Origin of the sequence: Paraburkholderia rhynchosiae (genome assembly GCF_002879865.1) — a bacterium.
Classification (GTDB): Bacteria; Pseudomonadota; Gammaproteobacteria; order Burkholderiales; family Burkholderiaceae; genus Paraburkholderia; species Paraburkholderia rhynchosiae.
The window spans coordinates 54,039-168,759 of sequence record NZ_PNXY01000003.1 but is presented as its reverse complement, the minus strand read 5'-3'; the positions used below and the strand labels follow the sequence as shown (position 1 = coordinate 168,759).

Annotated in this window: 99 protein-coding genes, 4 tRNA genes, 1 other RNA gene, 2 pseudogenes and 1 riboswitch (2 of these 107 only partly in view); of the genes and pseudogenes, 45 read left to right on the top strand and 61 right to left on the bottom strand. The window is 63.0% G+C overall.

All coding sequences use genetic code 11. The annotated features are described in order from the left end of the window. From C0Z16_RS05430 to gyrA, 16 genes are all read right to left on the bottom strand, one after another. Positions 1 to 293 carry the 5' portion of a ComEA family DNA-binding protein gene (locus C0Z16_RS05430; RefSeq protein ID WP_102631165.1) on the bottom strand. Its footprint begins 73 nt before the window's first position, so only the first 293 of its 366 coding nucleotides appear in the window; its start codon is at positions 291 to 293; its stop codon lies beyond the left edge, outside the window. Positions 294 to 369: 76 nt separating this feature from the next. Further along, complete coding sequence (gene rfaD, locus C0Z16_RS05425) at positions 370 to 1,362, bottom strand: ADP-glyceromanno-heptose 6-epimerase (RefSeq protein ID WP_102631347.1); 993 nt, start codon at positions 1,360 to 1,362, stop codon at positions 370 to 372. A 140-nt stretch (positions 1,363 to 1,502) separates the two neighbouring features. Then, the gene (gene rfaE1, locus C0Z16_RS05420) at positions 1,503 to 2,510 is read right to left on the bottom strand and encodes a D-glycero-beta-D-manno-heptose-7-phosphate kinase (RefSeq protein ID WP_102631346.1); all 1,008 of its coding nucleotides are present in this window, start codon (positions 2,508 to 2,510) and stop codon (positions 1,503 to 1,505) included. Then, complete coding sequence (locus tag C0Z16_RS05415; protein WP_102631164.1) at positions 2,476 to 3,879, bottom strand: UDP-glucose dehydrogenase family protein; 1,404 nt, start codon at positions 3,877 to 3,879, stop codon at positions 2,476 to 2,478. Before C0Z16_RS05415 ends, rfaE1 begins: the two co-directional genes overlap by 35 nt. An 81-nt stretch (positions 3,880 to 3,960) precedes the next feature. After that, a complete protein-coding gene (lapB, locus tag C0Z16_RS05410; protein WP_102631163.1) occupies positions 3,961 to 5,136 on the bottom strand; it encodes a lipopolysaccharide assembly protein LapB in 1,176 nt (391 codons plus the stop codon). Positions 5,137 to 5,206: 70 nt separating this feature from the next. Beyond that, on the bottom strand, positions 5,207 to 5,500 hold the full coding sequence (locus tag C0Z16_RS05405; protein WP_102631162.1) for a LapA family protein: 294 nt from the start codon (positions 5,498 to 5,500) through the stop codon (positions 5,207 to 5,209). Between the two features lie 272 nt (positions 5,501 to 5,772). Then, positions 5,773 to 6,096, bottom strand: coding sequence for an integration host factor subunit beta (locus tag C0Z16_RS05400; RefSeq protein ID WP_006050255.1), 324 nt, complete (start codon positions 6,094 to 6,096; stop codon positions 5,773 to 5,775). A gap of 127 nt (positions 6,097 to 6,223) precedes the next feature. Further along, positions 6,224 to 7,957 (bottom strand): 30S ribosomal protein S1, encoded by a 1,734-nt coding sequence (gene rpsA / locus C0Z16_RS05395; RefSeq protein WP_020068971.1) that lies wholly within the window; start codon positions 7,955 to 7,957, stop codon positions 6,224 to 6,226. Positions 7,958 to 8,144: 187 nt separating this feature from the next. After that, positions 8,145 to 8,831 carry a (d)CMP kinase gene (gene cmk / locus C0Z16_RS05390; RefSeq protein ID WP_102631161.1) on the bottom strand — a complete coding sequence of 229 codons (687 nt, stop codon included), beginning with the start codon at positions 8,829 to 8,831 and terminating at the stop codon, positions 8,145 to 8,147. Positions 8,832 to 8,866: 35 nt separating this feature from the next. Continuing rightward, positions 8,867 to 10,171: a 3-phosphoshikimate 1-carboxyvinyltransferase gene (gene aroA, locus C0Z16_RS05385; RefSeq protein WP_102631160.1), complete on the bottom strand. Its 1,305-nt coding sequence runs from the start codon at positions 10,169 to 10,171 to the stop codon at positions 8,867 to 8,869. A gap of 19 nt (positions 10,172 to 10,190) precedes the next feature. Then, positions 10,191 to 11,132 (bottom strand): prephenate dehydrogenase, encoded by a 942-nt coding sequence (locus C0Z16_RS05380; protein WP_102631159.1) that lies wholly within the window; start codon positions 11,130 to 11,132, stop codon positions 10,191 to 10,193. Positions 11,133 to 11,184: 52 nt separating this feature from the next. Next, entirely contained in the window at positions 11,185 to 12,297 is a 1,113-nt protein-coding gene (hisC, locus tag C0Z16_RS05375; protein WP_102631158.1) for a histidinol-phosphate transaminase, read from the bottom strand. Between the two features lie 99 nt (positions 12,298 to 12,396). Continuing rightward, positions 12,397 to 13,479 (bottom strand): prephenate dehydratase, encoded by a 1,083-nt coding sequence (gene pheA, locus C0Z16_RS05370; RefSeq protein ID WP_102631157.1) that lies wholly within the window; start codon positions 13,477 to 13,479, stop codon positions 12,397 to 12,399. A 76-nt stretch (positions 13,480 to 13,555) separates the two neighbouring features. Further along, the gene (serC, locus tag C0Z16_RS05365; protein ID WP_102631345.1) at positions 13,556 to 14,638 is read right to left on the bottom strand and encodes a 3-phosphoserine/phosphohydroxythreonine transaminase; all 1,083 of its coding nucleotides are present in this window, start codon (positions 14,636 to 14,638) and stop codon (positions 13,556 to 13,558) included. A 314-nt stretch (positions 14,639 to 14,952) separates the two neighbouring features. Further along, on the bottom strand, positions 14,953 to 15,555 hold the full coding sequence (locus tag C0Z16_RS05360) for a DUF2059 domain-containing protein (RefSeq protein ID WP_102631156.1): 603 nt from the start codon (positions 15,553 to 15,555) through the stop codon (positions 14,953 to 14,955). Positions 15,556 to 15,676: 121 nt separating this feature from the next. After that, a complete protein-coding gene (gyrA, locus tag C0Z16_RS05355) occupies positions 15,677 to 18,313 on the bottom strand; it encodes a DNA gyrase subunit A (RefSeq protein ID WP_102631155.1) in 2,637 nt (878 codons plus the stop codon). 475 nt (positions 18,314 to 18,788) lie between these two features. On the opposite strand from gyrA, the gene ompA reads away from it, so the two are divergent. From ompA to ssrA, 4 genes are all read left to right on the top strand, one after another. Then, positions 18,789 to 19,436, top strand: coding sequence for an outer membrane protein OmpA (gene ompA, locus C0Z16_RS05350; RefSeq protein ID WP_102631154.1), 648 nt, complete (start codon positions 18,789 to 18,791; stop codon positions 19,434 to 19,436). A gap of 203 nt (positions 19,437 to 19,639) precedes the next feature. Then, a complete protein-coding gene (gene ubiG / locus C0Z16_RS05345) occupies positions 19,640 to 20,338 on the top strand; it encodes a bifunctional 2-polyprenyl-6-hydroxyphenol methylase/3-demethylubiquinol 3-O-methyltransferase UbiG (protein ID WP_102631153.1) in 699 nt (232 codons plus the stop codon). A gap of 29 nt (positions 20,339 to 20,367) precedes the next feature. Beyond that, complete coding sequence (gene gph, locus C0Z16_RS05340; RefSeq protein WP_102631152.1) at positions 20,368 to 21,081, top strand: phosphoglycolate phosphatase; 714 nt, start codon at positions 20,368 to 20,370, stop codon at positions 21,079 to 21,081. A gap of 116 nt (positions 21,082 to 21,197) precedes the next feature. Beyond that, positions 21,198 to 21,567, top strand: a transfer-messenger RNA (tmRNA) gene (ssrA, locus tag C0Z16_RS05335). Positions 21,568 to 21,711: 144 nt separating this feature from the next. Here the strand turns inward: ssrA and C0Z16_RS05330 are convergent. The 4 genes and pseudogenes from C0Z16_RS05330 to C0Z16_RS05315 all read right to left on the bottom strand — a co-directional run bounded on the left by C0Z16_RS05330 (position 21,712) and on the right by C0Z16_RS05315 (position 27,693). Then, positions 21,712 to 23,328, bottom strand: coding sequence for a TolC family outer membrane protein (locus C0Z16_RS05330; RefSeq protein WP_102631151.1), 1,617 nt, complete (start codon positions 23,326 to 23,328; stop codon positions 21,712 to 21,714). Beyond that, positions 23,321 to 25,422, bottom strand: a pseudogene (locus C0Z16_RS05325) (peptidase domain-containing ABC transporter). The gene C0Z16_RS05330 and the pseudogene C0Z16_RS05325 overlap by 8 nt, the downstream one beginning before the upstream one ends. A 2-nt stretch (positions 25,423 to 25,424) precedes the next feature. Then, positions 25,425 to 26,618 carry an HlyD family secretion protein gene (locus tag C0Z16_RS05320; RefSeq protein ID WP_102631150.1) on the bottom strand — a complete coding sequence of 398 codons (1,194 nt, stop codon included), beginning with the start codon at positions 26,616 to 26,618 and terminating at the stop codon, positions 25,425 to 25,427. Between the two features lie 121 nt (positions 26,619 to 26,739). After that, positions 26,740 to 27,693, bottom strand: a complete 954-nt coding sequence (locus tag C0Z16_RS05315) for a lysophospholipid acyltransferase family protein (protein WP_102631149.1) — start codon at positions 27,691 to 27,693, stop codon at positions 26,740 to 26,742. An 837-nt stretch (positions 27,694 to 28,530) separates the two neighbouring features. Between C0Z16_RS05315 and C0Z16_RS05310 the strand changes: the two genes are divergently transcribed. Further along, a complete protein-coding gene (locus C0Z16_RS05310; protein ID WP_102631148.1) occupies positions 28,531 to 28,890 on the top strand; it encodes a COG4315 family predicted lipoprotein in 360 nt (119 codons plus the stop codon). Positions 28,891 to 28,996: 106 nt separating this feature from the next. Here the strand turns inward: C0Z16_RS05310 and C0Z16_RS05305 are convergent, their stop codons facing one another. After that, positions 28,997 to 29,263: a hypothetical protein gene (locus C0Z16_RS05305; RefSeq protein WP_102631147.1), complete on the bottom strand. Its 267-nt coding sequence runs from the start codon at positions 29,261 to 29,263 to the stop codon at positions 28,997 to 28,999. 110 nt (positions 29,264 to 29,373) lie between these two features. Beyond that, positions 29,374 to 30,453 (bottom strand): substrate-binding domain-containing protein, encoded by a 1,080-nt coding sequence (locus C0Z16_RS05300; RefSeq protein ID WP_102631146.1) that lies wholly within the window; start codon positions 30,451 to 30,453, stop codon positions 29,374 to 29,376. Positions 30,454 to 30,587: 134 nt separating this feature from the next. Here C0Z16_RS05300 and C0Z16_RS05295 point away from each other — a divergent pair, with 134 nt between their 5' ends. The 4 genes from C0Z16_RS05295 to C0Z16_RS05280 are packed head-to-tail and all read left to right on the top strand — an operon-like array spanning position 30,588 to position 35,856. After that, a complete protein-coding gene (locus tag C0Z16_RS05295; RefSeq protein ID WP_102631145.1) occupies positions 30,588 to 31,073 on the top strand; it encodes an NAD(P)H-dependent oxidoreductase subunit E in 486 nt (161 codons plus the stop codon). Beyond that, positions 31,070 to 32,635, top strand: a complete 1,566-nt coding sequence (locus C0Z16_RS05290) for a formate dehydrogenase beta subunit (protein WP_102631144.1) — start codon at positions 31,070 to 31,072, stop codon at positions 32,633 to 32,635. Before C0Z16_RS05295 ends, C0Z16_RS05290 begins: the two co-directional genes overlap by 4 nt. Positions 32,636 to 32,650: 15 nt before the next feature. Further along, positions 32,651 to 35,596 (top strand): formate dehydrogenase subunit alpha, encoded by a 2,946-nt coding sequence (fdhF, locus tag C0Z16_RS05285; protein ID WP_102631143.1) that lies wholly within the window; start codon positions 32,651 to 32,653, stop codon positions 35,594 to 35,596. An 8-nt stretch (positions 35,597 to 35,604) separates the two neighbouring features. Beyond that, positions 35,605 to 35,856, top strand: coding sequence for a formate dehydrogenase subunit delta (locus C0Z16_RS05280; RefSeq protein ID WP_102631142.1), 252 nt, complete (start codon positions 35,605 to 35,607; stop codon positions 35,854 to 35,856). Positions 35,857 to 35,876: 20 nt separating this feature from the next. Here the strand turns inward: C0Z16_RS05280 and C0Z16_RS05275 are convergent, their stop codons facing one another. Then, positions 35,877 to 37,601: an FAD-dependent monooxygenase gene (locus C0Z16_RS05275; protein WP_102631141.1), complete on the bottom strand. Its 1,725-nt coding sequence runs from the start codon at positions 37,599 to 37,601 to the stop codon at positions 35,877 to 35,879. A 144-nt stretch (positions 37,602 to 37,745) separates the two neighbouring features. Further along, positions 37,746 to 38,801, bottom strand: coding sequence for a cation diffusion facilitator family transporter (locus C0Z16_RS05270; protein WP_102631140.1), 1,056 nt, complete (start codon positions 38,799 to 38,801; stop codon positions 37,746 to 37,748). Positions 38,802 to 39,105: 304 nt separating this feature from the next. Here C0Z16_RS05270 and C0Z16_RS05265 point away from each other — a divergent pair, with 304 nt between their 5' ends. Next, complete coding sequence (locus tag C0Z16_RS05265; RefSeq protein ID WP_102631139.1) at positions 39,106 to 40,953, top strand: tetratricopeptide repeat protein; 1,848 nt, start codon at positions 39,106 to 39,108, stop codon at positions 40,951 to 40,953. 109 nt (positions 40,954 to 41,062) lie between these two features. On the opposite strand, the gene tcuC is transcribed toward C0Z16_RS05265, so the two are convergent. Then, a complete protein-coding gene (gene tcuC, locus C0Z16_RS05260) occupies positions 41,063 to 42,364 on the bottom strand; it encodes an MFS transporter (protein WP_102631344.1) in 1,302 nt (433 codons plus the stop codon). 308 nt (positions 42,365 to 42,672) lie between these two features. On the opposite strand from tcuC, the gene C0Z16_RS05255 reads away from it, so the two are divergent. Next, positions 42,673 to 43,206: a GNAT family N-acetyltransferase gene (locus tag C0Z16_RS05255; RefSeq protein WP_102631343.1), complete on the top strand. Its 534-nt coding sequence runs from the start codon at positions 42,673 to 42,675 to the stop codon at positions 43,204 to 43,206. 1,748 nt (positions 43,207 to 44,954) lie between these two features. Here the strand turns inward: C0Z16_RS05255 and C0Z16_RS05245 are convergent. The 3 genes from C0Z16_RS05245 to C0Z16_RS05235 form a co-directional block, all read right to left on the bottom strand. Beyond that, a complete protein-coding gene (locus C0Z16_RS05245; RefSeq protein WP_102631137.1) occupies positions 44,955 to 45,689 on the bottom strand; it encodes a DUF2968 domain-containing protein in 735 nt (244 codons plus the stop codon). A 353-nt stretch (positions 45,690 to 46,042) separates the two neighbouring features. Further along, positions 46,043 to 47,569, bottom strand: coding sequence for a gamma-glutamyl-gamma-aminobutyrate hydrolase family protein (locus C0Z16_RS05240; protein WP_102631136.1), 1,527 nt, complete (start codon positions 47,567 to 47,569; stop codon positions 46,043 to 46,045). Between the two features lie 128 nt (positions 47,570 to 47,697). Next, positions 47,698 to 49,455: a cation:proton antiporter gene (locus tag C0Z16_RS05235; RefSeq protein WP_102631135.1), complete on the bottom strand. Its 1,758-nt coding sequence runs from the start codon at positions 49,453 to 49,455 to the stop codon at positions 47,698 to 47,700. Between the two features lie 176 nt (positions 49,456 to 49,631). On the opposite strand from C0Z16_RS05235, the gene C0Z16_RS05230 reads away from it, so the two are divergent. From C0Z16_RS05230 to guaD, 10 genes are all read left to right on the top strand, one after another. Beyond that, positions 49,632 to 50,318: a DUF2848 domain-containing protein gene (locus tag C0Z16_RS05230; protein ID WP_102631134.1), complete on the top strand. Its 687-nt coding sequence runs from the start codon at positions 49,632 to 49,634 to the stop codon at positions 50,316 to 50,318. 7 nt (positions 50,319 to 50,325) lie between these two features. Continuing rightward, positions 50,326 to 51,675, top strand: a complete 1,350-nt coding sequence (locus C0Z16_RS05225) for an MFS transporter (protein ID WP_102631133.1) — start codon at positions 50,326 to 50,328, stop codon at positions 51,673 to 51,675. A gap of 121 nt (positions 51,676 to 51,796) precedes the next feature. Further along, entirely contained in the window at positions 51,797 to 52,477 is a 681-nt protein-coding gene (locus tag C0Z16_RS05220) for a GntR family transcriptional regulator (RefSeq protein WP_102631132.1), read from the top strand. A 49-nt stretch (positions 52,478 to 52,526) separates the two neighbouring features. After that, on the top strand, positions 52,527 to 53,906 hold the full coding sequence (locus tag C0Z16_RS05215; protein WP_102631131.1) for an amidase: 1,380 nt from the start codon (positions 52,527 to 52,529) through the stop codon (positions 53,904 to 53,906). A gap of 120 nt (positions 53,907 to 54,026) precedes the next feature. Continuing rightward, positions 54,027 to 54,536, top strand: a complete 510-nt coding sequence (locus tag C0Z16_RS05210) for a disulfide bond formation protein B (RefSeq protein ID WP_102631130.1) — start codon at positions 54,027 to 54,029, stop codon at positions 54,534 to 54,536. Positions 54,537 to 55,150: 614 nt separating this feature from the next. Next, a complete protein-coding gene (gene xdhA, locus C0Z16_RS05205) occupies positions 55,151 to 56,698 on the top strand; it encodes a xanthine dehydrogenase small subunit (RefSeq protein WP_175130618.1) in 1,548 nt (515 codons plus the stop codon). Next, positions 56,698 to 59,160: a xanthine dehydrogenase molybdopterin binding subunit gene (gene xdhB, locus C0Z16_RS05200; protein WP_102631128.1), complete on the top strand. Its 2,463-nt coding sequence runs from the start codon at positions 56,698 to 56,700 to the stop codon at positions 59,158 to 59,160. Before xdhA ends, xdhB begins: the two co-directional genes overlap by 1 nt. 159 nt (positions 59,161 to 59,319) lie before the next feature. After that, complete coding sequence (gene xdhC / locus C0Z16_RS05195; RefSeq protein ID WP_102631127.1) at positions 59,320 to 60,336, top strand: xanthine dehydrogenase accessory protein XdhC; 1,017 nt, start codon at positions 59,320 to 59,322, stop codon at positions 60,334 to 60,336. 66 nt (positions 60,337 to 60,402) lie between these two features. After that, positions 60,403 to 61,449, top strand: coding sequence for an adenosine deaminase (locus tag C0Z16_RS05190; RefSeq protein WP_102631126.1), 1,047 nt, complete (start codon positions 60,403 to 60,405; stop codon positions 61,447 to 61,449). Between the two features lie 107 nt (positions 61,450 to 61,556). After that, positions 61,557 to 62,921 (top strand): guanine deaminase, encoded by a 1,365-nt coding sequence (gene guaD, locus C0Z16_RS05185; protein ID WP_102631125.1) that lies wholly within the window; start codon positions 61,557 to 61,559, stop codon positions 62,919 to 62,921. A gap of 21 nt (positions 62,922 to 62,942) precedes the next feature. Here the strand turns inward: guaD and C0Z16_RS05180 are convergent, their stop codons facing one another. Further along, complete coding sequence (locus C0Z16_RS05180; protein ID WP_102631124.1) at positions 62,943 to 64,208, bottom strand: NAD(P)/FAD-dependent oxidoreductase; 1,266 nt, start codon at positions 64,206 to 64,208, stop codon at positions 62,943 to 62,945. A gap of 120 nt (positions 64,209 to 64,328) precedes the next feature. Here C0Z16_RS05180 and C0Z16_RS05175 point away from each other — a divergent pair, with 120 nt between their 5' ends. After that, positions 64,329 to 65,057 carry a class I SAM-dependent methyltransferase gene (locus C0Z16_RS05175; protein WP_102631123.1) on the top strand — a complete coding sequence of 243 codons (729 nt, stop codon included), beginning with the start codon at positions 64,329 to 64,331 and terminating at the stop codon, positions 65,055 to 65,057. A 16-nt stretch (positions 65,058 to 65,073) separates the two neighbouring features. Here C0Z16_RS05175 and C0Z16_RS05170 read toward each other — a convergent pair whose 3' ends face one another. From C0Z16_RS05170 to C0Z16_RS05085, 18 genes are read right to left on the bottom strand one after another with little or no spacing between them, the layout of a single operon-like run. After that, positions 65,074 to 65,517 carry an excinuclease ABC subunit A gene (locus C0Z16_RS05170; RefSeq protein ID WP_102631122.1) on the bottom strand — a complete coding sequence of 148 codons (444 nt, stop codon included), beginning with the start codon at positions 65,515 to 65,517 and terminating at the stop codon, positions 65,074 to 65,076. Between the two features lie 58 nt (positions 65,518 to 65,575). Continuing rightward, complete coding sequence (locus tag C0Z16_RS05165; protein ID WP_102631121.1) at positions 65,576 to 66,010, bottom strand: signal peptidase; 435 nt, start codon at positions 66,008 to 66,010, stop codon at positions 65,576 to 65,578. Between the two features lie 35 nt (positions 66,011 to 66,045). Then, positions 66,046 to 67,284 carry a beta-ketoacyl synthase N-terminal-like domain-containing protein gene (locus C0Z16_RS05160; protein WP_102631120.1) on the bottom strand — a complete coding sequence of 413 codons (1,239 nt, stop codon included), beginning with the start codon at positions 67,282 to 67,284 and terminating at the stop codon, positions 66,046 to 66,048. Continuing rightward, positions 67,281 to 68,507: a beta-ketoacyl-ACP synthase gene (locus C0Z16_RS05155; protein ID WP_102631119.1), complete on the bottom strand. Its 1,227-nt coding sequence runs from the start codon at positions 68,505 to 68,507 to the stop codon at positions 67,281 to 67,283. Before C0Z16_RS05155 ends, C0Z16_RS05160 begins: the two co-directional genes overlap by 4 nt. Then, positions 68,507 to 69,232 carry a 3-ketoacyl-ACP reductase FabG2 gene (locus tag C0Z16_RS05150; RefSeq protein ID WP_102631118.1) on the bottom strand — a complete coding sequence of 242 codons (726 nt, stop codon included), beginning with the start codon at positions 69,230 to 69,232 and terminating at the stop codon, positions 68,507 to 68,509. The genes C0Z16_RS05155 and C0Z16_RS05150 overlap by 1 nt, the downstream gene beginning before the upstream one ends. Continuing rightward, positions 69,229 to 69,714, bottom strand: coding sequence for a hotdog family protein (locus C0Z16_RS05145; protein ID WP_102631117.1), 486 nt, complete (start codon positions 69,712 to 69,714; stop codon positions 69,229 to 69,231). Before C0Z16_RS05145 ends, C0Z16_RS05150 begins: the two co-directional genes overlap by 4 nt. 8 nt (positions 69,715 to 69,722) lie before the next feature. Beyond that, complete coding sequence (locus tag C0Z16_RS05140; protein ID WP_102631116.1) at positions 69,723 to 70,907, bottom strand: beta-ketoacyl-[acyl-carrier-protein] synthase family protein; 1,185 nt, start codon at positions 70,905 to 70,907, stop codon at positions 69,723 to 69,725. Further along, positions 70,904 to 73,381, bottom strand: a complete 2,478-nt coding sequence (locus C0Z16_RS05135) for an MMPL family transporter (RefSeq protein ID WP_102631115.1) — start codon at positions 73,379 to 73,381, stop codon at positions 70,904 to 70,906. Before C0Z16_RS05135 ends, C0Z16_RS05140 begins: the two co-directional genes overlap by 4 nt. Continuing rightward, positions 73,381 to 74,121, bottom strand: coding sequence for an outer membrane lipoprotein carrier protein LolA (locus C0Z16_RS05130; protein ID WP_102631114.1), 741 nt, complete (start codon positions 74,119 to 74,121; stop codon positions 73,381 to 73,383). The genes C0Z16_RS05135 and C0Z16_RS05130 overlap by 1 nt, the downstream gene beginning before the upstream one ends. Then, on the bottom strand, positions 74,112 to 74,546 hold the full coding sequence (locus tag C0Z16_RS05125; RefSeq protein WP_102631113.1) for an acyl-CoA thioesterase: 435 nt from the start codon (positions 74,544 to 74,546) through the stop codon (positions 74,112 to 74,114). The genes C0Z16_RS05130 and C0Z16_RS05125 overlap by 10 nt, the downstream gene beginning before the upstream one ends. Further along, positions 74,543 to 76,156 (bottom strand): HAL/PAL/TAL family ammonia-lyase, encoded by a 1,614-nt coding sequence (locus C0Z16_RS05120; protein WP_102631112.1) that lies wholly within the window; start codon positions 76,154 to 76,156, stop codon positions 74,543 to 74,545. Before C0Z16_RS05120 ends, C0Z16_RS05125 begins: the two co-directional genes overlap by 4 nt. Beyond that, positions 76,143 to 77,885: a glycosyltransferase family 2 protein gene (locus C0Z16_RS05115; protein WP_102631111.1), complete on the bottom strand. Its 1,743-nt coding sequence runs from the start codon at positions 77,883 to 77,885 to the stop codon at positions 76,143 to 76,145. Before C0Z16_RS05115 ends, C0Z16_RS05120 begins: the two co-directional genes overlap by 14 nt. After that, the gene (locus tag C0Z16_RS05110; RefSeq protein WP_102631110.1) at positions 77,885 to 79,597 is read right to left on the bottom strand and encodes an AMP-binding protein; all 1,713 of its coding nucleotides are present in this window, start codon (positions 79,595 to 79,597) and stop codon (positions 77,885 to 77,887) included. Before C0Z16_RS05110 ends, C0Z16_RS05115 begins: the two co-directional genes overlap by 1 nt. Continuing rightward, positions 79,594 to 80,262 (bottom strand): COG4648 family protein, encoded by a 669-nt coding sequence (locus C0Z16_RS05105; protein ID WP_102631109.1) that lies wholly within the window; start codon positions 80,260 to 80,262, stop codon positions 79,594 to 79,596. The genes C0Z16_RS05110 and C0Z16_RS05105 overlap by 4 nt, the downstream gene beginning before the upstream one ends. Next, a complete protein-coding gene (locus C0Z16_RS05100; RefSeq protein WP_020069032.1) occupies positions 80,262 to 80,513 on the bottom strand; it encodes an acyl carrier protein in 252 nt (83 codons plus the stop codon). The genes C0Z16_RS05105 and C0Z16_RS05100 overlap by 1 nt, the downstream gene beginning before the upstream one ends. Before the next feature lie 3 nt (positions 80,514 to 80,516). After that, positions 80,517 to 80,816: a phosphopantetheine-binding protein gene (locus tag C0Z16_RS05095; RefSeq protein WP_102631342.1), complete on the bottom strand. Its 300-nt coding sequence runs from the start codon at positions 80,814 to 80,816 to the stop codon at positions 80,517 to 80,519. After that, entirely contained in the window at positions 80,791 to 81,585 is a 795-nt protein-coding gene (locus tag C0Z16_RS05090; RefSeq protein WP_102631108.1) for a lysophospholipid acyltransferase family protein, read from the bottom strand. Before C0Z16_RS05090 ends, C0Z16_RS05095 begins: the two co-directional genes overlap by 26 nt. After that, the gene (locus C0Z16_RS05085) at positions 81,569 to 82,351 is read right to left on the bottom strand and encodes a beta-ketoacyl synthase chain length factor (protein WP_102631107.1); all 783 of its coding nucleotides are present in this window, start codon (positions 82,349 to 82,351) and stop codon (positions 81,569 to 81,571) included. The genes C0Z16_RS05090 and C0Z16_RS05085 overlap by 17 nt, the downstream gene beginning before the upstream one ends. Positions 82,352 to 82,931: 580 nt before the next feature. Next, a riboswitch (yybP-ykoY riboswitch) is annotated at positions 82,932 to 83,151 on the top strand. 9 nt (positions 83,152 to 83,160) lie between these two features. Between C0Z16_RS05085 and C0Z16_RS05080 the strand changes: the two genes are divergently transcribed. After that, positions 83,161 to 83,733 (top strand): TMEM165/GDT1 family protein, encoded by a 573-nt coding sequence (locus tag C0Z16_RS05080; protein ID WP_102631341.1) that lies wholly within the window; start codon positions 83,161 to 83,163, stop codon positions 83,731 to 83,733. 106 nt (positions 83,734 to 83,839) lie between these two features. Here C0Z16_RS05080 and C0Z16_RS05075 read toward each other — a convergent pair whose 3' ends face one another. After that, entirely contained in the window at positions 83,840 to 84,535 is a 696-nt protein-coding gene (locus C0Z16_RS05075) for a DUF4136 domain-containing protein (RefSeq protein WP_102631106.1), read from the bottom strand. Positions 84,536 to 84,779: 244 nt separating this feature from the next. On the opposite strand from C0Z16_RS05075, the gene pepN reads away from it, so the two are divergent. The 6 genes and pseudogenes from pepN to C0Z16_RS05045 all read left to right on the top strand — a co-directional run bounded on the left by pepN (position 84,780) and on the right by C0Z16_RS05045 (position 91,126). Beyond that, on the top strand, positions 84,780 to 87,485 hold the full coding sequence (pepN, locus tag C0Z16_RS05070; protein WP_102631105.1) for an aminopeptidase N: 2,706 nt from the start codon (positions 84,780 to 84,782) through the stop codon (positions 87,483 to 87,485). A 167-nt stretch (positions 87,486 to 87,652) separates the two neighbouring features. Continuing rightward, positions 87,653 to 87,850, top strand: a pseudogene (locus C0Z16_RS05065) (HigA family addiction module antitoxin); the annotation flags it as partial. A gap of 131 nt (positions 87,851 to 87,981) precedes the next feature. Next, complete coding sequence (locus C0Z16_RS05060) at positions 87,982 to 88,998, top strand: class 1 fructose-bisphosphatase (RefSeq protein WP_102631104.1); 1,017 nt, start codon at positions 87,982 to 87,984, stop codon at positions 88,996 to 88,998. Positions 88,999 to 89,052: 54 nt separating this feature from the next. Then, a tRNA-Thr gene (locus C0Z16_RS05055) sits at positions 89,053 to 89,128 on the top strand. 970 nt (positions 89,129 to 90,098) lie between these two features. Further along, on the top strand, positions 90,099 to 90,248 hold the full coding sequence (locus C0Z16_RS38070; RefSeq protein ID WP_006050185.1) for a hypothetical protein: 150 nt from the start codon (positions 90,099 to 90,101) through the stop codon (positions 90,246 to 90,248). 281 nt (positions 90,249 to 90,529) lie between these two features. Continuing rightward, a complete protein-coding gene (locus tag C0Z16_RS05045) occupies positions 90,530 to 91,126 on the top strand; it encodes a chorismate mutase (protein WP_102631102.1) in 597 nt (198 codons plus the stop codon). Positions 91,127 to 91,231: 105 nt separating this feature from the next. Here the strand turns inward: C0Z16_RS05045 and C0Z16_RS05040 are convergent, their stop codons facing one another. From C0Z16_RS05040 to C0Z16_RS05030, 3 genes are all read right to left on the bottom strand, one after another. Then, positions 91,232 to 92,383 (bottom strand): exonuclease domain-containing protein, encoded by a 1,152-nt coding sequence (locus tag C0Z16_RS05040; RefSeq protein WP_102631340.1) that lies wholly within the window; start codon positions 92,381 to 92,383, stop codon positions 91,232 to 91,234. A 178-nt stretch (positions 92,384 to 92,561) separates the two neighbouring features. Then, entirely contained in the window at positions 92,562 to 92,714 is a 153-nt protein-coding gene (locus C0Z16_RS05035) for a cold-shock protein (protein ID WP_244201189.1), read from the bottom strand. 291 nt (positions 92,715 to 93,005) lie between these two features. Continuing rightward, positions 93,006 to 93,185 (bottom strand): cupredoxin domain-containing protein, encoded by a 180-nt coding sequence (locus C0Z16_RS05030; protein WP_102631101.1) that lies wholly within the window; start codon positions 93,183 to 93,185, stop codon positions 93,006 to 93,008. On the opposite strand from C0Z16_RS05030, the gene C0Z16_RS05025 reads away from it, so the two are divergent. Next, on the top strand, positions 93,184 to 93,447 hold the full coding sequence (locus tag C0Z16_RS05025; RefSeq protein WP_102631100.1) for a hypothetical protein: 264 nt from the start codon (positions 93,184 to 93,186) through the stop codon (positions 93,445 to 93,447). The genes C0Z16_RS05030 and C0Z16_RS05025 overlap by 2 nt on opposite strands. A 543-nt stretch (positions 93,448 to 93,990) precedes the next feature. Continuing rightward, positions 93,991 to 95,136 (top strand): porin, encoded by a 1,146-nt coding sequence (locus C0Z16_RS05020; protein WP_102631099.1) that lies wholly within the window; start codon positions 93,991 to 93,993, stop codon positions 95,134 to 95,136. A gap of 107 nt (positions 95,137 to 95,243) precedes the next feature. Here the strand turns inward: C0Z16_RS05020 and greB are convergent, their stop codons facing one another. Next, positions 95,244 to 95,813, bottom strand: coding sequence for a transcription elongation factor GreB (gene greB / locus C0Z16_RS05015; protein ID WP_102631098.1), 570 nt, complete (start codon positions 95,811 to 95,813; stop codon positions 95,244 to 95,246). Between the two features lie 120 nt (positions 95,814 to 95,933). Between greB and C0Z16_RS05010 the strand changes: the two genes are divergently transcribed. After that, positions 95,934 to 96,010 (top strand) — tRNA-Arg (locus C0Z16_RS05010). 79 nt (positions 96,011 to 96,089) lie between these two features. Continuing rightward, a tRNA-Arg gene (locus tag C0Z16_RS05005) sits at positions 96,090 to 96,166 on the top strand. 93 nt (positions 96,167 to 96,259) lie between these two features. Here the strand turns inward: C0Z16_RS05005 and C0Z16_RS05000 are convergent. The 5 genes from C0Z16_RS05000 to C0Z16_RS04980 form a co-directional block, all read right to left on the bottom strand. Further along, a complete protein-coding gene (locus C0Z16_RS05000; protein WP_102631097.1) occupies positions 96,260 to 96,748 on the bottom strand; it encodes a phage protein NinX family protein in 489 nt (162 codons plus the stop codon). Positions 96,749 to 96,847: 99 nt separating this feature from the next. Further along, entirely contained in the window at positions 96,848 to 99,208 is a 2,361-nt protein-coding gene (locus tag C0Z16_RS04995; RefSeq protein WP_102631096.1) for a RelA/SpoT family protein, read from the bottom strand. Between the two features lie 183 nt (positions 99,209 to 99,391). Next, positions 99,392 to 99,595 carry a DNA-directed RNA polymerase subunit omega gene (gene rpoZ / locus C0Z16_RS04990; protein WP_006025620.1) on the bottom strand — a complete coding sequence of 68 codons (204 nt, stop codon included), beginning with the start codon at positions 99,593 to 99,595 and terminating at the stop codon, positions 99,392 to 99,394. Positions 99,596 to 99,655: 60 nt separating this feature from the next. Beyond that, positions 99,656 to 100,339 carry a guanylate kinase gene (gene gmk / locus C0Z16_RS04985; RefSeq protein WP_102631095.1) on the bottom strand — a complete coding sequence of 228 codons (684 nt, stop codon included), beginning with the start codon at positions 100,337 to 100,339 and terminating at the stop codon, positions 99,656 to 99,658. 17 nt (positions 100,340 to 100,356) lie between these two features. Next, positions 100,357 to 101,280: a YicC/YloC family endoribonuclease gene (locus C0Z16_RS04980; protein WP_102631094.1), complete on the bottom strand. Its 924-nt coding sequence runs from the start codon at positions 101,278 to 101,280 to the stop codon at positions 100,357 to 100,359. A gap of 219 nt (positions 101,281 to 101,499) precedes the next feature. Between C0Z16_RS04980 and rph the strand changes: the two genes are divergently transcribed. From rph to C0Z16_RS04960, 4 genes are all read left to right on the top strand, one after another. Further along, positions 101,500 to 102,240, top strand: a complete 741-nt coding sequence (rph, locus tag C0Z16_RS04975) for a ribonuclease PH (protein WP_102631093.1) — start codon at positions 101,500 to 101,502, stop codon at positions 102,238 to 102,240. Further along, complete coding sequence (gene rdgB, locus C0Z16_RS04970) at positions 102,233 to 102,880, top strand: RdgB/HAM1 family non-canonical purine NTP pyrophosphatase (RefSeq protein ID WP_102631092.1); 648 nt, start codon at positions 102,233 to 102,235, stop codon at positions 102,878 to 102,880. Before rph ends, rdgB begins: the two co-directional genes overlap by 8 nt. Beyond that, on the top strand, positions 102,877 to 104,106 hold the full coding sequence (gene hemW, locus C0Z16_RS04965) for a radical SAM family heme chaperone HemW (RefSeq protein ID WP_102631091.1): 1,230 nt from the start codon (positions 102,877 to 102,879) through the stop codon (positions 104,104 to 104,106). The genes rdgB and hemW overlap by 4 nt, the downstream gene beginning before the upstream one ends. A 55-nt stretch (positions 104,107 to 104,161) precedes the next feature. Beyond that, positions 104,162 to 104,251, top strand: a tRNA-Ser gene (locus tag C0Z16_RS04960). A 61-nt stretch (positions 104,252 to 104,312) separates the two neighbouring features. Here the strand turns inward: C0Z16_RS04960 and C0Z16_RS04955 are convergent. The 3 genes from C0Z16_RS04955 to C0Z16_RS04945 form a co-directional block, all read right to left on the bottom strand. Beyond that, positions 104,313 to 104,717, bottom strand: coding sequence for a RidA family protein (locus C0Z16_RS04955; RefSeq protein WP_102631090.1), 405 nt, complete (start codon positions 104,715 to 104,717; stop codon positions 104,313 to 104,315). Between the two features lie 50 nt (positions 104,718 to 104,767). Then, a complete protein-coding gene (locus tag C0Z16_RS04950; protein ID WP_102631089.1) occupies positions 104,768 to 104,998 on the bottom strand; it encodes a hypothetical protein in 231 nt (76 codons plus the stop codon). A 229-nt stretch (positions 104,999 to 105,227) separates the two neighbouring features. After that, positions 105,228 to 106,448, bottom strand: a complete 1,221-nt coding sequence (locus tag C0Z16_RS04945) for a Bcr/CflA family multidrug efflux MFS transporter (protein WP_102631088.1) — start codon at positions 106,446 to 106,448, stop codon at positions 105,228 to 105,230. A gap of 253 nt (positions 106,449 to 106,701) precedes the next feature. Between C0Z16_RS04945 and C0Z16_RS04940 the strand changes: the two genes are divergently transcribed. From C0Z16_RS04940 to C0Z16_RS04905, 8 genes are all read left to right on the top strand, one after another. Beyond that, positions 106,702 to 107,268, top strand: a complete 567-nt coding sequence (locus C0Z16_RS04940; RefSeq protein ID WP_102631087.1) for a hypothetical protein — start codon at positions 106,702 to 106,704, stop codon at positions 107,266 to 107,268. A 137-nt stretch (positions 107,269 to 107,405) separates the two neighbouring features. Continuing rightward, positions 107,406 to 108,689: a glutamate-1-semialdehyde 2,1-aminomutase gene (gene hemL, locus C0Z16_RS04935; protein ID WP_102631086.1), complete on the top strand. Its 1,284-nt coding sequence runs from the start codon at positions 107,406 to 107,408 to the stop codon at positions 108,687 to 108,689. A 72-nt stretch (positions 108,690 to 108,761) separates the two neighbouring features. Then, positions 108,762 to 109,913, top strand: coding sequence for a bifunctional diaminohydroxyphosphoribosylaminopyrimidine deaminase/5-amino-6-(5-phosphoribosylamino)uracil reductase RibD (gene ribD, locus C0Z16_RS04930; protein WP_102631085.1), 1,152 nt, complete (start codon positions 108,762 to 108,764; stop codon positions 109,911 to 109,913). 21 nt (positions 109,914 to 109,934) lie between these two features. Further along, a complete protein-coding gene (locus tag C0Z16_RS04925; protein ID WP_102631084.1) occupies positions 109,935 to 110,549 on the top strand; it encodes a riboflavin synthase in 615 nt (204 codons plus the stop codon). A 207-nt stretch (positions 110,550 to 110,756) separates the two neighbouring features. Next, positions 110,757 to 111,893, top strand: coding sequence for a bifunctional 3,4-dihydroxy-2-butanone-4-phosphate synthase/GTP cyclohydrolase II (gene ribBA, locus C0Z16_RS04920; protein WP_102631083.1), 1,137 nt, complete (start codon positions 110,757 to 110,759; stop codon positions 111,891 to 111,893). Positions 111,894 to 111,942: 49 nt separating this feature from the next. Beyond that, the gene (gene ribH, locus C0Z16_RS04915) at positions 111,943 to 112,446 is read left to right on the top strand and encodes a 6,7-dimethyl-8-ribityllumazine synthase (protein WP_102631082.1); all 504 of its coding nucleotides are present in this window, start codon (positions 111,943 to 111,945) and stop codon (positions 112,444 to 112,446) included. After that, complete coding sequence (nusB, locus tag C0Z16_RS04910; RefSeq protein ID WP_102631081.1) at positions 112,443 to 112,877, top strand: transcription antitermination factor NusB; 435 nt, start codon at positions 112,443 to 112,445, stop codon at positions 112,875 to 112,877. Before ribH ends, nusB begins: the two co-directional genes overlap by 4 nt. Positions 112,878 to 113,007: 130 nt before the next feature. Then, a complete protein-coding gene (locus C0Z16_RS04905) occupies positions 113,008 to 114,204 on the top strand; it encodes a pyridoxal phosphate-dependent aminotransferase (protein WP_102631080.1) in 1,197 nt (398 codons plus the stop codon). Between the two features lie 167 nt (positions 114,205 to 114,371). On the opposite strand, the gene C0Z16_RS04900 is transcribed toward C0Z16_RS04905, so the two are convergent. After that, on the bottom strand, positions 114,372 to 114,721 hold the final stretch of the coding sequence (locus C0Z16_RS04900) for a transglycosylase SLT domain-containing protein (protein ID WP_102631079.1). The gene runs 832 nt beyond the window's last position; only the last 350 of its 1,182 coding nucleotides appear in the window; its start codon lies beyond the right edge, outside the window — the gene reads right to left on this strand; its stop codon occupies positions 114,372 to 114,374.

Sequence of the window (114,721 nt, the reverse complement as noted above, 5' to 3'; positions counted from 1 at the left end):
GACGCCGCAACCTGCGGGCCAGCAGCCGCGCCAGCCGGACCGACAGCGAGACCCTCCGTCTGCAGGCGCTCGACGGTATGCCCGCCCATGCCTTTGACACGCTTGCCGAGATCGGTCGGGTCCTTGAACGGACCATGCGCGGTACGCTCTTCGAGAATGGCTTTCGCTTTGGCAGGACCGATGCCCTTGATGCCGCGCAGTGCGTCCTCGTTAGCCGTGTTGACGTCGACCGACGCATACGCGTGACCGAAAGCGGCAAGCATTGCCGCGGTAACCAGAATTTTTCGAAACATATGGAATCTCCCTCGTACAACCGGTTGGCGACATCACCAACCGGGAGATTCCAGTTTAAAGAGGTATCCGAATTATTCACACCTGGCCGAACAGCCAACGTACGTAACGATCGACACCTTCCTGCACGCTGAGAAACGGCGCGTCATAGCCGGCCGCGCGCAGCTTCGTCGGATCGGCTTGCGTGAAGCACTGATACTTGCCGCGCAATGCGTCAGGGAACGGAATGTATTCGATCAACCCGCGTTGCACCTGGTCGGCGAGCGAAAGCGGCGGCTCGTTGCTCAGCGAGCGCAGCGTGTTGACCACCGTGCTCGCGATGTCGTTGAACGGCTGCGCGCGGCCGCTGCCCAGATTGAAGATGCCCGACTTGTCAGGGTTGTCGAAGAAGAACAGGTTGACCTTCACCACATCTTCGACGGAGACAAAATCGCGCGTCTGTTCGCCTGCGGCATAGCCGTTGTACTCGCCGAACAGCTTGACCTTGCCCTCGGCGCGGAACTGGTTGAAGTTGTGAAACGCCACGGACGCCATGCGCGCCTTATGCGTTTCGCGCGGGCCGTAGACGTTGAAGTAGCGAAAGCCGGCGATCTGGCTTTTCGCGGCGGGCAGCACGCGGCGAATGACCTGATCGAACAGGAATTTCGAATAGCCGTACACGTTCAACGGCTGCTCGACTTCGCGCTCTTCGACGAAGCGACTTGAGCCGCCATACGTTGCCGCCGAAGACGCGTACAGGAACTGGATGTTCTGCGCGAGGCAGACATCGAGCACGTCGCGGCTGTAGCGGAAGTTATTGTCCATCATGTAGCGGCCGTCGGTTTCCATCGTGTCCGAACAGGCGCCTTCGTGGAAAATCGCCCGCACTTTGCCAAAGTCGCCACGCCTGAAGCGTTCGAGAAATTCGCTCTTGTCCAGGTAGTCGTCGATTTCGCAGTCGACGAGATTCTTGAACTTGTCCGCGCGTGTGAGATTGTCGACAGCGATGATGCGTTGTTCGCCGCGCTCGTTGAGCGCTTTCACGAGGTTGCTGCCGATAAAGCCGGCCGCGCCGGTGACGATGAGGGTCATGATGGTCCCGCGGTAATGAGCCTGCATGGGACTGGAGTAGGTGCTCAAGCGCCACTCCAATCGACAGGTTCAGTTGACGCCCCGCCGATCCTTTCTGCGCGCCGCCCGTGGGCTTACCGCGAAGGACCGGGCGGGCCGCATCAATGAAAGAGTTCGTCGTAGTCGACGGTGGCCGTGCCGAGTTTGCCCACCACGATGCCGGCCGCGCGATTGGCGAGACCGACCGCCTCGACCAGCGTGAGACCCGCGCCCAGCATGGTCGCGAGCGTGGCGATCACGGTGTCGCCCGCGCCCGAAACATCATACACTTCGCGCGCCACGGCCGAAGCGTGCAGGATGCCGTCGTCGGAGAAGAGCGTCATGCCCTCTTCCGAACGCGTGAGCAGCAACGCCTTGAACTGCAGATCGGCGCGCAGTGTGTTCACGCGGTCGATGAGGTCATCTTCCGACTTCCACTGGCCGATCACTTCGCGCAACTCTACGCGATTCGGCGTGATCAACGTCGCGCCACGGTAACGCTCCCAGTCGTCGCCCTTCGGATCGACGAGCACGGGCTTGCCCGCGGCATGCGCTCTCGCGATCATCTGCGTGACGTGGGTCAGGCCGCCCTTCGCGTAATCGGACATCAGGATAACGTCGTGCGAGGGCAGCAATTCGTCGAAACGCGCCAGGCTGGCGAGCAGCACTTCATGCGCCGGCAAATTCTCGAAGTCGACCCGCAGCAACTGTTGCTGACGCGACAGCACCCGCAGCTTGATGGTGGTGAGAAGCGCCGGATCGCGTTCGAGATGCGGATTCACGCCGCTCTCTCCGAGCAACTGCACGATGCGCTCGCCAGGCTCGTCATGTCCGACGACGCACAGCAGGCCCGCTTGGGCACCGAGCGCCGCTGCATTGCGCGCGACGTTGGCCGCGCCGCCAAGCCGGTCTTCCTGACGCTGCACGTGCACGACCGGCACCGGCGCTTCGGGCGAGATGCGATTGACGTCGCCGAACCAGTAGCGGTCGAGCATCACGTCGCCGACTACGAGGACGCGCGCGGCGGCGAGCTGCTCCCGCGGCACGACGGTGAGTTTCGGCGCCGGCGCGGGCGAAGCGGGACCTGGCATGGTTTCAGGCATCGGCCGCAAGTTCAGAGGGTTGGGCATAAGGGCGTCCGATCGAGTGATAGTCGATGCCGAGTTCGGTCATTGCATCCGGCTCGTACAGATTGCGGCCGTCGAAAATGATCGGCGATTTGAGCACCGACTTCAGATGCACGAAGTCCGGGCTTTTGAACTCCTTCCATTCGGTGACGATCACAAGCGCGTCGGCACCGGTGAGCGTTTCGTCCTGCGTGCTGGTGAACGTAAGACGCGCCAGTTGTCCCGGTGCATCGTGCAGATCCATCGCTAAGACGCGGCGCGCTTCGGACACGGCGACCGGATCGTACGCGCGCACCTGAGCGCCGCGAGCCAGCAGCTCCCCGATCACGCGGCGGCTCGGCGCTTCGCGCATGTCGTCGGTATTCGGCTTGAACGCGAGGCCCCAAACAGCGAACGTGCGGCCAGTCAGATCGTCGCCGAGCTTGTGCGTGATCTTCTGCACCAGCACGTCTTTCTGCTTGTAGTTCACTTCCTCGACCGCTTCGAGAATACGCAGATTGTGGCCGCTCTCACTGGCCGCGCGGATCAGCGCCTGGACGTCCTTCGGAAAGCACGAACCGCCGTAGCCGCAGCCGGCATACAGGAAGTGATAGCCGATGCGCGGATCCGAACCGATACCGCGACGTACCGCCTCAATGTCGGCGCCGACGCGGTCCGCGAGATTCGACATTTCGTTCATGAACGAGATGCGCGTGGCCAGCATCGCGTTGGCTGCGTATTTCGTGAACTCAGCCGAGCGCACGTCCATATACAGCGTGCGTTCGTGGTTGCGGTTGAACGGCGCGTACAGGCGCTTCATCAGTTCGCGCGCGCGCAGGCCGGCTTCGTCTTCGTCGATGCCGAGCACGATGCGGTCGGGGCGCATGAAGTCGTCGACCGCCGCCCCTTCCTTCAGGAACTCCGGATTCGAAACCACCGAGAAGCGGTGCTGTTCGCTACCCGCGAGCCCACGCTTCGCCAGCTCTTCTTCGACCACGGCGCGCACGCGTTGTGCGGTGCCGACCGGCACCGTCGACTTGTCGACGATTACCTTGAAACCCTTCATGGTGCGGCCGATGTTGCGCGCCGCTTCGAGCACGTATTGCAGATCCGCCGAGCCGTCTTCGTCAGGCGGCGTGCCGACGGCGATGAATTGCACGTCGCCATGCGCCACGCCCGCTTCGATATCCGTCGAAAACGTGATGCGGCCGGCCGCGCGCGTGCGGGCAATGATTTCCTGCAAGCCCGGCTCGTGAATCGGCACGCCGCCGTTATTGAGGATTTCGATCTTGCGCGGATCGACGTCGAGACAGAAGACGTCGTTGCCGATTTCAGCGAGGCACGCGCCAGTGACGAGGCCGACATAGCCGGTGCCGATAATGGTGATTTTCATACGCTTTCCGGTAGAGGGTTCCGGTAATGATCCCCGGCGATCAAGCCGGTCATGAACACAATGCGAAATCCGCCCGCGGCGTCAGTTCGACGCGGTAATCGGTTCTACCCGGCGCGGCGCGTAGGTTTCCCAACCGCTGCAACCGGGGCACTGCCAGTAGAAAAGCCGCGCCCTGAAGCCGCAATTCTGGCACGTATAGCGCGGCAGATTTTTGGTGCGCTGGCGAATCAGCGTGCGCATCAGTTCGAGTTCGCTGCGCCGTGGCTCTTCGGCGACGGCCTGCTGCGCTTCGAGCAGCCGCGTCATGCCCGCGAGATTCGGCGACTTCTGCATCTGCGAGCGCGCCAGCGCGTGAGCCGCGTCGGCCCCGCGCAGCGACGCGACGTGCTGGTACGCGACGTCGAGCAGATCGTTGGTCGGATAGCGGTCCACCCAGGTAGTGAGCAGATCGGCGCCATCCTGCGCACGGCCGAGCGCTTCATAAGCCTTCATCAGCTTTTCGGCGACGAGCGGCAAATAGGCCGGGTTCTGCTCCTCGACGCGCCGCCATTGTGCAATCGCTGCTTCGTGTGCGCCGGCGGTTGCGTCGACATCGCCGAACAGAATCGTAGCGCGCACGTTGGTGGGATTCGCCTTCAGCGCAAAACCGAGCTGCCGGCGCGCTTCGTCCGCATTTTTCTGTTGCAGCGCTTCCTGCGCAAGCTCGCAATGGAACTGGGCAATTTCCTTGTCGAGCGATTCGGCGCCCATCGTTTCCAGATGGCGCGCGGTGTCGATCGACTTGATCCAGTCCTTCTCGATTTCGTAGATGGTAAGCAGCGCGCGCTGCGCGCCCAATGCGTAGTCGCCCGTTTCTAGCGAACCGAAGGTTTCCTCCGCGCGGTCCAGCAGGCCGGCTTTCAGGAAGTCCTGCCCGAGTTCGAACAGCGCGTGATCGCGCTCACTGACCGGCAGATCGGCGCGGCTCAGGAGATTTTGATGCACGCGAATCGCGCGGTCCGTCTCACCGCGGCGGCGGAACAGGTTGCCCAGCGCGAAGTGCAGTTCGACCGTTTCAGGATCGAGCTTGACGACTTCGATGAACGCGTCGATCGCCTGGTCTGGCTGCTCATTAAGGAGGAAGTTCAGGCCGCGGAAATATGAACGCGGCAGGTTGGCGCTTTCTGACAGCAGCGTCTTAAGGTCGTAGCGCGCAGCCATCCAGCCGAACGCAAACGCGACGGGTATGACGAGCAGCCACCAGAAATCTAGATCCATGCGATGAATGCAAATGAGCCGAAAGGCAGAAACGGAATGCCGCGCCCGCTGCGCGCGGCGAGCGAGAACATCAGATCAGCGGCGGCATAGGCGGCTGTTCAACGACGACCGGCACCTCGCGCGCCACACGCAACTCGCGCTTGAGCCGGCCGTTCTCCATGCGCAGGCGGACCACCGCCGGCATCGACGAAACCAGTCCGGCGAGCAGCCCCACCACGAAGAACGCGAGGCCAATCAGGATGAGCGGCGCCGACCAGGCATAGCCAGCGAGGAAATTCAGCGTAGCGGGTTGTGTATTGGAGAGTGCGAGCACCAGCAGCAGCACGAACACCAATACACGGATCAGCCAGACGATAAATTTCATGAATAGATCTCTTGACGGCAATTGCGAGGTGACGCCGGCCTGATGACGCGTCGCGCCACGGTGTTGCCCGCGCCGAAGTGACCCGTATTGTAATTGAAGCCCTTGCGGCTGGGCAGGAACTGGCGGATTGCGGACTTACGGAACAGTACCCGGCAAAATGCGGGCAAAAAAAAGCGCCCGAAGGCGCTTTTTCTGGTCTTTTGCCGACTGGCATTGGCCGCTGACACTACCAATGCCACGCTGCGAGATGTACAGCGCGCACAGCGGAGCACTTAGAGATCGTCATCCGGCTCTTCGGCCTTCAACGGCTCACCCGCGCGACGATCTACCCGCTCGCGCAATTCCTTGCCCGGCTTGAAGTGCGGCACATACTTCTCAGGTACCAACACCTTTTCGCCTGACTTCGGGTTGCGTCCGACCCGGGAAGGACGGCGGTTCAGGCCGAAGCTGCCAAAGCCGCGAATTTCGATGCGATGGCCTTTGGCGAGCGCCTCCGACATCGCATCAAGCATCGTCTTTACCGCAAAATCCGCGTCTTTTAATACGAGCTGCGGAAAACGCGTAGCCAGTTGGGCGACCAATTCCGATTTGGTCATACTGCAGCAGACCTCTCAAGAAAACGCCGGGCCGCCCCAAATTTTTCGCTCGCAGGAAGTCCCCTTGTGGGGGATTGCCCCATCAGGGGCCCCGCCGCGAAGCGACAGCTTTCGGGGCGATCCTCTATTACTGGTTCTGACCGTCGAGCTTGGCCTTCAACAGCGCGCCGAGGTTGGTCGTGCCGGTAGCAGCCGCGCTGGAATCGGACGAAGCCAGACCGCGAATCGCTTCCTGTTGCTCAGCCGAATCCTTGGCCTTGATCGACAGGTTGATGCCGCGCGACTTGCGATCGATGTTGATGATCATCGCGTTGACCTTGTCGCCTTCCTTCAGCACGTTGCGAGCGTCTTCCACGCGGTCTTGTGCGATTTCGGAAGCGCGCAGGTAGCCTTCGACTTCAGCCGACAGCTGAACCACTGCGCCCTTCGCGTCCACCGTCTTGACCACGCCGTCGACGATCGAACCCTTGTCGTTCATTGCAACGAAGTTGCTGAACGGGTCGCCTTCGAGCTGCTTGATACCCAGCGAAATGCGCTCCTTCTCGACGTCGATGCCGAGAACGATCGCTTCCACTTCGTCGCCCTTCTTGTACTTGCGAACTGCTTCTTCGCCCGTTTCCGACCACGACAAGTCCGACAGATGGACCAGACCGTCGATGCCGCCCGGCAGACCGATGAAGACGCCGAAGTCGGTGATCGACTTGATCGCGCCTTGCAGCTTGTCGCCCTTCTTGAAGTTGCGGCTGAAGTCGTCCCACGGGTTCGGCTTGCACTGCTTCATGCCGAGGCTGATACGGCGGCGGTCTTCGTCGATTTCGAGAACCATGACTTCGACTTCGTCGCCCAGCTGCACAACTTTCGACGGTGCAACGTTCTTGTTCGTCCAGTCCATTTCCGACACGTGGACGAGGCCTTCGATGCCCGATTCCACTTCGACGAATGCGCCGTAGTCGGTGATGTTCGTAACCTTACCGAACAGGCGCGTGCCCGACGGGTAACGGCGGGAAATGCCTTCCCACGGATCGTCGCCGAGTTGCTTGATGCCCAGCGAAACGCGGTTCTTCTCTTGATCGAACTTGAGGATCTTCGCGGTGACTTCCTGGCCAACCGACAGAACTTCGCTCGGGTGACGCACACGACGCCATGCGATGTCGGTGATGTGCAGCAGGCCGTCGATACCGCCCAGGTCCACGAACGCGCCGTAGTCGGTGATGTTCTTCACCACGCCTTCCACGATCGCGCCTTCCTTCAGCGTTTCGAGCAGCTTTGCGCGCTCTTCGCCCTGGGTTGCTTCGATCACGGCGCGGCGCGACAGCACGACGTTGTTACGCTTGCGGTCAAGCTTGATGACGCGGAATTCGAGCGTCTTACCTTCGTACGGGGTCGTGTCCTTGACCGGACGCGTGTCGACCAGCGAACCCGGCAGGAACGCGCGGATGCCGTTGACCATCACGGTCATGCCGCCCTTGACCTTGCCCGTGATCGTGCCGGTCACGAGTTCGTTGTTGTCGAGAGCCTTTTCCAGCGACAGCCACGAAGCCAGACGCTTCGCCTTGTCGCGCGACAGGATCGTGTCGCCATAGCCGTTTTCCAGCGCGTCGATCGCGACGGAAACGAAGTCGCCCGCCTGCACTTCTACCTCGCCCGCGTCATTCAGGAACTCTTCGAGCGGGATGTAGGCTTCGGACTTGAGACCAGCGTTGACGACCACAAAGTTGTGGTCAACACGCACGACTTCGGCGGAGATCACTTCGCCGGCGCGCATGTCTTGCTTGGTCAGCGACTCTTCGAACAGAGCCGCAAAAGATTCGGTATTCGGGGTAGAGGTTTGCAGGTCGGACATAAAAATCGAAATTTGCATGGTTCTCGCGCTGCCCGGCTGGCCGGACGGTCAGCAACTACGGCAAGAATGCGAATGCCACGCGGGGTTAAAGGGTTAATTCAACGCTCCGCGACCATCGCGAAGCACCAACACACAATGGAACTACGACTACGGCCGCCAACTTATGCGCGACGCATACTTCGCGCATAATTCACGCATCTTCCAGTTACGCCTGCGGGACCAGAGCTTCATACCATTGCACCACCTGCTCGACCGCCTGATCGACCGACAAGGCGGAGGTATCGAGCAGCTTTGCATCCGCTGCGGGCTTAAGCGGCGCGGCTGCGCGCTGACTGTCACGCTCGTCGCGCTCACGCAAATCCCGGAGCAAGTCATCTATATTAGCAGAAAATCCTTTTTGTATCAATTGCTTATGCCGCCGCGTCGCGCGGGCCTCCACGCTGGCCGTCATGAACACTTTCAGCACGGCATCCTGGAAGATGACCGTGCCCATGTCGCGACCGTCCGCGACCAGTCCAGGCTCCTTGCGGAAAGCCCGTTGGCGCGCCACCAGCGCGGCGCGCACGGGCGCATGCACTGCGATCGCCGAGGCGCGGCTGCCGACTTCCTCGGCGCGAATTTCCGCCGAAACATCCACGCCGTCGAGTTGCGCCAGGCTTTCACGAAACGTGATATGCAGATCGTCGATCAGTTGTACAAGCGCTTCGACGTCGTCCGCGGGCACGTTGTAGCGAAGGCTGGCGAGCGCGGCAAGCCGGTACAGCGCGCCGCTGTCCAGCAGATGGAAGCCGAGGCTTGCGGCAACCAGCGCGGCCACGGTGCCTTTGCCGGAGGCACTGGGGCCGTCGATCGTAATGACGGGCGTCTGGTGAAAGGGACGGATCGGTTTCATCGAAAAAGTCGCACGTCGGGCGATTCGTACACGAATCAGGGTTGAGCGAGCGCCGTGAAGCGCTCGAAATAATCGGGAAATGTCTTGCCGACACACTTCGGGTCGTTGATCCGGACCGGCACGCCACCGAGGCTCACGAGCGAAAAGCACATCGCCATGCGGTGGTCGTCGTACGTGTCGATCGAGGCGTTCGGAATCAGTTTTTCAGGCGGCGTGACGACGAGGAAGTCGTCGCCCTCCTGCACCTTCGCGCCGACCTTGCGGAGTTCCGCCGCCATCGCCGCGATGCGGTCGGTTTCCTTCACGCGCCAGCTCGCGATGTTACGCAGCGTGGTCGTGCCGTCCGCGAACAACGCGGCGACGGCAATCGTCATCGCGGCGTCGGGGATCAGATTGAAGTCCATGTCGATGGGGTCGAGCTTGCCGTTGTCGTGACCGACGCCGCGCACTTCGATCCAGTCCTCGCCCATTTGCAGGTTTGCGCCCATCTTGATCAGCGCATCCGCAAAACCGACATCGCCCTGAATGCTGGCCCGGCCGACGCCCTCCACCTTCAGCGGCCCGCCGCCGAGCGCGCCCGCGGCGAGAAAATAAGACGCCGACGACGCATCGCCTTCCACCATGATCGTGCCCGGCGACTGATAGCGCTGCCCCGCCGGCACGACGAACTGATGCCAGCCATTGCGCTCGACGTTGATGCCAAAGCGCGCCATCAGCTTGATCGTGATCTCGATATAAGGCTTCGAGATCAGTTCGCCGTCCACCTGCACGGTGCTCACACCGCTCCCGGTGCGCAGCAGCGGCAGCGTCATCAGCAGCGAAGTGAGGAACTGGCTAGATACGTCGCCGCGCACACGAATCGGCGCCTCGGCGGAAATCTGCGCCGGGCGAATCCGCAGCGGCGGATAGCCGTCACTTCCTTCGTAGTCGATTCTCGCGCCGATTTGCCGCAATCCGTCGACGAGATCGCCGATCGGCCGCTCATGCATGCGCGGCACGCCGTGGATGCGGTAGTCACCGCCATTCACCGCGAGCGCCGCGGTCAATGGACGAACCGCCGTGCCCGCGTTGCCGAGAAACAGGTCAGCCGTGCGCGCCGTGAAAGCGCCGCGCGTGCCGGTCACGACGCACGTGTCGCCGTCGCGCTTGACCCGCACGCCGAGCTTTTCGAGCGCATCGAGCATCACGCGAGTGTCGTCGGAATCGAGCAGATTCGTGATCGTCGTTTCGCCTTCGGCGAGCGCTGCCAACAGCAGCACCCTGTTCGAGATGCTCTTGGAGCCGGGCAGACGAATCGTGCCGGACGCACGACAAAATGGTCCGAGATCGAGGAATTCCATGATTGAGTCCAGTTTCCGGTTATTTGGACGCGTCGCTTGACGCAACGCCGCCAGCGCGCTGCTCCTGCCATTCGGTGCGCGCCACACGCGAGCGCGCGAACACGGCTTCGAGCGCGGCGCCGTCTGCGGCTTCAATGGCCGTGCGCAGGCGCGCGAGCACCGCCGTGTAGGCGTCGAGTTCGTCGAGCAGCGCCGCGCGGTTCGCGACGCACACGTCGCGCCACATTTCCGGGCTCGACGCAGCAATGCGCGTGAAGTCGCGGAAACCGCCCGCGGCAAAGGAAAATTTCAGCGCAGCATCGGGCGAATTGAGAATCTGCTCGACGAGCGCGAACGACAACACGTGCGGCAAATGGCTGACCGACGCAAATACGCGGTCGTGCTGCTCGGGCGCCATGTTGCGCACCAGAGCGCCGGTCGCGCGCCACATTGCCGCGACGCGCTCCACTGTCTCCGGCGCATTCTCCTGCAACGGACACAACACCACGTTGCGGCCGACATACAGGTCGGCCAACGCCGCGTCGACGCCGCTTGCCTCGCGGCCGGCAATCGGATGGCCCGGCACGAACTGGCCGATGCGCGCGCCGAGCGCGGCACGAGCGGCCGCGACCGCGTCGGACTTGGTGCTGCCGGCATCGGTAATGATCGTCTTCGCGTCCAGAAACGGTGCGATGCGTTCGAGCAACGGTCCCGTCTGAGCGACGGGCGCGGCGAGCAGCACGACATCCGCGCCGGCAAGCGCTTCGCGCAGCGCAGCGTCGTCATTCAACGCCGCCGCACTGTCGATCACGCCGAGTTCCAGCGCGCGCGCACTCGATGTAGCCGAGCGGGCTACAGCGATCACCGTACGCGCCCCATCCGCTTCCCCGCGCTCACGCAGCGCGCGCGCAAGCGATCCGCCGATCAGGCCGACACCGAAAATCACCAGCTTGTTAAATGAGAACGCGGCCACGTCGGTCACAGAAAAAGCGCGCCTTTCATGCCGACGAGGCGCGCGGGTCAAAATTCGCCGCCTATACGGCGGCGAGAGTTTTTTCAAGCGCCGCGATGAACGCTTCGTTTTCTTCCGGAAGGCCGATTGTCACGCGCAGCCACTGCGGCAATCCGTAGTTGCCCACCGGACGCACGATCACGCCCTGCTTCAGCAATTCCAGATTCACGCGATTGCCCGCCGCGTCGTCGTTGCCGACGCGGACCAACACGAAATTGCCGTCCGACGGCACGTATTCGAGGCCCAGCTTGTCGAACGCTTCGGTCACGCGGCGATACCCCTGCGCGTTCAGCGCCGCGCTCTTCTCCAGAAACGCCTTGTCGTTGAGCGCAGCGACCGCCGCGGCTTGCGCGAGCGTGTTGACATTGAACGGCTGACGCAGACGGTTAAGAAGATCGGTCAACTCCGGCTGTGCAATTGCAAAGCCGACGCGCAAGCCCGCAAGGCCGAACGCCTTCGAGAACGTGCGCGACACCAGCAGATTCGGGTAACGGCGAACCCACTCAATAGAGTCGTAGCGCTTTTCTGCCGGCAGATATTCCGTGTAGGCCTCGTCCAATACAACTGCGACGTTGCGCGGCACTTTGTCGAGAAACGCTTCGAGCTTCGGACCTTCGATGAACGTGCCAGTCGGATTGTTCGGGTTGGCGACGAAGATCAGCCGTGTGTCGTCGGTGATCGCGGCAAGCATCGCGTCGAGATCATGGCCGTACTTCACAGCCGGCACGACGATCGCGCGCGCGCCGAGGCCTTGTGTGGCTAGCGCATAAACCGCGAACGAATACTGCGCATAGATGATCGACTGTCCTTTCTCGACGAACGCGTGCGCGGCGATTTCGAGAATGTCATTGCTGCCGTTGCCGAGCGTGATCCACTCCGACGGCACGCCGTAGTGCTCGCTCAACGCGGCCTTCAATTCGAACGCGTTCGCATCGGGATAGCGGCCCAACTCGCTCGCCGCTTGCGCCATCGCGCGCTTGGCCGACTCGGGCATGCCGAGCGGATTTTCGTTCGATGCGAGCTTCACGATGTTCGCTTCGTCCAGCCCAAACTCGCGCGCCACTTCCGAAATCGGCTTGCCCGCGATGTAGGGCGCAATAGCGCGCACGTAAGAAGGACCGAAGGACGTTGTCATGAAATCTCCGAACAATTATTAGAAAAGTCGCGGCTGATGTGCGCGCATAGTGCTGCGGGCGTACTGCCAAATTGACGTCTGACCGCCGCCTGATGATGCTTAACGGGCACGCGGATACGAGCCCAGAATTTTCAGGAATGCAGCCTTCGCGCCGAGTTCGGTAAGCGCGGCGGCGACTGCCGGATCGTCGCGGTGTCCTTCGACGTCAATATAGAAGTAATACTCCCACGTGCCCACGCGCGCGGGACGCGATTCAAAGCGGGTCATGGAGACGCTGTGGCGTGCGAGCGGCTCCAGCAGCTTGAACACCGCTCCCGGCTCATTCGCCACCGACACGATCAGCGACGTCTGGTCATGACCGCTTGCGCCCGTGCGTTCCTTGCCGATCATCACGAAGCGGGTGCGGTTGTGCGGGTCGTCCTGAATCAACGCGTAGGCCACTTGCAAACCGTAGTGAGTCGCGGCGCGATCACCTGCGATAGCCGCGACGCTCGGATCGTCCGCCGCCATGCGCGCCGCTTCGGCGTTGCTCGACACTGCCTGGCGCTCCAGATGCGGCGCGTTCGTCGCAAGCCAGCGCTGGCATTGAGCGAGCGCTTGTGCATGCGCGCAAACGCGCGTCACGCCGGTGAGGCCGCCGTTCAGGGTCAACAGGTTGTGATGAATCGGCAAGGCCAGTTCGCCGCCGATTGTCAGCTGCGTTTGCAGCAGCAGATCCAGCGTGCGCGACACCGCGCCTTCCGTCGAATTCTCGACCGGCACGACGCCGAATTCGGCGGCGCCCGCTTCGACCGAGCGGAACACTTCGTCGATCGACGGACACGGCAGACCTTCGATCGACTGACCGAAGTACTCGTGCATGGCCTGTTCGCTGTAGGTGCCAACCGGCCCGAGGTACGCCGCCTTGATGGTCTTCTCGAGCGCGCGGCTTGCCGCCATGATCTCGCGCCAGATCGCGCTGATATGCTCGCTCGCGAGCGGCCCTTCGCTCATGTCCTGGAGACGCGCGATCACCTGCTGTTCGCGCTCGGGGCGAAACACCGGCGCGTTGAAATGCTTCTTGACTTCACCGACTTCGAGCGCCACCGCAGCGCGCTGATTGAGGAGCGCGATCAACTGCGCGTCGAGCGCGTCGATGCGTTCGCGAAGAGGTTTGAGTCGATTATTGAGTTCGTCGTCCATGCGTGAAAACGGTCCTGCCGGTAGCTGCTGGAAAAATGCGCGCTGGAAAGGATGCGCGCGCCGAATGCCGAAGCACTCAGGCGCTGCGCTGTTCGAATTCCTTCATGTATTCGACAAGCGCTTTGACGCCTTCGAGCGGGACGGCGTTATAAAGCGACGCCCGCATGCCGCCGACAGACTTGTGGCCCTTGAGCTGTACCATTCCCCGTGCCTTCGCGCCGGCCAGGAATTCTTCGTTGCGCGACTCGTGGGCGAGGAAGAACGGTACGTTCATCCGCGAGCGCGAGCCAAGCTCGACCTTGTTCAGATAGAAGCTGCTCGAGTCGATTGTGTCGTACAACAGCTTCGACTTCTCGAGATTACGCGCTTCCATTGCAGCCAGGCCGCCCTGCTTCTTGAGCCACTTGAACACCAGCCCCGCGATGTAGATCGCGTACGTGGGCGGCGTGTTGTACATGGAATTGTTCTCGGCGACGGTCTTCCATTCGAACGCCGACGGGCAAATAGCCAGCGCGCGATCCAGCATGTCCTCGCGAACGATTACCACTGTCACCCCCGCCATGCCGATGTTCTTCTGGGCGCCGCCGAACAGCACGCCGTATTTGGCGATGTCCATGGGCCGCGACAGGATGTGCGACGACGCGTCCGCCACCAGCGGAATGTCGCCGAGGTCGGGAATTTCGAACGTCTCGACGCCGTGAATCGTCTCGTTCGTGCAGAGATGCACGTAAGCCGGGTCGTCCGACAGTTGCCATTCGGAAAATACGGGCGCGCGCGTGAAACCGTCGGCGGTCTGGCCGCTTGCCGCAAGATGCACCGCGCCGTACTTTTGCGCTTCCTTAAACGACTTTTGCGACCACGATCCCGTAATCACGAAATCGGCACGCGGCTTGGCGCCGAGCAGGTTCATCGGCACGATTGCGTTTTCGCCGAGACCGCCGCCTTGCAGGAACAGGATGCGATGGCTCGCGGGTACGGCCAGCAGTTCGCGCAAATCCAGGAGCGCTTCCTCGTGGATCGACATGAACTCTTTCCCGCGATGGCTCATTTCCATCACGCTCATGCCGCTGCCTTGCCAATTGAGCATTTCGTCGGCTGCCTGACGCAGCACTTCTTCGGGCATGGCCGCTGGGCCGGCGGAGAAATTAAACACGCGCATCGTGAGATCCTGAAAGCCGCGCGACAATGAAAGATCGCGCAAAAATCGGCGAAGTGACCGCCGCGAAAGCAACCTACCGGAAACTGACTACCCCATTTAGCCGACGGAAATTGACCAGCGTGACTGGCTGCTGACTGATAAAACCGCAGTCGCATCGACAATTTCACACCGAAAAAAATAATGGCCGTTTGCGCATGTGCGCAAACGGCCATTATCGCATTGTCACCGCCAACCCGCCAAACGCGGCAGCCCTGGAACCAGGCCTGCCGGATGGCGCGCTAGCGCAGTGTCAGCGCAACCTTTCGCTTCAGGGCTTACTTAGCCGGCTTCACCGAAGCGACTTCCTTGTCGGCCTGGTCACGCGTTGCCTTGATCGATTGCGGCATGTACTTTTGCATCAAGCCGTTGACGACGTCGCGGCCAACCTGGTCTTGCACCTGGATGAACTTGCGGCCGGTCGGGCTCTTGTAGAACGTAGTCAGATCCTTGATTTCCGAAGTGCTGTAGTACTTCGCGTACGCGTCGTACTGAGCTTGCATTGCGTCCTGGCGGAAGCCGTCCGTCGCGAAGACCTGGCCTGCGCCGTCAACCAGCTTCGGCACTGCGTTCTTTTGCAGCGACGGGACGGAAGCCTGCTTCTGCTTGTCCGTCATCGACTTGTTTTCGCTCAGCGCGTCCGACAGGATCGCCGGAACCAGTTGTTTGGCTTGCATTTGCGCGCTGTTGCCGATTGCGCCGACGAGCTTCTGTGCGTCGATTGCGTCCAGCAGGTCCTTGATTGCAGCCTGCTTGGCCGGATCAACCGGTGCCGCGGCAGCAGCCGGAGCCGACGGAGCCTGGCTCTGAAGCGCTTGAGCCATGGCAAACGTCGGCACGAGGGCAGCCAGCAACGCCAGTTGTTTGAATCGTTTCTGCATCATTACTCCCTAATAGAAATTAACTTGAACTGCTAGCTGCGCGGAAAGTATGTCGGCCCGACACACCGTTATTTCCTGCGCAGCTTTCAACCGGTCACCGAAAGCGGAGCCGCGACGCGGATCAGGCCACACCGCCGTCTTCACCGCCGTTGCCACCCTCTGCGGGACCTTCGGCGTCGCCTTCCACATCGACATCCGCTTCCGCTTCGGCAACCTGTTGCAGACCTGAAAGCTTGGTCCCTTCGTCAAGGCTGATGAGTGTAACACCTTGGGTTGCACGGCCCATTTCTCGAATTTCCGACACGCGCGTACGAATCAGAACGCCCGTATTGGTAATCAGCATGATCTGCGCTTCCTGATCCACCAGCGTAGCGGCGACGACCTTGCCGTTACGCTCCGACGTCTGGATCGCGATCATGCCCTTCGTGCCCCGGCCGTGCCGCGTGTACTCGGTGATCGGGGTGCGCTTGCCGAAGCCGTTTTCCGTTGCGGTGAGCACCGACTGCTGCTCGTCGCCCGCCACCAGCAACGCAATCACGTTCTGGCCGTCTTCGAGCTGCATGCCGCGCACGCCGCGCGCCTCACGGCCCATTGGCCGCACGTCGTTCTCGTCGAAGCGAACCGCCTTGCCCGAATCCGAGAACAGCATCACGTCGTGCTGACCGTCTGTGATGGCCGCGCCGATCAGGTAGTCGCCGTCATCCAGACCGACCGCAATAATACCCTTGCGCAACGGTCGGCTAAAGGCTTCGAGCGGCGTCTTCTTTACCGTTCCTAACGCGGTTGCCATGAACACGAACTTGTCTGCCGAAAATTCCTTGACCGGCAGCACAACCGTGATCTTCTCGCCTTCCAGCAGCGGGAACATGTTGACGATTGGGCGGCCGCGCGAGTTACGCGAGCCTTGCGGCACTTCATAGACCTTGACCCAATACACGCGGCCGCGGTTGGAGAAGCACAGAATATGGTCGTGCGTGTTCGCAATGAAGAGCGTGTCGATCCAGTCGTCTTCCTTCATGGAAGTCGCCTGTTTGCCGCGACCGCCGCGCTTCTGGGCGCGATATTCGGACAACGGCTGCGATTTCACATAGCCGGCGTGCGACATGGTCACGACCATCTCTTGCGGCGTAATCAGGTCTTCGGTGTTCAGTTCCGTGGCGTTCAGCTCGATCTTCGAGCGGCGCGCGTCGCCGAATTCGGCTTTGATCGACGTGAGTTCGTCGACGATGATCGCCGTAATGCGCTCGGGACGAGCCAGGATGTCCAGCAGGTCAGCGATCTGCGCCATGACGTCGCGGTATTCGCCGATGATTTTGTCCTGTTCCAGGCCGGTCAGGCGTTGCAGACGCATCTGCAGAATTTCCTGAGCCTGGGTGTCGGACAAACGGTAGAGGCCGTCGGCCTGCATACCGAAGGACGGATTCAGTCCGTCAGGACGATAGGCTTCGCGGCCACCGGCCGATGCGTTTTCCGTCTCGGCGCGCGACAACATTTCCCGCACCAGCGACGAATCCCACGGACGCGCCATCAATTCCTGCTTCGCAATCGGCGGAGTCGGCGCGGCCTTGATGATTGCGATGAACTCGTCGATGTTGGCGAGCGCGACCGCCAGGCCTTCGAGCACATGCCCACGTTCGCGGGCCTTGCGCAGTTCGTATACAGTGCGCCGCGTCAGCACTTCCCGCCGATGCGACAGGAAGCACGACAGCATCTCCTTCAAATTCAGCAGCTTCGGCTGGCCGTCGACGAGCGCGACCATGTTCATGCCGAAGGTGTCCTGAAGCTGGGTCGCCTTATACAGATTGTTGAGAACGACTTCCGGCACCTCGCCGCGCTTCAGTTCGATCACGACGCGCATGCCGCTCTTGTCGGACTCGTCGCGAATATCCGAAATGCCTTCCAGCTTCTTCTCGTTGACCAGTTCGGCGATACGCTCGAGAAGCGAGCGCTTGTTCACCTGGTACGGCAGTTCGTCGACGATGATCGACATGCGCTGGCCGCGGTCGATTTCCTCGAAGTGCGTGAGCGCGCGCATCACCACGCGGCCGCGGCCGGTGCGATAACCGTCGCGCACGCCGGCGACGCCGTAGATGATGCCGGCGGTCGGGAAATCGGGCGCCGGAACGATCTCGATCAGCTCGTCGATCGTGGCTTCAGGATTCTTGAGCAGGTGCTGGCATGCGTCGACAACCTCGTTCAGATTGTGCGGCGGAATGTTGGTCGCCATACCGACCGCGATGCCGGACGAGCCATTGATCAGCAGATTGGGAATGCGCGCCGGCAGGATGGCCGGCTCGTTTTCGCTGCCGTCGTAGTTCGGCGTGAAGTCGACGGTTTCCTTGTCGATGTCGGCAAGCAGCTCGTGGCCGATCTTCGCCATGCGGATTTCGGTGTAACGCATGGCCGCGGCGTTGTCGCCGTCGACCGAACCGAAGTTGCCCTGACCGTCCACCAGCATGTAGCGCAGCGAGAAATTCTGCGCCATCCGGACGATGGTGTCATAAACAGCCGTGTCGCCGTGCGGGTGGTACTTACCGATGACGTCGCCGACGATACGCGCCGACTTCTTATACGCGCGGTTCCAGTCATTGTTCAGTTCGTGCATCGCGTATAGCACGCGCCGGTGCACCGGCTTCAGGCCATCGCGAACGTCGGGAAGCGCACGCCCTACGATCACGCTCATCGCGTAATCGAGATACGAACGGCGCATTTCCTCCTCAAGGGAGATTGGCAGAGTCTCTTTGGCGAATTGATCCATTATCCGTATCTTTTACGTGCGAAGGCGACCGGAAAACGGCGCCTCGCGTAAGCATTGCAGGCGCAACGCATCACGCGATTCTAACATGCCGGGAATCCGGGCCTGGCGGGGTGACGTATACCTATTAGTACGCGCGCGGAAACGGCGCGGCGGCGCGCTGGATTTGAGCCCGGCAGGCTCGATTCGTGCGTAGGGCAATTCGCCGCTCAGCCATGACTGGCGGGACGCTCCGGGCGATTGCTTCTGTTGCGCATGCACCACAATTGGGGGGTGATTTGATCGGGGGCGGATTTTTTTATCGTCGGAAGGGAACGATATGGCAAAATGCCAACGCACAAAGAGTCAGACACTGCTCGAAGTCTACACACAACGTTTTTTGTTTGGCACCGATGTTATACTTCGAGCAATGTATGACTTGTCTTCGTCAACAGGCTCGCAGTAAACCTGCGGTAATCTCAAATTCGAGAGGAGAAATATGAATAAACTTTCAAAGCTCGCGTTCATTGCAGCTACCGCAGTTATGGCTGCATCCGCAATGGCACAGTCGGTGCCGGCGTCGCGACAAGCTACCAATGACAACTGGGTGAATGGTACTGGCGAATACGTGTGGATGAACGGCACGAACGAGCTTTGCTGGCGCGATGCATTCTGGACGCCGGCAACGGCCAACGCAAAGTGCGACGGCGCACTGGTTGCCCAGGCTCCGACGCCGCCGGCTCCGGTCGCACCGGCACCGGCTATCACCAGCCAGAAGATCACGTATCAAGCTGACACGCTGTTCGACTTCGACAAGGCTATCCTCAAGCCGGCTGGCAAGGAAAAGCTGGACGATCTCGCATCGAAGATCCAAGGCCTGAACCTGGAAGTCGTCGTGGCAACGGGTTACACCGACCGCATCGGTTCGGACAAGTACAACGACCGTCTGTCGCTGCGTCGCGCTCAAGCTGTGAAGTCCTACCTGGTCAGCAAGGGCATCGAATCCAACCGTATCTATACGGAAGGCAAAGGCAAGCGCAACCCGGTCACGACCGGCTGCAACCAGAAGAACCGCAAGCAACTCATTGGCTGCCTCGCACCGGATCGTCGCGTGGAAGTCGAAGTTGTGGGTACTTCGAAGCAGTAAGCTACAAAATACCGCAGTATCAAAGCCCCGCTTTTGCGGGGCTTTTTTTATGCGCCGACCGGCTGATGGCGATTCGATCTGCGGTCCGCCCGGCCACGCTGGCTCTGTCCGCAACTGTCATTTTGCCGCCCCGGCCCCTCGCCTATATACTCCGGGTTTATCCTCGAGCGCCCGCTCACCGCTCTCATCGAGGCAGCTTTGCCATGACCAACGCCGATCCCCACGAACTGCAGAAATTCAGCGACCTCGCGCATCGCTGGTGGGACCCGAATGCCGAATTCAAACCGCTGCACGAACTGAACCCGGTTCGCCTCAGCTGGATAGACGCCCACGCGCATCTGGCGGGCAAGCACGTGCTGGACATCGGCTGCGGTGGCGGCATTCTGTCTGAGTCCATGGCAGGCTTGGGCGCGCACGTCAAGGGCATTGACCTGTCGAGCGAGGCGCTCGGGGTCGCGGATCTTCATAGCCTTGAAAGCGGTGTAACCGTTAATTACGAAGAAATCGCCGCTGAGGCTTTAGCCGCGCGGGAGCCGGCCACTTACGACGTCGTCACGTGCATGGAAATGCTCGAGCACGTGCCGCAGCCGGCCGCGATCGTCGAGGCGTGCAAGACTCTGGTCAAACCGGGCGGATGGGTATTCTTTTCCACCCTCAACCGCAACGTGAAGTCCTACCTGTTCGCGGTGATCGGTGCCGAATACATCGCCCGGATGCTGCCCAAGGGTACGCACGACTACGCGCGCTTCATCCTCCCGTCGGAACTCGCGGGCTTTGTCCGTGCCGCCGGCCTGCGCACAGCCGACATCAAAGGTATCGTCTATCACCCGCTCAGCAAGCACTTCGCGCTGTCCGCCGACACGAGCGTGAACTACATGCTCGCCTGCCGCCGTGACGCCTGAGCCGCCCTACCCGCCGACACATTGAATCAATGAGCGATCCCACGCCCCTGCCTCAACATCAAGACAACGAAGATGCACTCGGTCTTTGCCAAGCCGTGCTGTTCGACCTGGACGGCACGCTAGCCGACACGGCGCCCGATCTCGCCGCCGCCGTCAACAAGATGCGTCATGATCGTGGGCTGGACATGGTTCCGCTCGAAAAGCTGCGGCCGCTTGCGTCCGCAGGCGCGCGAGGGCTGATCTGTGGAGCGTTCGGCATCAGACCGGAGGACCACGAGTTCGCGTCGATGCGCGAGGAGTTCCTCGCCAACTACGAAGCGGACCTGTGCATCGAGACTACGCTGTTCCCCGGCATCCCCGAATTGCTCGATCAACTCGACGCACGCGGCGTGCGTTGGGGCATCGTCACGAACAAGGTCGCGCGGCTCACGGAACCGCTGGTCGCGCAGCTCGGGCTGGAAGAGCGCGCGGGCTGCGTTGTGAGCGGCGACACCACAGCGCATTCGAAGCCCCACCCCGCGCCGTTGCTCCACGCGGCGCGCGAACTGGACGTGGTGCCGGAACGCATCGTCTACGTCGGCGACGACCTGCGCGACGTGCAAGCCGGTTTCGCCGCCGGCATGAAGACGGTGGCCGCGGCCTACGGCTACTGCGGCGACGACATCCCGCCGACGCAGTGGCATGCGCAGCATGTCGTTCAGTCGCCAGCCGAACTGCAGAGACTGCTGCGGGACATCGGCTAACGCCGTCCGCGCGCCGGCACCCAGGGCCTCGCAACGGCCTGACTTATATGCGCCAGGACACGGCCGTCAATTTATTGTAAAATCTACTTTGGCTCGAAGTTAGAGCAACGAACCGCGGGGGCGACCTGGTTTCGACAGGGGTTGCAAAGCGGCTAGGGCATGTCGAGGACCCGTCACCTCGTTAATCAATGGGAAAAACGTAACTGCAAACGACGATACGTTCGCACTGGCAGCCTAAGGGCCGCCGTCCTCTGCCTAGTTCACTGACGGGCTAGAGTCGCAAGACCGGTAGCAATACCGACAGAGGTCATATACGTCAGTTAAGCCTTGACGGAGTCACGACGTCCGGGTCGAAAACTTAGTGAATCGCCGTAGTGCAGCGTGTTCGTCCGCGTCATTATGGTTAAATCAAATGACAGAACTAAACATGTAGAACTGGTCGTAGAGTGCTTCTGGACGCGGGTTCGATTCCCGCCGCCTCCACCAGACACCTTGCAGGCAAATGGCAATGCCTCAACGAATACCCCGACGGCGTCAGCCGCTCGGGGTTTTTTGTCTTTAGGTCGCCGATGCTGCTGCGTGGCGTTCCCGACCCATCGCGACTTATGCGGCGCGGGTCTGCATAGGCGCTTATTGCTGGCGGATGGAGGCCAGCGCGCGTTGCACGGCCGCGTCGATCGCCGCGGGCTGCGCGTCCCCGCCGACTACCGCCAGTGGTATGTCCGAACCGGCTACCGCCCGCTCGATTCCGGCACCCACTGCCGCGCGTTGCACCCCCGCACCAACCACCGCCCGCTCCACCTCCGCTTCCACTGCCGCGCGTTCCGCCTTGGCTTCGACCGCGGCCCGCGGCACCTCCGCCCCAACTACCGCCCGCTCCACCTTCGCATCAACCGCCGCGTGTCGCACATCCATCCGACGCACCGCCTGACCGTCCGCGACGTTCAGCACCAGTTCATTAACACGCGCCACCTCGTCGAGATTCAGGCTTGCCGCTGCCGCCTTGAGCTGGAGAAGCGCAACGACTGTTGCATACCGTGCCCGGATGAGATCTCGGCGATTCGCGAAAAACGCGTCCGATGCCCGCAGCACATCCGTGCTCGCGCGACTGCCCACGCGGTAGCCGACCTTCGTCGCGTTGAGCGCGGCGAGAGAACTCTGCACCAATCGCGATAGCGCTTCGACCCGAGCGACGCCGGCACGAAAGCGCGACCAGTATTCCCGCGCACTCGCCCCCGCCAACCGTGTCGCTGCAACCAGTTCGTCCTGCGCCTTGTCCTCGAGTGCCAACTTTTCGTCGATGTTCGCGCTCGTTGCGCCGCCTTCGAAAATCGGAATGGTTACCGATAGCATCGCCGTCGTTGTCGTCGTCGGACGAATGTAGCCGGACGCTGCGCCAGCCGGCGTATGGCTCGCCGTCAGATTCACGACCGGCAACCGCGCTGCGCGAGCCTTCTCGACTTCGAGTTCGGCAATGCGCCGGTCGATCTGCTTCAATTGCACCGGGTAGTCGTGCGCCTCGGCTTGCGAGGTCCAGCTTTCCATGTCGTCCGGGTGAAGTGCCGGCATGCCCGCGGCGTGCGACAAGCGCGACAACCCCGCAAACCGCTGGCCCGTGATGTGTTCCAGCGCGAGCCGTTTCAATTGCAAGTCGTCGCGGGCATCCAGTTGTTGCGACCGCGCCTGTTCGCGCGCGGCCTCGGCTTCCTGCACATCGATCACCGTGGCCTCGCCGGCCCGTCGTCGACGGCGCAACTCGTCCAGGTGCCCATCTAGCGCCGCCGTGTAGTCGTCAGCGCGTGTCAGTTCGTCCTCGGCAGCCAGTTCGTCGAAGTACGTTTGCACGGCTCGCAGAATGGTCGTTTGCTGCGCACGCGCGAGATCCACCGCGCCCCGCGCCTGAACAAAGTCCGCCTGCTTATAGGTGGTCCATCTGTTCCAGTCGAAAACCGGCTGCGTCAGCGCGACAGTCCATCCGTTCTGCCAGTAGTGGGTGTTCGGAATACCTTCCGTGACCGTACTGTTGTACGCGCGCCCCCAACCTCCCGCCAGTTGCGGCAGTAGCGCCGCGCGGGCCTTCGGCACGGCCTCGCCCGCGGCTCTCGAGCCCGCGCGAAAGGCCGCCAGGTCCGCGTCATGATCGGTGCTCTGCTCAACTACGGTGAGCAAATCGACCGCCGCCGCGGCGCCCGCATAAGCCACACCGGTGAACACAAGCAGTGCGCCCGCCATCGTGCGCTTATTCATCCACCATCACTCCCTCGCGAGCCTCGCATACCAGTTCACCATCGACCAATCGATAGCGCGTGTCGAACGCCGCAGCCAGCGACATGTCATGCGTAATCACCACCACCGTGCGTTCGAGACGCCGCAACAAGTCGACGACATGCCGCACGGATGTCGGGTCGAGATTCGAAGTCGGCTCATCGAGCAGCAGCAGCTCTCGTTGCTGATACAACGCCCGCGCGAGCAGCAAACGTTGCCGCTGGCCCGCCGAAATATTCGCGATCGTGTCGCTAATCACGGTTCGCGTGCGCATCGGCAAGCGCATGACGTCGGGCAGCAAACCGACGTCGTCAAGCAATGCGTGAATTCGCGCCTCGTCTGGATTGCCCGCGAAAAGCGAGACGTTCTCGGCAATCGAGCCGTGCAGGATCAGATCGCCCTGCCGCATATGAACAGCATGTCGGCGGATTTCATCGACGCTGAGATTTGGCCAGGCAATTCCGTTTAACGTGATCTCGCCTTCCTGCAGCGGCTCGGCTGCCGCAAGCAGCTTGAAGAGCGTCGACTTGCCGCTTCCCGACGCGCCGGTAATCACGATCTTGTCGCCCCGACGGATGACGATGTTCGCGTCCTTGAGCACCGGTTGATCGGAAACGCCGTAGCGGAATGTGACGCCGCGCACATCGATGCACTCGAAAATGCGCACCTCGACGGCCTTATGCATCTCGCCGGGCGGCGTGTACCGTTCCGCTTCGCCATCGACGATATCGCCCACGCGCGCGACTGGAACACTCAGCATGAAATACTCGAAGGCCGCGTTGACGGCTCGCGCAAAGCGATCGGACAGCAGCGACTTGTAGATCAGAAACGAATAGAACACGCCCACCGAAATCGTGCCGCTTAGCATCAGACCCGCGGCGAACCAGCTCACCGCGATCATGTCCGCGTAGTCGACAAGTTTGAGGATCGCGTCGCGTGCGCTCGCCAGGCGGCTGTTCTGCACCAACGCCGCGATGTACGCGCGATATTTCGCCATGAACATCGCCGTGCGCCGCATCTCGCCCTGCGACAGCTTGATCAACGAAGCAGCGCGGATCGTTTCGATTAGCGTGTCGTCGCAGCGCGCGGACTCTTCGAGCACCAGTGCATGCGTGTCGCGCATGCGCGAAAAGAGCGCAAACGAAACGGCCACGTAGACCATGAAAATCAGCACCGCGATCACCGTCAGTTGCCTGCTTTGCACCAGCATCAATGCGAGCGCGAGGGTGCCGACGGCGACGTCGATGCCGGCTGAGATCGTAGTCCGCGTGGTGAAGGCGCTGATTTCGTCCTGCGCCTTCACGCGCGCAAACAGATCGCCAACGTGACGCTTCTCGAAGTACGGTATCGGGTTGCGCAACAGTTGCGCCACGATTCCCTCGGTCATGCTCATCTGCACCAAACCGTGCACAAGTTCGACAAGGTATGTCTGAACGTACTGACTCAACGCGCCGACGATAAAAACGCCGGCAAATGTCAGCATCAGCACGTTGAGCAGGTTGAGGTTGTCAGCGGCGACGACGTCGTCGAGCAACAGATTGCCGAGGTATGGCATGGCGAGAATCGCGAACTGGCTGCCAAGCGCGACGAACATCACCTTGGCGATTTGCGGGGTGAGTTGCGGATTGAGCGCACGCACGCGGGCCAGCGCTCCTGGCACACGCGACTTGTTGCGCACACGCGGCATGGCTGGCGTCGGCGCACATTCGAGCAGGTAGCCGGACACATTCGCGACAAAAGTGTCCATGGAAATGCGCCGCCGGCCGCTCGCCGGATCGATCACTTGCACATAGCCGCGCCCGCAATTCTCGAAGACCACAAAATGCGCGCCGCCGAAATGCAGGATCGAACCGCGCTTGATGCTCGGCAGATCGCCGGCGTCAAAGCGGTACGCCTGGACGGCGAGACCGAATTCGACCGCGACGTCGTACAGGTCCATCAGCGTCAAGCCGTTGGCAGAGATCGGCCTGATGCCTGCAACTCGCGCACTTCGATGGCTCGACCGAAGTGCGACAGGACCATCGCGAGACACGCGTAGCCGCACTCGGCAACTTCATTTTGATAGATCGCGCGCATCGTCAAGCTCTCAGCATGCGGAAAAATGGCGCCAGCACCCATTCGGCGATGGTACGGCGTTCGATCACGATGCTCGCCGTCGCGGCCATACCGGGCAGAATGTCGAAGCGTTGCCGTTCGAACTTGAACTGGTCGTCGCTTAACGTGGCCCACGCCATGTAGTCGCCTTGCGAACTGCGCGGCTCCGAAGCGCCCACCGGCGACATCCCGGATCGCACGGTGGTGCGGGAAATCGAATCGATGCGCGCCGCGTAGCTGCCGAATTTTGCATAAGGAAACGCGTCGAACTTGAGCCGCACGACTTGTCCTTCGCGGATAAAGCCACGCCGGCGCGAAGGAATACGCAATGCAGCGCGCAACGGCCCCTTTTCGCCCGTCGATATCACGAGCGCCACGTCGTCCGCGGCGAGCGTGCGACCAGGAACAAGGCCCGAAAAGGTAACGACGCCTGCCTTCGGCGCGGAAATGGTCGCGTCCTGGCGGATCTGCTCGAACCGCATACGAATGTCCTGGAGCTCGCGTGCATGGCGCGCTTCAAGTTCGGCTAGCTGCGCGCCGAGGCCCGTTTGCGTGCCGAGTGCCGCGCCGAGTTCGGCGTTCAACTGTTGACGGCGCGCGGCGCTTTGCGCGACCGCTACCTTCGACTGATGCGTCACCGCCCTCGCCTGTTCAATGCGGTCCGCGGTGACATAGTCCGACACCGATTCGAGCCGCGCCACCGTGCGTTGCGCTTCGTTGGCCAACTGCTGGTTCTGGCTCAATTGCTCATCAAGCGCCAGAATTTCCGCCCGACGGCTTTGCCCGGCAAGACGCGCGGCGTCCAGTTGCGCGCTCAGGTCGGCCTTGCGCTGCGTGTATTGCGCATCGCTCGTGCGAATCTGCTCGTCCCGGTCATGCGCGTCAAAAGCGGGACGCGGCCGACCGTCGCTCGCAAGCGAAAGATCGCGCTCCAGCCTGAAGAGCGGTGCTCCCTGCCCGACGCGCGCAGAGGTGCTCACATAAATGTCGGAGACGAGGCCGCTCAGCCCCTGAATCTTGATTTCGGACGGCGACACAATTTCCGCGCGCACGTCCTGTTTCAGCTCGACGTCGTGAACAAATGCGAAAACGACCGCGACGATAACGAGCGTGGACGCCGCATAGGCGAGCCAACGCCACGAGACGTCCCTGAATTGTGGGAGATAGATCGGTTCCATAGCCTCGTTGCTGCCGGATGCCAGCCGGTGCTGTGTCTGTGCGCATTTCTGTGCGCATTTCTGTCCTGTGCGCTTTTCGGACGAACCCGATGCCGCGACGCTAGTACCGGCGGGAAAACCTTTAGCGAACGGGCGCGAACGAGTACATCGAGGGATGTCCGGCAACCAGCCAATCTGAATAGTTGTCCGCGGCCGCCTGTTCGATATACCTTGCGACTTGCTGAACAGCGCCCGTCCCCGCAAGCGGCAATGGATTGAATATTTCAGCGCCGAAGCGGCCGCGCTCGAAGCGCAGATAGAACGGCAACAATATCGCGTTGAACTGCGCGCCCAGCCGAAACACGCCGTTATGAATGCGTGCGTTGCGCCCGAACATGGAGACGCTCACCGTCTCCATCGGATAACGGTGCAGCGCGAATGGAGGCACGTCGGCAAACAACACGGCGACGCCATTGCGCCTCAACGCCCGCGCGACACGCAGGCCGAGGCCGTTACGATCGTCGTCCCCGTAGGTGTACAGCACGTTCACGCCTGGTATGAGCGAATGATCATCGCCGTACAGATCTCGCGGCACGCCGGACACCACCGCGATGGACTCGAGTCCGAGCAGCGCCCGCAATTCGTCGATGACGTAAATGTTCGCGTACTGTGACACATAGTGAAACGGCGACACGATGACCGGACGCCCGGGTTCATCCGCCTGCAATTGCGCAATCTTCCTGGCGAGCGCACTCGCGACCTGCTGCAGGTCGGACCATGTTTCGCTGCCCCGCGACAGCCGGCCGAAATAGATCCGCTGGTCGATCAGGCGCTCCCGGAAGCGGCCGGCGGCGACGCGGCCCGGGTTGGACAGCGCCAGCTCCAGTACCTCGCGGCCAATCTCGCAACGGCAGACGCCTTCCCAACCCGTACGTGCATCGACGAGCCCGCAGATTCGCCATAAAACGGCAGCCAGTGGCTCGATTGCAGAACGCGGCATGCGCGCGATCAACACAACCTGTACGCCACGCTTCGCATGCGCCAACCTTTTGCGCAGGAAAGTCAGCAAGCCCCACGCGACGACCCACGGCTTCATGTTGAAGTTCGTTCGTGTGCCGGGACCGCGCCAGCGGGCGTGGTCCCGGCACGGTCGAACATTAGGCGCGCGGCTTGACCGGAGCAGCGCTCTTCAGCGTCGGCTGCGTCGTCTTTGCGCAGCTGCTCTTGCAGCAACCGCCAGCAACAGCGGATTTGGCCAGTTCATTACGATTGATCTTTTGCATTTTTATTTACCTCGGTTAACTGAATCAATGAATAGCTCGCGAGTGAATTTCTACTCATCAAGCCGCGGCGATTCTAGCACCCGAGATTTTATCCAAACATAATCTTGACGCAATTTTTCATTTATCTTAATTCGCCGGATTTTTCTTTCTTAAATCCCGAAAGTTCCGAATAACGTTTGCCTGGCAACGCACACGGGCAGCCTGCCTGCACTAATTAACGCCGGGCAATCGGCGTTATCAATTGGCTCCCAGGTTTACGCACCGGGCATGTGCACACATCATCAACAAAGGCTATTCAATCATTCCTCATTCACAGAGGGATTTATCTGCAAATCCTCCGCCTGGATAATTTACCAATACTACATGCAACGAGAAATATTCCTAAGGCCGAATGGGAATTAACTCAATTCGATGCAGCGGCAATCGACCCACGCCCTCGCGTTTTGCGCCTTCAGGAGCGCGTTGCTAAACGCGAATCGGTCGCCTACTCTGACAGTGCAAGTGGCATGCATACCCGGTACGAGTTGGCCAGGCGCAGAGCACAAAACGTGGAATAAACCCACCGGCTCGTTCGTTGATGCCTCACGCGCGGACGCGAGCCGCCTCGCGCGCTAACTCACACGATCACACCAACAATAGGAGCCGACATCATGCGCAAGACCCTCTTCTGCCTCGCCCTGCTCGCCTTGCAACAGACCGCCTTTGCCGAAACGCCGAAAGTGGTCGATGGCCGCTTTGTCAGCGCCGACGGCATGACGCTCTACACCTTCGACAAAGACACCACACCCGGCGTAAGCGCCTGCACCGGTGGCTGCACGACCTACTGGCCGGCTGCCGTCGCAAGCGCGTCCGACAAACCCTCGGGCGACTGGACGCTGATCCCGTCGGCGGACGGCAAGCAGCAATGGGCATACAAAGGCCATCCGCTATATCGCTACTCGGCGGACAAGCAGGCGGGAGACATGAAAGGAGACGGCTTCAAGGACGTGTGGCACACGGCGAAGCCTTAACCGGCGCGCGACTCGAAAGCCAATAAAAAACGCCGGCTAATCGCCGGCGTTCCGCTTCACAAACTCACAAAGCTCGCATGACTCAACGAGCTTTCGAAGCAGTGCGCTACTCGTCCTTCGGACACCGCAGATTGCAGCCGTTCGGATCGCCCAGGTCGCCGCGCTTGCGCATGGCCGACTTCTTGTTCGATTGATATTTGTCCGACGGCGCCGACGCGGCGAACGGCATTTGCGGATGTTCGGCCAGACGGAACTGCTCCTGCAGGATACCGCCCGGCACGCCCGGCGAGTTCTGCGCGAAAGCGACGGGTAGGGTCGCGAGGAGCAAGCCGGCCGACGCGGCGGCGGCCCATGCATGTAGAAGAACTTTCATATCGATTCGGAGCGCGGCGGGGCGCGCGGTTGAGCAAAAGCGGAAGCTTAGAGAGTATCCCAAACGAACGCCATACGCAGCGGCGAAGGCCACGTTATGTTTACCGCCGCTTACGCGCCCGCGCTGCTCAGTCCCGCCTCCAGATCTACGAGCTTGCCGCACTCGGTCGGATCGTAGCCTTGCAGTTGATCGACACTCTCGTGAAACGGGCTGCCGCGCAGCAGTTCGATCACCCCGGACAGCGGCGCGCGCTCGAGGCGCGCGCGGTCGCACGCGAAGTAATAGTCTTCGTCGACGATCGGAATGAAGTCGAGCCCGAAATGATGCGCCGCGGGTTCCACGCCGAAGCCCACGTCCGCCATGCCGCTTGCTACGAACGCCGCAATCGCCGAATGCGTAAGTTCGGCCGACGCATAGCCGTTCACGCGATCCGGATCGACGCCCACTTTGCGAAGCGCCAGATCGAGCAGCATGCGCGTACCTGAGCCATGCTGGCGATTGACGAAGCGAATGTCGTCGCGCGCGAGGTCGCTCAAGCCGCTGATGCTCTTCGGATTGCCCTTGCCGAGAAAAAGCCCCTGCCTACGCCGCGTCAGATGCACGAGCACATGGCGTTGCGGATCGAGCCAGCGCCGGTACGTATCGGCGCATGCCGCGCGAAATTCGCCGAGCGGCAGGTGGAACCCGGCCAGCTCGCACTCGCCACGCGAAAGCGCACTCACGGCGTCCGCGCCGTCGCGATACTTGATGTCGACCGGATGCTCATTCGCAACCAGCGCGGTGACGAGCGCCGCCACCGCATAACCGTGCGACGCGTGAATGCGCACATGATCGACGGGCGGAGCGAGCCAGCGGTTCAGGTCGCTCGCCACTTCGCTTGCAAGCGCCTGCATGTTGCCGTCGAGCCGCTCGCCGCACAGACGCTGTGCGCGCAGCACCGCTTGCCCGAGTTCCGACAGCACCGAACCGCGGCCGCGCTCCTTCGCGATCAGCGGACCGCCCAGGCGCTCCTCGATTCCGCGCAACAAACCCCACGCGTGGCGGTAGGACAAACCCTTAAGCGTTGCCGCCTGCGCGATGCTGCCGGACTCGTTCACCAGAGCCAGCAGCGGCACGACGTCCGACAGGCTGGCCTCCCGGCCGTCCGGACCCTTCAACACCAGTTGCGCATGGCACTCGATTCTGATCATATATGTACAGGTCTTTCCTATTGCATCGACTGTTTCGCCCGCCTATCGTTCGGCTATCCCATATCGAATAAACGAAGCATAAGTGCACACATTATGAATAACAAGTGCATATATGACTTTGGAGGAGCCCCCACTTGGACGATCTCATCGCCATCGCGCCGGATCAGCTCGTAGAGCGTCACGCGAAGCCCGGCATGTCGCTGCTAGCCGTGCTGCACGCGATTCAGGACGAACTCGGCTACGTGCCGCCTGCCGCAGTCGCGCCGCTCGCTCGCGTGATGAACCTGTCGCGCGCGGAAGTGCACGGCGTCATCACCTATTACCACCATTTCCGCACGCAGCCGACTGCGCCCGTTACGGTGCAACTGTGCCGCGCGGAAGCCTGCCGCAGCATGGGCACCGAAGCGCTCGCGCAGCATATCGAGTCGCATACGGGTTGCCGTTTCGACGCCGCGCATGAGGCGGGCGCCGCGGTGGAACTGGAGTCGGTGTATTGCCTTGGCCAATGCGCGCTGTCGCCCGCAATGATGGTGAACGGCACGCTGCACGCCAGAGTCACGCCGCAAAAATTCGACGCGATTTTCGCGGCCGCCAGCAAATGCGTGGAGGTGACGGCATGACCCGCATCTATGTTCCCCGCGATTCCTCGGCGCTTGCGCTCGGCGCCGATGCGCTGGCCGACGCGATCAAAGCTGAAGCCGCGCGCCGCAGCATCGCGATAGAGTTGGTCCGCAACGGCTCGCGCGGCTTGCTCTGGCTCGAACCGCTCGTCGAAGTGCAAACGGCTGAAGGCCGCGTCGGTTACGCGAACGTCGAAGAAAGTGACGTCGCCGCGCTGTTCGATGCCGGCTTTATCGACGGAGGCGAGCATGCTCGCCGCGTCGGCGTGGTGGACGAGATTCCGTATCTGAAGAAGCAGCAGCGCCTGACGTTCGCGCGCATCGGCATCACCGACCCGCTTTGCACCGACGACTACGTCGCCCACGGAGGCCTCGAAGGTCTGCGCCAGGCTTTGCAAACCGACGGCGACGCCGCCTGCGAAGCGTTGATCGAATCGGGCCTGCGCGGACGCGGCGGAGCGGCCTTCCCGGCCGGTATCAAATGGCGCACGGTGCGCGCTGCCAGGGCTCCCCAGAAATACATCGTCTGCAATGCGGACGAAGGCGACTCCGGCACGTTCTCCGATCGCCTCGTGATGGAAAGCGATCCGTACGTGTTGATTGAAGGAATGATCATCGCGGGCGTCGTGACCGGCGCGACGGCCGGCTACATCTACGTACGCAGCGAATATCCGCATTCGATCGCCACGCTCGAAACGGCGATCGCCAAAGCCCGCGCCGCCGGATGGCTCGGCGACAGCGTGCTCGGCTCCGCGCATCGCTTCGAGCTGTTCGTCGCCAAGGGCGCCGGGTCATATGTATGCGGCGAGGAAACCGCGCTGCTCGAATCGCTCGAAGGCAAGCGCGGCATCGTCCGGGCGAAGCCGCCGGTGCCCGCCCTCGTCGGCCTCTACGGTCAGCCGACGGTGATCAACAACGTCATCACGCTGGCTACGGTGCCGATCATCTTCGCGCGCGGCGCGGCGTTCTATAAAGACTTCGGCATGGGCCGTTCGCGCGGCACGCTGCCCTTCCAGCTCGCCGGCAACATCAAGCAAGGCGGTCTGGTCGAACTCGCGTTCGGCGTGACGCTGCGCGAACTGGTCTACGACTACGGCGGCGGCACGGCAAGCGGCCGGCCGGCGCGCGCGGTGCAAGTGGGCGGCCCGCTCGGCACCTATCTGCCGGAAAGCCAGTGGGACATTCCCATGGATTACGAAGCGTACGCGGCGGTCGGCGCCGTAGTCGGTCACGGCGGTCTCGTCGTGCACGACGACACGTCGAACCTCGCCGAGCTCGCGCAATACGCGATGCACTTTTGCGCGATCGAATCGTGCGGCAAGTGCACGCCGTGTCGCATCGGTTCGACGCGCGGCGTCGAGGTGATCGCGCGGATCCGCAACGGCGATACGTCCACGCGACAAGTGCAGTTGCTGCGCGATCTGTGCGACACGATGGTGTCCGGCTCGTTGTGCGCGATGGGCGGAATGACACCGTATCCGGTGCTGTCCGCGCTCGACCATTTTCCTGAAGACTTCGGTCTCGCCGACGTTTCCACCGACGCACCGAAAGCTGCGGCCTGAACGAGGAGCCCAACCATGTCAGACATGCTCAACTCACCTGCCGGCGGCTGCGGCTCCGGCAACTGCGCGTGCAAATCGCAAGCGCAAGCGCGCGCGACCCGTTCGCCCTTCGACGAAACCGATTACGGCACGCCCGAGCGTCATGCCGACATCGACGTCACGCTGGAAATCGACGGCCAGGCGGTGACCGTGCCGGCCGGCACTTCAGTGATGCGCGCCGCGGCCGAAGCCGGTGTGAATGTGCCGAAGCTCTGCGCAACCGATTCGCTGGAACCGTTCGGCTCATGCCGTTTGTGTCTCGTCGAGATCGAAGGCAAGCGCGGCTATCCGGCCTCGTGCACGACGCCGGTCGAAGCCGGCATGAAGGTGCGCACGCAAACCGATCGTTTGCAATCGCTGCGCCGCAACGTGATGGAGTTGTATATCTCCGATCACCCGCTCGATTGCCTCACCTGTCCCGCGAACGGCGACTGCGAGTTGCAGGACATGGCGGGCGTCACCGGTCTGCGCGAAGTGCGCTACGGTTTCGACGGCGCAAACCACCTGAAGGACCAGAAGGACGAATCGAACCCGTACTTCACCTACGATCCGGCGAAATGCATTGTCTGCAATCGCTGCGTGCGGGCGTGCGAGGAAACCCAAGGTACGTTCGCACTGACCATCGCGGGGCGCGGTTTCGAATCACGCGTGGCGGCCAGCGAAAACCAGCCGTTCATGGAGTCCGAGTGCGTGTCGTGCGGCGCGTGCGTCGCCGCATGCCCGACCGCGACGTTGCAGGAAAAGACCGTCATCATGCTCGGTCAGTCTGAGCATTCGGTCGTCACGACGTGCGCGTACTGCGGCGTCGGCTGCTCGTTCAAGGCCGAGATGAAAGGCAACGAGGTTGTGCGCATGGTGCCGCACAAGAATGGCCAGGCGAACGAAGGCCACGCCTGCGTGAAGGGCCGCTTTGCGTGGGGCTACGCGACGCACAAGGACCGCATCACGAAGCCGATGATCCGCGCGAAGATCACCGACCCGTGGCGCGAAGTGAGCTGGGAAGAAGCGATCAATTACGCGGCTTCGGAATTCCGCCGCATTCAGGCGAAACACGGCCGCGATTCGATCGGCGGCATTACGTCGTCGCGTTGCACGAACGAAGAAACGTATCTCGTGCAGAAGCTCGTGCGCGCCGCATTCGGCAATAACAACGTCGACACCTGCGCGCGCGTGTGCCACTCGCCGACCGGCTACGGCCTGAAGACCACGCTCGGCGAATCGGCGGGCACGCAGACGTTCGCCTCCGTCGATAAAGCCGACGTCATCATGGTGATCGGCGCAAATCCGACCGACGGCCATCCGGTGTTCGGCTCGCGCCTGAAGCGCCGGGTGCGCGAAGGCGCGAAGCTGATCGTCGTCGACCCGCGGCGCATCGACATCGTGGATACGCCGCACGTGAAGGCGTCGCATCATCTGCAGTTGCGTCCGGGCACCAACGTGGCGATCGTCAACGCGCTTGCTCACGTGATCGTGACCGAAGGCCTGCTGAACGAAGCGTTCATTGCCGAGCGCTGCGAAGGGCGCGCGTTCGAGCAATGGCGCGATTTCGTCGCGCTGCCGGAGAATGCGCCGGAAGCGACGGAAGCCGTAACCGGCGTACCGGCTCAGGACGTGCGCGAAGCCGCGCGCATCTATGCGACCGGCGGCAACGCCGCGATTTACTACGGCCTCGGCGTCACCGAACACGCGCAAGGCTCGACGATGGTGATGGGCATCGCCAATCTCGCGATGGCCACCGGCAACATTGGCCGCGAAGGCGTCGGCGTGAATCCGCTGCGAGGCCAGAACAACGTGCAGGGTTCGTGCGACATGGGCTCGTTCCCGCACGAACTGCCGGGCTATCGCCACATCAGCGATACGATCGTGCGCTCGCAGTTCGAGGAAGCGTGGAATGTCACGCTGCAAACGGAACCGGGTCTGCGCATTCCGAACATGTTCGACGCCGCGCTCGACGGCAGTTTCAAGGGCCTCTACTGCCAGGGCGAAGACATCGTGCAGTCGGACCCGAACACGCACCATGTGTCCGCGGCTTTGTCGTCGATGGAATGCATTGTCGTACAGGATATTTTCCTGAACGAGACCGCGAAGTACGCGCACGTGCTGCTGCCCGGCTCGACGTTCCTCGAAAAAGACGGCACGTTCACCAACGCCGAACGCCGCATCTCGCGCGTTCGCAAGGTCATGCCGCCGGTGCCGGGTTACGCCGACTGGGAAGTCACGGTGTTGCTCTCGCGCGCGCTCGGCTATGAAATGGACTACGCGCATCCGTCCGAAATCATGGACGAGATCGCGCGTCTCACGCCGACCTTTCACGGTGTGTCGTACAAGAAGATCGACGAACTGGGCAGCATCCAGTGGCCTTGCAACGAGAACGCGCCGGACGGCACGCCGACCATGCACATCGACACATTCGTGCGTGGCAAGGGCAAGTTCGTGATTACGAAGTTCATCGCGTCGCCGGAAAAAGTCACGCGCAAATTCCCGCTGCTGCTCACGACCGGGCGCATCCTGTCGCAGTACAACGTGGGCGCGCAAACGCGCCGCACCGAGAACTCGCGCTGGCACGACGAAGACCGGCTCGAACTGCATCCGCACGACGCAGAAGAACGCGGCATCAAGACGGGCGACTGGGTCGGCATCGAGTCGCGCGCGGGACAAACCGTGTTGCGCGCGAAGGTCACCGAGCGGATGCAGCCGGGCGTCGTCTATACGACGTTCCACTTCCCTGAATCGGGCGCCAACGTGATCACCACCGATAGCTCGGACTGGGCGACCAACTGTCCGGAATACAAGGTGACCGCGGTGCAGGTGATGCCGGTCGAACAGCCGTCCCAATGGCAGAAGGAGTATTCGCGCTTTAACGCGGAGCAGCTCGATCTGCTGAAGCAGCGCGAGCTGGCCAACGTGACATCGGGTAAGTGAGGCGAGCCATGGACACTCAGAATCTGATCGACATGGCAAACCGCATCGGCGATTTTTTCGATTCGATGCCGGATCGCGAAGAAGCTGTGACCGGCGTCGCCGATCATATCCGCCGCTTCTGGGAGCCGCGCATGCGGCGCGCGTTGCTGGCGTCGCTCGATGCGCCGGACCCGGGCGGCATCGCGATGTCGGATATCGTCAAGGAAGCGCTCGTCAAACATCGCGAGCGCCTGACGCCTGCGGAGCCTTCCATCGCATGAAACGGCGGCGGCCGGCGGCTTTATAAAGCCGTCGGCTCGGGTATTTGCCCACCCGGCGTGAACCAGGTTTCGCAATGCCGCAACAGGCCGTTCAGATCCGAGCCGTTGCGCCCGCGGGCGCTGATGTAGCCATCGGGCCGCACCAGATAGAACGACGGCCGCGTCCGTCCATACGATTCCGCTAGCGACGGACCGCCGTCGCCGGTCGTGTCCGTCACGCGCCAGATGCGCACGGCGCCAGGCAACAATCTTTCCACTTCAGCAGCGAGACGCTCGACTTCCGCGTCGGGCGGCGGCGCGTGTTTCGCTGCGGGATCGAGCGGCGTTTCGTCGACCGGCAATGGCGGCACGAGCAGAAACAGCGAGAAAAACGCAGGGTCGTGCAGATCGTAAATGCAGCCGATGCCGGGCGCGCGTCCAAGCGGACCGTCGACCACATGCACCACCGCATCCGGCGCGCGCTCGCCCGCGCGCGGCCCGCCGTCGAGCACCCGCTCAAGTGTGAGCGGACTGCGCCGGTACTGGATCGATAATTCGCTGATGGTCGAGCGCGCGGCGTCGCGCAACGGACCGAGCGCGGCGAGAACCGGCATCACGCGTTCGCGCAGCAGCTTGAGCGGTCCATGATCGGCCTCGGCCATCTGCGTAATAAAGCCGGTTTGGCGCAGCACATCGCGTTCAATGGGATGCCGTTCGAGATGGTACGTGTCGAGCAGCCGATCCGGCGCCGCACCCTTCAATACGCGCGCGAGCTTCCAGCCGAGATTGAACGCTTCCTGAATGCCCGTGTTCATCCCCTGCGCGCCGGCCGGGCTGTGCACATGCGCGGCGTCGCCGGCGAGGAAAATGCGGCCGACACGCAGCCGCTCCACCATCCGGCTGTTCAGGTGGAAATACGACGACCACGCCAACTCCGATACATCGACGCGTTCATGCACGCGCCTCGCGAGCAGCGCCTTGCATTCTTCGAGTGACGGCGCGCTTACGCGGTTCAGCGGAGGTTCGCCGAGCACGACCGGCGAAAGCGGCGCAGCGGCAGCGACCGGCTCCACCGCATGATCGGCGATCAGCCGATGCCGTCCGTGGCCCATTGGAAACAGCGCGACGAGACCCTCGCCGGAAGCGAAGATATGGAACTCGTCGTCGGGCCAGTCGGTTTCGGCGTGCAGATCGGCGAGCAGGAAAGTCTGCTCGAGCGTCTTGCCCGCGAAGCTCAAGCCCAGCCCGTGACGAATCATGCTGTGCGCGCCATCGGCGGCGATCATGTACGACGGGCGCAGCGTCTCCGTATGGCCGTCGGCGCGCCGCAGCGTCGCCTGAATGCCGACGGAGCCCTGTGAAAACATCGTGAGTTCGACGCCCCGCTCGATCGTCACGCCGAGCGTCGCGAGATGCTCGGTCAGCAGACGCTCAGTCACCGACTGATCGAGAAACAGCAGATACGGATAGCGCGTGTGCAGCGGATCGAAGTCGAGCTGCGCGAGGCGCATGCCGTTGGAAAAAAGATTGGCGACGCGAGCGCGATGGCCCAATTCGAGAAACCGCTCAACGAGCCGATGCTGTTCGAGCAGTTCGAGCGTGCGCGCCTGAATGCCGATTGCCCGCGAATAGGGGTTCGGCTGCATCGCGCGGTCGATCAGACGCACGGGAATGTGAGCGCGTGCGAGACTCATTGCGGCGGCCAACCCCGTCGGACCTGCCCCGACGATCAAGACCGGCGACGCATTGTTTGCAGCAGCGTCCATGCGAAACTCCGCAGACCTCAGTGCGCTCTAGTGTACGCCGCGCGCCCGCGCGCCGAACGGCGCGCTGCATCAATTGCGCGGCTTACTGCGCATACGGTTTGGGGGCCTTCCCGAGCGCCCGCTTCGGACGTTCGCGTGCACGCGTCAGTGCGCGTGCGGCGAATGATCCATCGCGCAACGGTGATCGGTCGTACCGAGGTCGACTTGCAGTGTTGCGTGTTGCATCGAAAAGCGTTCGCGCAGCGCGAGCACGATGCCATCGAGCCGTTCGTCGCCGGGATGCCCCGCCGGCATCACCAGATGCACGCTGAGTGCGTTGCCGGTCGTCGACAGCGCCCATACGTGGAGATCGTGCACGTCCTCGACGCCCGGCTGATCGGCGAGATAGTCGTGGATGCGTTGCAGATCGACGCCTGAAGGCACGGCATTGAGCGCGAGGCGCACCGAATCGCGCAGCAGGCTCCACGTCCCATACACGACGACAGCGACCACGAGCAGGCTCATCAGCGGGTCGAGCCACGTCCAGCTGGTGTAGAGAATCACGAGGCCGCTTATCGCGACCGCCGCGGAGACGCCGGCATCGGCTGCCATGTGCAGAAACGCGCCGCGAATGTTCAGGTCTTCCTTCTGGCCACGCATGAAGAGCCACGCAGAAATCCCGTTGACCACCATGCCCACTGCCGCGACCACGAACACCGCCAGCCCCGCCACGGGCGCCGGGTTCATCAGGCGGCCGATCGCTTCGGCGACGATCACGCCGCACGCGAACAGCAGCAGCGCCGCGTTCGCCAGCGACGCGAGAATCGACGAGCTGCCGAAGCCGAATGTATAGCGCGCCGAAGGACGGCGCGTCGCGAGCCAGGCCGCGCCCCATGCGAGCAGCAGGCCGAGGACGTCGGAGAGATTGTGGCCCGCGTCGGCGAGCAGCGCCGTGGAATGCGCGAGCACGCCATACAGAGCCTGAATCACGACGATGACGACGTTCAGCGCAACGGCCAGCGCGAACGCGAAGCCGTGGCCTGCGACGGGTGCGTGGTGATGGTGATGGCCGGCGTGATCGTGATGTCCGGCGTGGCCGTCGCCGTGGTCGTGGTCGTGGCCGTGACCGTGGTCGCGACCGTGGCCGCCGTCGTGGCTGTGGTCGGACGCGTCACGCCACGAACGCGCGTGTTCATCTTCCCGTTGTTCAATTTTTTTCATGGCAAATCCAATGCGTCATGGCGGGCCGGTTCGGCCTCGTCCGAAATCAACGTTTCTGTTGAACCTAACCGCCAGTATTGCAGGGAATAAGTCGACTCCCCGAACAAGTGGCCGAAGTCCGGTGGAAGCACTCGCTCGCCGTGGTGGCAGAAGTGAGGAAGAAGCCCTAGCAGCGCTCATTCCTGGCATACATGTGCGCAGGTGTTCACGAGCCAGGCGACACCCGCACGACGGGACAAACCGGGCGAGGTCCGGCGAGTGTGGGAAAATGCGGCCTCTGCCTCACCCGAATGCCATCCCCGTCATGCAACCTGTATTTGACCGCGCTTTCGCGGCGCATCGTGACGGCCGCCTCGACGACGCCGAACGCGGTTACCGCGCGACGCTCGACGGCGATCCCGCGCACGTCGATGCGTTGCACCTGCTGGGCGTGCTGCGCCATCAGCAGGGCCAGCACGCCGAAGCCGCCGAGCTGGTGCGGCGCGCGGTCAACCTGCGCCCGCAAGACGCCGCGCTGCAACTGAACCTCGGCAACGCGCTGAAGGCGCTCGGCCAGATCGACGAGGCCATCGACCAGTTCCGCAACGCGCTCACGCTCGCGCCGTCTTTTCCGATGGCCCACTACAACCTGGGCAACGCGTATGCGGCGGCGGGCCGTCACGAAGACGCCGCGGACGCGTTCCGCCGATCGTTGCGCCTGCAACCTGAAGACGCGTCGTCGCACAACAATCTCGGCAACGCGTTGCACGCGCTCGGGCGTCACGAGCAAGCCATTGCATCGTTCCGGCGCACGCTGGAACTGCGTCCCGGCCACGCCGGCGCGCTCAACAACATGGGTATGTCGTTGAATGCGCTGCACCGCGCGGACGAAGCCATCCCCTGCTTCCAGGCGGCGCTCGCCGCGGAGCCGCGCTTTGTCGCCGCACATTTCAATCTCGCCAATACGTTCGATGCCACCGGCCGTCACGCGGAAGCCGTTGCGTCGTTCGAAGCGGCGCTCGCGCTGCAACCGAACCTGCCGCCGGCCATCTTCGGCATGGGCAACGCACTGACCGCGCTCGGGCGTCATACGCAGGCCATCCCGTATCTCGAACGTTCCGTTGGGCTCGATCCGCAATTCGCGCTCGCCTGGCTGAGCCTCGGCACCGCACATCAGGCGCTGGGCGCGCATGCCACCGCCGTGCGCGCATTCGATCAGGCGCTGCGCGTGCAGCCCGATCTCGCGTCCGCGCACATGAACCGCGCGCTCGCGTGGCTAGCGCTGGGCGATTTCGCGCGCGGGCTGCCGGAATACGAATGGCGCTTTCAGACCGTCGCTGAAGCGGCAATCGAAACGTTGCCGCGCTGGCATGGCGAGCCGGTCGAACAGCGCACGCTGCTGATCCATGCCGAGCAGGGTTTCGGCGATACCTTGCAGTTCGCGCGCTTTGTCCCGCTGGCCGCGCAACGTGCGGCGCGCGTGGTACTCGAAGTGCAGCCGCAATTGCTGCCGCTGCTCGAACCGGCCGCGCAGGCGTGGCGCGTGACATTGATTCCGAGAGGCGCGCCGCGCCCTGCCGCCGATCTGCAATGCCCTCTCTTGAGCTTGCCGCTCGCGCTCGGCACGACGCTCGACACCATTCCTGAGCGCACACCCTACCTCAGCGCGCCGCCCGCGTATCGGCGCAAATGGCGCGGCTCGCTCGGCGGCCAGGCGAAGCGCAAGATCGGGCTCGCGTGGTCGGGACGCATCCAGCAGAACGAAACGCGTTCGATGCCGCTCGCCGCGCTCGACCCGCTCTTCGCGATCGAAGGCATCGACTGGATCGTGCTGCAGCCCGATCTCAGCGCCGACGAATGCGCCGCGCTGGACGCGCATCCGCGTGCCGCGTCGATTCATCGGTTCGATAAACGGATTGGCAATTTCGCCGACACCGCGGCGATCATCGAGCGGCTCGACGCGGTGGTTTCGATCGATACGTCGATTGCTCACCTCGCCGGCGCGTTGCGCAAGCCGCTGTGGCTGATGCTGCCGTTCGCGCCCGATTGGCGCTGGTGTGCCGGCGACACGCGCAGCCCGTGGTATGCCAGCGCGACCCTGCTGCGTCAGCCGCGGCCCGGTGCATGGCGTGAGGTGGTCGAGGCGGTGGCGAAGGAATTGCGCCGCGGCTAACGGCTCGCTGGCGTTGTTGCGGCATTCAGAAAAAAACCCCGCGTTCTCTCGAAGAGCGCGGGGTTTTTGTTTGCCCTGACCGCGCGATGCGTCAATACACGGCGCGAACTCAGGCCGCTCTGAATTGATCGCGCGATTCGGGCGTGCGGTACAACACGAGCGTCGCAATCAGACCGCAGATCGCCGCCGCGCCGAGAAACAGGCCCGGCGCGGCCTTGTTGCCGGTGGAGTGAATCAGCAGCGTCGAGATAGCGGGCGTGAAGCCGCCGATCGTCGTCGCAAGGCTGTAGGCGAGCGAGAAGCCCGCAGTGCGCACTTCGACCGGCATGACTTCGGTGAGCGCCACGACCATCGCGCCGTTATAGCTGCCGTACAGGAACGACAACCACAACTCGACGGCGAGCAGACGCGCGAACGACGGCTCGGCGACGAGCCATTGCAGCGCCGGATAAGCGGTGACGATGGTAAGCGCCGTGAAAGCCAGCAGCACCGGACGACGGCCGATACGGTCCGACAGCGCACCCGCGAGCGGCAGCCAGATCAGGTTCGACAGGCCAATACAGACGGTGACGACGAGCGTGTCGATCGACGACAGTTTCAGCACTTCCTTGCCGAAGGTCGGTGTGTAAGCCGTGATCATGTAGAACGACACGGTGGTCATGATGACCATGCCCATACCGCCGAGCACAGTGACCCAGTTCGCGGCCATGCTCTTCATGATCTCGCCCATGCCCGGACGATGCTTGCGCGCCGAAAACTCTTCGGTTTCCTTCAACGAGCGGCGAATGATGAACAGGAACGGCACGATCAGGCAGCCGATCAGGAACGGCACGCGCCAGCCCCACGCACCCATCTGGTCGGCAGGCAGCATCTTGTTGAGCATGACGCCGAGCAGCGCGGCGAACACCACCGCGACCTGCTGGCTGCCGGACTGCCACGCGCAGTAGAAACCCTTGTGCCCCTTCGTCGCGATCTCCGACAGATACACCGAGACGCCGCCCAGCTCCACGCCGGCGGAGAAGCCTTGCAACAGGCGGCCGAGCAGCACGAGCACCGGTGCGAGCAGGCCGATCGTCGCGTAGCCGGGAATGGACGCCACCGTGAGCGTGCCGAGCGCCATCAGCCCTAGCGTGAGGATGAGGCCCTTGCGCCGTCCGTAATGGTCGATATAGGCACCGAGGACGATTGCGCCGAGCGGACGCATCAGGAAGCCGGCGCCGAACACCGACAGCGAGAGCATCAACGATGCGAATTCGCTGCCGCTCGGGAAATAGGTCTTGGCGATCGCGGACGCGTAGTAGCCGTAGACCATGAAATCGTACATCTCGAGAAAGTTGCCGCTGACCACGCGGAAGACTGTCTTGACCTTGGATTCTTGCGACGAGGAGATAGCGTGTGACGCTGTAGACATGACGTTCTCTGATAAGCCGGCGCCGCACAAACCGGCGGCGATCTGGCAGTTGAAACGATCCACCGCGTTGAGCGGGCGGATGCCACAGGCAAATGAATGAGGAATGAGCCGCGCCGGGGGCGCCGAATTCTGAGGCAAAAGACACTCGCGCGGTATCAGGGTAAACGTTGTAAGTCCGCCGGAGCCCGCGCCGCGTAATGTTACCGTCGATGGCACTGTTGCGTATGCCCTACATTTTCATTACGGCCGGCGCCGTCGCTCGCGGCCGTTAAAATTGCGCCATGCAATTTCCGTTGATGACCGTCCCGATGCAAACCGCCCCCGCTCTTTCGCTGCGCCCCGCAACCGTCGAAGATGCCGCGCTTATCGCCTCGATCCATAGCACGAGTTGGCGCGCCACTTATCGCGGCCTGCTGCCGGACGCATTTCTGGACGGCGAAGTCACGCTGGAACGCGCCGCCTATTGGGCGGCGCGCATGAGCGCACCGGGCGGCGAGCGCCGCATGGTGCTGATTGCCGAGCTCGACGGGGAGCCGATCGGCTTCGTCTGCGTTGAACGTCAGCCGGAGTCCGCATGGGGCGTGCTGCTCGACAACCTGCATGCATTGCCGGCGTATCAGGGCATGGGCGTCGGCAAACTGCTGATGCGCGCCGCCGAAGACTGGGCACGCGCGCAAGGCGAGGCGCAGTTATATTTGTACGTGCTCGAAGGCAATGTGCCGGCGATTGGCTTCTACGAACGGCAAGGCTGGCAGTTTGTGGGCGCCGAACCGGATCAGATGGGCGGCGCGGATATTACTGCGTTGCGCTATGTTTATCGATTGGACCGGTCGAGCGTTTGATCTATGTCCTGGATGCCGCGATCCAGGAGAATCAATCGGCCGTCATTTTGCGAATTGTCCGAGTGCTACATCGTTTGCTTCCGCGCATCATCTTCTCTTTCCGATGAAGGCTCTCTCAGTAAGGCGCTCATGCGCCAGACGCGCGCCGTGCGCTTGTGTGGTGCGCGCGTGAGGCGTTTCGCGAGTACTGCTCCGAGGCCTTCGTCCCATCGACCCACGGGATGCCCGTTGCCGCCCCCTCGCAGAGCCGCTGGAAGAGACCGATGTCCACTCCCCCTTTAACCGTGATCGAAGGCGCGATGGCGTTGCCGCGCTTGCGCCCGTTCAATGATATGCCGGCACCCTTCGGCCGCGGATGGAAGCTGCTTGCGCCGACCCACTGCTTTGAAAAGGGTCTGCACGGGCTTTATGGAGCGGCGCTGAAAACGTTCAGTCTCAGCGACCAGCCTATCCGCTCGTTCTGTCGATGGGTGGCTCCCGACTCACGGCATGTCGGTGTAACGGCGGCTACGGTTGGTACTCGTTCGGCAATCGGAGCGGCGACGAGGGGGACGGGCGGCGAGCGGGCGACGGAGGCATTTGGGTTTGCGAGCGGTGCGGCTTCGAGGGATCGGGGCTTGTCGGAGACTTCCGTTTTGGCCGGAGATCCGGCTTTGGCCCAAGCCTCCGCTTTGGCGCAAGCTTCTGCGATGCCCGGTGCTTCTGCTTTGCCTAACGCTTTTCCGTTGCCGGGAGCTTCTGCTTTGCCGGGAGCTTTTGCCCCAATGAAGGTCCCTCCGTCCAAAGCGCCGCGTCGCGCATCTGTTGTGCCGTGGTACGGGCTCGCGGGCGGCGCCTGTGCAGTGGGCAGCGCTGCACTGCTCGCGTGGATGACGTTCGGTGCCGGTGCCCGGCATCCGGGCACCGACATGAAATCCGCCGACGTTGCAGTTGCCAAGCGCGAAGGGACCGTCGTGCAGGATCGGTTACGCGATGCCATTGGCAGTTCGAAAACGATCGGCGATGCCGCAAGCCTGCAGGAGGTCAGTGCAGCATCCGCGCCGCGGGGCGCCAACGCGTTAGCTTCGGGTCGGCTTTCAGCTCCGGTTTCAAATCCTGCTTCGTCTTCAGCTCGCATTGCGGCGCCGGCACAGGCAACGAGCATCACTCAACTCCGCCCGTCAAGAGCCCGCTCGCTCGTCCGCGCGCGCAAACCGCTTGTGGCAAAAACCGACGACCATCAGCGGACTCTCCAACGCAATCTTGCAAAAGCTGCTGCCAGAAACCACCGGTTATACGCAGCCGACGACGCGCCGCCCATCGCAACTCCGAGCCGCGCGCCGCAGACATTCATAAAGCCGTCGACTGCGGGCTCGTACTCGCCGTTCGCGCCGTCGCAGCTCGGCATCGATGATTACGCATCTGTCGACGTAATCGCGAGCACTCGCCGCCCTGATACGGCGCGGCAAACTCAGCCGGCTTCATCGGCGAACTCGTCGGCGAACTCGTCGGCGAACTCGTCGGCGAATTCATCGGCGAATTCATCGGCGAACAACGGGCCGCAGTGGATGAATCGGTTAGTCCATCGCCGCGTGACCGAAGTCCCAGATCAGTTCGCCAGATAGCCGTGCAAATGGCGGCGTCAATCGTGACCACGAACCACGGCGCCAACTAAACGCGCAAACCGCGCCCGCCATCGCACCGCATCGCCAACAAGCGACACAAAAAGCCCGGCCACAACCGGCCGGGCTCAACATCCCAAAGCACTTTCACTTCTGGCCCGGCAAGCCCATTTCCGCCTGCCGTTGCAACTGAATCACCTCACCCTGCACCTGCCGCAATTGCGCCTGTGCCCGCTCCTTCTCCTCGCGCAACGCGGCCGCTTCGCTGTGCGTTTGCCGCTGATAGTCGTTGACCTTCGCCTGCTGCATACGCGCGACTTCGAGGTCGGCTTGCAAGCGCTTCGCACGATCTTCGGACAACGCAATAACGTCTTCGATGTACGCCTTCTGCGCCTGTAACTGCGTTCGATGAATCTCGACCTCAGCCAGTTGCGCGGTTTGCTGCACGAAGCCCGCGTAGATCGCTTCAGCCCGGCTAGCATCCGCCGACTTGATCACCCGCCAGAAATGCTTGTCCTGAAATAGCGCGACGTAGTACGTCATCTCGCGCGGATAGAAGAACAGACTTGCGCCGTAACTGCCGTTGTACGTGGTGCGCAGTTCGCTCAGCTTCGTGTCCTGAATCATTTGCATCAACTCGGCCACGTTGCCTTGCGCTTCGCCCGCAGGGGCCGACGAACCCGACGAAACTGACGAGCCCGACGCCGCATCGCGCAGCGCGGCGACGACAGGCTGCGGCGTCAAGCTGTTCATAGCCGGCCGGGTGCCGACCATCGGCGCTGCCTCGTCGCTTTGTGCAGCCAGCACAAACCCGGCATGCTGCAATAGCGCACACGAAGTCGCGACCAGCACGGCGCGCCGTACAATTAAGGGGTACTTCATACGTGCATGCTCCATGCGGATCCGGAAAACAGCCTTGGATTATCGCGCGGATTAGCGTTGAAGCGAAGCATTCAAGCGTCGCACCGACGGACTTTAAATTGAGATAAAACTACGTTATGCGAATTACCCGAGACGCCCGCCCATCGCAAAATAAAAGACTGGAGGACAAGGCGGAAATGCGGTGAATCGGTAGTGAATCGGGCCGACGCCGGTCTGCAACCCAACAACCCATGACAGAGAGCTGAAGCACAAAAGAAAGGAGGCGCCACCTGCACAGCGGCGCCTCGAAAGAAATCGAGCTTCAGCGCAGGAGCCGCGCCGTCGACTCGCGAACCCAGACCGCAGTCACCGCACTAAAAGCGCGTCTCGCGCGCCACTCGCAAGAACGTATCGAGCAACGGCGTGCAATCAAGCAATTCCGGCCCGCCCGCGCGATGAAATTCCGGATGCCACTGTACGCCCATTACGAAAGGCGCACGCCGGTAGCGGACGGCTTCGATGATGCCGTCCGACGCCGACACCGCCTCGATATTCAGATCGCGGCCGAGCGTCTTAACCGCCTGATGGTGAATCGAGTTGACGATCGCATCCCGCCGGCTGGGGAACATGTTGGCCAGTGTCGAGCCGTCCGGGAAATGGATGGCGTGCCGATGCTGGTCGTAATCTTCGTTGACGTGCGCGCCCGCGGTCGGCACATCGGTGGCGATGTCCTGATACAAGGTGCCGCCGAACGCCACATTGATGAGCTGGCATCCGCGGCACACGCCGAGCACCGGCTTGCCCGACTCGACGAATTCATGCAGCAGTTCCAGCTCGTACATGTCGCGCACCCGGTCGCCCGGCCATTCGGGACGGGTCGCCGCTTCCGCATACGACTGCGGCGACACGTCCGCGCCGCCTTGCAGCAGCAGGCCATCGAGATGCTTCGCATAGTCGCGCAAGCGGATATTGCTCGGATGCAGCATGCCCTGATGACCGACCGTCGGAATCATGAACACGAGCACGTCGCGCGACATCACCCAGTGCGCAATCGATTCCTCCAGGTATTGCAGCGTTTTGCCACGCAGCCCTTTGGCGCCCGGCTCCGGGTGAAAGATTCGCGCCGATACACCGATGCGCAGCGTGCGCTGCGTGATCCGCTGACCCGCGCGATCGAACAGTTGACGCGCACGCGCCGCGATGATGCGGCCGAACACCGACCAGGCGGAATCCGTCTGCTTCAGATAGCGTGGCGGCGACGGCGGCAACGCGTTGGGCGGCGGCGGGTTCGCCGCGCTGAAGTCGGGTGCCGCGCCGAAACCGGGCGGTGGCGAGCCCGCGGGACGCGCGGTGGATGCCGCGGCTTCCTCCGCAGCGACGGCGTCGTCGGTCGAGGTGATCAGTTCGCCCGCGAGCGGTTCGCTGGTCAGCGGCGTCGCGGTATGGGGCGGCGCGGACGGTGTTTCACGCGTGCCGGCGGTCCGGGCGTCGCGTTCATGAACCGCCGCCTCCTGCTTCGCGGTCGAGGCCGCAGCCGAACTGCGCGCTTGCGCGGCGTCGCGTTGCTGCGCCGTACGCTTATCGGCGGGCGTGACCGTGGACGCGCTCGCAGGAGCGTCAGTCGACGATCTCGCGGCCGCCTCTAAAGAACCGGACGGCGCCGAGACCGATGCCGAGACGGATTCCGAAGGCACAGGCGAGGCAGACGTCGACCCAGACGACGCAGCGGCTGAAGTCAGCGGGTCCTTGACGGGCGACTGAACGGCATCTTCATGTGAGAGAGGTAACGCAGCCGCCGGTTCAACCGGGGCATTGCCGGACGTTGGGGACGTTGCCGGCGATGCCGAAGGCGGCGTTGGACTGCCGGGTTGGCCGGCGTTTTCAGGTTTGTTTTCGCTCATGACTGTTGGACAGGCGCCTTTCACGCGAACGAATGAATATGCCCTGATTATCCGCCAGCGTGCCGGGCCCGGCAAACGTGCACACAATTGCTCACATTGTCCGGCCGTCCGGCGCAGTCCCGTCTGACTTAAGGATCCGGCTGTTCGTCGAAAGTTTCGCGCAGCGCGATCTGCATTGCCGCGTGAATTTTCACGCACCAGCGCCATACGAGCGCGAGCAGCAGCGCCGCGCAGATGAGCACGGCGGCAAGCAGCCCGGCCGGCGGCAGGATGCCGCTCGAGAGCGCCGCGACCAGCAGGAACACGCCGACCATGCAGACCACCGGCACGAGATCGGAGATCGCGTAACGCAGCGCGCTCGTGAAGCGCCCCGCTGTCGCCGGCTGCACGCTGACCTCGGCGAGCAGCAGCGCGAGAGATTTGGTCTTGCGATAAACCGCCACCAGAAAGGGCATCGACACGATCAACGCGACGCTCCATAGCACCACGCGCTGCATCGGCTCTGAACTGACCCAATGCGTGAGCAGCATACTGATATAAGGCGCGCCGTACGACACGATGAGAAAGATCGCCGCGACCAGCGCCAGATTCACCGCAATTTGCAGAATGATCCGCCGTGTCATGCTGAAAAGCGTCGGCTCGCCGGTGCCTGTGCTGAGGCTGCCGAGCCACTGGCTATACATGCCGAATACGTTGACGAGCGTGCGCGGCATGGCACCGGCGACGCGTCGCGTCAGCGGATCGGCGGCGCGGATCAGATACGGCGTGAAGAGCGTCGTCAGCGCCGACACCGCGACCGCAATCGGATAGAGAAAGGCGCTCGTCACCTTGAGCGTCAAACCGAGCGACGCGATGATGAACGAGAACTCGCCGATCTGCGAGACCGTCATGCCGACGCGCATTGCGGTGCGGCCGTCCTTGCCCGCGAGAAAAGTGCCGAGCCCGCACGAAACGATCTTGCCGGCGATCACCGCGACCGTGATCACCGCAATCGGCCACGCGTAATCGACGAGCACCGCGGGGTTCAGCATCAGGCCAATGGTCACGAAGAAGATCGCCGAAAAAGCGTCGCGCAGCGGCGCGATCAGATGCTCGATTCGATGCAGATGGCGCGACTCCGCCATGATCGCGCCGATCAGAAACGCGCCGAGCGCAATACTGTAATCGAGCTTGACGACCAGCAGACAGAAGCCGAAGCAGAAGCCGAGCACGGCGACGAGCAGCATCTCGTCGCTGCGCGCACGCGCCACGTAATTCAACGCGCGCGGCACGACCAGAATGCCGACCACCAGCGACACAGTCATGAACAGCAACAGCTTGCCGAGTGTGACGACCGCGACGCCCGCGCTCAACTGCCCCGTCTGCGCAATGCCGGACAGCAGGACGAGCATCGCGATGGCCAGAATGTCTTCGACGATCAGAATGCCGAACACGAGCTGCGCAAAACTCTCGCGCTTAAGGCCCAACTCGGACAACGCCTTGACGATGATCGTCGTCGACGAAATGGCGAGTATTGCGCCGAGGAACAGCGAATCCATCGGGCTCCAGCCAAACGCGCTGCCGATCTCATAGCCGAGCCACAACATCAGCACGATTTCCGAGAGCGCCGCGACGATCGCGGTCGCACCCACCTTAAAGAGCTTGCGCAGGCTGAATTCGAGACCGAGCGAGAACATCAGGAACACGACGCCGAGTTCGCCCAGCGTCTGAATCGTCTGCTCGTCGTGGATCAGTTGGAACGGCGGCGTGTACGGTCCGATGATCACGCCCGCCGCGATATAGCCGAGCACCACCGGCTGCTTCAGGCGATGGAACAGCACGGTGACGACGCCGGCGAGCGCCATCACGACCGCCAGATCCTGAATGAAGCCAATGCCATGGTGCATCCGCGTCTTCCTTACAAAAAGTAATGTCACGAGAAGCGCAGTGTAGCAAACCGCCGCACGCCGCCTGCGCGCCGCCTCTTTCCGGACGGCTCGATGGAAGCGCATATTTTTGACACGCTGGACGCCAGTGAAATATCACAATAATATTTGCTGCATATTTCTCCCGGAGTCGACTGATGCAGCAGGTGTCTTTCCAGGTTGTAGAACGTTCGGGCGCCGCGCGCGCCGCTTCCATAGAAGTCAACCGTCTGACCATTGCCGGCTGGGCCGGGCGCGACCAGGCAGCGATCGAGCATCACATTGCCGAACTGGCCGAGCTGGGCGTGAAGCGCCCGTCGACCACGCCGTGTTTCTACCGCCTCGGCGCGGAACTGCTGACGCAAGCCGAGCAAATCGACGTAGTCGGCCTGAAGTCGAGCGGCGAAGCGGAATGCGTGCTTGTGCAGTCGAATGCAGGCTTGCTCGTGACCGTGGGCTCGGACCACACCGACCGCGAAGTCGAGGCCTACGGCGTGACCGTGTCGAAGCAGGTCTGTCCGAAACCTATCGCGCGTGACGCCTGGCGTTTCGACGACGTGTCCGCTCACTGGGACCAGCTGGAATTGCGCGCCTATGCCGTGACGAACGGCGAGCGGCGCGTCTATCAGCAAGGCAGCGTCGCCTCGCTGCTGGCCGCCGCCGATCTGCTCGCGCGCGCCCCGCTTGAACCGTGCGCGGCCATGTTTTGCGGCACGCTCGCGGTGCAAGGCGGCATCGTCGGCATGGCCGACGGCGACGCGCTCGAACTCGAATTGCACGACCCCGTCCTGAACCGCACGCTGCGCCACGCCTATCGCGTGCGCGCACTACCCATTGTCGATTGAGGCATTCATGAGCATCCCTTCGCCATCCGCCGCCGACGCGTCCTCCGACGCCTGGCTCGAAGCCGCCGCCATCCGCAAGATCACGTGGCGCATCATGCCGTTCCTGTTTCTCGTCTACGTGCTGTCGTACCTGGATCGCGTGAACATCGGCTATGCGAAGCTGCAGTTCACTGGCGACCTGGGCCTCTCGAACGCAGCGTATGGACTCGGTGCAGGGATCTTCTTCTTCGGCTATTTCGTTTTCGAGGTGCCGAGCAATCTGCTATTGAAGAAGTTCGGCGCGCGCGCCACGATCGCCCGCATCACGATGCTGTGGGGTCTGCTGTCGTGTCTGATGATGTTCGTGCGCAGCGAAACCACGTTCTACGTGCTGCGCTTTTTCCTCGGCGTCGCCGAGGCGGGACTGGTGCCCGGCGTCGTGCTCTATCTGACCTTCTGGTTTCCGTCCGACCGCCGCGCCCGCATGGTCGCCGTGTTCATGGCGGCGATTCCTGTGGCGGGCATCATCGGCGCGCCATTGTCGGGTTTCCTGATGTCGGCGCTGCATGAAGCGCACGGCTTGCGCGGCTGGCAGTGGATGTTCCTGATCGAAGGCATTCCGTCGATTCTCGCCGGCTTCTGGGCGCTCGCCGTGTTGCGCAACACGCCCGCCGAAGCCGCCTGGCTCACCGACGACGAAAAGCGCGTGATCCAGGCCCGCCTCTCGCGCGAAAACGCCGCGGCTGCGGCAGAAGGCGCCGAGCACAGCCTCGCGGTCGCGTTGCGCTCGGGCCGCTTCTGGCTGCTGACGCTGATCTATTTCTGCCTCGTCACGGGCAATGCAGGCTTCTCGTTCTGGCTGCCGCAGATCGTCAAGGATCTGGGCGTGACGAACCTCGTCAGCAATGGCTTCGTGACCGCGATTCCGTATCTGGCGGCGGGTATCGGCATGATCCTGATCGGCCGTTCGTCGGATGTGACCGGCGAGCGTCGCTGGCACTACGCCGTGTGCTGCTTCATCGGCGCGGCCGGGCTGCTCGGCAGCGCTTCGGTCACGAACTCGATTCCGCTTGCGGTCACCGGTTTGTCGATTGCGTATATCGGCATCCTCGCGGGCTTCGGCATCTTCTGGTCGATGTCGACGAGCTTCCTGCAAGGCACGGCCGCCGTCGCCGGCATCGCCGTGATCAATTCGATTGCGAACCTCGCCGGTTATGTCAGTCCCTACGTGCTCGGCATCGTGAAGGACGCGACGCACAGCGTGACGTTCGGGCTGGTGCTGATCGCGGGCGCGCTGATCGTGGGCGGCCTCGTTACGCTGATGATGCCGCGAGTGAAGGTGCAGCACGCTGCGGCAGCGGTGCCGGGCGGCGTGTGACGCGCTTATCGGGCTTATCTGGCTCGACCCGCGCGGCGGGCGCTGCGCTGAAACGCGCGCGCCCCGCCCGCGCAAAACCTTGCTCTACAATGCGCGGACGACATCGCCCGCTCCTCCTCACATGACGCTTTTGCAGACCGTCCTCCCTTCGAGGCCCACCCGAGCGACCGCCAACGCGAGTCTCGCCGAACAGGCCTATGCGTTCGTCAAGCGCGAGATCATCACGATGCGTTTGCGGCCGAGCGAAGTGCTCAACGAAGCGGAGCTCATGGCGCTGACCGGCATCGGCAGGACGCCCGTGCACCAGGCGCTGCACCGGCTCGTGCACGAAGGCATGCTGACTATCCTGCCGCGCAAGGGCATCATGGTGCGCCCCGTTTCGCTCGACGACGTGCTCGCGATCATCGACGTGCGTCTCGTCAACGAGAGCTACTGCGTCGAGCTCGCCGCGCGTCACGCGCAGCAGCACGACTACGACGCGATGCAGGCGTTGCTCGAGCGCTCGGCCGTATGCGTCGCCGCGCACGATATCGAAGGCATGATGGATATCGACCGCGAGTTTCATCTGGCCATTTCGGCCGCCTCGCGCAATGCCGTGCTCGCGGACATCCTGCGCGGACTGCATGAGCGCTCGCTGCGCTTCTGGTTCATCTCGCTGTCCGAGCCGCATCATCTGGAAGACGTCCACGAAGAACATCTGGAACTGTTCCGTCTGCTGCGCGAGCGCGACGCCGAAGGCGCGCGCCGCTCGGTGCAGAAACATATCGAGGCGTTCCGCGCGACGCTCTTCAATCGCATCTAAAACCGTAACGTAAGCGGCTTCACGCCGTCCAACCGGATCGAACGACATCATGGCCACCGAATTCACGCCTTTTCCGCCGCTGGCCCAGCTTGCCGCCGACCTCGCGGCCGGACGCACCACGAGCCGCGCGCTCGTCGAAACCGCGCTCGAACGGATCGCCGATCCGGCCGGCCAGGGCGCGGTCGCCTTTATGCACGTCGACGCCGACGGCGCGCGCCAGGCCGCCGACGCGCACGACCGTCTGCGCGCCGCCGGCACCGTGCTGTCGCCGCTTGCCGGGATTCCCGTGTCGGTGAAGGACCTGTTCGACATCGAAGGCCAACCGACCCGCGCCGGCTCGACCGTGCTTGCCGACGCGCCCGCCGCGAAGGCTGACGCCGTCGCGGTCGCGCGCCTGAAGCGGGCAGGCGCGGTGATCGTCGGACGAACCAATATGAGCGAGTTCGCGTTTTCCGGCCTCGGCCTGAACCCGCACTACGGCAACCCGCTGTCGCCGTATCGGCGCGACGTCAAGGGCGACGAGCGCGTTTCGGGCGGCTCGTCGTCGGGCGCGGCGGCTTCCGTCGCGGACGGCATGGCCGCCGTCGCGCTCGGCACCGACACGGGCGGCTCCATTCGCATTCCGTCCGCGCTGTGCGGCTTGACCGGCTTCAAGCCGACGGCCGCACGCATCCCGAAGCAAGGCGGCGTGCCACTGTCGTCGACACTCGATTCGTTCGGCCCGATTGGCGTTTCGGTGGCGTGCTGCGCGCTGGTGGACCGGATGCTGGCCGGCCTCGAGCCGCGCGTTCCCGCAGCCCGGCCGCTGGAAGGGGTGCGCCTTGGCGTGCTGACCCACTACGTTACCGACGACGTCGAGCCCGCAGTCGCCGCGGCCATCGACACGGCGCTCAAGCATCTCGAAGCGGCCGGTGCGATTGTCAGCGAAGTGCGTTTCGCGCCGCTCGACCGTCTGCCGCAGATCAACCGCTTGGGCTTTGCGCCGATCGAGGCGTATGCATGGCATCGTCCGTTGCTCGAAAAACACCGCGAGCAATACGATCCACGCGTGCTGGTGCGCATTCTCAAGGGTCAGCCCGCGAGCGCCGCCGACTATCTGGACCTGCTCGCCGAGCGCGAGGCGATGCTGGCCGAAGCCGCCCGCACGCTGTGGCAGCGCTTTGATGCGGTCGTTGCGCCGACCGTGCCGATGGTGCCGCCGCGCGTTGCCGAACTGGTCGCCGACGACGAACTTTTCGGCCGCACCAATGCGCTGATGCTGCGCAATCCGGGCGCGTTCAACTTCCTCGACGCCTGCGCGCTGTCGCTGCCTTGCCATCTGCGCGGCGACGCGCCGGTCGGCCTGATGCTGGCAGGCGCGCCGCACGCCGACGACGCGTTGCTCGCCATCGGCCGCGGCGCGCAAGCGGTGCTCAACGCGATTCGCTGAGCGGCGTCGGGGTTTGTGTGCGCGCGCGGCGTCTCGGGGGCGGGGGTTCGCGCTAGAATCGCGGGCACCTGCCCTTTTCGCTTGAAACAGGCACACACAGCCAACACAGCTACACGATCCATGAACAACGACAATGCGATGCTGCGCCGCGAGCGCTCCCTGCTGGTCCTGCTTGGCCTCGTCTGCGTCGGCCTCGTGGCCGGCGCGTTGTATCTTCAGTACATCAAGCACGAAGATCCGTGCCCGTTGTGCATCATCCAGCGCTATTTCTTTCTGCTGATCGCGATCTTCGCGTTTCTCGGCGCGCGTTTCAACAGTTGGCGCGGCGTGCGTCTGCTCGAAGTGCTGGCGGCATTGTCGGCGTTGGCGGGCGTCGTGACCGCCGCACGGCATGTCTATGTGCAGGCGAATCCGGGCTTTAGCTGCGGCTTTGACGCGCTGCAACCGGTGGTCGACAGCTTGCCGCCCGCGCATTGGCTGCCGGGCGTGTTCAAGGTCGCCGGGCTATGCGAAACAGCGTATCCGCCGATTTTCGGCCTGACGCTGCCGATGTGGGCGCTGGTCGGCTTCGTGCTGGCGTTTATTCCGCTGGCGCTGAGCCTCATGCGCAATCGCGGACGGATTTCGTGAGAGAGTTTCGCCGGTTTTAGGCGGCGCTGACGTCTGTGCCGCGGTTTGCGCGGCGCGCGGCCGGGGCGGCCGGCGGCGGTTTCCGCGTATGTTTTTGTCACAGCCGTTTGGCGGCGGCGGTTTCACCACCTCGGTTCGCCGCCTTGGTTCACCGCCACCTTGGTTGACCGCCTTAGTTTCGCCGGCTCTCTTTGGCCGTCTCAGTGCACCACCTTGCTTCCCTGGTATGCCTTCGCCGCTACGGCTTTACCGCCGTGGTTGCCACGCTGGTTTCCCGTTTTACCGTCCCGACATCACCGGCCTCTTGCTCTGCAAGCCGCAAGCGCCACCTCAAGCCCCACTTCCTGCGCCCCAGACCTGCTTGTAGCCTCTCACCTCAACTCGCCGCGCCCGCCCCCGCACCATCCGTCCCGCCCAAGGCAACTTCCGCGCATCTCATGAATCGGACTTATCTCATTGCTTCTTCCGAATAAGCTTCATGCGATATCGGAAATATTTTTAGGCCGCGCTAATGCTATCTTCCAATATGGATGGCGATCTACGTGCGCGAGGCCGGCTTTGGCGCGACCCCATGCGTAACGCGCGCCCGGTCCGCACTGTCTTCTGGATTCGCCATGACAACGCAAACCATCCGCTTTTATCACCAAGGGTCCGTCCACGAGGTCAAGGACGTCCCGGCGTCGCGCACCGTGCTCCAGCATCTGCGCGAAGATCTGCATTGCACCGGCACCAAGGAAGGTTGCGCTGAAGGCGACTGCGGCGCCTGCACCGTGGTGGTCGGCGAACTGGACGCGCAAGGCGAGTTGGCGCTGAAAGCGGTCAACGCGTGCATCCAGTTTCTGCCAACGCTCGACGGCAAAGCGCTGTTCACGGTTGAAGACCTGCGCGCCGCCGACGGGACGCTGCATCCCGTGCAACAGGCAATGGTCGATTGCCATGGCTCGCAGTGCGGCTTCTGCACGCCCGGCTTCGTCATGTCGATGTGGGCGCTGTACGAAAACCAGCCGGCCGCCGCCGGCCTGCCCACTCGCGATGAAATCAACACCGCGCTGTCCGGCAACCTGTGCCGCTGCACCGGCTATCGGCCGATCGTCGACGCATCGCAGAAAATGTTCGACTATGCGCAGTACCCGCGCGTGACGCTCGACCGCAAAGCCGTGGCGGACACGTTGCGCACACTGCAACGCAATGACACCTTCGAGTACTGCGCGCCCGACACGCGCGGCGCCGCATTCGGCTCGCCGACGTTCCACGCGCCCGTCACGCTCGACGCATTCGCGCGTCTTCGCGCCGAGCATCCGCAAGCACGGCTCCTCGCCGGCAGCACCGACGTCGGTCTGTGGGTCACGAAGCAGTTTCGCGACCTCGGCGACATTCTGTACATCGGCAATGTCCGCGAATTGAAGACGATCGAGCGCGATGCGCAGGCGCTGACCATCGGCGCCGCCGTCACGCTAGAGGATGCGTACGCGGCCCTCGCCGTCGACTATCCGGAACTCGCCGAGCTGTGGACGCGCTTCGCGTCGCTGCCGATCCGCAATGCCGGTACGCTCGGCGGCAACGTCGCGAACGGCTCGCCAATCGGCGATTCGATGCCCGCGCTGCTCGCGCTCGACGCCGAAGTCGTGCTGCGTCACGGCGCGAAAACGCGCACGCTGCCGCTCGACGCGTTCTATCTCGGCTATCAGAAAACTGCGCTCGCGGCGGGCGAATTCGTCGCCGCGCTGCGCGTACCGCGGCCGGCGGGCAGTCTGCGCTTTCGCACGTACAAGGTGTCGAAGCGCTACGATCAGGACATCTCGGCGGTCTGCGCCGCGTTCGCTTTCCATATCGACGAAGCCGGCACGATCAGCCAGGCCCGCGTCGCATTCGGTGGCATGGCAGCGACGCTGAAGCGGGCCGTGCAAACCGAAGCCGTACTGAACGGCGAAACGTGGAACGAAGGCACCGCACGGCAGGCGATGAACGCGCTCGTCGCCGATTACCAGCCGCTCACCGACATGCGCGCATCGAGCGCCTACCGGCTGAAGGTCGCGCGCAACCTGCTGTGGCGTTTCCACCTCGAAACGCGCGACGACGCGCCGTTCGCCCTCTTCGACGTGAATGCGTTCGCGTTCGAAGCCGGCACGCCGGACGCCGTCATCGTGAAGGAGCCGTCGTGATGAACCGGACCGATGCTTTTGTCGAACGCGCTGCAAAACAGGCTGCCAATCCTGCCGGAAATGCAGCCAATAAGCACGCCGCTTCCCAGCAAAACGAAGCCGCAATCGGCGTCGCGCTGCCGCATGAATCCGCTTCGCTGCATGTGAGCGGCGAAGCCACGTACACCGACGACATCGCCGAGCTTCAAGGCACCCTGCACGCGGCGCTTGGCTTGTCGCGCCATGCGCACGCACGCATCCTGTCGATGGATCTCGACGCGGTCAGGAAAGCGCCCGGCGTGATAGCCGTGCTGACCGCCGAAGACATCCCGGGAGAAAACAATTGCGGCCCGGTCCTGCACGACGACCCCATTCTCGCCGTCGATGAAGTGCTATACCTCGGCCAGCCCGTATTCGCCGTAATCGCCGAGAGCCACGACCTCGCGCGCCGCGCCGCGGCGCTCGCGAAAAGCGACGACGTGGTTCGCTACGAACCGCTCGAAGCGATCCTGACGCCGGCCGACGCAAAGGCCGCCAGACAGTTCGTGCTGCCGCCGCTGCATCTGAAGCGCGGCGATCCTGACGCGAAGATTGCCGCCGCGCCCCATAAAATCCGCAGTACGTTCGAAGTCGGCGGCCAGGAACAGTTTTATCTCGAAGGCCAGATCGCGTACGCGGTGCCTAAAGAGATGGACGGCATGCTCGTCTATAGCTCGACGCAGCATCCGAGCGAAATGCAGCAGGTCGTCGCACATATGCTCGGCTGGCCCGCTCATAACGTGGTGTGCGAATGCCGCCGGATGGGCGGCGGCTTCGGCGGCAAGGAATCGCAATCGGCGCTGTTCGCCTGCGTGGCGTCACTCGCAGCGAAGCTGCTACGTCGTCCGGTGAAACTGCGCGCCGATCGCGACGACGACTTCATGATCACCGGCAAACGGCACGACGCGATCTACGAATACGAAGCGGGCTTCGACGACAGCGGCCGCATTCTCGGCGTGCGCGTCGAAATTGCATTACGCGCCGGCTATTCCGCCGATCTCTCCGGCGCCGTCGCGACGCGCGCCGTCTGTCACTTCGACAATGCGTACTACCTGTCCGACGTCGACATCGTCGCGCTGTGCTGCAAGACCAACACGCAATCGAACACCGCGTTCCGCGGCTTCGGTGGACCGCAAGGCGCGCTCGTGATGGAAGTGATGCTCGACAGTATCGCGCGCCAATTGAAGCGCGATCCGCTCGATGTACGTCTCGCCAACTATTACGGCATAGGCGAACGCGATACGACTCCGTATGGACAGCGCGTCGAAGACAACATCATCGCGCCGTTGACCGACGATCTGCTCGACTCGAGCGACTATCACGCACGCCGCGAAGCGATCGCCGCGTTCAACGCAAAGAGTCCCGTACTGAAGCGCGGCCTCGCGTTTTCGCCGGTCAAGTTCGGCATCTCGTTCAACGTGCCGTTTCTGAACCAGGCCGGCGCGCTGGTGCACGTGTACAAGGACGGCTCGGTGCTGGTCAATCACGGCGGCACCGAGATGGGCCAGGGACTCAATACGAAGGTCGCGCAAGTCGTCGCCAACGAGTTCGGCTTGCCGCTTTCACGCGTGCGCGTTAGCGCAACGGATACGTCGAAGATCGCCAACACGTCGGCGACCGCTGCTTCTACCGGCAGCGATCTGAACGGCAAGGCTGCGGAAGCCGCCGCGCGAACCATCCGCGCGAGGCTCGCTGAACTCGCGGCGAAACAGCTTGGCGGCAATGCGGACGATGTGCAGTTCGTGAACAGCGAGGTATCCGTGAACGGCGGCGCGATGCCTTTCGATCAACTCGTCGGCGCAGCATATCTGGCACGCGTGCAGTTGTGGTCGGACGGTTTCTACGCGACGCCGAAAGTGCATTGGGACGCGAAAACGCTGACCGGTCATCCGTTTTATTACTTTGCGTACGGTGCGGCCGTGTCGGAAGTCGTGATCGACACGTTGACTGGCGAATGGAGGCTGCTGCGCGCCGACGTGCTGCACGACGCCGGTCAGTCGATCAATCCGGCGATCGATCTCGGTCAGGTGGAAGGCGGCTTCATTCAGGGCATGGGCTGGCTCACCACCGAAGAGTTGTGGTGGAATCGCGATGGCCGTCTGATGACGCATGCGCCGTCAACGTACAAGATTCCCGCCGTGAGCGACACGCCCGCCGCGTTCCACGTGCGGCTCTATGAGAACCCGAATGCGGAACCGACCGTGTTCCGCTCGAAGGCTGTCGGCGAGCCGCCGCTGTTGCTGCCGTTCTCCGTGTTCCTTGCGATTCGGGATGCAATTGCGGCCGCGGTGCCGGCCGCGCGACATGCGCCAATGTTGCGCGCGCCCGCCACGCCCGAAGCGATTCTCGATGCATTGGACGCGTTGCACGAACAGAGCGCGCGCGATCCGTCATCCGCGCAAGGAACGACAAAAGAAGCGACGATCACCGACACGACTGCCTGAGACATACCCGAAGCAAAGAACCGGAACAAGGCACCGAACAAGAAACACAAGCGAACAAGAAAGTGATCAACCTCAACGCCCGAAGCGACACGAACGCAACGCGCCACGCTCAACCGGCCGCATGGACACCCCGCGCGGCACTGTACGGAGAATCGCCGGATGCAAGCCTGGCTTCCTGACCTGCAACAACTGCTCGCGCACGGCGACGCCGCCGTGCTGGTGACGGTCGCGCGCGTCGAAGGTTCGGCGCCGCGCGAGGCCGGCACCAAGATGATCGTCACGCGGGATTCGGCGAAACATACAATCGGCGGCGGACATCTGGAATGGAAAGCGATCGAGACCGCGCGCCAGGTGCTGCGCGACGGCATGCGCTCGCCGCACATGCGCCGGCTCGAGCGTTTTGCGCTCGGCCCGAGCCTCGGCCAATGCTGCGGCGGCGCGGTGATACTCGCGTTCGAGCGGCTCGACATCGGCGACCTGGGCTGGATCACGTCGCTTGCGAAGCGCGTGGCCGCCGGTCAATCGACGGTGCGAAGCGTATCATTCGGCCCCGCGCCGGATGCGGTCATGCTGTCCGACCCCGAGCCGGGCGTGGATGCCGCGGACTGCCTGCTGTGGGACGGCGCCGGTTTCGACGACAGCAGTGCGCTGCTCACCGAAACCATCGCGCCAGGCGACTTCGCGGTCGTGCTGTTCGGCGCGGGCCACGTGGGCGCCGCGCTCGTCCGCGTGCTGGCCACGCTGCCCTGCACGGTACGCTGGGTCGACGAACGCGACGCGCAGTTCCCGCCCGTGGAATCGCTGCATGCGCACAACGTGAAGATCGACGCGAACGACGCGCCCGACGAAGCCGTCGACCAGGCCGCGCCGAACACGTACTTCATCGTGATGACGCACAACCATACGCGCGATCTCGAACTGGCCGAGCGCATTCTCCGGCGCGGCGACTTCGCGTTCTTCGGCATGATCGGCTCGCACAGCAAGCGCAAGCAGTTCGAACACCGGCTCGCCGCGCGCGGCATCGATCCTTCGCGGATTGCGCGGATGAAGTGTCCGCTCGGCGTCGACGGCATCGTCGACAAGTCGCCGGAGATCATTGCGATCTCGGCGGCCGCGCAACTGCTGCAAGCGGTCGCAGCCAACGCAAGCCAGCCTCGCGCGGCGGCGCCAGTTTGAACAACGGCAAGTCGACATCCCGCTCACATCCGGCGCACAACGACATCAACGAACTCCTGACCGACCATGAATACAACAACCGCTACGTCCCTCGTCGAAAAGGCCATGCTCGCGCCGAAGGCCGAGCTGCATATTCACATTGAAGGTTCGCTCGAACCCGAACTGATTTTCGCGCTCGCCGAACGCAACGGCGTGAAGCTCGCCTACGACTCGATCGAAGCATTGCGCGCCGCCTATGCGTTCACCGATCTGCAATCGTTCCTCGACATCTATTACGCCGGCGCGAGCGTGCTGCTGCAAGAGCAGGACTTCTACGACATGACGATGGCGTATGTCGAGCGCTGCCTCGCCGACAACGTGATTCACAGCGAGATCTTCTTCGATCCGCAGACGCACACCGAACGCGGCGTGCCGATCGCGACGGTCGTCGCCGGCATCGAGCGCGCGCTCGCCGACGCCGAAAAGCGCGGCATGTCGAGCAAGCTGATTCTGTGCTTCTTGCGCCATCTGTCGGAAGAAGATGCGCTTGCCACGTTCGAAGAAGCGCGGCCTTTATTCGAGCAGTACAAGCATCGCCTGATCGGCGTGGGACTCGATTCGTCGGAGCGCGGCCATCCGCCTTCGAAGTTCGAACGGGTCTTCGCGCAGGCGCGTGCACTCGGCCTGAAGCTCGTCGCGCATGCGGGCGAGGAAGGACCGCCGTCGTATATCTATGAAGCGCTCGATCTGCTCAAAGTGGACCGCGTCGATCACGGCGTGCGCAGCATTGAAGACCCGGCGCTCGTCACGCGTCTCGCCGACACGCGCGTTGCGTTGACGGTGTGTCCGCTGTCGAACCTCAAGCTCTGCGTATTCGACGACATGACGAAACACACGCTGAAGGATCTGCTCGATCACGGTGTCGCGGTGACGGTGAATTCGGACGATCCCGCGTATTTCGGCGGTTACGTGAATGCGAACTATGCGGCCACCATCGACGGATTGAAGCTCAACGACGCCGAGGTCTACACGATTATTCGCAACGGTTTCGAAGCGTCGTTCGTGACGCCCGAGCAACGCGGCGAACTGATCGCGAAGCTCGACGCACATTGGAATCAAAGCGGCCCGCATTAACGGGCCGATGTATCGCAGCGTGGGCGGCGTGGATTCTTTCACGAATCCGGCGCCACAAGACCGCCTCCCCCGTTGCCCAGCTTTTAACATTCGGAGACGGTTTTCCCATGACTCACCCGGCTAAAACGGCTAACCCGGCCCAATCGGCATTCCGCGCGCAATTGCTGACTTTCAACGGCGATCCGTCGCGCTCGCCCAATGCGGCGCTCTTCAATGAGGATGGCTTGCTGATCGTCGAAGACGGCCATGTCGTCGCGGCGGGCGCGTATGCCGCGCTCGCATCGCAACTCGCGCCGAGCACTGCGGTGCAGGACATGCGCGACAAGCTGATCGTGCCGGGTTTCATCGACACGCACATTCACTATCCGCAGACGGACATGATCGCGTCGCCCGCGCCGGGTCTGTTGCCCTGGCTCGACACATACACGTTCCCGACCGAGCGCCGTTTCACCGACGAGGCGTATGCGCGCGATACGGCGAGCTTCTTCCTCGAAGAACTGCTGTCTTGCGGCACGACCACGGCGCTCGTCTATTGCACGGTGCATAAGGAATCGGCGGACGCACTCTTTGCCGAAAGCGAGGCGCGCAATCTGCGCATGGTGGCGGGCAAAGTCTTGATGGACCGCAACTGTCCCGAGTTCCTGCGCGACACGGCGCAATCGGGTTACGACGACAGCGCTGAGCTGATCGGCCGCTGGCATAATCGCGGCCGCCAGATGTACGCGCTCACGCCGCGTTTTGCGCCGACATCGAGCGAGGCTCAACTCGAAGCGTGCGGCGTGCTGGCGGGCAAGCATGCGGATGTGTTCATCCAGAGCCACGTCGCGGAGAACACCGACGAAGTGAAGTGGGTCAGCAGCCTGTTTCCTGGTCACCGCAGCTATCTGGACGTCTACGATCACTACGGCCTGCTGCGCCGCCGCGCGGTGTACGGCCATTGCATTCACTTCGACGAGCAAGACCGCCAACGCATGGCGCAAACCGGCACGGTCGCATCGCATTGCCCGACTTCGAACCTGTTTCTCGGCAGCGGCCTGTTCGATTTCGACAAAGCCGATGAAGCCGGCATGCCGGTTGCGCTCGCAACGGATGTCGGCGGCGGCACCTCGTTCTCGATGCTGCAAACGATGAACGAAGCGCACAAGGTCGCGCGTTTAACGGGTCATCATCTGACGGCCACGCGCATGTTTTATCTCGCGACTGCCGGCGCGGCCGAAGCGCTCGATCTCGCGGACAAGGTCGGCACGCTGAAGCCGAAGTCGGAAGCGGATTTTGTCGTGCTGGATCCGCAAGCAACGCCGCTGCTCGCGCGCCGCACCGCTCGGACGGAATCGCTCGAAGAACTGCTGTTCGCGTTCGCACTGCTCGGCGACGACCGCGCGGTCTACGAGACGTATGCGGCCGGCAAGCGCGTGCATCGCCGCGACGCTGTGCGGCAGCATGCGCCGCGCGTCGCACGGGTCGCGGCCTGAAGAAGATGTGCAGCAGCGTCTTTAACGCTGCGTGCACACCTCATGCAATGCATTGAGCCTGCGCACCGGGTCGGCCACATACGGGTTCGATTCGTCCCATGCATAGCCCGCGAGCACGGCGCTGATCATGCGGCGGATCGACGGCGTCTGGTCCGGATAGAAAATGATGTCCTGCAACGCGCCCGTGTACCAGCGCTCGACAAACGCGCGGAACGTGTCGATGCCTTTGCGCAAGGGCACGTCGTAATCCGCGGACCAGTCGACCTGCTCGCCATCCAGTTGACGGTTCAAGGTCTGCACCGCCAGATGCGCCGAGCGCAGCGCGATCGTGACGCCCGACGAGAACACCGGATCGAGGAACTCGCCCGCGTTGCCGAGCAGCGCATAACCGGGTCCGTGCAAACGCTCGACGTTCGCCGAATAACCGCCGATGTGACGCACCGGCATCATGAACGGCGCGTCGCCGATCAGCCGGTTAAAGGTCGGCTCTTTCTGGATCAGCGCACGCAGCTTCGCCTCGCGCTCCGTTTCGGGCACGTCGAGAAAACTCGACTCCGCGACGCAACCCACCGACGAGCGGCCGCCCGCAAGCGGAATCATCCAGAACCACACGTCGCGGCGCTCGGGATGCGTTGCCACGCAGATCTTGTTGCGGTCGTGCGCGCCCGCCGGCAGACCGTCGTACACATGTGAGAAGAGCGCGGCGCGCGTCGGCATGCGCGTGGGCGCCTCGAGGTTCAGCAAACGCGGCAGCATACGGCCAAAACCGCTTGCATCGAAGATGAAGCGCGCTTGAACCTGATATGCATGACCGGCCTCGTCCATCACGTCGACGCGCGGCGCAGTGTCCGTGCCGTCGCCCGTGCCTGTGCCGGTATGAACAGCCTGTACGGTATGCCCGAAGCGTACGCCCGCACCCTGCTCCGCCGCGCAGCGAATCAGGATGTCGTCGAACGCAGCGCGCTCGACCTGATAGGTCGTGCCCCATCCCGCCGAATGCTTGTCGCGAAAATCGAATGACGACGACTGGCCGCGATACACGAACTGCGCGCCGTTCTTGTACTGGAAGCCCGCTTCGACCACCGCTTGCAGCATGCCCGCTTCTTCGAGGTAAGCCATGCTTTGCGGCAACAGGCTCTCGCCAATCGAAAAGCGCGGAAAGTGCTGGCGCTCCAGCACGAGCACCGAACGGCCCGCCTTGCGCAGCAACGCGGCCGCAACCGCGCCGGCCGGACCCGCGCCGATGATCGCGACGTCGACCGCGGTGTGCTCCGTCGTGTGCTTCATGTCATGTGTACTCAAGTGTGCCTCAATCGTTTGCTTGCCCGGCGCAGCATTACGCTGCATCCTTACGTCTTGTTACATTGCATCTCTAACAGCAATAACCATTTCGCCGGGGAGCCCAGCGTGTCGCCGTCTCAAACATCCAACGTGCCTTTCGTGCCGGAAACGGCATTTGGGATCTGGTTCCTGCGCACTCACACGTGGGAACATCATGTGTTGCGGGTCGCGATCAACGACCTCAAACGCCTGCTCGATACGCCGTTGCCCGCAGCGCCCGTTATCGTCGATGTGGGCTGCGGACAAGGCATTTCGTTTCGCCTGCTCGCCGATGCGTTCAAGCCGCGCCGCATTGTCGGCATCGACTATCACGAGCTGTCGCTCAAACTCGCGGCCCACGCGGCCGCTGCGTGTCGCGACCGGCTTGCCGACATCGAGCTGTTGCACGGCGATTGCGCGGCGCTGCCGCTGCCCGATGCAAGCGCCGACATTGTGTTCTGCCATCAGACTTTCCATCATCTCGTCGAGCAGGACCGCGCGCTCGCCGAGTTCCGCCGCGTGTTGAAGCCTGGCGGCGTGCTGCTGTTCGCCGAATCCACCGACGCGTACATCAAGTCGTGGGTGATCCGGCTGCTGTTTCGCCATCCGATGCATGTGCAAAAAAGCGCGGACGGCTATCTCGACATGATTCGCCGCGCCGGCTTCAGTTTCACCGAACGCAACGTCTCGCTGCCGTATCTCTGGTGGAGCCGCGCAAAAGACTTCGGTCTGCTCGAACGGCTCGGCCTTTACCGTCCGCAACCCGGCAAGCGCCGCGAGACGCTCGTCAATGTCGCGGCGGTGAAGGCCGCCTAAGTTGGCTTAGATCGCGTTACTTGCGCAGCGTGACCACATCGCCCTTCAGCGCGACGCCGGCAATCACAGCGCCCGCGCCACAGGTGAACTCGGTCGCGCTCTCGCGCACTTCGTTCTTGTAGTTGCTCCTGATGTTGATCACCGCGTTGCCGCCTTCCTTGCGCGCGCGGTCCTGTAACTCGATCACCGCCGACAGGAACACATGCTGGCATGCCGCTGCATCGCTCTTGCCGAATGCATTGGTCTTCTTGTTCGTCGCGAATTCGCCGATCGTCTTCGCGACGGCCGGATGCCGCTGGCCCGCGAAATACAGCGCGATATCGTCGCCGACTTTGCCCGGCTCGCTTTGCAACGCTTCGCTGATCGGATAGTTGCTCACCGAGTCGCGGGCAAAAGCCGGCGCGGCGCTCAGTACCGCAAACGAGACAGCGAGTGTGACAAACATCAGATGACGTTTCATTGATGCTCCTTCGTGGTTGTTATTAGTTTTACGATTTCCATATCCACTGCCTTGCAACTCAGTTCGCTTCGAGCACGACCAGCTTGCCGCTGATCGCAATCGCGGCGGCGCTCGGACTCACGCCGCACGTGAAGTCGCCGGACGAATTGCTTTCGCTGCTATGAAAGCGCGTCGTCACATCGATCACCGCATTCGCGCTGCGCGCGCTTGCCGCCGCGCGCAGCTTGCCGATCGCTTCGGCAAGCGCCTCGCGGCATGCGTCGTCGGCGCCCGCGACCTTGCGCGCGATACGCACCGAGTACGACACGTCGCCCAGTTGGCTCTTCACCGCCGGATGGTTCTGCTGGCCGAAATACACCGGCACGCCACCGCGCGCTTCACTGCCCGCACCGCCACCCACGGCCGCGAGCGGCAGCGACTTCACCTGCGTCGCGCAGCCCGTCAGCATCGCCGCGGCGATCGTCAATGTGCCCAGTACCAACGTTCTTTTCATTCTTGTTGCCCTCGTTTTTTAAAATCGCGGCCGTTTCAGCCGCCCTGCCACGCTTCGAACATCAAACTCGCGCAACTTCCGCCAAAGCCGAATGAGACCGACATCGCCGTGTCGATGCGTGCCTCGCGCGTCTCACGAACGAGCGGCATGCCGTCGATCTCCGGCTCCGTTGTTTCTATGCCCGCCGTGCCCGCGATGAACCCGTCGCGCATCATCAGCAACGTGTAGATCGCTTCGTGCACGCCACATGCGCCGAGCGGATGCCCGGTCATGCCCTTCGTCGACGAAAACGCCGGCATGCTTTGCTCCGTTCCAACCCCGAACACTTGCGTCAACGCGCGCAGTTCCTCGACGTCGCCAAGCGGCGTGGAAGGCGCATGCGTATTGATGTAATCGGGGCGCCTGCCCGCTTCGTCCAGCGCGCCACGCATGGCCCGCGCGATGCCTGCCGCGCGCGGCGTGACCATGCCGGTGTCGGTGCAATCGCCGAAACCCGTCAGCTCCGCATGGATGCGTGCGCCGCGCGCCAACGCGTGGTCCAGTGCTTCGAGCACGAGCACGCCGCCGCCCGACGCGATCACGAAACCGTCACGCTCCGTGTCGTAAGGACGCGAAGCGCGCTGCGGCGTGTCGTTGAAGCGGCGCGATAACGCGCCCATCGCGTCGAACATCAGCGTCATGTTGTCGTGCAACGATTCGCTGCCGCCGGCCAGCACGATCTGCTGGCGGCCGGTCTGAATCAGTTGCATCGCCTGGCCGATCGCGAGCGCCGAGGTCGTGCATGCCGACGACGGCGAATAGCTGACGCCTTCGAGCGCGAACACCTGCGCCACGTTCGCCGAAGCGGTGCTGCTCATTGCATGCGGCACCGTATAAGGCGGCACTTTATCGACGCCGCGCATATTCGCAATGGTCATTGCCGCGTCGTAACTCGACATCGTGCCGACGCCCGAGCCGATCACCGTGCCCACGCGCGGCGAGCGCAACGTGACGGCATCGAGCCCGGCATCGTCGATTGCCTTGCGCGCGGCATGGCAAGCGAAGCGTGCGGTATCGCCCATGAAGCGCTCCAGCTTGCGCTCGAACGGCGCCTCGTTCGCGACGGAAGCAACGCCCGCGACTTGCGACGCGAAACCGCGCTCACGCCATGCGTCGATCCGCTCGATGCGCGATGTACCCGCGCGCAACGCGGCCGACACTTCGTCGAGCGTATTGCCGAGGCACGACACGATGCCCATGCCGGTGACGACCACGCGTTGCAACGCCACGCTCACCGAACGCGCCTGAAAATCAGCGACGTATTGATCCCGCCGAACGCGAAGTTGTTGCTCATCACCAGTTCAGCGTCGATCTCGCGTCCGGAGCCGACGATGTAATCGAGCGGCGCGCAAGCCGGGTCCACGTCATGCAGATTCAAGGTGGGCGCGTACCAGTTGCGCTTCATCATCTCGATGGTCCACCACGCTTCGAGGGCGCCGCACGCGCCGAGCGTATGGCCCACGTAGCTCTTCAGCGAACTGATCGGCATGCGCGCGCCGAACGTCTGCGCGGTCGCGTGGCTCTCCGCGATATCGCCGCGGTCCGTCGAGGTGCCATGCGCGTTCACGTATTCGATCGCTTCGGGCGGAAGCTGCGCGTCGTTCAACGCGAGCTGCATCGCGAGCGCCATCGTTTCGGCTGTGGGCTGCGTCATATGCGCGCCGTCCGAATTGCAGCCGAAGCCGACAATCTCCGCGTGAATGCGTGCGCCGCGCGCCACCGCATGTTCGTATTCTTCGAGCACCAGCGTGGCCGCGCCTTCGCCGACCACCAGGCCGTCGCGCGCGGCATCGAATGGACGCGGCGTCAGATGCGGCTCGTCGTTGCGCGTGCTCGTCGCATAGAGCGTGTCGAACACGGCGACCGCCGGGCCGGACAGTTCTTCCGCGCCGCCTGCCAGCATCAACGTCTGCTTGCCGGTCTGGATCGCTTCATACGCGTAGCCGATCGCCTGGCTGCCCGAGGCGCACGCGCACGAGGTCGGAATGATTCGCCCTTTCAAATCCCAGAACAGGCTGACGTTGACGGCCGCCGTGTGCGGCATCATCTGCACGTAGCTGTTAGACGTGACGTCGCTCATCGAGCCGGTTTCTAGCATCGTGCCGAACGCGCGGATCGGCTGCACCGAACCCGACGACGATCCGTACGCGACGCCCATGCAGCCGTCCTTGATGCTGGCGTCATCGGCGAGGCCCGCGTCGGCGAGCGCCAGTTCGCTTGCGCGTACCGAATACATCGACACGGGCCCCATCGAGCGCGTCTTCTTGCGCGGATAGTGCGCGGGCGCGACGAACTCAGGCAGCGGACACGCGAGCCGCGTATGCAGCGATTCGAAGTAGTCCCACTCGGACATGCGCCGCACCGCGTTCACGCCGCTTTTCAGGCGCGCTTCGATGGCGTCCCAGCTATCGCCGAGGGCGGTGACCCCGCCCATGCCGGTAATGACGACTCGCTTCATCACACCATCCCGCCGTTGACGCCGATCACCTGGCGCGTGACATACGAGGCCGCATCCGACATCAGGAAGCTGACCACGGACGCCACTTCGGCAGGCTGGCCGACGCGGTTCATGGGCACCGTCTTCAATGCCTGTTCGAGCGGCATCTCTTCGAGCATGCCGGTTTCGATCAAACCGGGCGCCACGCAATTGACAGTGATGTTGCGCGTCGCCAGTTCGACGGCGAGCGCCTTGGTCGCGCCGATGAGGCCGGCTTTCGCCGCGCTGTAGTTCACCTGGCCGCGATTGCCCATCACGCCGGACACTGACGCAATAGTCACGATGCGCCCGCCCTTGCGCGCACGCACCATCGGCATGGTCAGCGGATGCACCACGTTATAGAAAGAGTCGAGACCCGTTTCGATCACGATGTCCCAGTCTTCGTCTGTGAGCGCGGGGAATGCGGCGTCGCGCGTCACGCCGGCGCTGCACACAATGCCGTAATACGGACCGTTGGCCGCGACATCCACTTCGAGCACCTCGCGGCATACGGCGCGCTCGCGCACGTCGAATTGCAACACCCGCGCCGTGCCGCCTTGCGCGGCGATGCCCGTCGCGACCGCTTCGGCTTCGGCGCGTCCGGTGCGGCAATGCACGGATACCGCGAAGCCGTCGGCGGCCAACTTGTACGCAATCGCGCGGCCAATGCCGCGGCTTGCGCCGGTAACGAGAACACGCCGGCTCATGAACTGACACTCCCTTCAATGAATGACTGAAAATCGGGCGGTTGAAAAACCTTGATGACCGCCTCCGCACAACACACGTCACCATGGTGAATCGTGCATTCGTATGCGCCGTGGCCTTCCTCGCTGCGCAGCAATTCCGTTGCATGGATCAGCAATTGCGCGCCGCCCGCGAACGACGGCTGCAACGCCTTGTAGCTGCGCGAGCCGAGCAGCACGCCAGGACGCGCACGACCGCCACCACGCATGGCCAGCATCGCGACGTGCGCGGCGATGGCCTGCGCCATCAGTTCAATGCCGATCCACGCGGGCATCGCGCCGTCGGCGTTGGCGTACCACGCGTCGGCACGCACGGTGGCGCGCGCGCTCAGCGCTTGTTCGCTGAACGTGTTGACCGCGTCGATCAGCAGCATGGTGCCGCGATGCGGGATGATTGCTTCGATAGGTTGCTGCAGCAGTTCTTCGATGCTTCGCGTTGAACTCATCGCGTGCCTCACCGGGCAAGAATCAGACTGACGTTGCTGCCGCCGAATGCAAACGAATTGCTCATCACGTATTGCGTGCCAGCAGCGCGCGGCAGAAACCGTTCACTTTCGACGAGATCGAGCGCGGGCAGCGCGGGGTCCGCCTCGCCGTCCCACACATGACGTGGCAGCGCAACATCGTCGCGCGCGAGCGTGAGCCACGCGAAGCCGAGCTCAGTCGCGCCCGCCGCACCCAGTTGATGACCCGTCAACGGTTTCGTGCCGCTCGTCGCCACGCCGTCAGGAAACACGCGCGACATCAGGCTCGCTTCCATCTCGTCGTTCTTGCGCGTGGCGGTGGCATGCAGATTCACGTAAGCAATCGATGACGGCGCGATGCCCGCATCCGCGATCGCGTCGCGCAACGCCACTTCGCCGCCCACGCCTTGCGGGTCCGGCGACGAAATATGATGCGCGTCGCTCGATTCGCCGACGCCTGCAAGGCGCACTGCGGCTTCGTCGCGGCTCATCAGAAACACAGCCGCGCCTTCGCCGACGTTGATGCCGCAACGATTGCGGCTCATCGGATTGGTGCGCACGCCGCTGGTCGACTCGAGCGAAGCAAAGCCTTGCACGGTCAGCTCGCATAATGAATCGACACCGCCCACGACCACCGCATCGCACAGTTGCAATTGCAGCAGACGACGCGCCGACGCGAACGCTTTCGCGCTCGACGTGCACGCCGTCGAGATCGTGAACGCGGGGCCGTGCAAGCCGAGTGCGGCCGCCGCAAACGGTGCCGCCGTGCCGATCTCCATCTGCCGGTAGTTGAAGTTGGCGGGCAGGTCGCCCGCTTGCGCCTGATAGACGAACGCGGCTTCCGCTGCTTCGATGCCCGACGTGCTGGTGCCGAGCACCACGCCGATCCGATGCGCGCCGTAACGTTCGCGCGCCGCATCGACGGCAGGCGCGATCTGCGCGAGCGCGGCCAGCAGCAGGCGGTTATTGCGGCAGTCGTAACGCGCGAGATCGGCAGACGGCGCGCGATCGAGCGGCGCCAATACGCTACCGACAAACGCGTCGCCGATACCCGTATGCACGGTCACCATGCCTCGCGAGTTGCTGGCGGCGAGCGCCGGCACGATGCTTTCGAGGTCGCCGCCGAGCGCGTTGATCATACCGAGCGCGTGCAAATAAACTGATGGGGCTTTCATGCGACCCTCCTGGATTTCGATGGCATGCCGATCGGCGCGAGCAGCACCGACACGGCGATGCCGAGCGCGAGCGTGGCGCCAAAACTCTTCAGCGCGGGCATCGCGCTCATACCGAGCATGCCGAACGACAACAGCGTGGTGGCCGCCGACAGCAGCACGCCCGTCCACACCGCGCCGAGATCCGCGTCCGCGCGGAGGCACCCTTCACGCAGAAACACGGCATAGTTGGCGCCGACGCCGAGCACCAGCATCAGCGCGAGCCAGTTGAACAGATTGAGCGGCACGCGTGCGTAGCCGAATACCGCGAGCGTGACGCCCACGGCGAGCAGCACGGGCAAGGTGACGGCGATGCCGCCTCGCACGCGGTATTGCAAGGGCTCTTTCTTTGCAGCATCGCCCAAGGGCGCTTGCTGCGCAGCGTATCGCGCTATCAACAACGCGAGCACGAGTGTCAGCGCGCCGCCGAGCCACCAGCCGCTATCCACGCGATACGCGCCGAACAGCTTGGAGACGCTCGCGGCCTTGTCGACGAAAATAACGCCGGGCAATGCGCGCGCAGTCGCGATCAGTGCGGGTTCGTTGCGCGGCGTCACGCCTTGCGGAATCACGACGGCGGCATAGGCTTTCGTCGCTGCATCGACCTGGCCGAGCCACAGATGCCGGTACGGTTGCGACCACGGCGCGGCGAGCCATTGATCGACGGTGAGGAGCGGCTGCGGTTTGGCTTGCGCGGCGAGCCACGCGTCGGCGACTTCGTCCTTGAAGCCCGCTTGCAGCAGCGTGCTGCGCAATGCCGCCGAATCGTTGAACACATGATGCGCAAGCAATGCGCGGTCTTCATTCTGCTGCTTCGCAGACGGCACGAATTGCGCGGTCGATTGATAACCGCCCACCTTATTCGGCGTGCCGTTCAGCGCGTCGAGCTTTGCGCCCAGCGCTTCGGCACGCTGCAACACCACCTCGGGCGTCTCGCCGCGCACGACAAAAAACTGCGCGCTGTTATCCACGCCGACCGCCTCGCGCACCTTGTCCTCTTGCGCGACGAGCGACGGATCGCGCTGGATCAGCAGATGAATATCGTCGTCGCTCGTGAGACGCAACCAGCCGGGAATCGCGGCTATCAGCAACAGCGCCGCGACGAACCACGCACGCTTGCCGCCGATCGCGCGATGCCATGCGCTCAGCAAACGCGCCGCGCGCTCGAAGAGTCGCCGCGGGCTGCGCCTGGGCGCGTGTGGCAGCAACGCGGGCAACAGCCACATCACCGAGGCGAACGCCGTCACGATGCCCGCCATCGCAAAACATGCGATCTGCTTGAGCGCGGGGAAAGGCACCCACGTAAGGATCGCGTAGCCGAGCAGGCTCGTGGCGAGCGCGACCGTCAACGCGGGACGCACCGCACGCGCGCCGCGCCGTGCATCCCAATCGCGCCCGGCGCCGAGATAGACAACGAAGTACTGAATCGAATAATCGACCGCTTCCCCGATCAGACTCGCGCCGAACACGAGCGTCAGCAGATGCAGCTTGCCGAATACGAGCAGCGTGACGGCGAGCGCGCAAACAATGCCGAGCGCCGTCGAGACGAATCCGAGCAATAGCAGACGCGGCGAACGGAACACCCACATCATCAACAGCGCGATGCCGACGAGCGAGGCGACGCCGATCAGATGCACTTCACGTTCTGATGCGCTGCGCGCCGATTCCGCGTAAAACACGGCGCCGGTTCGCGCCACCGACACGTCGGGGAATGCCTGCTTCAACGCGCTTTCGCCTTGAGCGAGCGCCGCGAGGACCGCTCGCTGCGTCTTCGTTTCGTATGCGGAGCCTGGCAAGGTCGCGACGATCAGTACGCTTGTCGCGTTGCCCTGATGTCCATCTTGATGCGATACGAGAAGTCCGTCTTCGAGTTCGAGATTCGATGTCGCAAGCGGCAGGTTGCCGAGCCAATGTTCGAGCCAGCCGAATGGATCGTCGGAGAGCGATGTGGTGAGTCCGCCGCGCAACGGGCTGTAGATGCGCTGAGCGAGCGCGTCATGCAACGCAGAATCCGACGCCTTACTGTCCGCAATGGCAGCGCGGTCAGCCGGCGTCAGCAAGCCGAAGCGATACGGCATATAGAGCGCCGCGATCTGCGACAGATCGAACGGCGGCAACTCTGCCGTCACCGAAGCGAACGCGCCGCTCTTTCGCAGCGACGCGCCGAGCTGCTTCGCCGCCGCTTTCGCGTGTGCATCGTCTTGACTGGTGACGAGAAAGACCGTGCGGTCCCCTAGAGCGCTCGCGAGCGTGTCAACTGCTTTTTCGGCGACCGGGTCCGCTTCTGTCGCGGGCAGCAGCGCGAGCAGATTCGTCTGCAACGGAGACGGTCCCGCGAAGCGCCAGCCGCAATACAGCGATGCGACGAGCGCGAGCAGCAGCCACGCGGCGCGCATGCCCCACGTCTTTTTCGCGGACCTGTGTTGCAGCAGATCCATCAGGGCGCCCCGAGCAGGCTGCGTTCGGCCGCGGCCGGTTCGCTCACCGCCTCGCTTTTGCTGAACTCGAGTTGCGTCGTATCGCCGTTGGCGAGCGCGATGCGCAAGCTCTGCAGATAATCGCCGCCGTTCATCTGCAAGCCTTTGATCGACTGCGCGATCTGCGGCTGGTTCGGTGTGAGTTGCATGCGCCAATGCGCGGCGCTGCCTTCGGCCTGCACGTCGAATTGTGAATACAGCGCGGACAGATCGCCGCCGAGCATCGCGCGCATCATCTTCGAGACTTGCGCGACGCCGCGCGTGCCTTGCGCGCTGTGCGCCGTGACACGCTGACCGTTCGCGTTGACTTCGGCGACGCCCGCATCGGTGATGACGTAAGTGGCTTTGTACGGCGTGTCGATGTGCCAGATCACGCCGCGCTCACGCAAGAACAGCAAGGAACCGGTGCTGACGAGCGGCTGCTTCATCGCGGCGAGCGTCTGCGTTTGCGTGAATTGCGCGCGGATGCCTTTGGCCTGGGCCAAGTGCGACGCGATCTGCGAGACGAGCGCGGGGTTGCCGTCTGTTGGTCCTGCTTCTGCTGCTTTTTTTGTTTGCGCTGACTGTGATGTTTGCGCCGGTTGGGTCGTTGCCATTGTGGATGCCGCGCACGCCGGCCCTGCCGCGACGTTCAGCGCGGTCGCGACCGCAAATGCACACAGCACGCTCGACAGACGCGCACCCGAGTTCATCACTCCCATACCCGCTCCAGTTTCTCGAAGACAACCGGCGGCGACACGAACTGCAACTCCTGGGTGGCGGCATCCACCGCGACCTGGATCGTGTAGCCCTTCGTAAGCCGCGTGCCCGATGCGCAATCGACGATTTCGTAGCCTATTTTCAAGCGATTTTCGTGTTCGAGCAGTTGCGTGCGCACGTCGAGCTTCTGACCATATGTGGCCGGGCGAACGTACTTCAGGTGCGCCTCGACGATCGGCCACAGATAACCCGACGCCTGCATTTCGCGGTAGTCGTAATCGAATGCGCGCAACAGCGCCGCACGCCCGATCTCGAAGTACTTCAGATAATGACCGTGCCAGCACACGTTCATCGCGTCGACATCGTGGAACGGCACTTCGACCGTCGCACTCACGCTCAGCACTTGACGGACTCCGCTCGTGCTCATGCTTGCGGCCCTCCGCGATAGTCTTGCAGCAACTCGCAGGCGGCGATGCGCGCGGTCAGTGCGCGCAAGTCATGCTCGAGCGCGCGATCTTCGTCGACGAAAGGCGATTGCGCGCTCACGCTTTCCATGAACGTCTGCAACGGCGCGGGAACCGGCGTCGAGTTGTCGATTCTCAAGCGCAGCCGCGCCGCCTGCACGGTGGCCAGCGTATGCGCGGCGGCCACCTGTTCGGTCAACTCCAGCACGCGCAAACAGTCGCGCGCGGCGATGGTGCCCATGCTGACCTTGTCCTGATTGTGAGCCTCGGTCGAGCGCGAGAACACGCTTGCTGGCATGGTGTTCTTCAGCGCTTCAGCCGTCCACGCGGACGACGAAATCTGCACGGCCTTGAAGCCATGATTGATCGCGGCGCGCGCGGGCGCGGCGCCAGTGAGATTGCGCGGCAAGCCATTGTTGAAATTGACGTCGACGAGCAGCGCCAGTTGCCGGTCCATCAGATCGGCGAGATTGGCCACGGCGACCTTCAGCGAGTCCATCGCGAACGCAATATGCCCGCCGTAGAAGTTGCCGCCGTGCAGTACACGCTCGTTGTCCGGGTCGATCAGCGGGTTGTCGTTCGCGCTGTTCAATTCGTTTTCGATGTCGCGGCGCACCCAGCTCAGCGCATCGCGCACGACGCCGATCACATGCGGCGCGCAGCGAATCGAATAGCGGTCCTGCAAGCGGTGGCCTGGCGTATCGTCGCGTCCTTTCAGATCGTCGCGAATCCATGCGGCTGCTTCGGCCTGGCCGGCGTGCGGCTTCACTTCGAAAAGCGTCGCGTCGAAATGCGCGGCGCGGCCGTCGAGCGCGACGGTGCAGAGCGCGGTCAGGCGTGCGGTGAGCCGCGTCAGATGATCGGCACGAGCAAACGCAAGGCAAGCGAGGCCGGTCATGACCGCCGTGCCGTTCATCAGCGCCAGGCCTTCTTTCGGCGCGAGCGTGAGCGGGGTTTGTCCGAGTTCGCTCCACACGTCCCGAACGTCGCACAGACGTCCCTCGAACATGACGTCGCGTTCGCCCGCGAGTGCCGCCGCGACATACGAGAGCGGCGTCAGATCGCCACTTGCACCAACCGAACCCTCGGCGGGAATGCGCGGCAACACGCGGTGATTGACCAGGTCGGCGAGGCGTTCGAGCAACACCGGGCGCACGCCGGAAAAACCATACGCGAGCGAGTTCAGACGTGCTGCGATGACCGCGAGCGTCTGCGCGTCGTTGAGATAGTGGCCCATGCCGCAGCCGTGATAACGCGTGAGTTGCAGCGGCAAGGCTTCGACGAGTTCCATCGGCACGTCGACCACGCAGGCGTCGCCGTAACCGGTGTTGACGCCGTAGACCGTCGCGCCCGCCGCGAGATGCCGGCGCAGAAAGTCCGCGCCGCGTTGGATGCGAGCGCGCCACGCGGGGTCTGCGTTCAGCGCGACCGGCGCGCGATGCTGTGCAATCGCGACGACTTCCTCGATGCTCAGCTTGCGCCCGCCGATCACGACCGCGGACGTGCTCGTGCTGTCGTTCGATGCCGCATGTTCGCCGGCATCCGGCGTGTCGATCAGATCATGTTCGGCCATTCGCGCCTCGCTTGGGGCTGGCCCAGAAATCGAAGAAGTTGAACCATTGATAAGGTGCCTTGCGGCAATAGTGTTCGAGACGCACCGCATAACGCTGCGCCCAGGCCGCGAGATGCTGCGCGCGTTCGCGGCGCGGCAACTCGATGCGCTCGGCGAACGGCTCGAAGTAAAGACGATAACCGTCGCGCTCTTTCAGGCAGAAGAACAGATAGACGGGACAGCCGAGCGCATGCGCGAGCACATACGGGCCCTGCGCGAACGGCGCCTTCGCGCCGAGAAAACGCGCCTCGGTAGTGCGGCCCGTTTCGTGCGCGGGCACGCGGTCGCCGACGATCACCAGCAACTCGCCCGCGTCGACGCGCTCCTGCATCATCATCGCGGTTTCGGGGCCGAAGTCGCTGACCTCGAGCAGATGCCGCGCGAACTCGCTATTCGCGGACGCGAGCACGCTGTTAAAGCGGCGCGCGTGTTCGGTGTAGACGACCGCCTTCACTTTCGCATATGCGCCCTGCGCGGCCAGCGCACGCGTCATCTCCAGATTGCCGAGATGCGCGCCGATCACGAGCGCGCCCTTGCCGCTGGCGACCAATGCTTCGAACGCCGAAGGATCTTCGAACGCGACGTCCCCGTTGTTGACGCGCCCTGACCATGCGGCGAGCTTGTCAAAACCCGATTGCGCGAACGCCAGCATATGACGATACGCGGACAACCAGCCAGGGCGAGGCGTATCGGCCTGCGGCGCAGCCTCGCGAAGACGCCTGAAGTAATTGCCCGACGCCTCGCGCGCGGCGCGGCCCGTCAGCAGAAAATACGCGACGATGGGATGCAGCCACAGCGCGGTGAAGCGGCGGCCGAACAGCTTGCAACTGAGCGCGAGCAATGACATGCCGAGATGACTGCCGCGTTCGGCGATACGCCACCATTCCTGGGCGTTCGGCCCGTTTTGCGCGCTTTGTGCACTATCTGGGTCTGCGAGGACGGCACGCCGCGGCATGAACTTGTGCGCGAGCAGCATCGGCAGACGGAGCAGCATGCCGCACACGAGCCGCGTATGACTGCGGCTGATGCGCACGTTGTCCCACAGCACATGGAAATGCGACACGCCGTCGCTGGCATAAGTGACGCGCGTGGCAATCGAGCGAAATGCGGCGCGCCGCCAGTAAAGGCGAACGAGGATTTCGATGTCGAAGTCCATGCGCGTGGGCAGTTGCACGCTGTCGATCAGATCGCAAGCCAGCGCGAGCGGATACAAACGAAAGCCGCACATCGAATCGCGAATGGTCAACGAAAGCGTCTCGATCCACACCCACACATGCGTCAGATAACGGCCGTAGAGGCGCGCTTTCGGCACGCTCTCGTCGTAGACCGGGCGGCCGAGAATCACGGCGCCCGGTTCGACGCGCGCCGCTTCGATGAAGCGCGGCACGTCGTTCGCGTCGTGCTGGCCATCGGCGTCGATCTGCAACGCGTGCGTGTAATTGGCGTCGCGCGCGGCGCGCAGACCCGCCATCACAGCCGCGCCCTTGCCGCCGTTGACCGGCAGGCGCAGCAACGTGAGTTGTCCCGCGTATTGCTGTGCGAGCGCGGCGAGTACCTGCTGGGTCGCCTCGTCACTGCCGTCATCGACGACGAAAATCGGCAAGCCATGTACCGCGAGATGCGCGACGGTCGCGCCGATCGCGTCCTTGTGGTTGTAGATCGGAATGACGATGCACGGAGCGAAGCTCATCACGCGCCCTCCCGATAGACGATCACGCCCGACGCGCACTCGCGCTCATCCAACCGGTATGCGAACTGCACACGTTGACGCGCGGCGTCGTGCGCGAGCGTCAGCTTGAGCACCGCGCCCGGCGAAACCGGCGCCATGAACTTCAGACGATCGATCGACGTAAGGCCGCGCACGCACGGCAGTTGCTCGGCGGCGAGACGCATAGCCCAATCGACCTGCACCACGCCTGGCAGAATCGGCAGGCCGGGAAAGTGGCCGGCGAAATGCGCGAGCGCGGGCGGCACGCGTAACTCGTAATGCAGCGTCTCACCACTGCCGCCGCTGCGGGCGCTGCGCGCTTCGGCGAGCACTTCGACACCTTCCGCACGCGGCTCGAAGGCCGCAGCAACGGCGGACACCGGCAGCTTGCCGCGTTCGTCGAACGGCAGCGCGAGCCGAAAGCGCCAATGACGCGGCAGCACGACAACATCGAAATAATCGGCGAGATGGCGCCGCAAAGCTTTCGCGAGCAGCACGCGGCCTTCGTCGCGCAATGCCTCGTTGCCGGCTTCGGTCAACGCCACCACTGCGCCGACGCGTTCGCGCGCGCCGCCTTCGAGCGGCACGATCGCCGCCTGAGCGACATAGGGATGCAGCGCGAGACGCGCTTCGAGTTCGGGCAGCGACACGCGTTTGCCGTCCAGCTTCATCACGCGGTCGAGACGGCCTTGCAAACGGAAGCGGCCTTGCGCGTCGAATGCGATTTTGTCGTCGGTGCGATGCCAGCCGTCGTGGTCGAGATGCGGCGAGCGCACGTTCAGCGCGCCGTCCTCGTCGCGGCGCACTTCGATGCCGGTCACCGGTTGCCATGCATCGGTCTGGTCCTGGCGGCGCCACGCAATGCCGCCCGTCTCCGTGCTGCCGTAGATTTCGAGCGGCGCGGCGCCGTAAGCCGCGGCATAGTCCTGCGCGGCTTCGAGCGCGAGCGGGCCGCCCGACGAAAAGAACGCGCGCGGCGCAGGCGTCAATGCGGCGAAGCCTGGCAACGCGGGCCAGCGCGACAGTTGCGCGGGCGTCGACACGATCACGGCCGCGCCGCATCGCGCGAGCTGCGTTTGCAGATGCAACGGTTCGATGCTGATCTCGCGATCGAATGCGCGGCCAGCCGCAAGCGGCCACATCACGCGAAACAGCAAACCGTAGATGTGATGATGCGGCACGCTCGCGAGCAGGGTCGCGTTGCCGACGAGCGGGCCCCACTGCTTCTCGAGCGTGTGCACTTCGGCGTTGAACTGTGCGAGTGTTTTGCGGATCGGCTTCGGACGTCCACTGCTGCCCGACGTGTAGAGCGTGAGCGGCGCTTGCGGATCGATGCGTGCGTTCAGCGCATGCATGGCGGCATCGGCTTGTGCATACGGCGGCAGCGCGGCGTCGGTCAATACGACATCGTAGGCGTCGGCGAGATCGGCGAGATAGCCGGGCGTCGCATTCGCGGGAATCACCGGCTCCTTGCCGCATGCGAACAGTGCGAATAACGCGCAGGCGAAGTCGAACGGATCGTCGATACACAATGCGTAGCGTTGCGCCGGCTTCGATTGCACCAGCGCGAGCAGCGCGGAAACGCGCGCGCGAAACGCGGCGCGATCGAGCACTGTGCCGCGGTCGCGGCATACCGGAGCATGGAGCACATGCGCATCATGCACCGGCAATAACAGATCGTGCAGCGCGATCATGCCGCCTCCGAACGCGCGGCTCGCGGCAGCACGACGAGATAACGCCAGATGACTTCGGCGATCAGCAGCACGCCGATCAGAACATAAGCAATCGCGCCGTTATAGAGCGACCAGCTCGCGCGGCTCCAATAGAGCGCCGTGTAGGCGGAAAACGCGCCGTTCAGCAAGAAGAACCCACACCACACCCGAGTAACGCGCCGCGTGTGGCGCACTGCGCCTGGCGGCAAATTCGAATTGCCGAGCCGCGCGAATTTTTCGATCATCGACGGCCCGCGCACGAGCGTGGCACCGAACGCGATCAGCAGACCCAGATTCACGAGCGACGGATAGAGGCGCAACAGCAGCTCGCTGTTAGTGAACACGATGGCCGCCGACGCGCAGCTCAGCAAACCGACCACGGTCCAGTCGATCGCGGAAAGGCGGCGCAGCGAAGTCGCTACCGGACCGCTACCGGCCCAGCGCTGCAACCACAGGATCGCGAACAGCATGCAGCCGACATAACGCGGCGTGTCCCAACGCCATGCGCACAGGATCAACGCCGGATACGCGAGCTTCACCAGCACTTGCACGACTGTCTTGACCCAATGGCGCTCAACGACGGACGAAGCGCCGGATGCGGACGCCCCGGTCCCGGTCGCCGGCGTTCGCGAGCGCACTGCCGGCATCAGCCTTGGGCCGCCAGCAGCGATTCGACCGCACCGATCACGTCGCCGACCGTGCGCACCGACTTGAACTCTTCCGGCTTGATGCGGCGGCCGGTCATTTCCTGGAGTTTGATCGCGAGATCGACGGCGTCGATGCTGTCCAGATCGAGGTCTTCGAACAGATGCGCGTCGGGCGTCACGCGCTCGGGCTCGATTGCGAAGTTCTCTTTGAAGATCGCGCGGATGCGTTCAAGAATCTCTGCCTCGGACACGATTTATTCCCCTTTTCTGTTGGTTTCGTTCGCAGCGTGCGCCGCTTCGCGCTGACTCGCAACCAGCGCGGCCAGCGAGCTGATCGAGCGGAAGTGTTCGCGCGTGCGATCGTCGTTCGCCGCAATGGTCAATTGGTATTGTTTGCGCAGCACGATGCCGATTTCGAGCGCGTCGATCGAATCGAGACCGATGCCGTCGGTATCGAACAACGGTGCGTCGTCGTCGATATCGGCAGGGCTCAGGTCTTCCAGATCGAGAGCTTCGATCAGGAGCTGTTTAATTTCCAGTTTTAAAGAATCCATAATCGAACAGGTGCTGAGTAATGTGTGCTTCGACGGCGCTCGTCACGCTGCGCGCAGCGAGAGCCGGTGTAGTGTCGTCTGCCGAGAGCCGCTCGACGACGAGCGGCGCAAGCACGTTCACGCGCATGCGGAACGCCCGCGCGGGCACGTCGTACCAGCGCATCTGCTTCGTGAATGCCGGCGGATCGCAATCCATCAGCACCGGCACGATCGGCGCGCCGGCCTTCAACGCCATGTGCGCGAAACCGCGCGAAAACGCATGCAGCCGGTTCGGCGCGGGACTGCGCGTGCCTTCCGGAAAAATGATCATCGTATAGCCTGCCGCAAGCTGTCTCGCGCCGGCTTCGACGAGTTCGAAGGGATCGGCATTGCTGACGTATTCCGCCGACCGCACGATGCCCCAGAAACACGGATTGCTCCAATGCGCGTTTTTCACGACGCAGCACGCATGCGGCGTGAGCGAGAGCAACACCATCACGTCGAGATAGGTGGGATGATTCGCCACCACGATCGACGGCTTGCGCGTGCGCAATGCGTCCACGCCCGACACGTCGAGTTCCATCACGCCGATCCGCTGCAACGCGGCGACGAGCGCGCGGAAAAACCAGTGGATCACGCCTGTCACCGCAAACTGGCGCGACGCCCGATGCGGCCACAGCCACGCTAGCGGAAACACCAGCACCGAAAACAGCACGCCGCAGACGCCGAATACGACGAAAGCCATGCCCGTGGCGAACAATCGCCAGGCGTAGTCAAGCCGCGCGGTCATGCCAACTCCAATGCCAGATGACGCTGGCGCCTTGCCAGGCAGCGCGTGTGCCGGTTTCGAGACAGTGCTGCAGTGCGTGGCTCTGCGTCGCGAAGCGCGTTTCGGGCTTGGCGGGTTCCACGGATTTGCAAGACTGGTTGGCTGTGTCGGTCGTCGCGCCTGTATGGCTTGCCGGGCTCGGCTCGATGGCGTGCGCGGGCTGTCCGTCCGACGACACTGATTGCGTGCACACCAGATCGCCCACCGCGCCCTCGCCGCTGAGGAGGATCGCAATCGCGCCGCCCTGCACTTCGTCTTCGATCGTTCCATACGCGGGATCGGCCGGTTCGTCCGCGTAGACCAGCAGCACCGGCGAGCCGGGCTGTGTGGCGTACTGCGCGTGCGCTTCGAGCAGCGCGTAGCCGAGCGTTTCCGGGCCGGCCGAAATCGCGCTGGCCGCCGAGCGGTCGCCGCGCGCAATGCCGAACACGCCCGTCATTGCATTCAACACCGACAGGCTGAACCCGGTGGGCGACACCGGCTCGCCCGCGCTGATGGCGCGGAGAATGTCCGTGGTGCGCCGCAGTTCCCCGTGCCGCGACGCGAACACGACGCGGACATCGTCGGTTCCGACACAATCGTGCGCAACCTTCAGCGCGACTCGGGACACGGTGCTCAGACGACGCCGCACGATCGGCTCAATAAAGCCAATGTCGGGTGCCGCAGATGCGGCAGCAGGCCAGGTAGACCAGCGAGCGACCGGAATGGTCCAGTGCAGATCGGGCATATCGGTGTTCGCGCGTAGAAGCAAGGAGAGGCTGAAGCGCCTGACGGAATATGCAGCCGTTACAGCGTATAGGCGCCGCGCGGACCGGCAATCTCCGGCCGGGGTCAATCCAGTCTTCTTTTGTTGGGTTCAGCGAATTAACGGCACTTTGGCCCGATTATTTAGACGCCTTCGAGAAATTGGCCTTGTGGTTTGGCTCGGGTTCCTATAGTCGCCGGAATCATACTGAATATTCTGAATTAAATCAGCCACAAAAGACGTATCCATCTGTATCCGTCTCGCCGTTGCCACGGTGGTCTGTGAGCCTATTCCGCTTTTTGGGAGATTTCGTCCAAGACGTTCGGAAAATGCCTGTTGCCGCGGGTTTTGGGCCGGGGTTTGGATCCATCGCATAGCGTTAACCGGAGAAAATCTTCGAATACTTTCATTTAACTTTCTGCGAATGCTGTTGCAGTTCAACACATTCGATTTTCCCGCTACCAGTGCCTGCGAGGCTGAGTCCGCGGAGTCACCGGTTCCGTCCCGCATTCCAGCGCTCCCAGCGTTGCCGACGTTACCGTGTCCCGGCGCCTGTTATAATCCGCCCCTCATTGGGGAGTAGCCGCCCCGCGGCACGTTCAACCGGCAGTCAGGCCGGGCGCGCAGAACGTGGACTCGCGGGGGCGCCTGTCAACAGACTTGGCCGTCACGGCCATGGCAGCCGCAGCCTCTGGCCTGGCGAGACCGATGACCCACACCCCGTCGCAATTGGGCCCGGCGTGTCGTGGGTCGTCGCTCGTTCACATCTCGGCCCGGGGATTCAAAACAAGGTGATTCACGCTTTTATCATTTCGACTGGAGCGGTGGCGCTCGCCGAGATCGGCGACAAAACGCAACTGCTCTCGCTCGTCCTTGCCGCCCGTTATCGCAAGCCGCTGCCCATCATTCTTGGCGTGCTGGCGGCTACGCTCGTCAATCATGCGTGCGCGGGCGCACTCGGCGCGTGGCTCGGCTCGCTGCTCACGCCAACCGTCATGCGCTGGGCGCTGGCCATTTCGTTTGTCGGAATGGGTTTGTGGATTCTCGTGCCGGACAAGCTCGGCGACGAAGAAGCCAACGCCAACCGCACGCATCTGGGCGTGTTCGGCGCGACTGTGGTGGCTTTCTTTCTGGCGGAAATGGGCGACAAGACGCAGATTGCGACCGTTGCGCTGGCTGCGCGCTTTCACGATTTCTTCGGCGTGGTGGCCGGCACAACGCTCGGCATGATGCTCGCGAACGTGCCGGCGATCCTGCTCGGCGACCGCTTCGCGCACCGTCTGCCGACCGGACTCGTGCACGGCATCGCCGCGGTGCTGTTCGTGGTTCTCGGGACGATGGCGTTGTTCGGCACGGGAGTTTGAACGGGACTAAGCGGGACTAAGCGGGACTGAGCGGGACGCGCGAACGGACCGCTTGCCGCGTCGTGCGCCGCTGCGTTTTCCGCCCTCACCGCTCCGCTGCGTTCTCTCACTGCGCGACTTTCGCGCTTGACGCCGCCGCCGGTCCCGATGCCGCCGCGGCGGGAACGGCCGTTTCGTTGGAAGCGCCAGCGTTCTTGTCGAGCGGAATCTTGACTGTACGCACCACGCCATTGCCGAGCGGGAAATCGGCGAGCGCGCTGCGCGCCAGATACGGCATCGCCCGAACCAGCGACGACTCGGCGCCCGAGTTGCGCGCCGTCACGTGATAGACCTCCTTGCCCGTCGCGCGCTCGGTGATCCGCACGCCAAGCAGATGCGTGAAGATCGGATAGCTCTGGTTCACGTACGCGGTGGGGAACGGTCCCCATGGGCCCCAGGGATCAAATGGACGACCCCAGTAAGGCGCCGGCCACGGGTTGTAGTAGACCGGCTCAGCGACCGTCACCATGTCCGAGCGGATTCCGTAAGAGAGTCCAACCAGATAGCGCGCCTGCGCGCTGTCGACCTGGCGGAACGCATGCGTGGCCAGTTCGTTCGCGACGATGCGCTCGTACGTGGTGAGTTCGAGATTGTTCCGCTGATCCGGCTCGCGCGTGAATGCGTAAGTGCGGGTCGCGTCGCTGCCGGTCCACTCCGAGAACGCGGTGACCTGCGTGGTCACGTAAGTCGTGCAGCCGGACAGCAGCATTGTCAGCGCTGCCAGCACAAGCATGGCGTGGCGCGTCCATGGGTTCATATTCATGGCCTACCTCGTGAAGCGTTTGTCCTGCTCGTGTTTATATTCTACGTAGACCGTGAGCCATGCCCCGCCGTTCCGCTGCGTTGGCGCGGCTGGCTTTTGCACGCGCGCCCGATGATACGCTGCCCCGGGCGTCCGTAAAAAGTTCGCTCCGCACGATTGGCCGAGGCTTTGTACAATGGCTCGACAAGCCCGGCTCGCGTGCCTTCGTGCGCCGGCCGCTCGAGTCCCATCACCACAGAACGCCATGGCCGATACCGCAACGCCCAATGTGATCCGCCGCGCCGATTATGCGCCGCCCGCTTTCCTGATCGACACCGTCGCGCTCGATTTCGATCTTCTGCCAGAACGCACGGTCGTCAGGAACACCATGCGGGTGCGCCGCAATCCGGACGCATCGCGCGCCGCGCATCTGGAGCTGATGGGCGAACAACTGGAGTTCGTCAGCGCTGCGATCGACGGTCAGCCGTTCGCCAACACGCATGCTTACGAGCACGGCCTGGTGCTCGACAACGTGCCGGACAACTTCGAGCTGACGCTCACGAGCATCTGCAATCCGGCGGCGAACACCACGCTGTCGGGCCTTTATGTGTCGAGCGGGAACTTCTTTACGCAGTGCGAGGCCGAGGGCTTTCGCCGCATCACCTACTTCCTCGACCGTCCGGACGTGATGGCGACCTACACGGTCACGCTGCGAGCCAGTAAGGCCGATTATCCGGTGCTGCTGTCCAACGGCAATCTACTCGAGGAAGGCGATCTGCCCGACGGCCGCCATTTCGCGCGCTGGGAAGATCCGTTCAGGAAGCCAAGCTATCTGTTCGCGCTCGTGGCCGGCAAGCTGGTTGCGCTCGAAGAGCGCGTGAGGACCGGCTCGGGCAAGGAAAAACTGCTGCAGGTCTGGGTCGAGCCGCACGATCTCGACAAGACGCGTCACGCAATGGATTCGCTGTTCAACTCGATCCGTTGGGACGAAGAGCGCTTCGGGCTCGAACTTGATCTCGACCGCTTCATGATCGTCGCCGTGAGCGACTTCAACATGGGCGCGATGGAGAACAAGGGGCTCAACATTTTCAACACGAAGTATGTGCTGGCGAACCCTGAAACGGCGACCGATACCGACTTCGCGAACATCGAGGCGGTGGTCGGTCACGAGTATTTTCACAACTGGACCGGCAACCGCGTAACGTGCCGCGACTGGTTCCAGTTGAGCCTGAAAGAAGGCCTGACGGTATTCCGCGATCAGGAGTTTTCGGCCGACATGGCAGGCGGTCAGACCGCCGGCAGCGACGAGGCCGCGCGGGCTACCAAGCGCATAGAAGACGTGCGCGTGCTGCGCCAGATGCAGTTCGCCGAAGACGCCGGCCCGATGGCTCACCCGGTGCGCCCTGAAAGCTACGTCGAGATCAACAACTTCTACACGATGACGGTCTACGAAAAGGGCTCCGAAGTCGTGCGGATGTATCAGACGCTGTTCGGCCGCGAGGGTTTTCGCAAGGGCATGGACCTGTATTTCAAGCGTCACGACGGCCAGGCGGTGACATGCGACGATTTCCGCCACGCGCTTGCTGACGCGAACGGCCGCGATCTCTCGCAGTTCGAGCGCTGGTACAGCCAGGCGGGCACGCCGCGCGTATCCGTGCGCACGCGTTACGACGCCGCGCAGCAGCGCTACAGCGTGACGCTCATGCAAGGTTACGGCGACGCGGCGCTGGCCGCGCGCGAAACGCAAAAAGGTCCGCTCCTGATTCCATTCGCGATCGGGCTGATCGACAAAGACGGCAAAGACCTGCAGCTGCAACTGGAAGGCGAGGCGAAAGCGTCGGATTCCACCACGCGGGTGCTCGAATTCACCCAGACCGAACAGACCTTCACGTTCGTCAACGTCGCGCGTGAACCGCTGCCGTCGCTGCTGCGCAATTTCTCAGCGCCGGTGATCGTCGAATACGATTACTCGGCGGAACAATTGGCGTTCCTGCTCGCGTACGACAGCGATCCGTTCAACCGCTGGGAAGCCGGCCAACGTCTCGCCACGCGCGAATTGCTGGCGCTCGCCGGACGGGCCGCAACCGGCGCCGACCTGGAGATCGACGACTCGGCGGTCTCCGCGTTCGCGCGCGTACTCACGGACGAATCGCTGTCGCCGGCGTTCCGCGAACTCGCGTTGATGCTGCCGTCCGAAGCGTATCTGGCCGAGCAGATGGCCGAATCGAATCCGGCCGCCGTGCACGCGGCACGGCAATTCGTGCGCAAGCGTCTCGCCAATGCACTCAAAAGCGAGTGGCTGAAGATTTATGAGCAGCACCGCACGCCGGGCCCATATGAAGCCACGCCGAAGGCGGCCGGTCGTCGCGCGCTGAAGAATCTCGCGCTGTCGTATCTCGCCGAACTTGACGATCCGGCTGAGACCGTGCGTCTTGCGTCGGCGCAATACGACGCCGCGAACAACATGACCGACCGCGCCGCTGCGTTGTCTGCGCTGCTCAATGCATCGGCGGCCGATGGCGGCAGCAGCGAGGCGCAGTACGCGCTCGACGACTTCTATCGGCGCTTCGAGAAGGAGCCGCTCGTGATCGACAAGTGGTTCGCTTTGCAGGCCACGCAGCGTGGCAGCGCGCGACGTCCGGTGATTGAGATCGTGCGCAAGCTGATGACGCATCCGGCGTTCAATCTGAAAAATCCGAACCGCGCGCGCTCGCTGATTTTCAGCTTCTGCGCGGCGAATCCGTCGCAATTCCACGCCGAAGACGGCTCGGGCTATGCGTTCTGGGCCGATCAGGTGATCGCGCTCGACGCGATCAATCCGCAAGTGGCTGCCCGCCTCGCCCGCTCACTCGAACTGTGGCGTCGCTATACGCCGACGCTGCGTGAAGGCATGCGCGCGGCGCTGGAGAAAGTGGCGTCGCAAGTGAAATCGCGCGACGTACGCGAGATCGTCGAGAAGGCGCTCGCATGACGCACGCCTGAACGAGGTTCTCTGCATTGAAAATGCCGGCACGCGTTGCCGGCTTTTTTTCGATCTACTTTTTAGATGGTCTATCGCGGCTGCTCACGTTGACGTTAGCCATCTGACTGACTGTCGGCGCGTGCCGCCTGGGGAGAGAGTAAACGCAGTGGCTTAGGCTCAACCTGCAAATTGCCTACGACCTGCGCGTGGCCACCGCGGCCGCGGGCGAGCAGATCGAACGCGAGATCGAACCCATGCCCAAGGCGGACCGCCCGAAAATGCCGAAGGTATCGGCGGAACATGCGCGGGCAGCGGCGCTCGCGGCGAGCGTAAGCGGCAGCGCCACGACCGGCAAGGCCCGGCGCAAAGCCTGACTGGCTCGCTCATTGCACTTATTGACGACGCCAACGTATGCGCTTCGATGTCTGTATAGATGTCAAAAGCACGGAGCCGACACACCGAGCGGTTAAAATCGGGATATTCCTCAAGCCCCTGGAGTACAGCAATGTCCTTGCAACGTCGTACCACTCTCACGAAGTACCTGATCGAGCAGCAGCGCGAAACGAATAACCTGCCGGCCGATCTGCGCCTTTTGATCGAAGTTGTCGCGCGCGCGTGCAAGGCGATCAGCTATCACGTCAGCAAGGGCGCGCTGGGTGATGCGCTCGGCACGGCGGGCAGCGAAAATGTCCAGGGCGAAGTGCAGAAGAAGCTCGACATTCTGTCGAACGAGATTCTGCTCGAAGCGAACGAATGGGGCGGCAACCTGGCAGGCATGGCATCCGAGGAAATGGAGCAGTTCTTCCCGATCCCCGCCAACTACCCGAAGGGCGAATATCTGCTCGTGTTCGATCCGCTCGACGGCTCGTCGAACATCGACGTGAATGTGTCGATCGGCACGATCTTTTCGGTGCTGCGTTGCCCGGACGGCCAACAGCCTACCGAGCAGTCGTTCCTGCAACCCGGCACGCAACAGGTTGCCGCTGGTTACGCGGTATATGGACCGCAAACCGTACTCGTGCTGACCACGGGCAACGGCGTGAACTGCTTCACGCTCGACCGTGAACTCGGCTCGTGGGTGCTCACGCAAAGCGATATGCGCATTCCTGTCGAGACGCGCGAGTATGCGATCAATGCATCGAACGAGCGGCACTGGTATGCGCCGGTGGAGCAGTACATCGGCGAATTGAAGCAGGGCAAGGACGGCCCGCGTCAGAGCGACTTCAACATGCGATGGATCGCCTCGATGGTGGCGGACGTGCACCGTATCCTGAATCGCGGCGGCATCTTCATGTATCCGGCTGACAAGCGCACACCTGAAAAGCCCGGCAAGCTGCGTCTTATGTACGAAGCGAATCCAATGGCGTTCATCGTCGAACAGGCAGGCGGCGCGGCCACCAACGGCGAGAAACGCATTCTGGACGTTCAGCCGAAAAGCCTGCATGAGCGCGTCGCTGTGTTCCTCGGCTCGAAGAACGAAGTCGACCGGGTGACCCGCTACCATCTCGAAACAAAAAAGTGATTCCTGGACTTGCCAAGCCAATAAAGAAGTCCCTATAATCTCGTTTCTCCTGATGCCGGAATAGCTCAGACGGTAGAGCAGCGCATTCGTAATGCGAAGGTCGGGGGTTCGATTCCTCTTTCCGGCACCAACAAGATTCAAGCAAAAGCCCAGTCCCTGCGACTGGGCTTTTTGCTTTTCATCGACGCCGCGCGCGTCTTGAGATTGACTTAGTACCTGCCAAAGTTTGGTCCGTCGGAGTGCGCGACCGTCACAAGGTTGCGGATCACGACGGGGTCTTTCATTACGCTCTCTCGTGCCTGCTCCGTTCGCTGCCCACCGCTGTAAGCAGCGACTGCCTCCTCGGGCGCCGACGAAAACCACAAGATGCGACCGTCGCATTCGATCCCGACCTGGCGTCCATTCCAGTACACGGCGTTTTCCATGGCGAACTCTCTGAGGGCGAATACGATCATCTTCCGCGTCGGCGGCGACGCGTCCGTTGTCCACCGCACTGTCGCCTGCGGATACCAGTTCCAATGATAGGAGCCGGGGTACGCGCTGCCGCGCCTGTCATAGAGCGATGAGGTTTTGGCATAAAGTGCACAACGTTTTACGGCGCGGGGAGAATCTCAACGTGGCATCGGCCTCGACTAGCTCTTTTTTGAGTCGCCCTTTCAAAAATTATCGTCGGTCGTCAACGAGGCCGCCAACCACTCGTTTACCAGATATAGACGTCTGCGCTCATAAAACAACGGGAGGCCGGTAATAAACGAACGTTCGCCTTTTACTTAGGAAAATCATTCCGATGCGGCAGCGCACAAGGTCCGTTTAAATTGGGGAATACCCGGGATGAATGAGCGATTCACTATCCTAACGCTAACTGATTCACGCCAGACGCCCGCCCGCCAAGCTTTGCAGCGAATACACCGAAGAATCGAGGCTTGAAGCGTACGCAGGACCACAGAAGAAGAACCGCGGCGAATCTATAAATTTGAACAAGACGCTCTGTTGGAATGGTGCGCTGTGCCGTTAAAGCAACAAAGAGCGTTTCATGTAGATCGGACACTGGTGCTAAACGGGGCCGGCGGAAGATAATCGGCTTGTAAAGGAGAAAGATCATGGATGCCAAACCACCGAAGATTCCGACCCCGGATAAAGTCTTTAGCCCGGATCCGGAACCTGTTGGCGTCGAGTTTTTGGGGGCCGAACTGCCGGAGCACGTGCGCGCCTTTTTCGACGAACAACGCAAGTCGTGCGACGCGAAGTAAGTGTGCAGTGGCGCAATGCGGTAGCGTTCCTTGTGCCTGGCGCACGAGGTGGGTTTCCTCGCGCGCTTCACCATTTCCTTAGCTCACACAGTTCGACTTGACCGAGTACGACGGCCTAGCGCTGGCGCTCGTCCGTCTGAGATAGTCAGTCCTGGCACGTCCGCAAGTTGTGCTGCCCACGCTCACAGCAGCGGCTTACCGGGCGGCGAAGACGCCCGCGCCGTCACGCATCGTCTATTCTTCTGGTTTTCTTTCGCGGCCGCCAGGCCTACGCCCCTCACATGAATCGTTTGTTTCGCTTTGCCGCGCCGTGCGTGCTCGCGCTGTTCGCCTGCCTTGCTTTCGCGCCCGCCCCTGTCCTCGCCGATGGCGACGACACCGCGCTCACGAACCTGATCGCGCTGGCCTCGCAGCGCCTCGCGCTCGCAGAGCCCGTCGCACGCTGGAAATGGGCCAATCATCAAGCGATTACCGACACGCCGCGCGAAAAAGCCTTGCTCGCCGATGTCGAAAAACGCGCGGAGGCGGCCAATGTCGATCCCGCATTCGCGCGCGCCTTCTTCCAGGACCAGATCGACGCCAGCAAAGACGTGCAGAACGCGCTGTTCGCGAACTGGCGTGCTACTCAACCGCCGCAAGAGCCGGCGCCCGACCTAGCAACCAGCACGAGGCCGCAACTGGACCGCTTGACGCAATCGCTCGTCGCCGGGCTTGCTCGCGTGCAACCGCTGCGCGCGGCGCCGGATTGTCCGTCGCGCGTCGCCCAATCGCTGGCCAACTGGAAGTCCCTGACTCGCTACGATTCGGCGCGCTCCAGTGCATTGACTCGCGCTCTCGGACATGTATGTGAAACCGGCGGCGTCGGCGCAACCGGTTAACGGACATGAACCCATGGAAGGCGCGCCGCACGGACGTCTGGAGATAAATCCGCGCGCTGAAGCACAACTAATGCTCGCCACCATTGCGCGATCAGGCGAGCGCCGTCAAACGACGCCAATCACAGGCGCGTCGTTCGGCACGCCTAGCGGCATCATCTGCAAACCACGCGCGAGGTGGCTCTGCAAAATGCGGTACGTCGACAGTTCGAATTCACCTGTCATGCTCGATGCGTGCAATTCGGCGGCTTGCGCCAACGACGGCGCATGGCCGACGTAGCACCAACGGTCGACCACATGAAAAGCACGCGCCTGTGACGCTTCTTCCCGCTCCTCGAAAACGACGGGACCCTGGAAGGGCCACGGCGCGTCAGCCGGATCGCTCTTGGTGACGCGCGGCACGCGGTTATGTCCGGGCCGTAGCGTCGCAATCCACTGCGCCTCGGCCAGCATCGCACCCAATTCGCCGCCCGTCGCGCGCCATTCGACGCGCCTCACCTGCTGGGCGAGCCGCATATCCTTCGACGAACGCCGCTCGCCTGTCAGATGCGCGCGAAGCCGCTGACGGACACGCACGCTTCGCCCGACGTACAGTGGCAAATCGGCGTCTCCATAGAACGCATAGACACCACATCCCGCAGGCGCGGTCTCAAGCAAGTCTTCCGTGATGTCGCCGGCCAGCCGATAACGCCGCGTGGTGCGTTCGATCTGCGCGCGCAAAACGTCCAGCGGCACAAGGCCATGCAGACGCTGCCAGAACTGCCAGATCAGATCGGCGTCGGCGAGCGCGCGATGGCGGTCGGAAGGCACGAGCGCGTGACGTTCGACCAGTGCGTCGAGCCCGTGACGCTTCTCGGACGGAAACAACGCACGCGACAGGCGCACTGTGCACAGCACGTCCGGATCGAATGCGAGCCCGACACGCCGAAACTCACCGCGCAGAAAACCCCGGTCGAAGCTGGCGTTATGCGCGACGAACAATTTGCCGTGAAGCCGCTTGAACAGCTCGGGCGCGATGGCGTCGAACGTCGGCGCCCCGCGCACCATGGCGTTCGTGATGCCCGTGAGCTGCTGGATGAACGACGGGATGGGTTGCTGAGGATCGACAAGGCTGCTCCAGCGCGTGACGCCGGCCGGCCCTACTTCGACGACACCCACTTCAGTGATGCGGTGCTCGGCGGTCGAGCCGCCAGTGGTTTCGAGATCGACGAAGACGATTGGATCTTCAAAGGCCGGTTCGGCCAAAAACTGTTCAGACATGAAAGGGATGCTTGGGCTCGTGACTTTGCGGCAAGTATGCACTAGTTGGCGCCCGCTGAGCCGCAGAGCGTTGCCGTTGCCGCGGCTGCGAGAGAGATCCGGGTGTTCGACCGAAATAAAAAAGGCCTCGCAACCCACGCGAGCTCCTTAGCCGCGAGTGTGCGCCGCAGCCCGCGGCTTACAGCGGCTGGATATTCGCCGCTTGTTTGCCCTTCGGGCCCGTCTTGACTTCGAAAGACACGCGCTGATTTTCGTTCAGTGATTTGAAGCCTTCGGTGCGGATTTCCGAGAAATGCGCAAGGAGATCGCCGTCACCTGAATCCGGCGTAATGAAGCCAAGGCCCTAAGCATCGTTAAACCATTTGACGATACCCGTTCGCATTTTCCAGTTTCCCTTGATGATTTATCAAATCGGGCATTGCCTCACTGCCTCAATTCATTGCCGCTTTATCCATGCAGGATAATCCGTAATGCACGGGCGCAAGAGCGGCCACTGACTTCCAGCCTTGCCGCTATACGGGGACTGGAGAAGCGTCGTCAAGAAAATCCAGGTATTCGTTAAGCCACTGTCAGATCGTAATTTAGGCCACATGGTGGGATGGGTAGGCGGTTTGATACTTGTTCAGTCGTCATATTCCTGAAATGGCGAATGGCCAGACCATGAGCAACAATATTTCTGATGCACGCCCGCTTCGTAACGATTTGTCATTTTAGTAAGTGTTTCTCCGGGTTGTTCGACGAGTACACCGAACTGCATCATAAAGTCAGCATTTGCAGTAATGCGCATCAGGAGATTCGCCATGCAGTTCTGTGAAATCCGCCGCCTCCTCTCCAAGCTCATTCCCCAATTAGGCCAATCACCGACGCCGGACACTCGCGCGCGCGGGGTCGAGCCGGACGCCATTGCATCCTCCGCGCTGACGTTCGATCCGGTGTGGCATGGGGACCATTGGCAGAACCTATTGTCGTCGCCAATGGACGCGCGCCGCTACATCATGGAGGACTGGAACGCCCCCACGGCAAACGAGTGGCGGAACGTGGACCCTGCGGGGTCGGCGCACTAGTCCCACGAACGCCCGCAGCCGCCCTCGCGCCGAATCAGCAGACAAAAAAAGCGCGACTGAGAAGTCGCGCCGACAAAGGTTTGGAGATCTTTTCCGTCAACGAAAAAGTCCGCTTCGGAAAGCAGAACTCACAGTATAGCCTTTAATTCCCACGGGAATTATTCACACAAATAGCAATCGTCTGTTGCAGCGACAACAACAATCCACCGCGCAATTCGCGCACGTTGTTTTTTTGCATCGAACTCGCGTCGCAAATTAGCAACGCAATCGGCTCAGTCCCATTGCGCATCTTTCTGGCCTGGCGGAAACCCTTGAGCAGCCGGGCTTCAGCGGCATTCGCATATCGTTTCTAAAGACGTAATACTTTATTGCAAGAATCGAAACGCCCGCTGAGTAAAACGTCTCTCTACACTTTGCGTAACCGGAAACCAGCGCACCGTTTTTCAGACGCGCACTTCACACGGATTACGCCTCTCGCAGCGCTCGCGTGAAGGGTTTGCCGAAGCTGGATTCAATACCCACTCTCGCTCTCGGAGTAACAAGATGAAAAAGACTCTCATGGTCGCGGCCCTTACGGGCGTATTTGCAACTGCGGCGCACGCTCAAAGCAGCGTCACTCTGTACGGCCTGATCGACGCCGGAATCACCTACACCAACAATCAGCACGGTCACAGCAACTGGCAACAAACGAGCGGCTCGGTGAACGGCAGCCGCTGGGGCCTGCGTGGCGCTGAAGATCTGGGCGGCGGTCTGAAGGCGATCTTCACGTTGGAAAACGGCTTCGGCATCAACGACGGCTCGCTGAAGCAAGGCGGCCGCGAGTTCGGCCGTCAGGCGTTCGTCGGTCTCGCCAGCAACCAGTTCGGCGCCGTGACGCTCGGCCGTCAATACGACAGCATGGTTGATTACGTCGGCCCGCTCGCGCTGACGGGAACCCAGTATGGCGGCACGCAGTTCGCCCATCCGTTCGACAACGACAACCTGAACAACTCGTTCCGCGTCAACAACTCGGTCAAGTACACGAGCGCGAACTATGGCGGCTTCAAGTTCGGCGGCATGTACGGCTTTTCGAACCAGGCGGACGGCTTCGCCAACAACCGCGCTTACAGCGCCGGCGCGTCGTATAACTGGGGCGGCCTGAACGTCGCTGCGGCTTACCTGCAATTGAACAGCAACGGCGCGACCGGCGCTGCTGCAGCGTTCAACTCGGGCGGTGCGGTATCGAGCGACAACACCTTCTTTGCCCGCCGTCAGCAGACGTGGGGCGCAGGCGCGAACTACGCGTTCGGCCCGGCAACCGTCGGCCTCGTGTACTCGCAAACGAACCTGGCCGGCCTCGCCGGAATCGGCGCTGGCGCATCCGGCCAGACGGGCGGTATCGGCTTCCCGAGCAGCAGCGCGCATTTCCAGAACTTCGAAGCAAACGCTCGCTACGCTCTGACGCCGGCTGTCAGCATCGCCGGTTCGTACACGTACACGCGCGCGAGCCTCGCTGGCACGCGTCCGCACTGGAATCAGTTCAACTTGCAGACGGCATACGCGCTGTCCAAGCGCACGGACGTGTACCTGCAAGGCGAATACCAGCAGGTCAACGAGAGCGCCATCGTCGGTGCGGACATCAATGGTCTGGCTGCTTCGAGCAACAACAAGCAGGTTGCTGTCACGGCAGGTCTGCGTCACCGCTTCTAAAGCGGCGCGCGGGGCTCGCAGCATGGAAGGCGCCGTTCGCGGCGCCTTTTTTATTGTCCGCTGCCAACGCGTGCCGCCGGTAGACCGAAGGCTGAAGCGCCGTGAGGCTAGCCGCCGGTATCGGGCGGTGGATATTTGACGTCGAGTATATCGATCGGTTGCGGTCCGGCCGGCGTGTACAACGTGACGGTATCGCCAACCTTTGCCTTGAGCAGCGCCCGCGCGATTGGCGAAATCCAGCTCACGTGCCCGATGTCCAGATCGACCTCGTCGATGCCGACGATCGTCACGCTGTGCTCTTCGCCGTCTTCCGTCGCATATTCGACGGTCGCGCCGAAGAACACCTGATCGACATTCTCCTGTTTGCTGCTGTCGACAATCTCCGCGAGATCCAGACGCTTGGTCAGAAAGCGGATGCGCCGGTCGATTTCGCGCAGGCGGCGCTTGCCATAGATGTAATCTCCATTCTCGGAACGGTCCCCATTCGACGCCGCCCACGACACCAGCTTGACGACCTCCGGCCGCTCGGCATCGATCAGATGGAGCAGTTCATCGCGCATGCGGCGGTAGCCCGCGGGCGTGATGTAGTTTTTCGTACCCGCGGGAATGTCCGGCTGGACGACGTCGAGATCGTCGTCGTTCTCTTCGCTCGACTCTTTGACAAAGGCCTTGTTCATGATGATCCATAAGCTGCAGCAAACGACTGCGTCACTAGGTTACACGATCATGGCAACGAGACAAATCGCAGTTACACCCTTCCCTTTTTTGAAACCTTTGCTATAATCTCGTTTCTGCGTGCGGCTGTAGCTCAGTTGGATAGAGTACTTGGCTACGAACCAAGGGGTCGTGGGTTCGAATCCTGCCAGCCGCACCACTTATTCGAGGGCCTTCCTCCGGGAAGGCCCTTACGTTTTACCCAGTTTCCGTGCAGTATTGCATTATCTGTTTCGCGTGCGGCTGTAGCTCAGTTGGATAGAGTACTTGGCTACGAACCAAGGGGTCGTGGGTTCGAATCCTGCCAGCCGCACCACATCTTGAGGGCCTTCCAATCGGAAGGCCCTTTGTCTTTGCCCTTTGCCTCTGTTCAGTCGTTATTGGCAAGACAACCGCATCGCGCACCCCGTTATCGTGGCGGCGACTGAATATCGCCGATCCGTCCGTCCGGGCTCGGCAGGTCTTCAAAGACGTCGCCCGCGGTGGCCTCACCAATGCGTCGCGCCGTAACGCCGACCAACATCTGCGGCTCGCGCAGCATCTCGTCCACGCTATCGCCAAACCGGCTTTCGACGAACGCCCGCAGCAGCGCCACCCGCAGCGAGTCCGCACGTCCTTCCACCGCTCCCCGACCGCCTTCGAACTCCGCGACACACTGTGCCGGGCCATCTTCAGTGCGCTCGCGCATTTCGAGCCGTCGCGCGCGTTCCAGCACGGCCGCGGCGGCATCCCATGAGATGGAAGGTGTGAAACGGCCGTCCCAGGGGCGGCCACGGTCGTTACCGCGAATCGCGACAGTTTCGCCGCTTTCTGTGAACTGGATTTCGCGTACGAAGTCGTGCAGGCTGCGGGCCACCCAGTAATCGAGCGCGAGGCCTTCGAGGTCAGCTACTTTCATGAGCGTTCTCCCTGAGTTTTCAGGTCTGACTCCCGGGTGGCCGGCGCGTTCCAACAGAACAAACGACGTTTTGGAAAGCGAGCGCCGAAGCTCAGAAGCTCAGTAGTCGGCCCGCTCGCGGTCGATTCGCATGCCGCCGTCGTGCCGGTGATGGCCGTCGTCGCTCGGTCGTTCACGCGCGATGCGCATCACGTCGAGGTTCGTGCGCACGCGGCGCATGACGTTGGCCAGATGGACGCGGTCACTGACCTGGATCACGAAGCGCAGTACCGTGGATTCCTGCGACAAGTCCTCGTCCATCGCAATATGCACGATGTTCGCATCCGCCGAGGTAATGTCCGCAGCCACGCGGGCAAACACGCCCTTGTTGTTCTTGACCAGCACCTTGACCGCGACGTCGAACAGACGCCCTGGTTGCGGCGCCCACGCCACGTCGATCCAGCGGCCCGGATCGCGCCGGTGGATGCGCTGGGCGACGCGGCAGTCGGTGGTGTGAATGGCCATGCCGAGGCCGATGCCGATATAGCCCATGATGTCGTCGCCCGGAATCGGACGGCAGCACGCGGACAATTGCACCGACATGCCCTCGGTGCCGGTGATGACCACCGGCGGCGCATGAGGCGCCGAGCCGGATTCTGAGCGCGAGCCGTCATCGTCGGCGTCGCGGCCGCTCATCAGCACTTCGATGCGCTTGGCCATGACCGCCGCGACACGCCGGCCGAGACCGATGTCCGCGAAGATTTCCTGGCCGTTCTTGTTGCCCGTCCATTGCACGAGCTTTTCCCACGCTTCCGGGGTCACGTCCGACAGCGCCAGACCGTAGCCTTTCAACGCCTGATCGACAAGACGCTCGCCGAGTTGCACGGACTCGTTCAGCCGCATGGTCTTCAGATAATGGCGGATCGCGGAACGCGCCTTGCCTGTGCGGACGAAACCGAGCCACGCCGGGTTCGGCTTCGAATACGGCGCCGTAATCACTTCGACAATGTCACCGCTCTTCAGCTCGGTGCGCAGCGGCAGCAGTTCGTTGTTGATCTTCACCGCGACGCACTGGTTGCCCAGGTCGCTGTGGATCGAATACGCGAAGTCGAGCGCCGTGGCGCCGCGCGGCAACGCCATGATCTTCGACTTCGGCGTGAATACGTAGACCGCATCCGGGAACAGATCGATCTTCACGTGCTCGAGGAATTCGCTCGAGTCGCCTGCTTCGCTCTGAATGTCGAGCAGCGACTTCAGCCACTGATGCGCGCGCTTTTGCACATCGTTCAGGTCCGCGCTGCCGTTCTTGTACAGCCAGTGCGCGGCCACGCCCGCTTCAGCGATTTCGTGCATCTTGCGCGTGCGCACCTGAAACTCGATCGGCGCGCCAAACGGACCGACGAGCGTGGTATGCAACGACTGATAGCCGTTCACCTTAGGGATCGCGATGTAGTCCTTGAACTTGCCCGGCACGGGCTTGTACAGAGCATGCAATGCGCCGATGCACGTGTAGCACTCCAGCGCGCTGTCGACCACCACACGGAAACCGTACACGTCGAGCACCTGCGAGAACGACAACTGCTTGTCGCGCATCTTCTTGTAGATGCTGAAGATAGTTTTCTCGCGGCCGGTGACTTCGGCGTCGATCTTCGCGTCGGCGATTGCGCGCTGCACCGCTTCGAGAATCTTGCCGACTACTTCGCGCCGGTTGCCGCGCGCGGCCTTAACGGCTTTTTCGAGCGTGGCGTACCGATGCGGATTGAAGTTCGCGAAGCTCAGGTCCTGCAGCTCGCGATACGTATTGTTCAATCCGAGCCGGTGCGCGATGGGCGCGTAGATGTCCAGCGTTTCGCGCGCCACGCGACGGCGCTTTTCGTGCGGCACGGCGCCGAGCGTGCGCATGTTGTGCAGCCGGTCGGCGAGCTTCACCAGAATCACGCGGACGTCGCGCGCCATGGCCAGCAGCATCTTGCGGAAGTTTTCCGCTTGCGCTTCCTCGCGATTGCGGAACTCCATTTTGTCCAGTTTCGACAAACCGTCGACCAGTTCCGCGACCTTCGCGCCGAATCGCTCGGCGAGCTCGGCCTTGGTCACGCCCTGGTCTTCCATTACGTCATGCAGCAGAGCCGCCATGATCGCCTGGCCGTCGAGATTCCAGCCGGCGCAGATTTCCGCGACGGCAACCGGATGCGTGATGTAGGGCTCGCCGCTCTGGCGATACTGGCCGAGGTGGGCTTCGTCGCTGAAATGGAAGGCCGCCTTGACTTCCTTGATCTCTTCCGGCTGCAGATAGCCGGACAAGGCGGACGTCAGCCTGGCAATGGAGACGACGTCATGCCGGCGCGGTTGCTCGGGCGTGGCGGTCGGCCCGAACAGATGGCGAAACGACTGTTCGAGGACCGCGTCGATGTACTTGCGTGCAGATGAGGGCGAGTCGGCGTCATGCTCCGCTTCCGTAGCGGTGGGCGGGGTGGTACTCATGTTCGCCTCCGTAGCGGTTCAGGGTTGACGCCGGTCTGCGCGTTGATGCAATCAGGTATGGCAAAAAAGCTGTGGCAAACGTGTAGCAAGCGGTGTAGCAAGCGGTGTAGCAAGCGGTGTAGCAAGCGGTGTAGCAAATCGGTGTAGCAAATACTTGCCAATCGAAAACGGAAACAGCGCGCCTTAAACTGGCACCTTCTTCAGCATTTCGACGCCGACCTGACCGGCCGCGATTTCGCGCAGCGCGACGACCGTGGGCTTGTCGCGGCTTTCGATCTTCGGCGTGTGACCTTGAGCGAGCTGACGCGCGCGATAGGTCGCGGCAAGCGCGAGTTCGAAACGGTTCGGGATCTGTTTGAGGCAGTCTTCGACGGTAATGCGGGCCATGTTGGGTTCCTTCTCAGTATGTTGCTTATTCTACCTTATGTGCTCGAATCGCCACCGCGTTCAGGGGTGCGGAAGGTGAATGCCGAGCTGCACGAAAAGCTTCGTATGACGCGCGTATTGCGAGGCGAAGCGCGAACGCGTCGCGGCCACGAGACACTGCAGTTCGCCGAGCGCGCGATCGAACTTCTCGTTGATCACCACATACTCCGCTTCGGCCGCGTGCGCCATCTCGCTGCCTGCGGCGAGTAGCCGTCGCGTGATCACATTCGGCTCGTCCTGGCCGCGCTTTTTCAGACGCTCTTCGAGCGCTTCGAGCGACGGCGGCAAAATGAAAATTTCGACCGCGTTGTGAAACTGCTTCTTCACCTGTTGAGCGCCCTGCCAGTCGATTTCGAGCAGCACGTCATGGCCGCTTTTCATCTGCTCCTCGATCCACACGCGCGACGTGCCGTAGTAGTTGCCGTGCACTTCCGCGCTTTCCAGAAACTCGCCGGAGTCGTGACGCTTCATGAAATCGTCGACGGTCGTGAAGTGGTAGTGCTCGCCGTCCTGCTCCTGCGGACGCGGCGGGCGCGTCGTGTACGAGATCGACAGACGGATGGCGTCGTCGCCGGCGAGCAGCGCGTTCACGAGCGTCGACTTGCCCGCGCCCGAAGGCGCGACGACCATGAACAGGTTGCCGGGATAGGCGCCGGCATACGGGTTGCGCGGTGCGCCGCTTTCGCGTGTGTGATGATCGGTCATGTTGTGATGCTCCAGCCTTATTCCAGATTCTGTACCTGCTCGCGCATCTGTTCGATGAGCAGCTTCAGGGTCATCGACGAATCCGCCAGTTCCTTCGCGGCCGCCTTCGAGCCGAGCGTGTTCGCTTCGCGATTGAGTTCCTGCATCATGAAGTCGAGCCGCTTGCCAACCTTGCCGCCCTTCTCGATCACGTGACGCGTTTCGTTCAGGTGAGCAGTAAGGCGCGACAGTTCTTCCGCGATGTCGATACGGATGCCGTACATCGTCACTTCCTGGCGAATCCGCTCGTTGATCTCTTCGCGCGACACGATGGTCGCGGCCGTATCGGGCGCGGCAATGCCGAGCGCTTCCTGCAGGCGTTCGACGATCTTCTGCTGATGCTTCGTGATCAACTCCGGCACGAGCGGCGTGATCTTCGTGACGATCGCTTCCATCTCCGTGACGTTGGCGAGCAGCATCGTCGCGAGTTGCGCGCCTTCGCGGGCACGCACGTCGATCAGATCCGTAATGGCCTGCTTGCCGCATGCGAGCACCGCGTCGCGCAGTACCTCCGGCGCCACGCCTGTCTCGGCGAGCACGCCCGGCCAGCGCAGAATTTCGCCGGCACGCAGACGGCCCGCTTCCGGGAATGTCGCGAGCACCGTGCGTTCGAGCAACGCCAGTTGCGTCAACGCGTCACGATTGACCGAACCGGCATTCGCCGTCTGTTCGCTGCGCTGCAGATTGATACGGATATCCACCTTGCCGCGCGACAGCTTGTTCATCAGCATTTCGCGCAGCGTGGGTTCGCAGACGCGCACGTCTTCCGGCATACGGAAGTTGAGGTCGAGAAAGCGCGAGTTCACTGTGCGCAGTTCGACCGACACGCTGACGCCGCCCGTGCCCGACGCCGCGACGAGTTCGCGTGTCGCGCTCGCATAGCCAGTCATGCTGTAGATCATCGTATGTCTCGTGATTGTGGCCATGCGTGAGACGCTGGCCGAAGAGTCGAATCGCCCGGCGTGTACGAGACGCGAGGCGGAGAATCGGCATTATCCCATTTTTGGCGATGAGACCCCTTGGAGAGCCGCGGCCGACGCGGCCAGCCGCCCTGCGCATGGCCGCCCCGATCGGCTGTAAAATCTCGCTTTCCCTGCTGCTTTCCTCCTACCGAATCGAACATGACCGACATCACTCAACGCCCCAGCGGCCGCCTGGCCAATCAGCTGCGCGACGTGCGCATCACGCGCCACTACACGAAGCACGCGGAGGGCTCGGTGCTGGTCGCATTCGGCGACACGAAAGTGATCTGCACGGCGAGCATTGCCGAGAGCGTGCCGTCGTTCCTTCGCGATCGCGGCCAGGGCTGGCTCACCGCCGAATACGGCATGCTGCCGAGGGCCACGCATACGCGCAGCGACCGTGAAGCGGCGCGCGGCAAACAGACCGGGCGCACACAGGAAATCCAGCGGCTGATTGGCCGTGCGCTGCGTTCCGTGTTCGATCTCGAGAAGCTCGGCGCGCGCACGCTGCATATCGATTGCGACGTGATCCAGGCCGACGGCGGCACGCGCACGGCGAGCATCACTGGCGCCTTCGTCGCCGCGCATGACGCAATCAGCAAGCTGCTGGCCGCGGGCCGCATCGAAAGCTCGCCCATCAGTGATTACGTCGCGGCGATTTCGGTCGGCGCGTACGACGGCGTGCCTGTGCTCGACCTCGACTACGACGAAGATTCGCAATGCGACACCGACATGAACGTGGTGATGACGGGCGCGGGCGGTTTCGTCGAAATTCAGGGCACCGCCGAGGGCGTGCCTTTCTCGCGCGACGAAATGAACGCGCTGATGGATCTCGCGAGCGACGGCATCGCCACATTGATCGCGAAACAGAAAGAAGCGCTGGAGTTCCGAGGTGAGTGAAGTTCGTGAAGGCAATGGCGCCGCTCGATCGGCATCGCCATTGAACAAGGTCGTGCTCGCGTCGAACAACGCGGGCAAGCTGCGCGAGTTCGCGGCGCTCGTCGGCGCGGCCGGCATCGAGCTGATTGCGCAAGGCGACCTTGGCGTGCCCGAAGCGGAAGAGCCGCATCCCACGTTCGTCGAAAACGCGCTGACGAAGGCGCGTCATGCTGCGAAGCTCACCGGCCTGCCCGCCCTCGCCGACGACTCCGGCCTCTGCGTGCGCGTGTTGCGCGGCGCACCGGGCGTTTATTCGGCGCGCTACGCGCAGCTCGCCGGCGGCGAAAAGAGCGACGCGGCGAACAACGCGCGGCTGGTGTCCGCATTGCAAGGCGAAAGCGATCGCCGCGCGTACTATTACTGCGTGCTCGCACTGGTGCGTCACGCGGACGATCCCGAGCCGCTGATCGCCGAAGGCCGCTGGCATGGCGAGATCCTCGATGCGCCGCGCGGCTCGCATGGTTTCGGCTACGATCCCTACTTCTTCTTGCCGTCGCTGAACGCGAGCGCCGCGGAACTGGAACCGGCGGTGAAAAACGCCAGCAGCCATCGCGCGATTGCGTTGCGCCAACTGCTCGCGCGCCTGACGGAGGAAGCATGATTCCGATCAAGCCGACGCCCGCCGATGTCGGCAACGGCGTCATCAAGGCATTCACGTCGCCAGGCGGCATCCGTCTGACGTCGCTGCCGCCGCTGTCCTTGTACGTGCATTTTCCGTGGTGCGTGCGCAAGTGTCCGTACTGCGATTTCAACTCGCATGAGTGGAAGGGCGACACGTTCCCCGAGAACGAATATCTCGACGCGCTACGCGCCGATCTCGAGATGGCGCTGCCGCTTGTCTGGGGTCGGCAGGTGCATACGGTGTTCATCGGCGGAGGCACGCCGAGCTTGCTGTCGGCAGCGGGACTCGACCGCATGCTGTCGGACGTGCGCGCGCTACTGCCGCTCGACGCCGACGCGGAGATCACGCTCGAAGCCAATCCCGGCACGTTCGAAGCGGCGAAATTCGCGCAGTTTCGCGCGAGCGGCGTGAACCGGTTGTCGGTGGGCATCCAGAGTTTCAATGAGGCGCATCTGAAGGCGCTCGGCCGGATTCACGATTCGACGCAAGCGCGCCATGCGGTGGAAGTGGCCGCCAGCACCTTCGACAATTTCAATCTCGACCTGATGTTCGCGCTTCCGCAGCAGACGCTCGCCGAATGCCAGGCTGATATCGAGACCGCGTTGTCGTTCGCGCCGCCGCATCTTTCGCTGTATCACCTGACGCTTGAACCGAACACGCTGTTCGCGAAGTTTCCCCCCGCGCTGCCTGACGACGACGCCTCCGCCGACATGCACGACTGGATCCATGAACGCACGGCGGCCGCGGGATATGAGCACTATGAAGTCTCGGCGTATGCGAAGCCGCATCGGCAGAGCAAGCACAATCTGAACTACTGGCGCTTTGGCGACTATCTCGGCATTGGCGCCGGCGCGCATACGAAGCTGTCGTTTCCGAACCGCGTGTTGCGTCAGGCGCGCTATAAGCATCCGGCCACGTTCATCGAACAGGCGAAAGCGGGCACGGCGGTGCAGGAAGAACATGAAGTCGGGCCGCGCGATCTGCCGTTCGAGTTCATGCTGAATGCGCTGCGGCTCGTGGAAGGGTTTCCGGTGCATCGGTTTATCGAACGCACGGGTCTGTCGATGACCTCAATCGAGCCGGCTTTGCAGGAAGCCGAGCGCCGCAAGCTGATTACGCGCGACCACCAGAAAATTGCACCGACGCAGCTTGGGCAAGCGTTCCTGAACGATCTGCAGGCGTTGTTTCTGAAAGACCCGCAGTGAATGCAGACATAGAGAGCGCCGCAGAGAAGTTTTTTCAGGTTACAATTTGCGGCTTGGAGGTGTGGCCGAGTGGTTTAAGGCACCGGTCTTGAAAACCGGCGAAGGAGTGATCCTTCCGTGAGTTCGAATCTCACCGCCTCCGCCAAATCATCTCTACGAAGACACGGGCCGCGAGGCCCGTTTGTTGTTTGTCGTCATCACCCCCGCTACACCACCGCCGTCGCCTCAACCTCAATCTCGAACCCGTAATGCAACTGCGGAACTGGCACAACAGCACGCGCCGGCCGCGCCTCACCTGCCCAACGCGCGTAGATCTGATTGAAGCTCGCCCAGTGCTCGATATCGACGATATAAACGCGCACCTGCACGAGTTGCGCAACGCTGCTGCCCACGCACTCGAGGGCCGCTTGCACATTCGCCAGTACCTGCTCGGCTTGCGCCTCGAAAGAAGCGCCGGATAGCTTCTCGCCTCGCGCGTCGATCGGCAGTTGCCCCGACACGAAAACAAAGCCGTTCGCAACCGCCACGTGACTGTAGTGGCCACCAGGCTTGGCAAGCGTGGTGGGATTGTCGGTATGCGGCAAATACGCATCGTGCCGGCTGGCAGCCATGAATACCACTCCAGAATGAATGACGCCCCGCCGGCACGCGGCTGCCTGCGTCACACGCTGAGCGCGTCGAGCTTCTCGCGCGCGTCGGCGCAACGCCGGTTCAGGTCGCGATGCATCAACTGGCTGTCGAGCAGCGCCGATACATCGGTCAAGCCGAAATCAAAGCGCAAAACGTATTCGATGTCGGTGTAATCGTGATAGGCGCCGCTGTCGGCCAGCTTCTGCGCTTCGGCGAAAGCAGCATGTTGCCGTTCGCCGTTCATCAAATCTCTGATCGCCATGATTGCCGCTCCGAGGAACAGTGATCCCATCATAGCAATGCAAATCCAAATGCAAGGTCGCGTGCGCGCAACACCTGGTGTTTTCCGCTAGAAGCGCCTCGTGCACCGTGGGTGCGCAAAGGGGCCGGACGGGCTAGCTGGCATCGGGCTCATCGCGCTGTCTTTATGGCGTCTTCTTCATTGCGTGTCTTTATTAGGTCTTGTTCATCGCGGTCTTCATTGCGCCGTTCTAAACAGCGGCGACAGGCGCCTTCATTCCATGCCATCTGACGACCAGAATCCGGCCGACGTAGCACAGCGATCCCGCCACGCCCACCACAATGCCCATGCCCTTCGGCGAGCCGTCCTGCCACAGTCCGACCGCGAGGCTCGACAACGCGCCGAGCGCCAGCTGCATCGCGCCGAACAGGGCGGCCGCCGCTCCCGCATTCATCGGATAGCGATGCATCAGATCGGTCGTGCAATTGGCGGACAGCAAACCCACCACGCCGACGACGAAGAACAAACCGAATACGATCGACCACAAGCCGCCCCAACCGGTCAGGGAAACGACGCAGACGAACAGCGAAGCAATGCAGCTCACGCTCGCCGCGAAAGAAATGATCGGCAAGGACCCGAGTTGGCCGACGAGCCGCGTGTTCATGAAGTTGCCGAACATGATGCCGACGATATTCAGCGCGAACAGAAAGCCATAGTGCTGCGCCGACACATGAAAATGCTCGATGTAGACGAACGGCGTCGCCGTGATGTATGCGAACATCGACGCGAACGCCATACCGCCGCACAGCATATGCCCCCACGCCACCGGGTCGCGCAGCAATCGACCGTAGGCGGCGAACGATTTCAGCAGCGCCGAGTGCGCACGCTTCTCGCGCGGCCAGGTTTCCGGCACCTTGAGAAACGCGGTTATCGCGCACACGGTGCCGAACAGCGTCAGCGCGATGAATACGACGCGCCAGCCGCCGAGCAGCAGCAACTGTCCACCGATCAGCGGCGCAAGTAATGGCCCGATCGACGTGACGATGGCGAGCATCGACAGTACGCGTGCAGCATCGGTCGGCCCATGCGCGTCGCGCGCAATGGCGCGGGCGAGCACCGAGGCCGCGCCCGCGCCGAGCGCCTGCACGAAGCGGAACGTGACCAGCGCTCCAATTGAAAACGACAGCGTGCACGCAATGCTCGCCAGCGCATACATGATGATGCCGCCAAGCAGCACCGGCCGGCGGCCATAGGTGTCCGAGAGGGGCCCATAGACCAGCATGCCGATCGAAAAGCCGAACATGAAGCTGGTGAGCGTCGTTTGAGCCGCGCCTGTGCCGATCCCGAATGCCTGCGCGATGGTCGGCAAGCTCGGCAGATACATGTCGATGGAAATCGGCCCGCATGCGGCAAGCGCACCGAGCAACAGAATCAGCCGGCCATCTGGCCGGCGTCCGGTGACATGAGACATGGGAATCCAGGTGAAGCGCGCGGGTTCACGAAGCGGCGCACGGTGACACGAAAAAGGTCAAATGACCGCATCGATTGTACGCGACGGTTAACGCGTTTGCCGCGCTCGACAAACGCGGCAGCGGCAGGCGCGTGCGACCGCTCAAGACTTGCGGCCAGCGCGCCGGCGATCGGTTAAGCTGCCGCGTGAACGATTCGGCGTGACGCGGACATATCCGCGGCGCGCTTCTCCATTATTTGTGTGCAACGCTGCGATGACTGCCTTCCTGCTGATCTGGAGCCCCAAGAAATGGCCGTGGCCCGAACTGCCCGACGTGGCCAAACGCATTGCGGCGGGCGTCGCGGTAGCCGATGTCTGGGGCTGCGGATTCGCACGCGGCATCCTGCCCGGCGATCGCGTATTCCTGCATCGCGTCGCCATGGAACCAAAAGGCATTTTCGGCTCAGGCTATGTGACTCGCGCGCCCTACGAAGTCCCCGATCCGGCCACGAAGCGAGGCTACCGCCTGTGCATCGACTTCGTCTACGACTGGCTCGTCGACGCTCATGACGCCGTGGTGATTCCGCGGGACATGTTGCGCATGCATCCATTCTCGGTGCAGACCTGGGATGCGCAGAGTTCCGGCACGGTGATCAAGCCGATTGCGGAAGGCGCGCTTGAAAAGCGCTGGGCCGAACTCACGGGCAAACGCAAGCCACCCGAACTCGACGCGCCGGCGGGACCGGCGCGCTCGAGCAAAGCGACGGCGCATGCGGCGGCAACACTCATAAACAGCCCGCCGGCAAAGACCTCCGCCAGGAAGCGCCCGCCACCGCGCTGACAATGCGTTGGAGGTCCGGCCCGTGCGCAAGACCTGGTCTCACCGACTCCGGTACAATTTCCCTCACCTACCCCGGCGCCGCGCGAACCGTCCGCAGGCGACTCGCGCCGCTGCGCAACCCCATTCCAGTCATCGCCATGTCCAAAAACCAGACCCTTTTCGATCGCGCGCAACGCACCATTCCAGGCGGCGTTAATTCGCCGGTCCGTGCGTTCCGTTCGGTCGGCGGCACGCCGCGTTTCATTGAACGCGCGCAAGGCCCCTACTTCTGGGACGCCGACGGCCAGCGCTATATCGACTACATCGGCTCCTGGGGACCCATGATCCTCGGCCACGTGCACCCGGAAGTGCTCGAAGCGGTGCAGCGCGTGCTGGCCAACGGTTTCTCGTTCGGCGCACCGACCGAGTCGGAAATCGAAATCGCCGAGGAAATCTGCAAGCTGGTGCCGTCCATCGAACAGGTGCGCATGGTATCGAGCGGCACTGAAGCGACCATGAGCGCGCTGCGTCTCGCCCGTGGCTTCACGAACCGCAGCCGCATCGTCAAATTTGAAGGCTGCTATCACGGCCACGCAGACAGCCTGCTGGTGAAAGCCGGCTCTGGCTTGCTGACTTTCGGCAATCCGACGTCGGCGGGCGTGCCGGTCGACATCGCCAGGCACACCACGGTTCTGGAATACAACAACGTCGCGGCACTCGAAGAAGCGTTCAAAGCGTTCGGCAACGAAATCGCGTCGGTGATCGTCGAGCCGGTCGCAGGCAACATGAACCTCGTGCGCGCCACGCCGGACTTCCTGCAAGCATTGCGGCGCCTGTGCACCGAATACGGCTCCGTGCTGATCTTCGACGAAGTGATGTGCGGCTTCCGCGTCGCGCTAGGCGGCGCGCAGGAGGTCTACGGCATCACGCCGGATCTGACCTGCCTCGGCAAGGTGATCGGCGGCGGCATGCCGGCGGCGGCTTTTGGCGGACGGCGCGACATCATGGCTCACCTGGCGCCGCTTGGCGGCGTGTACCAGGCGGGCACGCTCTCCGGTAATCCGATCGCGGTTGCCGCAGGACTGAAAACGCTGCAACTGATCCAGGCGCCGGGCTTCTACGACACGCTCGCCGCGCGCACCAAACGTCTCGTCCAAGGGCTCGCTCTTGTCGCTCGCGAAGCTAATGTGCCGTTCGCGGCCGATTCGCTCGGCGGCATGTTCGGCCTGTACTTCACCGAGTCGATTCCGACGAGCTTTGCCGAAGTCACGAAAAGCGAGGTGCCGCGCTTTAACGCGTTTTTTCACCAGATGCTCGACGCGGGCGTCTACTTCGCGCCGTCGGCATACGAGGCGGGCTTCGTTTCGATTGCTCACGACGACGCCATCGTCGACGCGACGATCGACGCCGCCCGTGGCGCATTCGCGTCGCTTGCGGCCTGACGCCGGCGACACGGAACGAACGCGCTAACCGAAACCCGCAACCGCCCAGCCACCGCACCCGACCGGACACCGATGTTTTCGCAAACCGACTTCGTCCATATGGAACGCGCGCTTGCACTGGCCAAGCGCGGCATGTACACGACCGACCCGAATCCGCGCGTGGGTTGCGTACTCGTCAAAAACGGCGAAGTGATCGGTGAAGGCTTTACGCAACCGGCCGGTCAGGACCATGCCGAAATCCGCGCGATGAAAGACGCTCGCTCGCGTGGGCATGATCTGCGCGGGGCCACCGCTTACGTGACGCTCGAACCGTGCAGCCACTTCGGCCGCACACCGCCGTGCTCGAACGCGCTGATCGAAGCACAAGTCGCGCGCGTGGTCGCTGCAATGGAAGACCCGAATCCGCAAGTGTCCGGACGCGGTCTCGCGGTGCTGCGCGACGCCGGCATCGAAGTGCGCTGCGGCCTGCTCGCTAACGAAGCGCACGAGCTGAACATCGGCTTCGTGTCGCGCATGACGCGCGGCCGGCCGTGGGTGCGCATGAAAGTGGCGGCCTCCCTCGACGGCCGCACTGGCTTGCCCTCGGGTATCAGCCAGTGGATCACCGGCGAGGCCGCGCGCGCCGACGGCCATGCCTGGCGCGCCCGCGCGTCGGCGATTCTGACGGGCATCGGCACCGTCAGGGAAGACGATCCGCGCATGACAGTGCGCGCCGTCGACACGCCGCGCCAGCCACAACGCGTGCTGATCGACAGCCAGCTTGAGGTGTCACCGCAGGCGCAGATCCTGGCCGGCGCGCCCACACTGATTTTCTGCGGCAATCTCGAGCAACGGCATAGCGACCGTGCACAGGCGCTGCGCGAACGCGGCGCCGAGATCGTGCAACTGCCGAACGCGGCCGGCAAGGTGGATCTTCCGGCGATGCTGAAAGTGCTCGGCGAGCGCCAGGTGAACGAACTGCATGTCGAGGCCGGCTACAAGCTGAACGGCTCGCTGCTGCGCGAAGGCTGTGCGGACGAACTGCTCGTTTATGTCGCGCCTAGCCTGCTCGGCATCGACTCGATGAGCATGTTCAATCTGGGCGCGCCCGAAACTCTGGATGGCTGCGTCAAACTGACTTTTCACAACGTCGAACGGATCGGCGAAGATTTGCGGATTCTCGCGCGCCTGCTGCCGGCCGGCACTGCAGCAGGCGGCACAGATGCCACGGCCCAACCCGTTTAGCTTTGATCAAGGATTAGCACGATGTTCACAGGAATCGTAGCGGCTGTGGGCCGCATCGAGTCAGTCAAGCCTCTCGGCACGAACGGCGACGCGGGCGTGCGCCTGAACGTAGAAGCCGGCGGCCTCGATCTCGCCGACGTCGAACTCGGCGACAGCATTACCATTCAGGGCGCCTGCATGACCGTGGTCGCGAAGACCGACCATTCGTTCGAAGTCGACGTATCACGCGAAAGCCTGAACTGTACGGCGGGTCTCGGCGAAGTGGGCGAAGTCAACCTGGAGAAGGCTCTGCGCGCGCACGACCGGCTGGGCGGCCATATCGTCTCCGGTCACGTGGACGGCTTAGGCACGGTCAGCCATTTCGCGCCGGTCGGCGAATCGCACGAACTGCGCGTGCTGGCGCCGCGCGAGATCGGCCGCTATCTGGCGTACAAAGGTTCTATCACTGTCAACGGCGTGAGTCTGACCGTCAACTCGGTTAAAGATCGTGACGACGGCTGCGAGTTCTCGATCAATCTGATTCCACACACGGTCGAAGTGACCGCGCTCAAGCATCTGCGTGAAGGCACGCCGGTAAACCTGGAAATTGATCTCATTGCGCGATACGTCGAGCGCATGCTGAACGCGCCGAAGTAACAGCCAACAACGGGCGCTGGCCGGCCACCCATGGGCTGGCGGCGGCGCCTTGCCGCCTTCAGCCGGTTCATGCGTCTATCGTTTTCCCGAGCATAGCAACGGCGGACGGCTCATCGCCAGTCGGCCAAACGGCCTATGCCATCCGGCAGAGGCGACTTGGGACCGCGCGTGGCGTAAAATACGCGCTTTCCCGAAAATCTCGCCAACATGACGCTCGCCTCCACTCCAGAGATCATCGCCGAACTCAAAGCCGGCCGGATGGTGATTCTCGTCGACGAAGAAGACCGCGAAAACGAGGGCGACCTCGTGATCGCCGCCGAATTCGTTACGCCGGAAGCGATCAATTTTATGGCCCGCTATGGCCGCGGCCTGGTTTGCCTCACGCTGACGCAGGAGCGCTGCAAGCTGCTCAACCTGCCGCTCATGACGTACCGCAACGGCACCCAGTATGGAACCGCGTTCACCGTCAGCATTGAAGCGGCGGAGGGCGTGACCACCGGCATTTCGGCCGCCGACCGCGCCCGCACGATCGCCGCGGCGGTCGCGCCCGACGCGAAGGCCGAGCACATCGTGCAGCCGGGCCACGTGTTTCCGATCATGGCGCAGCCGGGCGGCGTGCTGGTGCGCGCCGGCCACACGGAAGCCGGCTGCGACTTCACCGCGCTGGCAGGACTCACGCCGGCCGCGGTCATCTGCGAAGTCATCAACGACGACGGCACCATGGCGCGCCTGCCCGACCTGATGGAGTTCGCAAAAGAGCACGGCCTGAAGATCGGCACGATCGCGGACCTGATCCACTATCGCAGCCGCACGGAATCGATCGTCGAGCGCATTTGCGAGCGCACCATGCAGACGGCGCACGGCGCGTTCCGCGCGGTCATGTACCTGGACCAGCCGAGCGGTCAGCCGCACATCGCCTTGGTGCGCGGTACGCCGAGCCCTGACCAGGACACGCCCGTGCGCGTGCACGAGCCGCTGTCGGTGCTGGATTTGCTCGAAGTCGGCGAATCCACTCATTCATGGACGCTCGACGCAGCCATCAAAGAGATCGCGTCACGCGAACTCGGCGTGGTCGTGCTGCTCAATTGCGGCGACTCCAAAGAGCATCTGATCGACGTTTTCAAGGCGTTCGACTCGAAGGAAAGAGCGGAAGCGCTCAAGCGCCGGCCCGTCGACTTCAAGACCTACGGCATTGGCGCGCAGATTCTGCGGGAGCTCGGCGTCGGCAAAATGCAGGTGCTGTCGAACCCGCGCAAACTTGGCAGCATGTCGGGCTACGGTCTCGAAGTCACGGGCTTCATACCCATGCCGGGCAGCGCCGCGCAGGCTCCGCAACAAGGCTGATCCGACCATTCACGCGCCTCGCGCTCACTCAAAACACTACGGAATTCACATGGAAATCGGACAATACCAACCGAACCTCGACGGCGACGGACTGCGCATCGGCATCGTTCAGGCGCGTTTTAACGAGCCCGTCTGCAACGGCCTCGCGGACTCGTGCATCGAAGAACTCGAACGCCTCGGCGTGACGGGCGAAGACGTGCTGCTCGTCACCGTCCCTGGCGCGCTGGAAATCCCGCTGGCGCTTCAGAAGCTCGCCGAAAGCGCGCAGTTCGACGCGCTGATCGCACTCGGCGCGGTAATTCGCGGCGAGACATACCACTTCGAGCTGGTCTCGAACGAAAGCGGCGCGGGCATCACGCGGATCGGCCTCGACTTCGGTATCCCCGTTGCGAACGCCGTGCTGACCACTGAGAACGACGAGCAAGCTGTGGCGCGCATGACCGAAAAGGGTCGTGACGCGGCGCGCGTTGCGGTCGAAATGGCGAACCTCGCCGTAGCGCTCGAACAGCTCGGCGGCGACGAAGAAGAAGATGAAGAAGAGGAACAGGCATGAAGAGCGCACGCCGACGCTCCCGCGAACTGGCCACGCAGGGGCTTTATCAGTGGCTGCTGTCGGGTTCGCCCGGTAGTGAGATCGACGCACAACTGCGCGGCGCCCAAGGCTTTGACAAAGCGGACCTCGAGCATCTGGACGCGATTCTGCACGGCGTGATCCGCGATTCGGAGGCGCTGTCCGCCGATATCGCACCGTGCCTCGACCGCCCGATCGAGCAGCTTTCGCCGGTCGAACGCGCGGTGCTGCTGGTCGCCGCGTTTGAACTGAAGAATCACGTCGATATTCCGTATCGCGTGGTGATCAACGAAGCGGTCGAACTCGCCAAGACTTTCGGCGGCGCCGACGGCTACAAGTATGTGAACGGCGTGCTGGACAAGCTGGCGGCAAAACTGCGCGTCGCTGAAACGGAAGCGGCTCGCAAGCGCTAAGCCTCGAGCGCTTGCGAGGCGCACGTGCAACGCTGGCCGCAACAGGATGCACCGCTTTTAAGGACGCCGCTCTGCGCATGAATCAACGCGCAAGGCGCCGTCCTGCTTCTGAACTGGATTTGATGACCGTATGAACTCCGTGACCGAACCTCTTATGCGGCTCGCCGCGCGCGTCGACTCCATCCAGCCTTTCTACGTGATGGAACTGGCCAAGGAGGCCGCGCTCCTCGAGCGCGACGGACGCGACATCATTCACATGGGGATCGGCGAGCCCGACTTCACCGCGCCGGAACCGGTCATCGAGGCAGCCGGGAATGCGCTGCGACGCGGCGTCACGCAATACACCAGCGCGCTCGGCCTGCACGCACTGCGCGAAGCGATTTCGGCGCATTACGCGGATGTGTACGGCGTCAAGGTGGATCCGGCGCGAATCGTCGTGACCGCGGGCGCGTCGGCGGCGTTGCTGCTCGCCTGCGCGGCATTGGTCGATCGCGACGACGAAGTGTTGATGCCCGACCCGTGCTATCCGTGCAACCGCCATTTCGTCATCGCCGCCGAGGGCAGGCCGGTTATGGTCCCAAGCGGCCCCGCAGAACGCTTCCAGTTGACCGCCGCGGACGTCGAACGGCTCTGGAACGAGCGCACCCGTGGCGTGCTGCTCGCGTCGCCGTCCAACCCGACCGGCACGTCGATCGAGCCGGCGGAACTCGAGCGCATTGTCAACGCGGTGCGGGCGCGTGGCGGCTTCACGATCGTCGACGAAATCTACCAGGGCTTGAGCTACGACGCGAAGCCCGTGTCGGCGCTCTCGTACGGCGAGGACGTGATCACCGTCAACAGTTTCTCGAAGTACTTCAACATGACCGGTTGGCGGCTCGGCTGGCTCGTGGTGCCGCCCGGCATGGTCGGCGCATTCGAGAAACTGGCGCAGAACCTGTTCATCTGCGCGTCGGCGCTCGCGCAACATGCCGCGCTCGCCTGCTTCGAACCGGAAACAATCGCCACGTACGAAGCACGTCGCCTTGAATTTAAGCGTCGCCGGGACTTCATCGCGCCGGCGTTGGAATCGTTGGGCTTTACGGTGCCCGTCACGCCAGACGGCGCGTTCTACGTCTATGCCGACTGCCGCACCGTCGCCCATCCGGCTGCCGGCGACAGCGCGGCTCTCACGAAAGCGATGTTGCATGACGCGGGCGTCGTGCTCGTACCGGGCATGGACTTCGGCACTCACGCGCCGAAGCAATACATCCGGCTGTCGTACGCGACCGCCTATCCGAAGCTCGAAGAAGCGGTCGAACGCCTGGCCAGGCTTTTCAGCGGGCAGTGAAGTGCACGAGGCGCGGGCCATCCGCCAGGCGCCTCCGCCCACCGACCTCTCGGCCGCTGCATTAACATACGGCACCAGCCGCAAAAAAGGACACCCGCCAGGTGTCCTTTTTTGTTGCCGTCCGCTGTCGCGTCAAGTCATCAGCATTACGTCGGGCAGGAAGCGCTTCAGGCGCCCAGTTCCGAGGCCGACGCCGCGTGTTTGGGAGTATTGGCGCTGGCATCGTCCTGTTCCGAAACCGGCGTCTTGCCCTGCCCCGCCGCGCTCAACGGATGGCTTCCTTCGAGCGTCACCTGCACACGCTTGCCGTTGTTGCCATTCGCCGAAGCCGAAGAAGACGCATTGTTCGATGCGGTGAGAACCGGGGCCTGCGGTGCATTGATGGGCACCTTGCGGCCACGCGCCACGTCACGCAGACGGGTACGCTCGGCCATCACCTTGGCGCCATAGCCGCCGTCGTCCGGCGACGTCGAGCCGACATACAGGCGCAAGCCGCCCGGCAGCGAACCGCCGCGCG

What these genes read in the sequence shown, in the direction of transcription:
- C0Z16_RS38070 (WP_006050185.1), top strand. Translation starts at nt 90,099, where the DNA reads ATGGATGCCAAACCACCGAAGATTCCGACCCCGGATAAAGTCTTTAGC.
- C0Z16_RS04925 (WP_102631084.1), top strand. Translation starts at nt 109,935, where the DNA reads ATGTTCACAGGAATCGTAGCGGCTGTGGGCCGCATCGAGTCAGTCAAG.
- rpoZ (WP_006025620.1), bottom strand. Translation starts at nt 99,595, where the DNA reads ATGGCCCGCATTACCGTCGAAGACTGCCTCAAACAGATCCCGAACCGT.
- C0Z16_RS05255 (WP_102631343.1), top strand. Translation starts at nt 42,673, where the DNA reads ATGCAAACCGCCCCCGCTCTTTCGCTGCGCCCCGCAACCGTCGAAGAT.
- C0Z16_RS05210 (WP_102631130.1), top strand. Translation starts at nt 54,027, where the DNA reads ATGAACAACGACAATGCGATGCTGCGCCGCGAGCGCTCCCTGCTGGTC.
- C0Z16_RS05000 (WP_102631097.1), bottom strand. Translation starts at nt 96,748, where the DNA reads ATGAAAGTAGCTGACCTCGAAGGCCTCGCGCTCGATTACTGGGTGGCC.
- C0Z16_RS05040 (WP_102631340.1), bottom strand. Translation starts at nt 92,383, where the DNA reads ATGTCTGAACAGTTTTTGGCCGAACCGGCCTTTGAAGATCCAATCGTC.
- ribD (WP_102631085.1), top strand. Translation starts at nt 108,762, where the DNA reads ATGTTTTCGCAAACCGACTTCGTCCATATGGAACGCGCGCTTGCACTG.
- C0Z16_RS05360 (WP_102631156.1), bottom strand. Translation starts at nt 15,555, where the DNA reads ATGCAGAAACGATTCAAACAACTGGCGTTGCTGGCTGCCCTCGTGCCG.
- C0Z16_RS05060 (WP_102631104.1), top strand. Translation starts at nt 87,982, where the DNA reads ATGTCCTTGCAACGTCGTACCACTCTCACGAAGTACCTGATCGAGCAG.
- C0Z16_RS05300 (WP_102631146.1), bottom strand. Translation starts at nt 30,453, where the DNA reads ATGATCAGAATCGAGTGCCATGCGCAACTGGTGTTGAAGGGTCCGGAC.
- C0Z16_RS05405 (WP_102631162.1), bottom strand. Translation starts at nt 5,500, where the DNA reads ATGAAATTTATCGTCTGGCTGATCCGTGTATTGGTGTTCGTGCTGCTG.
- cmk (WP_102631161.1), bottom strand. Translation starts at nt 8,831, where the DNA reads ATGAAACCGATCCGTCCCTTTCACCAGACGCCCGTCATTACGATCGAC.
- C0Z16_RS05305 (WP_102631147.1), bottom strand. Translation starts at nt 29,263, where the DNA reads ATGAAAGTTCTTCTACATGCATGGGCCGCCGCCGCGTCGGCCGGCTTG.
- C0Z16_RS05120 (WP_102631112.1), bottom strand. Translation starts at nt 76,156, where the DNA reads ATGGCCGAACATGATCTGATCGACACGCCGGATGCCGGCGAACATGCG.
- gph (WP_102631152.1), top strand. Translation starts at nt 20,368, where the DNA reads ATGAGCGATCCCACGCCCCTGCCTCAACATCAAGACAACGAAGATGCA.
- hemL (WP_102631086.1), top strand. Translation starts at nt 107,406, where the DNA reads ATGTCCAAAAACCAGACCCTTTTCGATCGCGCGCAACGCACCATTCCA.
- C0Z16_RS05190 (WP_102631126.1), top strand. Translation starts at nt 60,403, where the DNA reads ATGAATACAACAACCGCTACGTCCCTCGTCGAAAAGGCCATGCTCGCG.
- gmk (WP_102631095.1), bottom strand. Translation starts at nt 100,339, where the DNA reads ATGACCGATCATCACACACGCGAAAGCGGCGCACCGCGCAACCCGTAT.
- C0Z16_RS05215 (WP_102631131.1), top strand. Translation starts at nt 52,527, where the DNA reads ATGGCCACCGAATTCACGCCTTTTCCGCCGCTGGCCCAGCTTGCCGCC.
- C0Z16_RS05125 (WP_102631113.1), bottom strand. Translation starts at nt 74,546, where the DNA reads ATGAGCACGAGCGGAGTCCGTCAAGTGCTGAGCGTGAGTGCGACGGTC.
- fdhF (WP_102631143.1), top strand. Translation starts at nt 32,651, where the DNA reads ATGTCAGACATGCTCAACTCACCTGCCGGCGGCTGCGGCTCCGGCAAC.
- C0Z16_RS05290 (WP_102631144.1), top strand. Translation starts at nt 31,070, where the DNA reads ATGACCCGCATCTATGTTCCCCGCGATTCCTCGGCGCTTGCGCTCGGC.
- C0Z16_RS05085 (WP_102631107.1), bottom strand. Translation starts at nt 82,351, where the DNA reads ATGCCCGATCTGCACTGGACCATTCCGGTCGCTCGCTGGTCTACCTGG.
- C0Z16_RS05105 (WP_102631109.1), bottom strand. Translation starts at nt 80,262, where the DNA reads ATGCCGGCAGTGCGCTCGCGAACGCCGGCGACCGGGACCGGGGCGTCC.
- C0Z16_RS05310 (WP_102631148.1), top strand. Translation starts at nt 28,531, where the DNA reads ATGCGCAAGACCCTCTTCTGCCTCGCCCTGCTCGCCTTGCAACAGACC.
- guaD (WP_102631125.1), top strand. Translation starts at nt 61,557, where the DNA reads ATGACTCACCCGGCTAAAACGGCTAACCCGGCCCAATCGGCATTCCGC.
- C0Z16_RS05150 (WP_102631118.1), bottom strand. Translation starts at nt 69,232, where the DNA reads ATGAGCCGGCGTGTTCTCGTTACCGGCGCAAGCCGCGGCATTGGCCGC.
- greB (WP_102631098.1), bottom strand. Translation starts at nt 95,813, where the DNA reads ATGAACAAGGCCTTTGTCAAAGAGTCGAGCGAAGAGAACGACGACGAT.
- ompA (WP_102631154.1), top strand. Translation starts at nt 18,789, where the DNA reads ATGAATAAACTTTCAAAGCTCGCGTTCATTGCAGCTACCGCAGTTATG.
- C0Z16_RS05315 (WP_102631149.1), bottom strand. Translation starts at nt 27,693, where the DNA reads ATGAAGCCGTGGGTCGTCGCGTGGGGCTTGCTGACTTTCCTGCGCAAA.
- C0Z16_RS05270 (WP_102631140.1), bottom strand. Translation starts at nt 38,801, where the DNA reads ATGAAAAAAATTGAACAACGGGAAGATGAACACGCGCGTTCGTGGCGT.
- C0Z16_RS04945 (WP_102631088.1), bottom strand. Translation starts at nt 106,448, where the DNA reads ATGTCTCATGTCACCGGACGCCGGCCAGATGGCCGGCTGATTCTGTTG.
- C0Z16_RS05225 (WP_102631133.1), top strand. Translation starts at nt 50,326, where the DNA reads ATGAGCATCCCTTCGCCATCCGCCGCCGACGCGTCCTCCGACGCCTGG.
- xdhA (WP_175130618.1), top strand. Translation starts at nt 55,151, where the DNA reads ATGACAACGCAAACCATCCGCTTTTATCACCAAGGGTCCGTCCACGAG.
- C0Z16_RS05170 (WP_102631122.1), bottom strand. Translation starts at nt 65,517, where the DNA reads ATGAAACGTCATCTGATGTTTGTCACACTCGCTGTCTCGTTTGCGGTA.
- hisC (WP_102631158.1), bottom strand. Translation starts at nt 12,297, where the DNA reads ATGACAACGTCCTTCGGTCCTTCTTACGTGCGCGCTATTGCGCCCTAC.
- C0Z16_RS05095 (WP_102631342.1), bottom strand. Translation starts at nt 80,816, where the DNA reads ATGGATTCTTTAAAACTGGAAATTAAACAGCTCCTGATCGAAGCTCTC.
- C0Z16_RS04950 (WP_102631089.1), bottom strand. Translation starts at nt 104,998, where the DNA reads ATGGCGATCAGAGATTTGATGAACGGCGAACGGCAACATGCTGCTTTC.
- C0Z16_RS05400 (WP_006050255.1), bottom strand. Translation starts at nt 6,096, where the DNA reads ATGACCAAATCGGAATTGGTCGCCCAACTGGCTACGCGTTTTCCGCAG.
- C0Z16_RS05245 (WP_102631137.1), bottom strand. Translation starts at nt 45,689, where the DNA reads ATGAAGTACCCCTTAATTGTACGGCGCGCCGTGCTGGTCGCGACTTCG.
- lapB (WP_102631163.1), bottom strand. Translation starts at nt 5,136, where the DNA reads ATGGATCTAGATTTCTGGTGGCTGCTCGTCATACCCGTCGCGTTTGCG.
- C0Z16_RS05110 (WP_102631110.1), bottom strand. Translation starts at nt 79,597, where the DNA reads ATGATCGCGCTGCACGATCTGTTATTGCCGGTGCATGATGCGCATGTG.
- C0Z16_RS05275 (WP_102631141.1), bottom strand. Translation starts at nt 37,601, where the DNA reads ATGGACGCTGCTGCAAACAATGCGTCGCCGGTCTTGATCGTCGGGGCA.
- C0Z16_RS05115 (WP_102631111.1), bottom strand. Translation starts at nt 77,885, where the DNA reads ATGAGCTTCGCTCCGTGCATCGTCATTCCGATCTACAACCACAAGGAC.
- gyrA (WP_102631155.1), bottom strand. Translation starts at nt 18,313, where the DNA reads ATGGATCAATTCGCCAAAGAGACTCTGCCAATCTCCCTTGAGGAGGAA.
- C0Z16_RS04995 (WP_102631096.1), bottom strand. Translation starts at nt 99,208, where the DNA reads ATGAGTACCACCCCGCCCACCGCTACGGAAGCGGAGCATGACGCCGAC.
- xdhB (WP_102631128.1), top strand. Translation starts at nt 56,698, where the DNA reads ATGAACCGGACCGATGCTTTTGTCGAACGCGCTGCAAAACAGGCTGCC.
- C0Z16_RS05330 (WP_102631151.1), bottom strand. Translation starts at nt 23,328, where the DNA reads ATGAATAAGCGCACGATGGCGGGCGCACTGCTTGTGTTCACCGGTGTG.
- C0Z16_RS04940 (WP_102631087.1), top strand. Translation starts at nt 106,702, where the DNA reads ATGACTGCCTTCCTGCTGATCTGGAGCCCCAAGAAATGGCCGTGGCCC.
- C0Z16_RS04905 (WP_102631080.1), top strand. Translation starts at nt 113,008, where the DNA reads ATGAACTCCGTGACCGAACCTCTTATGCGGCTCGCCGCGCGCGTCGAC.
- C0Z16_RS05155 (WP_102631119.1), bottom strand. Translation starts at nt 68,507, where the DNA reads ATGAAGCGAGTCGTCATTACCGGCATGGGCGGGGTCACCGCCCTCGGC.
- C0Z16_RS05020 (WP_102631099.1), top strand. Translation starts at nt 93,991, where the DNA reads ATGAAAAAGACTCTCATGGTCGCGGCCCTTACGGGCGTATTTGCAACT.
- ubiG (WP_102631153.1), top strand. Translation starts at nt 19,640, where the DNA reads ATGACCAACGCCGATCCCCACGAACTGCAGAAATTCAGCGACCTCGCG.
- C0Z16_RS05045 (WP_102631102.1), top strand. Translation starts at nt 90,530, where the DNA reads ATGAATCGTTTGTTTCGCTTTGCCGCGCCGTGCGTGCTCGCGCTGTTC.
- C0Z16_RS04980 (WP_102631094.1), bottom strand. Translation starts at nt 101,280, where the DNA reads ATGATCTACAGCATGACTGGCTATGCGAGCGCGACACGCGAACTCGTC.
- C0Z16_RS05135 (WP_102631115.1), bottom strand. Translation starts at nt 73,381, where the DNA reads ATGGATCTGCTGCAACACAGGTCCGCGAAAAAGACGTGGGGCATGCGC.
- C0Z16_RS05140 (WP_102631116.1), bottom strand. Translation starts at nt 70,907, where the DNA reads ATGAAAGCCCCATCAGTTTATTTGCACGCGCTCGGTATGATCAACGCG.
- rpsA (WP_020068971.1), bottom strand. Translation starts at nt 7,957, where the DNA reads ATGCAAATTTCGATTTTTATGTCCGACCTGCAAACCTCTACCCCGAAT.
- C0Z16_RS05025 (WP_102631100.1), top strand. Translation starts at nt 93,184, where the DNA reads ATGCAGTTCTGTGAAATCCGCCGCCTCCTCTCCAAGCTCATTCCCCAA.
- xdhC (WP_102631127.1), top strand. Translation starts at nt 59,320, where the DNA reads ATGCAAGCCTGGCTTCCTGACCTGCAACAACTGCTCGCGCACGGCGAC.
- rfaE1 (WP_102631346.1), bottom strand. Translation starts at nt 2,510, where the DNA reads ATGCCCAACCCTCTGAACTTGCGGCCGATGCCTGAAACCATGCCAGGT.
- serC (WP_102631345.1), bottom strand. Translation starts at nt 14,638, where the DNA reads ATGCGCGTGTTTAATTTCTCCGCCGGCCCAGCGGCCATGCCCGAAGAA.
- hemW (WP_102631091.1), top strand. Translation starts at nt 102,877, where the DNA reads ATGATTCCGATCAAGCCGACGCCCGCCGATGTCGGCAACGGCGTCATC.
- C0Z16_RS05165 (WP_102631121.1), bottom strand. Translation starts at nt 66,010, where the DNA reads ATGAAAAGAACGTTGGTACTGGGCACATTGACGATCGCCGCGGCGATG.
- rph (WP_102631093.1), top strand. Translation starts at nt 101,500, where the DNA reads ATGACCGACATCACTCAACGCCCCAGCGGCCGCCTGGCCAATCAGCTG.
- tcuC (WP_102631344.1), bottom strand. Translation starts at nt 42,364, where the DNA reads ATGTCTACAGCGTCACACGCTATCTCCTCGTCGCAAGAATCCAAGGTC.
- pheA (WP_102631157.1), bottom strand. Translation starts at nt 13,479, where the DNA reads ATGGACGACGAACTCAATAATCGACTCAAACCTCTTCGCGAACGCATC.
- pepN (WP_102631105.1), top strand. Translation starts at nt 84,780, where the DNA reads ATGGCCGATACCGCAACGCCCAATGTGATCCGCCGCGCCGATTATGCG.
- aroA (WP_102631160.1), bottom strand. Translation starts at nt 10,171, where the DNA reads ATGGAATTCCTCGATCTCGGACCATTTTGTCGTGCGTCCGGCACGATT.
- C0Z16_RS05415 (WP_102631164.1), bottom strand. Translation starts at nt 3,879, where the DNA reads ATGAAAATCACCATTATCGGCACCGGCTATGTCGGCCTCGTCACTGGC.
- C0Z16_RS05130 (WP_102631114.1), bottom strand. Translation starts at nt 74,121, where the DNA reads ATGGGAGTGATGAACTCGGGTGCGCGTCTGTCGAGCGTGCTGTGTGCA.
- ribH (WP_102631082.1), top strand. Translation starts at nt 111,943, where the DNA reads ATGGAAATCGGACAATACCAACCGAACCTCGACGGCGACGGACTGCGC.
- C0Z16_RS05030 (WP_102631101.1), bottom strand. Translation starts at nt 93,185, where the DNA reads ATGGCGAATCTCCTGATGCGCATTACTGCAAATGCTGACTTTATGATG.
- C0Z16_RS05090 (WP_102631108.1), bottom strand. Translation starts at nt 81,585, where the DNA reads ATGACCGCGCGGCTTGACTACGCCTGGCGATTGTTCGCCACGGGCATG.
- C0Z16_RS05235 (WP_102631135.1), bottom strand. Translation starts at nt 49,455, where the DNA reads ATGCACCATGGCATTGGCTTCATTCAGGATCTGGCGGTCGTGATGGCG.
- C0Z16_RS05320 (WP_102631150.1), bottom strand. Translation starts at nt 26,618, where the DNA reads ATGGAACCGATCTATCTCCCACAATTCAGGGACGTCTCGTGGCGTTGG.
- C0Z16_RS05280 (WP_102631142.1), top strand. Translation starts at nt 35,605, where the DNA reads ATGGACACTCAGAATCTGATCGACATGGCAAACCGCATCGGCGATTTT.
- C0Z16_RS05145 (WP_102631117.1), bottom strand. Translation starts at nt 69,714, where the DNA reads ATGAGTTCAACGCGAAGCATCGAAGAACTGCTGCAGCAACCTATCGAA.
- C0Z16_RS05220 (WP_102631132.1), top strand. Translation starts at nt 51,797, where the DNA reads ATGACGCTTTTGCAGACCGTCCTCCCTTCGAGGCCCACCCGAGCGACC.
- C0Z16_RS05240 (WP_102631136.1), bottom strand. Translation starts at nt 47,569, where the DNA reads ATGAGCGAAAACAAACCTGAAAACGCCGGCCAACCCGGCAGTCCAACG.
- ribBA (WP_102631083.1), top strand. Translation starts at nt 110,757, where the DNA reads ATGACGCTCGCCTCCACTCCAGAGATCATCGCCGAACTCAAAGCCGGC.
- C0Z16_RS04955 (WP_102631090.1), bottom strand. Translation starts at nt 104,717, where the DNA reads ATGGCTGCCAGCCGGCACGATGCGTATTTGCCGCATACCGACAATCCC.
- rfaD (WP_102631347.1), bottom strand. Translation starts at nt 1,362, where the DNA reads ATGACCCTCATCGTCACCGGCGCGGCCGGCTTTATCGGCAGCAACCTC.
- nusB (WP_102631081.1), top strand. Translation starts at nt 112,443, where the DNA reads ATGAAGAGCGCACGCCGACGCTCCCGCGAACTGGCCACGCAGGGGCTT.
- C0Z16_RS05075 (WP_102631106.1), bottom strand. Translation starts at nt 84,535, where the DNA reads ATGAATATGAACCCATGGACGCGCCACGCCATGCTTGTGCTGGCAGCG.
- C0Z16_RS05230 (WP_102631134.1), top strand. Translation starts at nt 49,632, where the DNA reads ATGCAGCAGGTGTCTTTCCAGGTTGTAGAACGTTCGGGCGCCGCGCGC.
- C0Z16_RS05180 (WP_102631124.1), bottom strand. Translation starts at nt 64,208, where the DNA reads ATGAAGCACACGACGGAGCACACCGCGGTCGACGTCGCGATCATCGGC.
- C0Z16_RS05265 (WP_102631139.1), top strand. Translation starts at nt 39,106, where the DNA reads ATGCAACCTGTATTTGACCGCGCTTTCGCGGCGCATCGTGACGGCCGC.